This is a genomic window from Lapidilactobacillus mulanensis (assembly GCF_003946215.1).
Classification (GTDB): Bacteria; Bacillota; Bacilli; order Lactobacillales; family Lactobacillaceae; genus Lapidilactobacillus; species Lapidilactobacillus mulanensis.
The window spans coordinates 1-100096 of sequence record NZ_RHOW01000002.1 but is presented as its reverse complement, the minus strand read 5'-3'; the positions used below and the strand labels follow the sequence as shown (position 1 = coordinate 100096).

100 protein-coding genes, 1 tRNA gene and 1 pseudogene are annotated in these 100096 nt (G+C 42.4%); 79 read left to right on the top strand and 23 right to left on the bottom strand.

Annotated elements, in window-relative coordinates:
- A partial coding sequence (locus tag EKM67_RS01175; RefSeq protein ID WP_225417260.1) for a glycoside hydrolase family 3 C-terminal domain-containing protein occupies window positions 1-848 on the top strand: 848 nt, incomplete at its 5' end.
- Between the two features lie 40 nt (window positions 849-888).
- Here the strand turns inward: EKM67_RS01175 and EKM67_RS01170 are convergent.
- Window positions 889-2025 carry a tyrosine-type recombinase/integrase gene (locus EKM67_RS01170; protein ID WP_125576429.1) on the bottom strand — a complete coding sequence of 379 codons (1137 nt, stop codon included), beginning with the start codon at window positions 2023-2025 and terminating at the stop codon, window positions 889-891.
- A gap of 17 nt (window positions 2026-2042) precedes the next feature.
- Window positions 2043-2777 (bottom strand): helix-turn-helix domain-containing protein, encoded by a 735-nt coding sequence (locus EKM67_RS01165; RefSeq protein ID WP_125576427.1) that lies wholly within the window; start codon window positions 2775-2777, stop codon window positions 2043-2045.
- Between the two features lie 155 nt (window positions 2778-2932).
- Here EKM67_RS01165 and EKM67_RS01160 point away from each other — a divergent pair, with 155 nt between their 5' ends.
- The 22 genes from EKM67_RS01160 to EKM67_RS10730 all read left to right on the top strand — a co-directional run bounded on the left by EKM67_RS01160 (window position 2933) and on the right by EKM67_RS10730 (window position 21728).
- Window positions 2933-3139, top strand: coding sequence for a helix-turn-helix domain-containing protein (locus tag EKM67_RS01160; RefSeq protein ID WP_125576425.1), 207 nt, complete (start codon window positions 2933-2935; stop codon window positions 3137-3139).
- Between the two features lie 38 nt (window positions 3140-3177).
- Entirely contained in the window at window positions 3178-3372 is a 195-nt protein-coding gene (locus EKM67_RS01155; protein WP_125576422.1) for a hypothetical protein, read from the top strand.
- Between the two features lie 516 nt (window positions 3373-3888).
- A complete protein-coding gene (locus tag EKM67_RS01150; RefSeq protein ID WP_125576420.1) occupies window positions 3889-4242 on the top strand; it encodes a DUF961 family protein in 354 nt (117 codons plus the stop codon).
- Window position 4243: 1 nt separating this feature from the next.
- The gene (locus tag EKM67_RS01145) at window positions 4244-4639 is read left to right on the top strand and encodes a DUF961 family protein (RefSeq protein WP_125576418.1); all 396 of its coding nucleotides are present in this window, start codon (window positions 4244-4246) and stop codon (window positions 4637-4639) included.
- Window positions 4640-4722: 83 nt separating this feature from the next.
- On the top strand, window positions 4723-5223 hold the full coding sequence (locus tag EKM67_RS01140; protein ID WP_125576416.1) for an antirestriction protein ArdA: 501 nt from the start codon (window positions 4723-4725) through the stop codon (window positions 5221-5223).
- A gap of 47 nt (window positions 5224-5270) precedes the next feature.
- Window positions 5271-5750, top strand: coding sequence for a hypothetical protein (locus EKM67_RS01135; RefSeq protein WP_125576414.1), 480 nt, complete (start codon window positions 5271-5273; stop codon window positions 5748-5750).
- Between the two features lie 43 nt (window positions 5751-5793).
- On the top strand, window positions 5794-6480 hold the full coding sequence (locus EKM67_RS01130) for a hypothetical protein (RefSeq protein ID WP_125576412.1): 687 nt from the start codon (window positions 5794-5796) through the stop codon (window positions 6478-6480).
- Window positions 6481-6645: 165 nt separating this feature from the next.
- Window positions 6646-7263 (top strand): hypothetical protein, encoded by a 618-nt coding sequence (locus EKM67_RS01125; RefSeq protein WP_125576410.1) that lies wholly within the window; start codon window positions 6646-6648, stop codon window positions 7261-7263.
- Entirely contained in the window at window positions 7260-7727 is a 468-nt protein-coding gene (locus EKM67_RS01120; RefSeq protein ID WP_125576408.1) for a helix-turn-helix transcriptional regulator, read from the top strand. Before EKM67_RS01125 ends, EKM67_RS01120 begins: the two co-directional genes overlap by 4 nt.
- Complete coding sequence (locus EKM67_RS01115; RefSeq protein WP_125576406.1) at window positions 7720-9057, top strand: FtsK/SpoIIIE domain-containing protein; 1338 nt, start codon at window positions 7720-7722, stop codon at window positions 9055-9057. Before EKM67_RS01120 ends, EKM67_RS01115 begins: the two co-directional genes overlap by 8 nt.
- Window positions 9058-9303: 246 nt before the next feature.
- Window positions 9304-10584: a replication initiation factor domain-containing protein gene (locus EKM67_RS01110; protein WP_125576404.1), complete on the top strand. Its 1281-nt coding sequence runs from the start codon at window positions 9304-9306 to the stop codon at window positions 10582-10584.
- Window positions 10581-10889, top strand: a complete 309-nt coding sequence (locus EKM67_RS01105; RefSeq protein WP_125576402.1) for a hypothetical protein — start codon at window positions 10581-10583, stop codon at window positions 10887-10889. The genes EKM67_RS01110 and EKM67_RS01105 overlap by 4 nt, the downstream gene beginning before the upstream one ends.
- Before the next feature lie 150 nt (window positions 10890-11039).
- The gene (locus tag EKM67_RS01100; protein WP_125576400.1) at window positions 11040-13727 is read left to right on the top strand and encodes a VaFE repeat-containing surface-anchored protein; all 2688 of its coding nucleotides are present in this window, start codon (window positions 11040-11042) and stop codon (window positions 13725-13727) included.
- 116 nt (window positions 13728-13843) lie between these two features.
- Window positions 13844-14053 carry a hypothetical protein gene (locus EKM67_RS01095; protein ID WP_125576398.1) on the top strand — a complete coding sequence of 70 codons (210 nt, stop codon included), beginning with the start codon at window positions 13844-13846 and terminating at the stop codon, window positions 14051-14053.
- Window positions 14054-14077: 24 nt separating this feature from the next.
- On the top strand, window positions 14078-14290 hold the full coding sequence (locus EKM67_RS01090) for a hypothetical protein (RefSeq protein WP_125576395.1): 213 nt from the start codon (window positions 14078-14080) through the stop codon (window positions 14288-14290).
- Window positions 14291-14319: 29 nt separating this feature from the next.
- A complete protein-coding gene (locus EKM67_RS01085; protein ID WP_225417264.1) occupies window positions 14320-15324 on the top strand; it encodes a conjugal transfer protein in 1005 nt (334 codons plus the stop codon).
- The gene (locus EKM67_RS01080) at window positions 15324-15602 is read left to right on the top strand and encodes a TcpD family membrane protein (RefSeq protein ID WP_125576391.1); all 279 of its coding nucleotides are present in this window, start codon (window positions 15324-15326) and stop codon (window positions 15600-15602) included. The genes EKM67_RS01085 and EKM67_RS01080 overlap by 1 nt, the downstream gene beginning before the upstream one ends.
- Window positions 15602-16012: a TcpE family conjugal transfer membrane protein gene (locus tag EKM67_RS01075; protein WP_125576389.1), complete on the top strand. Its 411-nt coding sequence runs from the start codon at window positions 15602-15604 to the stop codon at window positions 16010-16012. The genes EKM67_RS01080 and EKM67_RS01075 overlap by 1 nt, the downstream gene beginning before the upstream one ends.
- Window positions 16013-18508: an ATP-binding protein gene (locus EKM67_RS01070; protein ID WP_125576387.1), complete on the top strand. Its 2496-nt coding sequence runs from the start codon at window positions 16013-16015 to the stop codon at window positions 18506-18508.
- A gap of 11 nt (window positions 18509-18519) precedes the next feature.
- The gene (locus tag EKM67_RS10735) at window positions 18520-18687 is read left to right on the top strand and encodes a hypothetical protein (protein WP_164506525.1); all 168 of its coding nucleotides are present in this window, start codon (window positions 18520-18522) and stop codon (window positions 18685-18687) included.
- Window positions 18688-18699: 12 nt separating this feature from the next.
- Window positions 18700-20706, top strand: coding sequence for a CD3337/EF1877 family mobilome membrane protein (locus tag EKM67_RS01065; protein ID WP_125576385.1), 2007 nt, complete (start codon window positions 18700-18702; stop codon window positions 20704-20706).
- A complete protein-coding gene (locus EKM67_RS10730) occupies window positions 20706-21728 on the top strand; it encodes a C40 family peptidase (RefSeq protein WP_164506524.1) in 1023 nt (340 codons plus the stop codon). The genes EKM67_RS01065 and EKM67_RS10730 overlap by 1 nt, the downstream gene beginning before the upstream one ends.
- A 159-nt stretch (window positions 21729-21887) precedes the next feature.
- On the opposite strand, the gene EKM67_RS01055 is transcribed toward EKM67_RS10730, so the two are convergent.
- On the bottom strand, window positions 21888-21992 hold the full coding sequence (locus EKM67_RS01055; RefSeq protein ID WP_225417259.1) for a putative holin-like toxin: 105 nt from the start codon (window positions 21990-21992) through the stop codon (window positions 21888-21890).
- Between the two features lie 189 nt (window positions 21993-22181).
- On the opposite strand from EKM67_RS01055, the gene EKM67_RS01050 reads away from it, so the two are divergent.
- The 4 genes from EKM67_RS01050 (at window position 22182) to EKM67_RS01035 (ending at window position 23970) form a co-directional block, all read left to right on the top strand.
- Complete coding sequence (locus EKM67_RS01050) at window positions 22182-22727, top strand: hypothetical protein (protein WP_125576383.1); 546 nt, start codon at window positions 22182-22184, stop codon at window positions 22725-22727.
- Entirely contained in the window at window positions 22720-23103 is a 384-nt protein-coding gene (locus EKM67_RS01045; RefSeq protein ID WP_125576381.1) for a thioredoxin family protein, read from the top strand. The genes EKM67_RS01050 and EKM67_RS01045 overlap by 8 nt, the downstream gene beginning before the upstream one ends.
- A gap of 56 nt (window positions 23104-23159) precedes the next feature.
- Window positions 23160-23549, top strand: a complete 390-nt coding sequence (locus tag EKM67_RS01040) for a DNA-directed RNA polymerase subunit beta (protein ID WP_125576379.1) — start codon at window positions 23160-23162, stop codon at window positions 23547-23549.
- Window positions 23550-23664: 115 nt separating this feature from the next.
- The gene (locus EKM67_RS01035; protein WP_125576377.1) at window positions 23665-23970 is read left to right on the top strand and encodes a hypothetical protein; all 306 of its coding nucleotides are present in this window, start codon (window positions 23665-23667) and stop codon (window positions 23968-23970) included.
- 346 nt (window positions 23971-24316) lie between these two features.
- Here EKM67_RS01035 and EKM67_RS01030 read toward each other — a convergent pair.
- Window positions 24317-24389: transfer RNA gene (locus EKM67_RS01030), tRNA-Lys, on the bottom strand.
- A gap of 396 nt (window positions 24390-24785) precedes the next feature.
- On the opposite strand from EKM67_RS01030, the gene EKM67_RS01025 reads away from it, so the two are divergent.
- From EKM67_RS01025 to EKM67_RS01000, 6 genes are all read left to right on the top strand, one after another.
- Entirely contained in the window at window positions 24786-26024 is a 1239-nt protein-coding gene (locus EKM67_RS01025) for a PTS sugar transporter subunit IIC (protein ID WP_164506523.1), read from the top strand.
- Window positions 26021-27988 (top strand): alpha-amylase family protein, encoded by a 1968-nt coding sequence (locus EKM67_RS01020; RefSeq protein ID WP_125576373.1) that lies wholly within the window; start codon window positions 26021-26023, stop codon window positions 27986-27988. Before EKM67_RS01025 ends, EKM67_RS01020 begins: the two co-directional genes overlap by 4 nt.
- A gap of 42 nt (window positions 27989-28030) precedes the next feature.
- A complete protein-coding gene (locus EKM67_RS01015) occupies window positions 28031-28801 on the top strand; it encodes a MurR/RpiR family transcriptional regulator (RefSeq protein WP_125576372.1) in 771 nt (256 codons plus the stop codon).
- Between the two features lie 18 nt (window positions 28802-28819).
- Window positions 28820-30187, top strand: a complete 1368-nt coding sequence (locus EKM67_RS01010; RefSeq protein ID WP_125576370.1) for a glycoside hydrolase family 1 protein — start codon at window positions 28820-28822, stop codon at window positions 30185-30187.
- A 268-nt stretch (window positions 30188-30455) separates the two neighbouring features.
- The gene (locus EKM67_RS01005; protein WP_125576442.1) at window positions 30456-31232 is read left to right on the top strand and encodes a threonine/serine exporter family protein; all 777 of its coding nucleotides are present in this window, start codon (window positions 30456-30458) and stop codon (window positions 31230-31232) included.
- Between the two features lie 47 nt (window positions 31233-31279).
- Window positions 31280-31741, top strand: a complete 462-nt coding sequence (locus tag EKM67_RS01000) for a threonine/serine exporter family protein (protein WP_125576368.1) — start codon at window positions 31280-31282, stop codon at window positions 31739-31741.
- A 230-nt stretch (window positions 31742-31971) separates the two neighbouring features.
- On the opposite strand, the gene EKM67_RS00995 is transcribed toward EKM67_RS01000, so the two are convergent.
- Window positions 31972-32853 carry a LysR family transcriptional regulator gene (locus EKM67_RS00995; RefSeq protein WP_125576366.1) on the bottom strand — a complete coding sequence of 294 codons (882 nt, stop codon included), beginning with the start codon at window positions 32851-32853 and terminating at the stop codon, window positions 31972-31974.
- Window positions 32854-32971: 118 nt separating this feature from the next.
- On the opposite strand from EKM67_RS00995, the gene EKM67_RS00990 reads away from it, so the two are divergent.
- Both EKM67_RS00990 and lpdD read left to right on the top strand, forming a co-directional pair.
- On the top strand, window positions 32972-33541 hold the full coding sequence (locus EKM67_RS00990) for a UbiX family flavin prenyltransferase (RefSeq protein WP_125576364.1): 570 nt from the start codon (window positions 32972-32974) through the stop codon (window positions 33539-33541).
- A 54-nt stretch (window positions 33542-33595) separates the two neighbouring features.
- A complete protein-coding gene (lpdD, locus tag EKM67_RS00985) occupies window positions 33596-34003 on the top strand; it encodes a prenylated flavin chaperone LpdD (protein ID WP_125576362.1) in 408 nt (135 codons plus the stop codon).
- Between the two features lie 71 nt (window positions 34004-34074).
- Here lpdD and EKM67_RS00980 read toward each other — a convergent pair whose 3' ends face one another.
- Window positions 34075-34488 carry an HIT family protein gene (locus EKM67_RS00980; RefSeq protein WP_125576360.1) on the bottom strand — a complete coding sequence of 138 codons (414 nt, stop codon included), beginning with the start codon at window positions 34486-34488 and terminating at the stop codon, window positions 34075-34077.
- 130 nt (window positions 34489-34618) lie between these two features.
- Between EKM67_RS00980 and EKM67_RS00975 the strand changes: the two genes are divergently transcribed.
- The gene (locus EKM67_RS00975; RefSeq protein ID WP_125576358.1) at window positions 34619-35266 is read left to right on the top strand and encodes a hypothetical protein; all 648 of its coding nucleotides are present in this window, start codon (window positions 34619-34621) and stop codon (window positions 35264-35266) included.
- Window positions 35267-35321: 55 nt separating this feature from the next.
- Here the strand turns inward: EKM67_RS00975 and EKM67_RS00970 are convergent, their stop codons facing one another.
- Complete coding sequence (locus tag EKM67_RS00970) at window positions 35322-35633, bottom strand: DUF2316 family protein (RefSeq protein ID WP_125576356.1); 312 nt, start codon at window positions 35631-35633, stop codon at window positions 35322-35324.
- 240 nt (window positions 35634-35873) lie between these two features.
- Window positions 35874-36347 (bottom strand): MarR family winged helix-turn-helix transcriptional regulator, encoded by a 474-nt coding sequence (locus tag EKM67_RS00960; RefSeq protein ID WP_125576354.1) that lies wholly within the window; start codon window positions 36345-36347, stop codon window positions 35874-35876.
- A 246-nt stretch (window positions 36348-36593) separates the two neighbouring features.
- On the opposite strand from EKM67_RS00960, the gene EKM67_RS10725 reads away from it, so the two are divergent.
- The 3 genes from EKM67_RS10725 to EKM67_RS00945 all read left to right on the top strand — a co-directional run bounded on the left by EKM67_RS10725 (window position 36594) and on the right by EKM67_RS00945 (window position 38751).
- On the top strand, window positions 36594-37178 hold the full coding sequence (locus EKM67_RS10725; RefSeq protein WP_164506522.1) for a hypothetical protein: 585 nt from the start codon (window positions 36594-36596) through the stop codon (window positions 37176-37178).
- A 43-nt stretch (window positions 37179-37221) separates the two neighbouring features.
- Window positions 37222-37980 (top strand): SDR family NAD(P)-dependent oxidoreductase, encoded by a 759-nt coding sequence (locus EKM67_RS00950; RefSeq protein ID WP_125576352.1) that lies wholly within the window; start codon window positions 37222-37224, stop codon window positions 37978-37980.
- Between the two features lie 129 nt (window positions 37981-38109).
- Window positions 38110-38751 carry an FMN-dependent NADH-azoreductase gene (locus EKM67_RS00945; RefSeq protein WP_125576350.1) on the top strand — a complete coding sequence of 214 codons (642 nt, stop codon included), beginning with the start codon at window positions 38110-38112 and terminating at the stop codon, window positions 38749-38751.
- 102 nt (window positions 38752-38853) lie between these two features.
- On the opposite strand, the gene EKM67_RS00940 is transcribed toward EKM67_RS00945, so the two are convergent.
- Complete coding sequence (locus tag EKM67_RS00940) at window positions 38854-39693, bottom strand: TMEM175 family protein (RefSeq protein WP_164506521.1); 840 nt, start codon at window positions 39691-39693, stop codon at window positions 38854-38856.
- A gap of 150 nt (window positions 39694-39843) precedes the next feature.
- Here EKM67_RS00940 and mazE point away from each other — a divergent pair, with 150 nt between their 5' ends.
- From mazE to EKM67_RS00875, 13 genes are all read left to right on the top strand, one after another.
- Entirely contained in the window at window positions 39844-40056 is a 213-nt protein-coding gene (gene mazE, locus EKM67_RS00935; RefSeq protein ID WP_125576346.1) for a type II toxin-antitoxin system PemI/MazE family antitoxin, read from the top strand.
- The gene (locus EKM67_RS00930; protein WP_125576344.1) at window positions 40056-40433 is read left to right on the top strand and encodes a type II toxin-antitoxin system PemK/MazF family toxin; all 378 of its coding nucleotides are present in this window, start codon (window positions 40056-40058) and stop codon (window positions 40431-40433) included. The genes mazE and EKM67_RS00930 overlap by 1 nt, the downstream gene beginning before the upstream one ends.
- 141 nt (window positions 40434-40574) lie before the next feature.
- The gene (locus tag EKM67_RS00925) at window positions 40575-42263 is read left to right on the top strand and encodes a glycoside hydrolase family 13 protein (RefSeq protein ID WP_125576342.1); all 1689 of its coding nucleotides are present in this window, start codon (window positions 40575-40577) and stop codon (window positions 42261-42263) included.
- Window positions 42264-43125: 862 nt separating this feature from the next.
- On the top strand, window positions 43126-44616 hold the full coding sequence (locus tag EKM67_RS00920; RefSeq protein ID WP_125576340.1) for an ABC transporter permease: 1491 nt from the start codon (window positions 43126-43128) through the stop codon (window positions 44614-44616).
- Between the two features lie 14 nt (window positions 44617-44630).
- Window positions 44631-45290, top strand: coding sequence for an ABC transporter ATP-binding protein (locus EKM67_RS00915; RefSeq protein ID WP_125576338.1), 660 nt, complete (start codon window positions 44631-44633; stop codon window positions 45288-45290).
- Between the two features lie 244 nt (window positions 45291-45534).
- Window positions 45535-45993 (top strand): LytTR family DNA-binding domain-containing protein, encoded by a 459-nt coding sequence (locus EKM67_RS00910; RefSeq protein WP_125576336.1) that lies wholly within the window; start codon window positions 45535-45537, stop codon window positions 45991-45993.
- A complete protein-coding gene (locus tag EKM67_RS00905; RefSeq protein ID WP_125576334.1) occupies window positions 45990-46763 on the top strand; it encodes a LiaF transmembrane domain-containing protein in 774 nt (257 codons plus the stop codon). The genes EKM67_RS00910 and EKM67_RS00905 overlap by 4 nt, the downstream gene beginning before the upstream one ends.
- A gap of 191 nt (window positions 46764-46954) precedes the next feature.
- On the top strand, window positions 46955-48334 hold the full coding sequence (locus EKM67_RS00900) for an MFS transporter (protein ID WP_125576332.1): 1380 nt from the start codon (window positions 46955-46957) through the stop codon (window positions 48332-48334).
- A 140-nt stretch (window positions 48335-48474) separates the two neighbouring features.
- Window positions 48475-49014 (top strand): RNA polymerase sigma factor, encoded by a 540-nt coding sequence (locus tag EKM67_RS00895; protein ID WP_125576330.1) that lies wholly within the window; start codon window positions 48475-48477, stop codon window positions 49012-49014.
- A complete protein-coding gene (locus EKM67_RS00890) occupies window positions 49004-49762 on the top strand; it encodes a hypothetical protein (RefSeq protein WP_125576328.1) in 759 nt (252 codons plus the stop codon). The genes EKM67_RS00895 and EKM67_RS00890 overlap by 11 nt, the downstream gene beginning before the upstream one ends.
- 270 nt (window positions 49763-50032) lie before the next feature.
- A complete protein-coding gene (locus EKM67_RS00885; RefSeq protein ID WP_225417258.1) occupies window positions 50033-50650 on the top strand; it encodes a glycerol-3-phosphate acyltransferase in 618 nt (205 codons plus the stop codon).
- Window positions 50651-51340: 690 nt separating this feature from the next.
- Window positions 51341-52420 (top strand): methionine ABC transporter ATP-binding protein, encoded by a 1080-nt coding sequence (locus tag EKM67_RS00880; protein WP_125576326.1) that lies wholly within the window; start codon window positions 51341-51343, stop codon window positions 52418-52420.
- The gene (locus EKM67_RS00875; protein WP_125576324.1) at window positions 52413-53105 is read left to right on the top strand and encodes a methionine ABC transporter permease; all 693 of its coding nucleotides are present in this window, start codon (window positions 52413-52415) and stop codon (window positions 53103-53105) included. Before EKM67_RS00880 ends, EKM67_RS00875 begins: the two co-directional genes overlap by 8 nt.
- A gap of 834 nt (window positions 53106-53939) precedes the next feature.
- On the opposite strand, the gene EKM67_RS00870 is transcribed toward EKM67_RS00875, so the two are convergent.
- The 8 genes from EKM67_RS00870 to EKM67_RS00835 all read right to left on the bottom strand — a co-directional run bounded on the left by EKM67_RS00870 (window position 53940) and on the right by EKM67_RS00835 (window position 61534).
- Complete coding sequence (locus EKM67_RS00870; protein WP_125576322.1) at window positions 53940-54281, bottom strand: iron chaperone; 342 nt, start codon at window positions 54279-54281, stop codon at window positions 53940-53942.
- 22 nt (window positions 54282-54303) lie between these two features.
- On the bottom strand, window positions 54304-54954 hold the full coding sequence (locus EKM67_RS00865) for an endonuclease III domain-containing protein (RefSeq protein WP_125576320.1): 651 nt from the start codon (window positions 54952-54954) through the stop codon (window positions 54304-54306).
- A gap of 122 nt (window positions 54955-55076) precedes the next feature.
- Window positions 55077-56309: a serine hydrolase domain-containing protein gene (locus tag EKM67_RS00860; protein WP_164506520.1), complete on the bottom strand. Its 1233-nt coding sequence runs from the start codon at window positions 56307-56309 to the stop codon at window positions 55077-55079.
- On the bottom strand, window positions 56299-57579 hold the full coding sequence (gene dltD, locus EKM67_RS00855; RefSeq protein ID WP_125576316.1) for a D-alanyl-lipoteichoic acid biosynthesis protein DltD: 1281 nt from the start codon (window positions 57577-57579) through the stop codon (window positions 56299-56301). The genes EKM67_RS00860 and dltD overlap by 11 nt, the downstream gene beginning before the upstream one ends.
- On the bottom strand, window positions 57576-57809 hold the full coding sequence (dltC, locus tag EKM67_RS00850; protein WP_125576314.1) for a D-alanine--poly(phosphoribitol) ligase subunit DltC: 234 nt from the start codon (window positions 57807-57809) through the stop codon (window positions 57576-57578). The genes dltD and dltC overlap by 4 nt, the downstream gene beginning before the upstream one ends.
- A gap of 844 nt (window positions 57810-58653) precedes the next feature.
- Window positions 58654-59865 (bottom strand): D-alanyl-lipoteichoic acid biosynthesis protein DltB, encoded by a 1212-nt coding sequence (gene dltB / locus EKM67_RS00845; RefSeq protein WP_125576312.1) that lies wholly within the window; start codon window positions 59863-59865, stop codon window positions 58654-58656.
- Window positions 59862-61367, bottom strand: a complete 1506-nt coding sequence (gene dltA, locus EKM67_RS00840; RefSeq protein ID WP_125576310.1) for a D-alanine--poly(phosphoribitol) ligase subunit DltA — start codon at window positions 61365-61367, stop codon at window positions 59862-59864. Before dltA ends, dltB begins: the two co-directional genes overlap by 4 nt.
- 17 nt (window positions 61368-61384) lie before the next feature.
- Complete coding sequence (locus tag EKM67_RS00835; protein WP_125576308.1) at window positions 61385-61534, bottom strand: teichoic acid D-Ala incorporation-associated protein DltX; 150 nt, start codon at window positions 61532-61534, stop codon at window positions 61385-61387.
- A gap of 236 nt (window positions 61535-61770) precedes the next feature.
- On the opposite strand from EKM67_RS00835, the gene EKM67_RS00830 reads away from it, so the two are divergent.
- From EKM67_RS00830 to EKM67_RS00765, 14 genes and pseudogenes are all read left to right on the top strand, one after another.
- The gene (locus EKM67_RS00830; protein ID WP_125576306.1) at window positions 61771-62052 is read left to right on the top strand and encodes an autorepressor SdpR family transcription factor; all 282 of its coding nucleotides are present in this window, start codon (window positions 61771-61773) and stop codon (window positions 62050-62052) included.
- Window positions 62039-62668: a DUF1648 domain-containing protein gene (locus EKM67_RS00825; RefSeq protein WP_164506519.1), complete on the top strand. Its 630-nt coding sequence runs from the start codon at window positions 62039-62041 to the stop codon at window positions 62666-62668. The genes EKM67_RS00830 and EKM67_RS00825 overlap by 14 nt, the downstream gene beginning before the upstream one ends.
- Before the next feature lie 67 nt (window positions 62669-62735).
- Complete coding sequence (gene anmK, locus EKM67_RS00820) at window positions 62736-63887, top strand: anhydro-N-acetylmuramic acid kinase AnmK (RefSeq protein ID WP_263853137.1); 1152 nt, start codon at window positions 62736-62738, stop codon at window positions 63885-63887.
- Window positions 63888-65116: 1229 nt separating this feature from the next.
- On the top strand, window positions 65117-65785 hold the full coding sequence (deoC, locus tag EKM67_RS00815; protein ID WP_125576301.1) for a deoxyribose-phosphate aldolase: 669 nt from the start codon (window positions 65117-65119) through the stop codon (window positions 65783-65785).
- Window positions 65786-66153: 368 nt separating this feature from the next.
- Window positions 66154-67350, top strand: coding sequence for a phosphopentomutase (locus EKM67_RS00810; protein WP_125576299.1), 1197 nt, complete (start codon window positions 66154-66156; stop codon window positions 67348-67350).
- A gap of 15 nt (window positions 67351-67365) precedes the next feature.
- Window positions 67366-68064, top strand: a complete 699-nt coding sequence (deoD, locus tag EKM67_RS00805; RefSeq protein ID WP_125576297.1) for a purine-nucleoside phosphorylase — start codon at window positions 67366-67368, stop codon at window positions 68062-68064.
- Between the two features lie 145 nt (window positions 68065-68209).
- Window positions 68210-68998 carry an alpha/beta fold hydrolase gene (locus EKM67_RS00800; protein ID WP_125576295.1) on the top strand — a complete coding sequence of 263 codons (789 nt, stop codon included), beginning with the start codon at window positions 68210-68212 and terminating at the stop codon, window positions 68996-68998.
- Window positions 68999-69205: 207 nt separating this feature from the next.
- Window positions 69206-69604, top strand: a complete 399-nt coding sequence (locus EKM67_RS00795; RefSeq protein WP_125576293.1) for an iron-sulfur cluster biosynthesis family protein — start codon at window positions 69206-69208, stop codon at window positions 69602-69604.
- 202 nt (window positions 69605-69806) lie between these two features.
- A pseudogene (locus tag EKM67_RS10970) lies at window positions 69807-70241 on the top strand (GNAT family N-acetyltransferase); the annotation flags it as partial.
- 51 nt (window positions 70242-70292) lie between these two features.
- Window positions 70293-70634, top strand: coding sequence for a DsrE family protein (locus tag EKM67_RS00785; protein ID WP_125576291.1), 342 nt, complete (start codon window positions 70293-70295; stop codon window positions 70632-70634).
- A 100-nt stretch (window positions 70635-70734) separates the two neighbouring features.
- Entirely contained in the window at window positions 70735-70971 is a 237-nt protein-coding gene (locus EKM67_RS00780) for a hypothetical protein (protein WP_125576289.1), read from the top strand.
- A gap of 1184 nt (window positions 70972-72155) precedes the next feature.
- Window positions 72156-72611 carry a hypothetical protein gene (locus EKM67_RS00775; protein WP_125576287.1) on the top strand — a complete coding sequence of 152 codons (456 nt, stop codon included), beginning with the start codon at window positions 72156-72158 and terminating at the stop codon, window positions 72609-72611.
- Window positions 72612-72776: 165 nt separating this feature from the next.
- Window positions 72777-74099, top strand: a complete 1323-nt coding sequence (locus tag EKM67_RS00770; protein ID WP_125576285.1) for a replication-associated recombination protein A — start codon at window positions 72777-72779, stop codon at window positions 74097-74099.
- 1202 nt (window positions 74100-75301) lie between these two features.
- Window positions 75302-76120 carry a ZIP family metal transporter gene (locus EKM67_RS00765; protein WP_125576435.1) on the top strand — a complete coding sequence of 273 codons (819 nt, stop codon included), beginning with the start codon at window positions 75302-75304 and terminating at the stop codon, window positions 76118-76120.
- Between the two features lie 156 nt (window positions 76121-76276).
- On the opposite strand, the gene EKM67_RS00760 is transcribed toward EKM67_RS00765, so the two are convergent.
- The 3 genes from EKM67_RS00760 to EKM67_RS00750 form a co-directional block, all read right to left on the bottom strand.
- Window positions 76277-77734 (bottom strand): NCS2 family permease, encoded by a 1458-nt coding sequence (locus EKM67_RS00760; RefSeq protein ID WP_125576283.1) that lies wholly within the window; start codon window positions 77732-77734, stop codon window positions 76277-76279.
- A gap of 204 nt (window positions 77735-77938) precedes the next feature.
- Complete coding sequence (locus tag EKM67_RS00755; protein ID WP_125576281.1) at window positions 77939-79027, bottom strand: DUF871 domain-containing protein; 1089 nt, start codon at window positions 79025-79027, stop codon at window positions 77939-77941.
- A 527-nt stretch (window positions 79028-79554) separates the two neighbouring features.
- Window positions 79555-80442 (bottom strand): N-acetylglucosamine kinase, encoded by an 888-nt coding sequence (locus EKM67_RS00750; RefSeq protein WP_164506518.1) that lies wholly within the window; start codon window positions 80440-80442, stop codon window positions 79555-79557.
- Window positions 80443-80977: 535 nt separating this feature from the next.
- On the opposite strand from EKM67_RS00750, the gene EKM67_RS00745 reads away from it, so the two are divergent.
- The 7 genes from EKM67_RS00745 to EKM67_RS00715 all read left to right on the top strand — a co-directional run bounded on the left by EKM67_RS00745 (window position 80978) and on the right by EKM67_RS00715 (window position 87376).
- Window positions 80978-81739: an alpha/beta hydrolase gene (locus tag EKM67_RS00745; RefSeq protein ID WP_125576277.1), complete on the top strand. Its 762-nt coding sequence runs from the start codon at window positions 80978-80980 to the stop codon at window positions 81737-81739.
- The gene (gene murQ, locus EKM67_RS00740) at window positions 81736-82638 is read left to right on the top strand and encodes an N-acetylmuramic acid 6-phosphate etherase (protein WP_125576275.1); all 903 of its coding nucleotides are present in this window, start codon (window positions 81736-81738) and stop codon (window positions 82636-82638) included. The genes EKM67_RS00745 and murQ overlap by 4 nt, the downstream gene beginning before the upstream one ends.
- A gap of 35 nt (window positions 82639-82673) precedes the next feature.
- Complete coding sequence (locus tag EKM67_RS00735; RefSeq protein WP_125576273.1) at window positions 82674-83534, top strand: MurR/RpiR family transcriptional regulator; 861 nt, start codon at window positions 82674-82676, stop codon at window positions 83532-83534.
- Window positions 83535-83773: 239 nt separating this feature from the next.
- Entirely contained in the window at window positions 83774-85111 is a 1338-nt protein-coding gene (locus EKM67_RS00730; RefSeq protein ID WP_125576271.1) for a PTS sugar transporter subunit IIC, read from the top strand.
- A 56-nt stretch (window positions 85112-85167) separates the two neighbouring features.
- The gene (locus tag EKM67_RS00725) at window positions 85168-85431 is read left to right on the top strand and encodes a diacylglycerol kinase (RefSeq protein WP_225417257.1); all 264 of its coding nucleotides are present in this window, start codon (window positions 85168-85170) and stop codon (window positions 85429-85431) included.
- Between the two features lie 954 nt (window positions 85432-86385).
- Window positions 86386-87078, top strand: a complete 693-nt coding sequence (locus EKM67_RS00720) for an SGNH/GDSL hydrolase family protein (RefSeq protein WP_125576269.1) — start codon at window positions 86386-86388, stop codon at window positions 87076-87078.
- A 94-nt stretch (window positions 87079-87172) separates the two neighbouring features.
- Window positions 87173-87376 carry a hypothetical protein gene (locus EKM67_RS00715; RefSeq protein WP_125576267.1) on the top strand — a complete coding sequence of 68 codons (204 nt, stop codon included), beginning with the start codon at window positions 87173-87175 and terminating at the stop codon, window positions 87374-87376.
- Window positions 87377-87417: 41 nt separating this feature from the next.
- Here EKM67_RS00715 and EKM67_RS00710 read toward each other — a convergent pair whose 3' ends face one another.
- On the bottom strand, window positions 87418-87990 hold the full coding sequence (locus tag EKM67_RS00710) for a restriction endonuclease (protein ID WP_125576265.1): 573 nt from the start codon (window positions 87988-87990) through the stop codon (window positions 87418-87420).
- Between the two features lie 130 nt (window positions 87991-88120).
- Entirely contained in the window at window positions 88121-88948 is an 828-nt protein-coding gene (locus EKM67_RS00705) for an AraC family transcriptional regulator (RefSeq protein WP_125576263.1), read from the bottom strand.
- Between the two features lie 913 nt (window positions 88949-89861).
- On the opposite strand from EKM67_RS00705, the gene EKM67_RS00700 reads away from it, so the two are divergent.
- The 3 genes from EKM67_RS00700 to EKM67_RS00690 all read left to right on the top strand — a co-directional run bounded on the left by EKM67_RS00700 (window position 89862) and on the right by EKM67_RS00690 (window position 95193).
- Window positions 89862-91616, top strand: coding sequence for an ABC transporter ATP-binding protein (locus EKM67_RS00700; protein WP_125576261.1), 1755 nt, complete (start codon window positions 89862-89864; stop codon window positions 91614-91616).
- On the top strand, window positions 91600-93390 hold the full coding sequence (locus EKM67_RS00695) for an ABC transporter ATP-binding protein (protein WP_225417256.1): 1791 nt from the start codon (window positions 91600-91602) through the stop codon (window positions 93388-93390). The genes EKM67_RS00700 and EKM67_RS00695 overlap by 17 nt, the downstream gene beginning before the upstream one ends.
- A gap of 837 nt (window positions 93391-94227) precedes the next feature.
- A complete protein-coding gene (locus EKM67_RS00690) occupies window positions 94228-95193 on the top strand; it encodes a Gfo/Idh/MocA family protein (protein WP_125576260.1) in 966 nt (321 codons plus the stop codon).
- Between the two features lie 72 nt (window positions 95194-95265).
- Here EKM67_RS00690 and EKM67_RS00685 read toward each other — a convergent pair whose 3' ends face one another.
- A complete protein-coding gene (locus EKM67_RS00685) occupies window positions 95266-95949 on the bottom strand; it encodes a GntR family transcriptional regulator (RefSeq protein ID WP_125576258.1) in 684 nt (227 codons plus the stop codon).
- Window positions 95950-96151: 202 nt separating this feature from the next.
- Here EKM67_RS00685 and EKM67_RS00680 point away from each other — a divergent pair, with 202 nt between their 5' ends.
- The 3 genes from EKM67_RS00680 to EKM67_RS00670 all read left to right on the top strand — a co-directional run bounded on the left by EKM67_RS00680 (window position 96152) and on the right by EKM67_RS00670 (window position 100028).
- Complete coding sequence (locus EKM67_RS00680; RefSeq protein WP_125576256.1) at window positions 96152-97771, top strand: mannitol dehydrogenase family protein; 1620 nt, start codon at window positions 96152-96154, stop codon at window positions 97769-97771.
- The gene (uxuA, locus tag EKM67_RS00675) at window positions 97771-98850 is read left to right on the top strand and encodes a mannonate dehydratase (protein WP_125576254.1); all 1080 of its coding nucleotides are present in this window, start codon (window positions 97771-97773) and stop codon (window positions 98848-98850) included. The genes EKM67_RS00680 and uxuA overlap by 1 nt, the downstream gene beginning before the upstream one ends.
- 230 nt (window positions 98851-99080) lie before the next feature.
- The gene (locus EKM67_RS00670) at window positions 99081-100028 is read left to right on the top strand and encodes a sugar kinase (RefSeq protein ID WP_125576252.1); all 948 of its coding nucleotides are present in this window, start codon (window positions 99081-99083) and stop codon (window positions 100026-100028) included.
- The last annotated feature ends 68 nt before the right edge of the window (window positions 100029-100096 follow it).

The window sequence follows — 100096 nt, the reverse complement described above, 5'->3', positions numbered from 1 at the left end:
TAATTTTTATGAGGAAACTGTGCTGGTACAAGGCCCGAGGGCTATTTGTGTACTTTCAACCTTTAGTGGTTAAAAATAAAAATAAAGTACTACCGTTGACTGGTCGAGTGAAAGTATATATTCCTAAACGCTATTATCCGGAACAATTGGGGTGGTATCTCAATAAAATTCCTAGTCATACTGCATACTCACTTGATGTAGAAAACACTTCTAAGTTTTTTCAAATAGTTACAGATCCAGATGATGCAGACATTGCATTAGTGAGAATTAATAGTCCTGAGCGAGGTTATGTCAAATATAATGGTTACGACCCAAATCGTGTCAGTGACACGGATAATGGATACTTGCCGATTTCATTGCAATATTTACCATATGAGGCAAAATTGGCACGTAAGGTTTCAATTGCAGGTGATAGACGTGATGGTCAGGTTCTTAACAGAAGTTACTTTGGAAAATCAATTGATACAATTAATCAAAGTGATTTAGAGCAGGTAAGAGCTGTTCGAAATCGAATGGGCAACAAACCGGTGATTCTGTCAATTGATACGTCAAATCCGTTCGTAATCTCGGAGATTGAACCGTACGTTGATGCAATTTTACTTGATTTTGGTGTTGATAGCCAAGTCATCTATTCGTTGATTACTGGAGCATCAGAGCCTTCTGGACTTTTACCATTCCAAATGCCAAAGAATATGGACACTGTTGAGACTCAAAATGAAGATACCCCTTTTGATATGATGACGTTTATGGATGAGGAAGGTAATTCATACGATTTCGGATACGGATTGAATTTTTCGGGTCGTATTACTGATTGGAGAACAACGAAATACACAAAGGATGTGTATTAGTATCCTTTGGGCATGAGTAAATTCACGGGAATTTGAAGCTTTAAAATTCCAAATCATCCAGTTTATCCGCCATCGACTTCTGCGTATTAGGGTATAAATGTCCATAAGTATCAATGGTAGTTGTTATTGAAGCATGTCCCATGCGCACTTTGATTTTCTCAGGTGACTCACCATTTTTGATCAAAAGTGCAACATGTGAATGGCGCAAATCATGTAGTCGAATTTCCTTTAAATCGTGTTCTCGAATAATTTCCTTCAGTATGCGATAGAAGTGGTCTCGATGCGGAATCACTTCGCTATAACTAAAAACAAACAACTTATCGGGTTGGTTGGCAAAATGTGCGCGCAGATATTTGCGTTGTGCCTTTTGCCAATTTTTTAACTCCTGAGCTAGAGCACTATTAATCGCAATTTGACGGTAACCCGCCTTGGTTTTTGGTGAGCCGACAATACTTTCACCCTTTAAGAAGTACATCGTCTTGTTCACGGTAATTTCTTGGCGATCGAAGTCAATATCATGCCATGTTAGCGCGATTTCTTCGCCGGCACGCATACCTGTCAAAAACGCGACTTTAAAGAACAGGTAGAACGGCGCTTGTTCGACAGGATCAATGTAGGATAAAAACTTGGAAAATTCTTCCACCGTCCAAAAGTTAAGTTCATTCTTCTGTAAGGGTGCTTTTCTAACGGCTTTGACAGGGTTACTCAGAATAATGTTGTCGAAGATCGCCACATCAAAGATCTTTTTTAGGATAATCATAATCTTATTCACAGTATTTGGGCTTAGGAGTTCACCTGTTCTTTGTAGCTTCTCTTTTTTTAGGAGTGATTGTTGGTACTCCTTGATAATACTAGGGGTCACCTTCTTAATATCCACATCTTTAAAGTAAGGCAAAATATGATTCCGATAATATTGTTGCTGCATGGCAAGATAAGAAGGCTTATTGTTCTCCGTAAAGTCTGCAAAATAGCGCTGAGATAAATGGGTGAAGTCATCACTAGATTCTACCCGAATATTGCCATCACTGTACAAAGACTTAATTTTCTTTTCAATTTTTTCGGCTTGTTTCTTGGTGTCAATACTGTAGACACGTTTACGCTTTTGCTTGCCAGTTACAGGATTGATGCCGAGACTGACATCAACAATATATTGGTCTTTGGATTTTCTTAACGACATATTTACACCGCCTCAAATTATAAAACGACACCAATGATTTGAAATTCATCATCTTCAGAGATTTTGATCGGTTTGTACTTTTCGTTTAATGAAATTAGGGCATAACCCCGTTTGCTGATACTGATCTTTTTTAGGTAACTTTCGCCATTCAGGAAGGCAACGATCATCTGTCCATCAAAGATGTCGGTTGTTCTCCTAACAAAGATGACGTCGCCATTTTCGTATCGAGGTTGCATGGAGTCCCCATTGACGAGTAGGGCGAGATCGTAGTGATTTGGTAAATCGCCATAGACAACCACATCTGTAGGATTATCATACTCAAGTAGAAATTCTCCGGTACCAGCGGAAACGACTCCAGGGACAGAAATTAAATGCGGTTTGGGCATGGTTTCTTTAATGTGATTTGAGAAATCAATCAGGTTATCGGATTTACTGATCCAACCAAAACGATTCTGTTCGTCAATTTTTGTGTTGATGAAGTCAAGGGTTTGTTGTTTGTTCGGTTCATTCAATTCGTTAAAACGCGAGACAATATGATAATTGTCATTTGCCTCCGGTGCTCCCATTAAAAATGCAGTAGTTGTTTGCAGCGCCTTGGCAATTTTTTCAAGGTTCATAACGGGGATATCTGAAATTTCACCATTCTCATAGCGATAGATTGTCGTGCGGTTGAGGTTAGCTTTTTCTGCTAATGCATCAACGGAAAGTTTTAGTTGCTTGCGTTGCGTTTTAATGCGAGTTCCAATATTCATTGGCTTACCTCCACTAGTTTCTTTTAGTATACCTAAATATTCGCAATATTGCAATATGCATATTTGCGAATATGCGATTTATCTATTGACGATGTTTTGCTCCCATTGTACTATTAGGTCATCAAATGAAATTGCTTTCAAATGGAGGGGTCAAGATGAATCTAAAAAGATTACAAGACAAAATCGTCGAGCAGAATCTCACTCAAGATTATATTGCACAGGAATTAGGAATTAATAAAAGCACCTTATATCGGAAAGTTAAACGAGGAACTAATGGGTTTACAATTGGTGAAGTCGGTCAAATAAAATCAATTCTTGAGTTAAGTACAGAAGAAACAATGGATATTTTTTTTGAAGATTAAGTCGCATATATGCAACATCACTTATGGAGGTGAATCAAATGGAGCCACGAGAACTTGAAAAGGAATTTCTAACCGCAAAGGATATCGCCGAACTACTCGAAACAAGCATTTCAACTGCTTACGTGGTTATTCGGCAATTAAATGCAGAATTGAATCAAAAAGGCTTTCTCACTAAGGCAGGTCGAATTGCAACAGCGTACTTCGAAAACAGATATGGCATCGGCGACAAATAATAGTTATGACTTCACCCAGCACTTGAACGGCAATTCAACTGTTGGATTGAGGTTGTAAATCATAGGACCTCTACTTGATCTTTGAAAACTGAATAAAAAAAGGCATTCAAGTCGATGGACGACTCAAACACCTACATAATAACTGACACTTAAATTGTAGACTGTGAGAGCTCAAACGTCAACTGGAATGTTGCGGGTTGTGCACACCAATTTGAAAAAAACACAGAGTCGAGAGGGCTTAGTACACTTTCTCGCCGCGCTGTACAAAAAACTGCGTGCTACGTGGCCGAGCCACTGATTGGTTAAGAATACCTACTAGTACATTGAGCGGTATCGAACAGATTGCTGAAATTCAGATCTTTGATGATTTTAACGATGGATTACCATCGTTAATTTAGTGAAGATCTGGGTAGACTAAAAAGGAATCCGGTTCTGTAGCTTAACAATGTATGATAAGCGCGAAGAAATGAGCGGAGTCGCTAAGTTCCATACTACAAATAGAAAGAGGTATTGGTTATGGCTTTAGATAAAATTATCCCTAATATGACCACGAGTTTCGGAGAATTGCTTTTCCGCAAGCCACTTATCGATAAAGATGTTTATGTTCGTGAAAATAGTCGGCGAGTTCTTCAAGAGCGGTGTTATGAGTTGGCATCTTCAGTTCAAGGTGGCGCTATTGAAGTCTATATTCCAGCAGGAGCTGCGCAAATTTCGACCACTCATGATGGTGAACCAGTAAAATTACGTGGCCCTTATTTGACGGTACGAGCTAATGTCAGTAATCGAAATGTCGAAGGTCGACAAGCTAGAGCGACCTATGAATTGATCTTATCAGCACGCGCAATTCAACTGATCGGGGAGGAAAAATAAGATGGCCTATATTCAAGCAGAGAAGATTGACCCAAATTTTGAAGCAACTTTTGGAAAGCTTCTTTTCCAACGCATCAAGTATCAAGATTATGAAAGAGATATTGAAGGAAATGAAATCCTTGATCAGGTCACTGCCAGTCATCTTGAGCTATATTCTTCAGTTCAACATGGTGAGATTGCGGTGGTGTTGACCGGCGATGTGCAGGGAGATTTCAAGTATGGTGATGAGGTGAAAATGGAAGGGATCACCATTGACCCATATGCAATCGTTCAAGATACGAGTGGTTTTAATGTTAACAAAGGTTTTTCGACAAAAATCAAATCCTTGGTCAAGGTAACAAAAGCGGCAACTAGAACCAGCGTCCCATCGCAAAATAATAATAAGTCAGAGAAATAGATCGCGTGGCAGTTTTTAAAATAATAGTTAATAAGCACTTACTGAATTCTGAGTAGGTGCTTCATTTTTTGTGAGGTGTAGTTATGCAACAGATGTTAGGCATATACCTTGTTTCTAATGAGCATCAGGATGGGTCAGAAAATAATGGCGCCTGGTTTGACTGTCCACTGTCACCTGAGCTGATCAAAGAACGGCTAGGAACTTTAAATGTTCATGTGGAAGATTATGATTTTGACCATGAATCTTTTGAGCTAGATATCTTTGATAAAAGCGTTGAAGAAATCAATCGGTTATATCGTTTGATCACAGAAATATCGGAGGTGGCAATGTTATCTGGGCCAGCAGTTATTGCGGCAGGTTTGTTTACCAACTTTGATGATTTTGTTCATCACTGGACTGAATTAAAAATATATCCCGAAATTGAAGGCAATGCGGATTTAGGTCGTCATATTTTTGAAACAGATACAATACAATTGCCTCATGATATTTCTGACTATGTTGATTTCAACAAGTTGGGGCGCGATTACTTGATCAATGCATCGGGTGCGTTCAGCCGCATGGGGTATGTCGAAAGGCGTGCGTAATTATCTGAATCGGAGAGCGTCTTAAATAATTGATTGAGGTGATCTTGATGGGATTAGATATGCGAGTGTATTTAAAAAAATATGGTGGTTCAGATGGCGAATGGTTTCGTTGCCCGATTGATTTTGAAATGGTCAAGCGACGATTTCACACCTTAATTGTTTATTCGTACGAAAGCGAAGCCCCGTTTTCACTACAAACATGCTATATGGTTGATGAAATCAATGAAATATTTCGTCGCGCGGTACGTGTTAATGAAGAGGTATTGGAAATTGCGGATCAGTTGATTGCCTATGGCCTATTTCAGAATCTGGATGATTTTCTCAACAACTGGGATTCACTGAATATTTATCCGGATGTGACTGATTTTGAGAGTCTGGGGCAGTTGGCTCTGGTGGATAAATATAATGAAATCGATCCAGAAACAGATTTTAAAGTAATTGGTCAAGATTACTATACTCGATCTGAGGGAATCTTCACTCGTTTAGGATGGGTCGAACGAATGGGAATCAATGTCAGTTCTCGCTGAAATATGATAAATCAGTAGATGGCAATATGAGGAGGTGAAACAGATGCCTGTGAATTTAGTCAAAGAATTCAAGAGTTTTATGATGAATCAAGAAATTGTATTTGAAATGCAATCAGATCGTGAAATCACAATTTATCCAAAGAGCAAGGAACAGAAACGGGATGTCTATTTTTATGTGATGCATAAGTTTGCCGATCAGAGGCAGCTTGAGATTCACTATGATTACTCGCAGATGAGTATAGAAAGTAACGAAAGTCGAAAAATGGCACTGGAAGAAATAGAAGGATTCGCTCGTGACTTTCATAGCTTTATTGAGATCGATCATGGTAATGAAGTGAAGATTTTTTATCGTACTGAAGGCACACGTCGGGTCATTGCCCGGTTCGTTAAGAAATATTATGATCGTAAGTTCTTTTTGGATGAAAGTGCGACAGCCTCAGATTTTTTACACATCACCTTCAAGGCACTGTATGTTGACGGTATGGCTTTATCTGAAGATGTGTATGAATATTTCACTAAAAAGTTGACGGCAATCGCTGAATCGTATCATTCTGAAATATCTTTTGTGTCAATTAACGAAATTGTGGTAACAAGTCCTACAGAAAAGATCCGTCAGAGTCTTAAAATGCGTTTTCGGGATTACGAGAACGTTAAGGTGTATCGGGATAACGGAACCACTAATTATTTACGGATCACCTACGTTCTTAGTGCTTCGGAGGCAACGGGTTAATAAGTTGAGTTATGATTTTACAGAGGCAATGCTGGTAAAAACGACAGCGTTGCCTTTTTATTTTACTGAAGGGTTGATGTTAAGCTGAATGCACAAACTAAGGAGTTTCAAAGCTTTTTAGATGATCAAAACATTGTGCATGAGTTTGAATCGGAGTTTGAAGTCGTGATTTATCCGAAAAATGTTGAGGATAAACATCAAGTGTATTTGTTTTTGAGAAGGAAATTGATTGGTCAAGTGCAACTACGGGTTAGATATGATTATATCGCTTTAAAAACAGAATCTTATCAGCTGTACTGCGAAGCCTTAAGAAGGCTAAGAGTACTAGCGGTTAACAATGGCTGCATCCTATTCGAAAGCAGTAAAACGTCATTTACGATTTACTATCGAACGGCGAGTGCTAAACAGATTTTACAACAGGGCATCAAATCATACTATGATCGAAAATTCATGCTGGATCCGCAAGGTGAACGAACAGGACTACTCTATTTGCAATTGAAGCCACTATACGCTGACGGTGTGGCTCTAAATCAAGCAGAGCTTTTTGAAATCAGAAAAAGACTTTTTTCAGTGGCCGAGTTTTGTCATTGCCAGCTTATTCAAAGTAGCCAGTTTGAGTTTATGTGTTACGCGCCGAATCCAACGATTTTACAAATAGTCGATCATAAGTTGTCTTGTTATCGAGGGCTACAAATCTGGGATGAACACAACGATATTCGCAGGCTGAATGTGATTACGGAACTTACAAATAATATTGATGAAATGAGAGCGATCAAGAGATGAAAGATGGAATTAAGAATCAATTGTTGGCAGTGACTTTGAAGCACGCGCGTGAATTTCGAAAATTAACCCAGCAACAGATGGCGGATAAACTAGGAGTTTCTAGACAGACGGTCAGTGATTATGAAACCGGTAAATCCAGCCTGACGTTTAAGCAGATTCATCAGATTTCAGAGGTGTTAGATCTTGATCCTTTTGTGATTGCACTTGAAGATGCTAACTCGAAAAAAATTCGCGACGCAGTCAAACTTTCAAACAAATTGTCGATGAGCGTTAAACAATCGCGTAAAGAAATGAATCTTGTCTTATCGAAGTGGGTACGATCGAAACCAGATGACGCCGTTAAAGTGTTGGTCATGAAAGCTGCATTAACGACGTTGTGGGATGCATTTAGTGAAGAACAACGTGAATTATGGCGTATAACGTTAATATCCCAAGGATTTATTAGTAACTCAGACGATGTTTAAATATCATGGTCAACGTATCTTTCGCTACCATCAATATGGGCTAACACTGGGATTTTTGTCATTGTTTCTGCCGTTTGGAGTTAGTGGATTGATCAGTGGTTATTTTCTTCGGGATTGGTTGATCCTAGATATTGTGGCAACCACATTAATTGTAGTGATTGGAATTTGCCTAGTTTTATTTGTCGTGAGCCGTAATATCAAGCGTCGAGGAGTCTTTGCACAGGTTAAGCAGAAACAAATGTTGGCACGAATGATTCTTTCCAACAAGTATTATGAAATCAAGAAACGCCAGGATAGCGGTAAATCGAGAGAGAAAATTATCATGCCGAAAGTTTTCTATCGCTATGGCAAGAAAAAAGTGATCACTGAAATTACCATGCCAGCTGATGGTGGCCGTTTCCACGATCGTTTTCTCAAAATGGGGAAAACGTTTGAAGAAATGTATGTAGCGGATTTAATTGAAACTTCGCGTGAGATTGGCTACGTGACCTACAGATTGCTGTGTGATGTTGTTGGTAATCGGTACAGTCTTCAACAAGTCACAACTGAAGGGACACAAATCAACCTGATGAAAGGGACAAGTTGGAATTGGGATAAGGCACCGCATATGCTAATATCGGGCGGGACCGGTGGTGGCAAGACTTACTTCTTATTTTCTTTAATTTATAAGTTAATGCAGATCGGGATTATTGATGTTTGTGATCCTAAGCAAGCGGACTTGGCTGATTTAGGCGATATTCCGGCATTTAAAGGGCATGTTTTTACGACCAATGACTTTATTGCGCGTTGTCTTAAAAATGCTGTGAAGGATATGGAGCAACGTTATGCATATATGAAGAGCTTGCCGAATTATGTTTCCGGCAAGAACTACTCGTATTATGAGATGCCACCACACTTTGTGATCGTTGATGAATGGGCGGCTTTTATGTCCACTCTGAATTATTCAGAAAGTGATGAGATCCTGAAGGATGTTAAGCAATTGATCCTGAAGGCACGACAAGCTGGTGTATTCTTAATTATTGCGACTCAACGCGCCGATGCGGAAAATTTTGGTGGTGGGATTCGCGATAATATGATGTTTAAGGTGACCTTAGGACAATTGGCACCCGTTGGTTATGACATGATGTTTGGGGATGAGAATAAAAACAAAGCTTTTTTCAACAAAGATATTCGTGGGCGGGGCTATAAATACGATTCCAGTGGGGTGCCATCTGAGTTTTATGCGCCATTGGTACCTAGTGACTTTCAGTTTATGACTGAATTCAGAAAAATTCAACCGATGAAACCATTTATCATGAACAGCGCAGAGAAGAAAGAAACAGACGACTAGGAAATCGACAGTGTGGCGTGACCCGGACGGGAGCAGGTATCCTGCGGACAGTGCCGGCGGTAGCTTAAGGCACGTGTCTGGGTAGTGGAGGCCAATGTTTCATTGGCTGGAGCGTTAGCCACACGTTCGGGGCGCTTGCGCCCCGGACCTTCAACCCCCCTCTGTAACACGGGGGTTGAAGCCTAACATATTGACCTCATTTGATGGAATTAGCCTTGATATAACAGCAATCTTGGGTGTTCTAAAATGGGGCAAAAAATAGAACACCAAAAAAGAGGCGATCAACAACAAAAAATGGAACTATTAACAAATATCTCGCTAGGAAAAGCGCTCAGAGATTATCGAAAACGCAATAAACTTACGCAAGGGGATTTAGCTTTTCTATTAGGAATCGATCAAAAGTCGATCTCTAATTATGAAATGGATGCACGGTACCCTGAAGAAGAAGTCCTTGAACGTATCTATGGATATATGCCCTGGCTAGTCAATAATGGTAATCCGCTGGAATCGATTTTTGATTATGTTCGGGTACGTTTTAATAATCTTGACCCTAAGTTCGTGGTGACTAATATCCTAAACTTGAAATTAGATTTTTTTCAGGAAGATGAACGATATATGTTGCATTATAGTTCTGCGCTTACGTATGGCAATATTCGGGTCCTGTATAGCCCCGATAAGAAATCACAGGGTGTCTTAGTTGAAATGACCGGATCTGGTTGTCGTCAGTATGAATATTTGTTCGCGACAGACGGATTTACATGGACGAACTTTTTTGCAATTTGTTTACATTTCCAGGGTGTCTTTAAACGAATCGATATTGCCGTCAATGATTATCTTCCAATGTTAAAAATACCAGATCTGATTGAACGCTTGAATCGCTTCTACTATACGTCCAAATTTCGAACGATTAATTGGCATGGTGGGGTTCACACGCCGGTTACAATGGAACGTCTTGGAGAGTCTTCCGGCAGCACCATTTACTTTGGAGCCGCAAAATCTAATGTCAGGATCGTATTTTATCAGAAAAACTTTGAACAAGCGGAAAAATATGATGTGCTTCCTGAAGACTATCCTATTAAGAATCGTTACGAAGTTCGGTTCAGTGATGATTATGCGGAAGATGTTGCCTATCAGTATTTGTCAGAAGCTGATACGACGAATCTAGTTTTAGGTGTGATCAGTAATTACATTATGTTTCGCGAGAAGCCTCAAGATGAGTCGTTGTTGCGAAAAGATTGGGAAGTTTTGCAGGACTGGTTAATTTTTTTGAATGATGTTCCTGATGTTCACCTCACGATGAAACCAAAACAGTTTAGCGTTGAACGAACCATCAATGCCCTGTCTCATCAATATGGATCAGCAATTGCCATGGTTAAAAGACTCGACCGAGCAACAGGATCAAACTATATTGATAATATCGTCGATAAATCAGAAATGTCCAAACGACATGAAAAAATGTTAAAGGGCTATTTAGCGGAACATAGCGAGCTCATTGAAGATCCAAATTGGAGTATGGCATCAGATTGACAGTCAACTTGGTTGGCTATTTTTTTACCCTAAAAAATAAAGAGAAAGGAGTGAGAGTTGTGTTGATCGACACAAGTGTACCCGTCAAAACAAGGCTTGAATTGAAAAAGGAAACCGAACGTCTGGTTGATGGTTATCGAAAGCAAGGTATTGAAAGTATTACGGTTGATCAAGCGTTTCGCGGTCTTGATGAAGGTGATCTATTAAGAGCTTTTTCATTATTACAGAGACGAACCGATTTGATGCTTGAGTTGTTTTTTGACCATGAATACAGCGTTTATCGTTATCGTATGCGTTTTAAATAAAGGAGTAGGGGAAAATGAAAGAGACAAGAGCACGTCCACATAATGCCGTTGTTGGCTGTATCAATGGATTGATCATTTCGTTACCAATTTGGTTATTGATTTATTTTTTAGTGAAGTTATTTTTTGAATGAACAAACTGGAGGTTAGGTAATGAATCAGAAATTAATGAAAGCCCATAGTTTCAAACGACCATTGCTTGTTATCATCGCATTCCTATCGGTATTAATGGCTGCCTTTGTTAGTCAAGAAACTACGACGAAAGCGGCAACTGTAGATCTAAGTTATGGCGCTGGATATGAATCGAATATCTACACGCACTGGACCAATACGAACGGGAAAACTATTGACGAAGGTACGTTTATGTACAAGAAAATCGATGGACGAGAAGTATTCTGTGTGGATTTAGGTGGTAGCTTAGATTTTCCAACGAATCCTGGCTACGTTTCGAAACCCATTACGAGTGAACTGTATCAGAAGTTATCGGCCATTGCTTATTACGGCTGGTATTCGAATACGACCACCACAGACCCGAACAAAACAATGTTTACGCAGTGGATGATTTGGGAGACGTTGGGAAACAAACTTAATTCAGTTGATGACGCGGGTTATCGCGCTAACTACAGAGCCTTTAAAGCGATGGTCAACCCTAAAGTTGCGGCCTATAATAAGTTGCCTTCGTTTGCGGGTAAGACGATTGATTTGCAAGCTGGTAAAAGTACGACGCTAACGGATGCGAATGGCGTTTTAAACACTTATAATGTTAGTGCGACAACTAATACTTCCGGAGCAACCTACAAAGTTAGTGGGAACACGCTGACGATAACGGCTGGGGCCTCTGCAATCAAATCAGGTACGCTCAGCTTTCGGAAAAACATTGCGGCCGCTTATCAAGGGTCGGCTTTGTTATACACCAAAGCCGGTTATCAAGATGTGGCAAGCATGAAGCTTGATCCGTTAATTGGAGAATATAAAGTAAACGTCAACATCATCAGTGAAACCACTGTTGATCTTCAAAAAACAGATGTTGAAACTGGTGCCGCTCTTTCGGGTGTGACTTTTGCATTCACGCGTGATGGCAAAGACGCTGGTGCGTATACAACTGATGCCACCGGTAAGATTACCTTCAAGAAGTCTTTTGATCAAATGCTTGGTAAATGGACTTACAAAGAAGTCAAAACGGTTGCTGGTTATGAACTCGATAGTAAGGTTTATGAATTTGTGATCGGTAACGAAGATATTGGTAAGACGATTTCTTTAAAAGCAACTAACAAACGTTTACCTGTAACTATCGGGACGACTGCTCTAGGCGAGGCTGAGCACAAAAACGACGCCTTATCTAAAGTCACAATCAACGATACAGTCACTTATAAGAATTTAGTTGTTGGTAAGACTTATACCATTAGTGGTGTGTTGATGGACAAAGTGACTGGCAAAGCCGTTTTAGTTAATGGCAAGCAAGTGATTGCAAGTAAAACTTTTGTGGCAACACAAGCCAACGGATCGATCGTTATTCCCTTTACTTTTGACGCGTCCGGTTTACAAGGACACTCAGTTGTCGCTTTCGAGAGTGTTTCTAGTGAGGATAAACAATTAACAACTCATGCAGATATCAATGATGGTGGTCAAACTGTCGAATTCCCAAAAGTTGGGTTTCACACAACGGCAATGGGTGAGGCTGACCATAAGAATGATGCGTTATCTAATGTCACGATCAACGACACGGTTGCTTATACGAACTTGACTGTTGGTAAGACTTATACAGTTAAAGGGGTATTGATGGATAAAGCGACTGGCAAACCTGTTTTAGTTAATGGCAAGCAAGTGACGGCTGAAAAGACATTCGCTGCAACTTCTGTAAATGGTTCAGTAGTGATCACTTTTGTTTTCGATGCTACAGGCTTACAGGGACATTCTGTGGTTGCGTTTGAGAGTTTATATCGTGACGGCACAAAGCTTGGTACTCACGCAGATATTGACGATGACGGTCAAACAGTCGAGTTTCCAAAGGTTGATCTTCATACAACTGCAGTGGGCGAAGACAAACACAAAAACGACGCGTTATCTAAAGTAACAATTAACGATACCGTTGCTTATACGAATTTGACTGTTGGTAAGACTTACACAGTTAAAGGTGTACTGATGGATAAAGTAACTGGTAAACCCGTTTTAGTTAATGGCAAGCAAGTAACTTCTGTAAAAACGTTCGTCGCTAAAAGTGTAAATGGTTCAGTAGTGGTCACGTTCGTTTTCGACGCTACAGGCTTACAGGGCCATTCTGTGGTTGCGTTCGAGAGTTTGTATCGTGATGGCGTCAAACTCGGTACACACGCTGACATCAACGATACAAATCAAACTGTGGAATTTCCAAAAGTTGAAGTTAAGACAACCGCAACTAGAAATGGTAAGAAAATCGTTACTGCTGCTAAACAAATGACAGTTACCGATGTTGTCGAATATAAAGGCTTGACTGTTGGTAAAACTTACACGGTCAAGGGTCGCTTGATCGACAAGAAAACGGGTAAAGTGATCGCAACGAAAGAAATTACTTTCGTTGCCAAGACGGCCAATGGTTCTGTAGAAATCAAATTTGCTTTTGACGGATCGAACTTAGGTGGTCATGATGTTGTTGCGTTCGAAGACTTGTATCGTGATGGCGTCAAGCTTGGTTCACATGCAGACATCAATGATCAAGGACAGACGGTGCATATCAATGAAGTGCCGAAAATAACATTGCCACAAACCGGTGAGAAAACGAATCTTTGGTTATCTGCGATCGGTATTGGCATTTTGGTATTTGCGATTGGTGCATTTTTATTTTTTAAGCGTCAAACAAAATAGTTTCGAAAAAAATCATGATCAGTAATTATAGATCATGATTTTTTAGTTGTGGTGTGCTGCTGGAGAAAGTAGCGGGTTGATGGTGGGTGAATCTAAAATTTTAGAGGTGATGATCAATGAGTGAAGATCTATTATACGCATTATATCGGTTGCAGAATTCATTAGCCGAAACGGGTCATGATCAAGAATTCGTTGATGACTTGGAGCGTTGTATTGAGACCGAGGATCGTGCAATGACGATTGATACTGTTAGAAACATTAAATTGCAACATGGCTATACTGGCCGCTACAATCGTAAGTTGCAAGTGATCAACGACTTGCTTTAAATACTTGAAAACAGAGGTACAGTCATGAGAAAACAAAAGTATCAAGTTTTTGATTTAGAGGATTATACAGATGTGCTTGGCTATGCAGATTCGTTGATGGAAGTTACTGAACTAGCGCGTAAACGGAGCCGTGAGACTGATGGGGATTGTGCGATTTACTATTGTGAATTAAACGAGGACACAGATCAATATGAATTTCGTAAACGAGTGTTGGTTTGCATTGACCAAGATAGTTAGTAGTCAGAGGTGGTGATATCTTGAAGAAAGTGAAGCGTGAAAAGAAAAACTTTGATCCGGTCATAAAAGAGAAAAAGTTTAAGAAATCTAATATGCGAGGACTCAAGTTTACAATTCTTGGGTCTTTTGTTTTGATCATTTTAGTTGGCGTAATGGCAATTTTGATGAGTATTGCGGCGACTAATCGATCCGCGAGAGTTTCAAAAGAACTGGTCGCGGTACAAAAATTGGTGAACGTCAAAAAAGAAGAAGTCGCCACGTTGACGCCGGCAGTAACTGATTTTGTCAATAAATTCGTGAAGACCTATATTAATGTTCCGAGAACTGATGATGATTTTAAAGCGCGTGAGAAGGATTTGGAGACTTATTTTGCGAGTGGCTTAAAACAGGGTGATATGTTGGATCCTAATTCAACGCGAACGTTAAAATCAGCTGAAATTGTTGATTTTAAATCAGTCGCAGATGTGGATACAGCTTTTGTGAAAGTGACCTATGATCTGACCACGTATTCGCAAGTTGAAAGAGAAGTCATGGAAGGTAAAAAGAAAGTTAAAAAAATGTTTGAACAGTCCAATGTTTCAACAGCTTCTAATGTGCTCGCAGTACCAATTAAACAAAGTGGCAAAACACTGGCGGTAGTCGCTGATCCATATTTTACGGATTATTCACAGCCAACGTCTAAGAAGAAAGTCAATTCATTGACGACAAAGTTAACTGAGGACAAATTAGTTAATACAGCTACGGATAAACAGATCCATAACTTCTTGGATATTTTCTTTGCGAAATACACGTCTGCAAGCGATACAGATATGCAGTTTCTGATGAGTGATCCAGAGACGGTTCAACTTGATTTAGTTGGTTATACGGCAAAAAATTATAAGTCAGGCAAAGGCTTTATTTCAAAAGTTGATGTGCAGTTTACGGAACAGAATTCAAAAATTGTTCGTAACGAACAAATGACGCTTTATTTGAGCAAAAAAGATAGTACGTATTTCATTGATAAATTAGTACACAACTTAGGAGATGGCAAATAATGTTTACAAATATTCTGGCAAATTTACTTGAACAAAATGAGGTTATCGCCGCATTACCTTCGTTACAGCAACTTTATGACTGGTTGAAAACACAAGGCCAATTAGCGTTATATATGGTCTTGATCATCATTGGGGTTTCACTGGCATTTAAGAAAGAGTTTGGCAAAGCAGTCGGCGTTGTGATTGGCTTTGGTGCAATTGGTTTCGTGATGTTAAATCCAGACACGGTTATTGGTTGGTTCAAGGCTATTGCCAACTTACTTGGCGGTGGCGCTTAATGGCTAAGTATAATTATCGACAGATCATGAATGAGCCAATCGTGATCCAACAATTGACTGATCGATTATCGTTGCCGAAGCCAATTGCCATTTCAACGATCATCGTGTTTGGTCTGACGGCTGCGGTTTTATATTTTGTGTTTAACGATGTGATCTGGTTGATCAATGGCGTTGTCCCAGGGACTTTCATTTTGGTGTATTTGGGAATTCCTTACGGTGCCACTAAAATATTAGGTATGTTGAAGTTTGATGGATTGAAAATGTCTCAATACCTCTCAAGTCGGTTTAACTATTGGTGGCAAGTTAAACGTAAGCATAAACAAGTTTATCAAGGAGTTTTAGTCGACTCGATCGATGACGAAGTGATTTTCACGTCGGTTAAAAAAGCACAAATCCAACAAAGAAAGTAGATGACCCGTTTGCTTGTAGAGAATCCGTTAAGATATTTAAAAAACAACATTCTAATTTCGAACAAAAATGATTTTTGGGCTTATTATCGGGTCAATGCAGAAAATATCGCTGATGGAAATACCCGTTATGAAGACGAGAAAAAGGCGCTATTCGAACACGTGATCAATGAGCTTAAAAATCAACAAGAATTTCATTTGATGTTGATTCCGGAAAACTTAGATTTAAGATCACGCTTTATCGCGTTAAGTGATGATTTTGCGAAAGACCTAGATGATATTCCGGAACACTTTGCAGTCCGGCAGATCGAAGGATTAGAAGATGAGATGGATGTGGTGACGCGCCCTTCTTTTTATATTGGTGTGAAGTTGAAGTCGGTTGATGTTGCCGAGTCGGCCAAAGAATTGCTAAAGCAGCGTGTCAATTATACGTTACGTCAAATTTATGATCTGTTGGGTTATGATGTGGAAATTCCGGCCGAAGAATGGGAGAACGTGGATCGAATCGAAGAAGATGTTTACTTCAAATTGAAACCGCTAGATGTTGAGCGGATCAGTGAGGATGAGACAACTTATATTAATCGCTATCCCTATATTCGCGGGACTCGTCATGATGTTCAACAAGAGAGTTCACTACACGACATTGCCAATATCGCGAACACTAAGGTTGATCCGCAAAAGACCGGTTTTTTAGGGTTAAAGAACGTCAGTGATAGCAGTGTCGTTTCTATGATTGCAGTTGATCTATTTCAGCCAGACATGGAATATTCTCACTTGTTTAAAATTGCGGATAAATTTAAATTTCCGGTTGAGTTGAATATTAAAGCAAAGTTCGCAGAAAAGAAAGGTGCACTTGGCCTAGAGTCAAAAGTAGAAGGCTTGCGTAAACGATTTAAGATTCGTGCGCAAGAGTCACTTGAGATTACGGATGATGAAGGTAATCGATCGAAAGTTGATCGCTTCCTGACTAAAAGCGCACGTGATGAATTAGAGGCTGGATCTGAATTTCTCGATTGGATCGCGGTATTTACGGTTGCGGGCCGAACAGAAGAAGGGTGTAAAGTCCGTGGTGATATGGTAATCAGCTATTTGAATTCACGCAAGATCACTTCGTTTCGTCCGCTTTATAATCAGCTAGATTTATTTTATAAGATGTTGCCATCGGCCAGTATTTTGGACTACAACAAATGGTATCAGAATTCCACGGTTGAAGGCTTTTCAGAAAATCTATTCGCGGTCACCAACGTGCTCGGAAATAACACCGGCTGGGTGATCGGTCGGATCAATATGTTGTCATCTTCAATTGACGCGAATGAAGCCATTAGATCGAGTAAGAAATTAGTATTGTGGAATCAATTAGCAGCCAATAAAAACCTAAAAGGATCGGCAACTGCAAGCCCCCATATCGCCATCACCGGTGAGACTGGTAAAGGTAAATCTTTCTTATCCAAGGTCTTATTCTTTTATATGACCTTGATGAATGCAAAAGCTCTGTATATTGATCCCAAGAAAGAATTCCGTAAATGGGTGTCAACGTTTCTTGATAATCCAAAGCTGGTTGAGCAATACCCTGATTACGCAAAATTATTGAATACGTATCACTATATTACACTGGACGCAGACGATCCCAAAAATCATGGTGCACTAGATCCAATTGTATTTTTGACTGGATCGACTGCTAAAACTACGGCAACGGCCATGTTACGCGAAATCATCGAACGTGAGTATACGGTTGAAACCGAATTAGCAATCAATAAAGCTGTAGATAAGATTATTGAACGTCGTGCAGCTGGCGAGATTGTCGGTTTACTTGATGTTGTTGATTTGTTAGCAACGGATAAAAACAAAGAGATTTCCAACTTAGGTCACTTGTTTCAATCAAAAATCGAGAATACGATCCTTAGTTTAGGCTTTAGCCATGGTGAAACAAACGGTGTGAATCTTTCTAATCGGGTCAACATTCTGGAAATCACGGGTTTGAAATTACCAAACGGTAAATCAGATAAAATGACTGAGGTCAATCGCCAGAGTATCTGTTTAATGTTGCCGTTAGGGAAATTCTGTGAAAAATTTGGCTCTGATAACAAGGATGAATTTTCGGTTGAGTTCTTTGATGAGGCTTGGATTTTTTCTAAATCGATCGCTGGTCAAGAAATTCTGGAAGATATGAAGCGGGTTGGCCGATCATATAACAATACGCTAATTTACACGACACAATCTGTCAATGACATTAGCGCCGATGAAGGCGGTCAATTCGGACAAGTTTTTGCCTTTGACAGTCGAGAGGAACGCCACTTGATCTTGAAGCTACTGGATATTGAAGACAGCGAAATGAACATTAAACGACTTGCGAGCGCGGTTCAAGGCCAGTGTTTCTACCGTGATATTTATGGTCACGTGGATATGATGACGGTCGACGCAACCTTCGCTGAATTGATGATCACTAATCAAACGGTGACCGCTAACAGTTCAAGTCGTGCTGAGGAACAGTTCAGGTAGGAGGACAATTTATGTATACAAAAAGAGTCGGTCGAAGTAAAAATGACGATCTATTTTTAAAAATAGATGAAGGTGGTCAATTTGGTCAGGTTTTTAAATTTGATCCGCAGGCAGAACGTGATTTTATGTTAAAAATGCTTGGAGTTGGAGCGGATCATCATAAAAGTTCTTCAAGCTAGGAGGTGAGAAACGTGCGTTTGACAAAAAGAAAAATAGAAGCGCTAGTTTTATCACTGGTGGTCATGATTTCATTTAGTAGCGTTGGTCAGGTGATCCATGCCGCAACAACGATTACTGGATATAATCTTGACAGTTATATGCCATACACCGGCAACAATTCTAGTGTGTTTGACTTTGGTAAGCATTTCGACGCAATAAGTGCGGTGATGAAAGCAATTGGCGTCTTTTTGTTTTCGGTAACGCGGGTCATTTATTCTGCCTTCGATACGATGATCGATAAATTATTGACAGTCAATATCTTATCTGATTTTGCTGGAACGGTTGGCACAATCGCAAACACGCTCTATCAGAACTTGTTTAATTCAATCGGAATGATGTTGTTTGTCGGCGTCGTGATCAGTATTGCCTTTTTGATGTTTAAATCACCTGAACAAGCGTTTAAGCAGTTTTTCAAAGTAGCTTTAGTGATTATTTTGTCGTTGGTTTGGTTCAAGCAATCGGGCTTTTATCTGAAAGCAGCCAACAATGCAATTACAGATTTACAAGACTATGCAACAATTTCGGTAACAAAATCGGCTGATGGTAATGTGACACTAGCCAAGAACGATAAAGAAGCAAACACTAAAACGGATTTCAAGGCACAAGTTCGCAAAACGTATTTTGACAACACGATCGAGCGTCCTTTCTACCTGATGAATTATGACTCGCTGGATCAAAAGGTGATCACTGATGATGGAAAGCGACAAGCAACAGCGTTATTATCTAAAGATCCGTCGCCAAGTGTGGCACAAAAAAATGGTCAAGAACAAGCTGACAAGTTTAACAAGTACAAAGACTTACTACCAGATAAAGTGACTAATTATGCTGTACAGGAAGGATTTTTAACTCAGAAAATAGGTATTGCGCTATTTTCGATGGTGCCAGCGCTTTTCTATGGAATTCTGTTTACGATCATTGCGTTAATTGTGGTGATGTTGCAACTGATAGTGATCTTGCTAGATTTATTTATGCCGGTCATTGCGGTTATCTCAATATTGCCTAAATATTCGAACATGCTGGTTAGTACGATTAAGAGTATGGCGACGATGATTCTGGCTCAGGCACTTTTCGGTGGTGTGATGATGGTGATTCAGTTCGTCTCATTTTTGAGTGATAAGTTGATTCCGGTAAGTAACGTCGGCACGTATGAAGCTAACTCATTGTTTACGATCATCGTCATTTATGTGATGTGGAAGTTTCGGAAGACGATCGTTAACCTTGTTTCTAAGCCGATTTCTTCATCGTTGGGAACGGCAAAAACTGAGAGTAAGTTTGCTAAAGACGGTGTCAAGAAAGCCGGTAGCTTAACCAAAGCGGCTGTTATTGGTGCAGGAGCAGGAGCTTTGGTTGGAGCAAGGACTGCTGGTAGTCATGCAAAATCTGCTTTAGATGTTTACAACGCCGGTGGCAGTGAGCTAGAGACAGCTAAGACAGCTTTATTTGGTGCGAAAGATCCGGATAAAAAAACGCCGGTTAAAGACTTCGCTCGTGGACTGCTACACGCTAAATCGATTCGTGAAGCGAACCTGAAAAATGATGGTGTTGAAGAACCAGAAGTAAAGCCTGATGTTGAGAAACCAGAAACAACAGATATTCCACCACTTAAAGAAGACTCGAAAGAAAAAGAGGATCTAAAGGATTCTAAATTACCACTTGAGAAGCCAACGGAACCTGAAACATCAAAGGAAGGGGATCTCGAACGAGTCGCGACAGACAAAGTCCAAAAGACGAAACAGCTGAAAGATTTGTCAACTGATGATCCGATTCATAAACAGCCCGATATCAGTAAGGTGGAGCATGATGATCCACAAGATAATAAGGTGGATGAGAAATTAACGGATACTAACCTGACTAAGTCACATAGTCTTTTAAGCTATTTAAAAGCACGGCCAAGACGTAATGTGGGCGAAGCAAGTATGCCGCCAGCTCAATCAAGCGAAGAATTTTATAAAGAGTTAGAAGACGTGAGGCAAGGCTAATGAAGAAAATTTTAATTAGTTTTGCTATTTTTATGTTGTTGATTATCTTTATCCCGCTGATGATGATCAACATGTTTGCCAACAGCGATGAAACGGATTCGGAAAGTGAAGATGTGGCCTGTTCAGTTGTAAGTGGCGATACTAAACTAACCACAAAAGAGTTTGACGTGGCCAAGTTTAAAAAGGAAATTCAGGCAAAAGGTCACGCCTATAAAGACAAAGTAGATAAGATTATTGAAGTTGCAAATAAAGCGGGCGTTAATCCGGCCTTAATGGCGGCAATTATGGCTAGTGAGACTGGTTGGGGTGTTTCCGACGCGATCAAATATGACAATAATCCTTCTGGTCAAATGAATAGTCAAGGTGTCATTCACTACGAAACCCTAGATAAGGGCATTGAAGCGACCGGGAAAACATTAAGAAATTTAGTGGTCGAACGAAAATTAGATACGATTGCAAAACTAGGTAGTGCCTACGCTCCGGTTGGCGCGTCTAACGACTCACAACATCTTAATAACAATTGGGTGCCAACCGTTTCAAAAATCATGGAACAACTTGGTGGCAATGTAGATAAGATTTTTACTGGTGGCGGTTGCGAGAGTGATGTTCAAGTGACCGGCGAGAAGATGAATTACTTTGATGAAATGTTTGAGCGTGGTAAATCAGTGATTGGGACACCATATTCGCTTGGAGCAGCACAGACAATGTCTGATCACCCTGCGTTCTTCGATTGTGGGTCATTTACGTTATGGCTGTTCCAAAAACAAGGAATAAGCGTTAAATTCAACCGAATTGCACAAGATCAATACAACAAGACGACCCACCCGAAAGAAGCCAAGGCCGGCGATTTAATATTCTTTCAAAAGACCTATGATACTGGCCGTAGCGAGGTAGTGACGCATGTTGGCATGGTCGTTTCTAAAACACAGTTTATTGGCGCCAATGGAAGTGGTGTGGGTATTGCGGACTTCACCAAAGGTTATTGGCAACAACATTTTTATGCGTTTGGACGAGTTAAATAGATACGTGGCAGTTATCTTGAAACAATTAGTATTCGTGTTATAATGAATGTATAAAAAGAAGCCCTACGTGAATAGGACTTCCGTGCAGATCCGTTTAAGACGGTTGGCATAATTAGATGATGTAGCTACCCAACTTTGGTCAAAAAGTTTACTGGGCGGCTATTTTTTATTGCTCTTAATCAGTTCCAAGACAACGGTGATTAGGGCTAAAATAAATAGTCCAAAGCTAATCATCAATTGTAGGGAATCTGATACGGACAACACGACGCCTCCTTTCACTAAGATTTTGTCCTATTTTCATAGGCATCAACTCTTTCGTGAGGGATTTGCCAACCGCCTTCAACTTATCTGCTACTGTGATTATATCATAGGAAACAGTAATTTAAGAATTTACTTTAAGACCTCTAGCAAAAATGCTGAGGTCTTTTTATTTTGTCAAAATGAGGCGATCAAATGAACAGAGTAATCAAAGGATTAATGCTTATCGTGGCTTTGGTGATTGCAACGTTAATTGGAACAGAAATAGGTAGTAGTCAGTCTAAACAAATAAAAGTAACCGAAGGCTCAAAACTGACGGCGCAATACAACTTGTTACAAAAACGTTATAGCCAATTAAATACGAAGTATCAAAAAATGATCAGTACCGGTGAAGATCAAACTGATGTAAGCAAGGCAACTAAGTTCTTCGAAGAAGTTTTTAACTATGACAATAATACATCTCGATCGCACTTTAACAAGGCACTGTCGTTTGGTAGTCGACAAGCAGTGTCAGTGTTTCAAGTTGACGGAGACGCGTTACAACAAGCTATGGGAGCGCTGAGTAGCAGATTAGCAGGTGTGCAATATTATCGAGAGATTGGATCTGATGATATTCTGGCGATTGTGACAAATGATTTCACCTATCGAGACCAAGCAACTAAACAGACGTTGATTTACGACGTGACGCTGGATCAATCGGGGAAAATTCAGAAATTGATCGTGAGGAATTTAAATGATTAGAAGAACTCTGAGTGTTATCGGTGTGTTGGGTGTGGTGTTTGGAATCTCATGTTTCTTCATGAAAAATCAAGTTAATCAGCGTAATTATGTGGATCTGTCCGTTCGAGATCCGGAAGTGATTGTTTTTTATAAAGATACTTGTCCGACCTGTCAAAAAATGTATCCTAAAATTTATATCAAGTCTTTGAGCCGTTTGAAGGTGGCACAATTTGTTAATATGGACGCTAAGAAAAATCATCAGTACATTAAAGAATATAAATTGAAGAAGGTCCCGACGGTGATCAATACGAAAACAAAATTGCGTTATGCAGGTGTTGATTTGAGGAAAATTGATCAAGTTATTATTTCGTCAAACAAAAATAAAATTCATCATTGAAATTAAGAACACATGTTCGTATAACAGAATTAACTTAATAAAAGCTGGTGAATTTCATGGAACGAAACGTCCCGCGCGACCAATGGTTATACGATGATCGATGTATGGAGAAGTGGCAAGGTTGGATCTTAGCTGACCATTCAGAATTCTTGGAGTCAGAAGACAAGCGACGACAACCGAAGCGACCGAAACCTGAAATGACTAAAGATGAGATCAATCAGGTTCTAGAGCAAGCGTACGTCAAATCGCAAGTTGTCGAAGTACAGGAAAATACCGAATACAATGATCAGTATGAGAACTGCATTTCTGGTGCCATTGTTGGTTTTTCGATGGGTCAATTATATCTACAACATAATACTGGAAAAATTATGACGATAATCGTTGATGATTTACGCAATGCAGAAATGATCGACGCTGAAAAATGGTGGAAGCAACAAACTTATTAGGCAATGGAAACTGAGTGGCTATAGAACAGGCTGATTAATTATTTAAGCATCAAAGCAATATTTTATCGATGGTAATGGCCAGGACCCACTCACATATGTGGCTGGAGGGATATGAATGTTGAAAGAAACAAAGATATTCAGAGATTGCTATGAAAAGTTGATTGTGCAGATGGGAAACACGTCATACAAGATCGTTATTCTGCAAGATAATTATAATTCGGTAAGCACAGTCATGCTATGCTCAAAAGATGAATTAAAATCAGTTAATCAGGCTACTGTTTTATGCCACATTAGGTCACTTGATAAAATTTACCGGCAAATATTTTTGCAAGAAATTAGAGAATTCTGCACAATGCCAGTTTCTTACACTGAATTGGTGAATTTGTTTGAATTGAAAAGAGTAACTACTGCAACTAAATGATTTATGAAGAAATTACATCAATGCTCAAACGCCAAGGCTGATATTCAAGTAAGTTGCGAATATCAGCCTTGGCTTTTTTGCGTTCAACTTTAGAAAATCCGTAAATACATAACAAAAATATAGGAGAAACCAATGTGAAAACGAATTGATTTTATCACAAGCGCTTTGCTTATTGTTAGTAAGTAGGCGATTTTTAGGCGACAAGTACGTAAAAAAAGCTATTTTTTGGGTAATTTAAATAAATTATGACTAATGATAACGATAATTGAAATTAAATCAAAAACAAACAAAAAACCAGCAACCACGGCGTTTTAACGCTGCATGGTCACTGGTTAATATCAGTTAGTGGGTGGCCAGGGGATCGAACCCTGGACCCACGGATTAAGAGTCCGTTGCTCTGCCAGCTGAGCTAGCCACCCATATAATTCTGACGACTTAAATAGTTTAGCATAGGATTTGCGCTCCTGCAACCCTTTTGAGAGAAAAAACGCGCAATTCTGGCAGAAAATTGTTGCCAATCTTGTTGCATACGGATTTAGCTCATTCAGTTGTGGGGTCTTTATCTGATGTGTGCTTGTTCAACCAGCATTCCTATCGATTCGCGAGGATACTGGTTTTTGTTTTACAAAAGTGAGACGAAACAAACTGTACCAAATCTGGAACATCCACCAAGAACTACACCATTTTTCCAAAATAATGTAAGGGCATTCATTTGCTGAACAATGCGTGTTATAGTATATTTTGTGTGAAAGGTTTTTATTATTGGAACAATTAGTATACCAATCTTTTTGCTAACGATGGGGGAGTGGAGAAGAATGAAGATATTTTCTGTTGATCGTGCCTTAAAATTTGCTGGTAAAATCCAGCAAAATACTTACATTAAAGGAATATCCAGTGGGTTGGCTGCATTAATGCCGTTGATTATCGCCGGTGCTATGTTCACAATTATTGATGCTTTGGGTATTCCTGTATATCAGGAGTTTCTAGTCAACGTGGGCATCAAACCATATCTAAGATATCCTAACTTGGTTACAAATGGATTATTATCCATCTATGCTAGTTTTTCTATCAGTTATGTTCTGGCAAAAGAGCATAAAATCGACGGTTTTTCAACGGGAATTATTTCGGTGATGGCTTTTGTCTTGCTATTTCCGTTGACAACGACTGCGAAGGGTATTGACATGATTCCTTTGCACTATTTGGGTGCAGAGGGTATGTTTACGGCAATTATCGTCGCAATCTTGGTTGAACGGATCGTCTTTTTCCTGAACAAACATCAACTGATCATTAAGATGCCAGATGGTGTCCCTGACATGATCGTGAAATCTTTTGCGGCCTTGATTCCGGCGTTTGTGGTTATTTTTGTTTTTATGACGATCAAAATTATATTTGGTGCCACCGGCATGGAAACATTTCCAAATTTTGTGACGCAAATCATTCAGGCTCCAATCAGAAAGTTGGGTGGTAGTTGGATAGCCCTGGTCGTGATCATGCTGATTGTTAATTTATTGTGGTTCTTTGGGATTCATGGACATTTAGTTGCTTTAAGTGTCATGACGCCGGTTTATATGCAGATGGATCTAGAGAATTTGGGCGCTTATCAAGCTAATACGCCTTTACCAAATATTATTGGTGGTGCTTTTATCGGGATATATGCTTCGGGCGCGACCGTTCTGTTCGGTTTAGTTTTTTGGATGCTACGCGCACGGGCTAAACGATATAAGACTTTAGGCAAATTAGCGTTGGTTCCAATGTTGCTTGGGATTGGCGAGCCATTAGCGTTTGGTGTCCCCTATGTGATGAACTTTGTGCTATTTATTCCAGTTGTCTTCTGTGGTGCGATCAATAGTTTACTCGCCTATATCGCAACGGCAATGAATATTTTGCCGCGATTAAATGGTGTTAGCGCGCCATTGCCAATTGTTGGGAATGGATTCATGGCTGGCGGCTGGCGCGTGGCGGCGTTTCAAATATTCTTATGTGTTTTAAATGTTTTGATCTGGATGCCATTCTTTAAAAAATTGGATTCAATGGAAATGGAGGGTAAATTATGAGTTTACCAAATAGACAGATCCACTTAGATTTTCATACTGCAGAAATCGGTCGGCCACTGGGGGAGAAGTTCAACGGTGACGAGTTTGCTCAGACATTGCTGGCTGCTAAGGTCCAATCAATTACTTTGTTTGCCAAATGTCATCATGGTTTTGCCTATTATGAAACCAAACTAGGTAATCATCATCCTGACTTGAGTTTTGATTTGTTAGGTCAACAAATTGCGGCGTGTACCAAAGTTGGAATTGAAACACCGGTTTATTTATCGGTCGGCTATGATGATTTTATCAGTCAGCAACATCCTGAATGGTTACAGCGCGATGTTGCGGGGCGGATGATTTATAGTCGCGGTGTACCCGCCAGTTATCTAGAGCCAGGCTACAAACGCCTATGTTTGAACTCGCCTTATGTTGATTATTTACAGGAACAGGTTGCGGAAGTGCTGGCGATTTTTGGGGAACGGATTCCTGGATTGTTCTTTGATATTGTTCGCCAGGAACCTTGCTACTGTGAAAATTGTGTTCGGGATATGACACAACAGGGAATTAACTTACAAGACGAAAAAGCCGTTGCAGCCTTTGCGGATCAGGTGACGATCCGGTTCAAACACGAGCTGAGCGATTTTATTCGTGCTAGAAAAGCGGATAGTCATATTTTCTACAACGATGGCAGTATGGGACCGAATATTCATCAAAATTTCGACGACTATAGTCATTTTGAGGTGGAGGCATTAGCAAGCAGTCAGTGGGGTTACGGTTATTTCCCAGTTGTTGGTCGTTACGTTAAAAATCTCGGTAAAGAGTTCTTAGGCATGACATCCAAATTTCATATTGGTTGGTCAGATTTCGGGAGTTATAAAAACGAACCTGCGCTTGAATACGAAACGTTATTGTCGATGGCACATGGCGGCCAAGTTTCCGTTGGCGATCAACTTTATCCGGACGGTCAATTACAACCACACACTTATGAGCTAATTGGAAAAGTGTTCACTAAATTGGAAGCCGCACAACCGTATTGTGAGCACGTAACTGCGGTTGTAGACTTTGCGTTGCTATTTACCTCAACCGATGACAAAGGTCGCTTCACGGAAGAATTAGACGGTGCAGTGAGCCTCTTAAAGGAAAGCCACTATCTTTTTGATATCATTGATGGCACGATGGACTTTTCTAAATATCCGGTGCTGATCCTTGCAGATGTTGCGCGGCTCGATGACCAATTGATCGCAAAATTAAATGATTATATCGCGGCTGGTGGTCGGATTTTATGTTCTGGTGAAGCGCCGGTCCAAAATAAGCAGTTTGTATTTGATCACTTTCCGGCACGCTTGTTACACGGGCCGATTTTCCAAATGGATTATCTGAAATTACCCGATGAATCTTTTGAACATATTATGTACTTAGGTGGCAATCAGATCGAACCCACTGATGATGCTCAAGTGCTGGCTCAGCAATATGGGTCACTGTTTAACCGCACCTATGAGCATTATTATGGGCACGTGCAGGCTCCGATCGATTGGACGCGTTCGACAGCTGGTGTGGTTCGAAATGAACACTTTGTTTATTTCACGCACCGAATATTCAGTCTTTACTATGCGGTCGCGGCGAAATTCTATAAGGATCTTGTGGTCAGTGTACTCGATCAACTCTTGCCGCGGAAAACAGTTGTGACTAATTTGCCCAGTACAGCAGAAGTGATCTTGAATCAGCAAGCTGTAAAACGGCGTTATATCGCTCACATATTTCATTATATTCCCCAGCATCGCGGCCACTTTGGCAAGGGAATCGATGTTGTCGAAGAGGCTTCATCTTTGACTGACACGACGCTGCAGTTTAAATTAGAACAAACACCTAAAAAAGTTTATCGTGCCTCAACACAACAGGAAATCCCATTTGATTACAAAAATGGTCAGCTGAATGTCCAAATTGATCAAATGAATGGTCACGAGATGGTGGTCATCGATTATTAAATCGATAGAATTAACTGCATTTTCACCGAGGAGGGCTAAAGCATGAATTTTGAGAATTTAAATACCGATGATTTTTCTAGTACGGATTCGGCGATTTATCATTACTTGATGAGTAATTATGCGAATGCGGCGTCAATGAGAGTCAGAGAAATCGCCACGGCTTCTCATACGTCGGCTTCTTCAGTCATGCGGTTCATTCGCAAGCTTGGCTTTAATAGTTATCCAGAATTTATTGGCTTTTTAAAGCAATCTATTCATCAACCACCCGCTGAAAATGAACTGGATTTTCGTGAACAAGTTGTTGAATCCTTGCAGGCTGATCAGTTCTCAATGAATTTGCAAGAAAATTTGATGGTCTTGGCGGATAAAATTATCAATTCCGATCAAATCGTTTTTATCGGTATCGGGATTTCGGGAATCATGTGTGAATATGCGGCGAGACGATTGGCGACGCTAGGAATCAATAGCTTCGCAGTCACCGATCCTTATTATCCTTTGGCGTTACGCTTGCACAATACGACCGATAATTTATTGATCACGATTTCTAATTCTGGGCAAACGCCGGACTTATTGGAAATGATGGCCTATTATCAACCGCTCCAAGATTTCCAAATGGTGACGATCACCGGTAATGGCGAATCGTCGCTGGCCAAAATGAGTCACTTAGTATTGTCGCATCAATATACCAAGCCGCGGAAATATGGCTTCTACGATAATAGTACGCAAATTCCGACGATGTTTATTATTGAAAGTCTGTTGCGCATTCTTGAGAAATATCCAGAGGTCAGTGGGATGGATTCAGCTGATTTCTGATCTAAGGGAGGAATCGTTTTGGGAAAAGTGCCGAGTGATTTTTTATGGGGTAGTGCAACTAGTGCCTATCAAGTTGAGGGGGCTAGTTTAACCGATGGCAAGGGGCCTTCCGTGCAGGATACGAAAAAGTTGCCCGCAAACACGACTGATTTCAAAGTTGCTAGTGATCACTATCATCATTTCAAGGAAGATATCGCCTTATTTCAAGAATTGGGATTGAAGGCGTATCGATTTTCGATTGCGTGGAGTCGCATTCTACCCACTGGACAGGGTGAGGTGAATCCTGCGGGGTTGGCGTTTTATGATGAGCTGATCAACGCCTGTATCCAGGCGGGGATCGAACCGATCGTCACGATGTATCATTTCGATCTGCCGGATGCTTTGGAGCAGGCTGGTGGTTGGGCCAATCGCGCAACGATCGATGCGTTTGTGGCCTATTGTCAAATTCTGTTCGATCATTTCGGTGATCGCGTGCAGTATTGGTTGACGATCAATGAGCAGAATATGATGGTGCTGGCGAATGAATCGGTTCTGTCTGGCCGCAAGAGTGTGCAGCAAAGTTTCCAGGAGAACCATCACATGTTACTGGCGCAGGCTAAGGTGATCAAGTTATATCATGAGCTAGATTATGCTGGTAAAATTGGCCCGGCACCGAATATTGCTTATGCTTATCCAGCATCTAGTGCGCCGGAGGATATTTTGGCGGCGCAATGGTTCAATAGTATTCGTAACTGGCTGTTTTTGGACGTGCCTGTCTATGGGCGCTACGATCCTCAAGCAATGAGTCTGCTGCAAGCCATGCAGGTTGCGCCAGAGTTTGCGAGTGGCGATGCTGAAATTTTAGCCGCCGGTATTTGTGACATTATTGCGTTCAACTACTATAATTCGAATACGGTTGCGGCGAATATGCCGGAAAAAGGACAGGCGCAAACGCCGACCGCAGATTTTTCAGTGCCCTATTTTTTCAAGTCAGTTAGCAATCCGCACCTGGCTAAAACCGAATTTGGTTGGGAGATCGATCCAATTGGCTTCCGCATCACATTGCATGAATTATATAATCGGTACCACAAACCGTTATTGATCACTGAAAATGGCATTGGTGGTCGCGATGAATTGGCAGCTGATGGTAAAATTCATGACGATTATCGTATTCAATATCTGTCTGCACACATTCAAGAAATGACCCAGGCAATTCATGAGGGCGTTGATGTGATCGGCTATTGTTCGTGGAGCGCACTTGATGTGGTTTCGACGCACGAAGGGATGCGCAAACGTTACGGACTGATCTACGTCAACCGGACGGACACGGAATTGCGCGATCTGAAACGATATCCTAAAGATAGTTTCTATTGGTATCAAGGCGTGATTCGCAACGGCGGTGTTTAAAAATGAATGCAAAAAGCTCAGTCGTATTTTTCGACTGAGCTTTTTGCATTTGAGTGCGATTTTATTGAAGGAATCAAATGACATAATCTCTGAAATCTGGATCCTGATAATTGGCTTGCCATTTCGTGTTGGTCAGACGTTAATTTTAACCGGAACCGGTGCGAATTCAGTGGCCAGAAATATTCGTTCAGAAACGCTTGTCGCGGGCTGTCTGTTTAGCGTATGATGTGAGGTATATTGAAGCTTGCAGATAGGAACAATGAGTAAAATGACGGAAGAAATTACAGTATTGCCACTCAGAATCGATTTAGTAATTGATGCTTGTTTGTTGGCCGGTCGCATCATGATCGAGAGTGGTTCTGAAATGTATCGGGTTGAAGATACGATCACTCACATTGCGCACAATGCCGGCGTTGAGAATAGTGTTGTCTACACCACGCCAACGGGTTTATTTTTTGGGATCAAGGGTGAAACCGTGTCGGAGTTGCGACAAGTCAATCAACGGACCATCAATCTCGAAAAAGTTCAGCGCGTCAATACCTTGTCGCGGCAATTTGCGGAGAAAAAAATCGACCTCGAACAATTACATGATGCCTTAGAAAAAACCGACCGTGATACGCCGTTCTTTCCATTTTGGTTACAAGTTATTTCAGCTATGGTGGTCAGCGCGACGCTGATGATTTTGTTTTCGGGTGTTTACGACTGGAATGATCTCGTGATCACCGGAATTATTGGTGGCGCGGGTTATATTGCCAATTATTATGTCAATAAATGGACGCGGGTCAAATTTTTGAGTGAGTTTGTGGCGTCATTGACCGTTGGTTTGTTGGCGTATGCGGCGACGAGAATTAATCTAGGGCAAAGTATGAATAATATTCTGATCGGCGCGATCATGCCGCTGGTTCCCGGCGTGCCATTGACTAATTCGATCCGCGACATGTTTGCCGGACATTTATTAACGGGAACGGTGCGGGCAATCGAAGCGGTATTGACCGCCTGTGCCATCGGAACCGGAATCGGACTTGTCTTTCGATTTTTCTTTTAAAAATTAACTTGCGTGCGATTTCATCGTGTTTGAAGGGCTGAAATGATATGAATATCTGGCTACAATTACTGATTCAAACTTTATTTAGTTATTTGGCGACGATGGCATTTGCCATTTGTATTAATATTCCGCGGCGGGCGCTGAATGCTTGCGGACTTTGCGGAACGGCTGGTTGGCTGGCCTATTGGTGCTTATATCAGATCGGCAGTGGCCGCATGGTTGCCAATGTCGCGGGGTCATTAGTCTTGGGGATCATGGGACTTTATTTTGCTCGCACGAAAAAAATGCCGGCAATTTTATTTAACATTCCCGGAATTGTGCCACTGGTTCCTGGAGCGACTGCCTATCAAGCCGTTTATGAAATGGTGCTCGGCAGCGTCGACAAGGCCATCATGTATACGTTCCGCGTGCTGCTCGTCGCTGGTGCAATTGCGGTCGGGTTCATGTTAACGTCATTATTGAGTGAGATCGCCACATATTTACGTACGAAAAGAAGTCGGTCGTTGTAAGGCTAGTATGCATTTAAATTTTGTGCTATACTGAATCCATGCGATGAGTCGTATACCCCGTAATAGGGGATGAGTGGCATATCTTCTGCGTTTACGCAGCTCACCGGATTTGTGAGTTGATATGTGTAGGTCTAGTTGTGGAGCGAAGCCTACTTACTTAGCAATAAGTAACACGAGAGAAAAGTCGAGACAATTAATTTTGCCTCGACTTTTTTTGCGCCTTTTTTAAATTAGCTGGAAAGATGCGTGAGTAAATAATGTTTCAAACGTTGTGCTGCCGGTTGTGGCACGCCATTGGGTAAAACAATCTTGAGATCACTGTGATAGGATTCTGCGAGTTCGAGAATGCGAATGTGTTCGTTCAAAAACGGTGTGACCGTTCTGCGGTAGAGCAAGGAAACTTGTTGCGCCTCGCGAACGATGTCGACGACGGTTTCGATGTGAGTGCTGACGAAGCGAATATTGGGCGTGAATCCAGCCTGCTGACAAAGCTGGAGCACCGAACTTTGCACGCCGGAATCTTCGGGCAACAAGACAAATTCGGCGTCGCGTAATTCATCGAGGTGAATCGGTCGATCGGGAAATTTGCGGTCGGCGGGGACAACGGCGACGAGATCGTCAGAGGTGATCAAACTTTGTTGCTTGAAAGTTGCCAGACCCTCGCCATCACGAACGATCGCCATGTCGGCCCGATTGTTTTTGAGTCGATCCAACACGACATCGTTTTCACCTTCATAGAGTTGCAGTTCGATTTGCGGATAATCGGTCATGAATTCTGCCAAAATCGGTGTGATCTCATACTGCGAAATAACGGGGATCGCGGCGATTTTGAGCGTGCCGCGCTCTAAATTCTGGAACTCGCCAACAATGCGTAGTAACATTTGTTGCTGAGTTAAAATCGTGGCCGCGTATTGATAAATCTGTTCGCCAGCGGGTGTTAATTTGATTCGGCGCCGGTTTTCGCGGTCGATCAACTGAATGTCTAGTTCTTTTTCGAGATTGATAATTTGTTTGGAGAGCGCGGATTGGGTGATGTTTAGAAAAACTGCGGCTTGCGAGAAACTTTTTTCTTCCGCGACTTGTCGAAATGCGGCCAATTGATCGAAGTTCATGAGTAACCTCTATTCTTGTTTGTTATTCCTTAGTGGCATAATAACACATTCTGATTGAATTGTATCTCAATTCAGCCGTCGCTATAATGGAAATATCAGTCAAGTAGAGGGGACCGTTATGAAAAAAATTATTGTCGGTATCACTGGCGCGTCAGGCACGACTTATGCAATTTCGTTATTAAAAGCACTGCACGAATTACCCGATGTTGAAACGCATTTGGTCATGAGCAAGTGGGCCGTCAAAAATTTAGAGTTGGAAACCGAGCTCTCATTATCCGAGGTCAAAGCATTGGCCGACTACACCTATAATATCAACGATCAGGGCGCTGCCATCGCGTCTGGCTCGTTCTTGAACGCAGGCATGGTAATTGTCCCCGCCAGCATGAAAACCGTCGCAGGGATCGCCTATGGCTTCGCAGACAACTTGATCGGCCGCGCCGCCGACGTTTGCTTGAAAGAACAACGCAAACTGATCATCGTTCCCCGCGAATCGCCGCTAAGCACGATCCACTTAGAAAACTTGTTGAAATTATCGAAGATGGGCGTTCAAATCGTCCCACCAATTCCAGCCTTTTACAATCAACCAAAAACAATTGAAGATTTAGTCAACCACAACACCATGAAGTTGCTCGATTCACTAGGTGTTAATAATGATCTCAGCCCAAGATGGCAAGGAGATCAAAAATAAGCGTCCGAAAAGCCATGAATGAAATTGAGCGCGTTTCAATTTGGAGGGATGATCATGAAACAATTTATTGCCAACGCAGCTGGGTACCAAATCACAGCTGAACTTAACCGCGCTAGTCAGGATGTTGCGATATTTTTAACAGGTGGTGATGTGCCTCATTACGGCGTTACAACGGTGCTGACCGCAACGCAAGCGCCTGAATCATACCGCTTTGCTAGCCGACCTGGTCATCATCACGAGGAATATGTGCTGACCGAACGTTTAGGCAAGTTGATTCAGCCAGCGTTGCAAGGCAACTGCACGATCATCGGCGGCGTCCACGTAAATAATATTTCTCGCGAACAAATGAAGGCTGCCTACACCATGGTCAACCAACTTGGCGCGGAAATTAAACAGTGGTTGCTAGAAAATCCCGTCGACAAACCAGTTGAAATGTTTGCCCAGGGTTCTCATCAAGCGTGATATATTCAAACAGTCCAAAATAAAAAAGACCTTGAAAAAGGTCTTTTTGTGTTTCAATTCATAAATTAAATTTAGCCTTCTAAATGTTTCGCCGCTCGTAAATGTTCGTCGGTTTTATCACCGGGCAGTAATTCGTGCGTGGGAATATTGCGGAAGGGATCTTGGTGGCGATAGCGCGGGATCAAGTGGATGTGGCAATGCATGATTGCCTGCCCACCAGCCGGTTCGATATTCACATCGAGATTATAACCATCGGGCTGAAACTTGTCGTCGACTAATTTCTTTGCGTCCAGAATCAGCCGATACATATCGTCCATCACGTTTTTAGGCACATCAAAAAATGTCGGATAGTGATCTTTGCAGATAATCAGCACGTGGCCTTTGGAAACAGGATGCGTGTCGAATAACAAGCCCGCGTGTTCGTTTTCAATTACATAATGCTGATTCTCGGGTTGACAAAAAATACAATTCGGATCGCGCAACATAAATAGACCTCACAATTGAGTCACAAGTTAAATTAAGTTTAGCTTGAAAACGTGATAAATACCAGTCCTGGTTTCCCAACCAAATCATTTTCAGTTATAATAGTTCTATATTAACGAGGTGGGGGAACTGATGTCTAAGATCGATGAAGTCATATTTCAAGCAAGCTTAACCGCAAACGGTGAGTTGAAGATGATGCAGAGTCCAGCAGCGACGCCCGAAGTAATGGTTGCGGTTGTCGGCGCGATTTTGAAAAATTTAACACCGAAACTGACGCAACAACAGAGTGAACATTTATTTAACCAACTTTTACTCGATTTATCTGGTCAAGAAGACTTTGATGAAGACGATGACACGGCACTGTGGTTCAGATTTCGCGCCAAGGATCTGACCAATAATCAGCAGACAATATTCACATTCAACGCCGATGAAATTGTGTCAGTGTCGGCGATTGACGGCCTGATCAAAGTTGAGTTGAACCACCAGAACAGCTACGTATTCTTCATGTCGAATTCGTTGAGTGATTATAAAATTACGGAACTTTCGCGTGCTGAGGCGAAGAAAGAATTGATTGCACGTGGCGCGCGTTATCAGGTCTATGAATATCATGATAATCGCGTCTTTTTTGATAATTTACTCGATTTTGCGGTCCAGACCGATATTCTGACTGAGAATTATTCAAATCAGTCGAGTCCAACTCAGCTAGCCTCGGCCAAAAAAACGATAGATGATCCGACACATCCGGATAATATTATTAAATTTCGTCGTCCACAGAAATAAAAAAAGATTCCAGCCCTGCATTTTTGCAGAGCTGGAATCTTTTTTTAAACGTCATTTAATTATCTCCGGCTGTGAGCTCGCGTTGATCGATGGCGCGGCTGTTTAAGAACCAATATTGATGCCAGTCACCAACTAAAGCAGTGAAAGCAACTGGTTCCTGACCGTTTTCCTTGACCTTTTTAATCAGGTAATTACGGAGGATCCAGGGATCATCTAGTGAACTCTGCGTCAGCGTGAACAGTCTTTCTAACTTGGTCAAGCTGATATGCAGATCGGTTGCGACTTGTGCTTTAGTTAAGCCGGTGCGGATGAAGTTCTCGTGTAATTCATTGATGGTATTTTTAACTTGTTGTGGATTTAATGACATGTTTTTAACTCCTTTAAAGAATTTGTTGGTCGATATCATAATTTGTCCATGAACGCCAAACGCTGATCCGTGAAATCTTGCATGACTTCTGGTGTTGGCAGTGAGGTGCGCATATAATTTAACATCTCTGCACTTAAATTTGGCGCGGCGGATTTGCCGACGAGTTAATTGATAGCTTGCGCGGTTTTAGCCGATTCGTAGTGCTCCTCAACCGTAATAATTTTTATAGTGCGCACACCTTCACTTTTTAAATAATGCGGTATTGGCATCTAGATTAATGATGCCGGCCTTGAGCATCAGGCGGATGCTTTCGCTAAGGTGGGTGTTCAACTCGACTTGTTCTGTGGTGGAGAGGGTTTGAACATGTGTCTGGATGCGATCTTGAATCAATTGCATGTGCTCAGTCATAACCACGTGACCTTTATCGGTTCCGTAAACATTGACCATCCGCCGATTAGTATCGTTATGTTGGCGCTGCACTAAGTCACTTTCCTCTAGTTTAGAAATAAGCCGCGTCAATTGAGCGCGTGCAATTCCGGTGCTGGTGGATAACTGGCTCATGCTGACGCCGGGATTTTGGTAAACCTTTTTAAGTGTCATCGCTTGTAGTCGAGTGAGTCCGAACTCAGCCAATGACCGATTTTGCGTGATTGCTTGGCTTAGGACGATCAACATCTGTCCCAATGATTGCGTGTGATTAATTTTACCTGCCATTTAGTATAGCCACTCCTAGAAAAACCGTTTTTAATTTGCGATTTGTTAATCGTTGATATATATCAATTATGAGTATAAAGTTGATTTATGTCAAATATAAAACATTTTTAAAAGCGTCAAAACTAGCTTGAAGCTACCTGGCTCGGATAAATCGGAGACGGTTGCTAAATTCATGCAGGGCATTAACGGCTGGTTTAAAACTAATGGTGAAAATTAATCAACATTTAGAAATGGAAGCGCAAGATCATGAATGATTTTGAAGAAATTAGTCAATTGGTCTTAAAGGAACGAATGTATCGTGGGCGTCACGTTAAGGAACTGGCCGATTGCTATTTTTCTGATGCGACTGTGAGAACGAGTTGGCAAAATGGCCCGGTATCGACTTTTCTAGGTAAACAATCTGTTGAAGTTGATAATAGTCTGCCGATCGTGGGTCGCTTCGGCACACCGATCGTCCATCAAAACGGAACACGTGCTTACGTTGAGCTTTCTTCAACGACGAATCGCTGGCAATTGGTCAATGGCGTAGAAGCCGTCTTGGAATCATACATGCGTTTGATCTATCGCGCTGAAAAACGGAATGGTGAATGGAAAATTGTCGATTTAACTTCGATCGATGAAAGCGATAAGTTGGAGCCGGCGATTTCTGGTCAAGATCTTAAGATCAAGCCGGAAGATGTGGCCAATCTACGCCGCAGTTATCGCTTCTTGGCCTACGTTCGTCTAAATGCAGGCGGTGAAATCAGTCAGGACCTATTAGGGACTGATCGCGCTCAAGATGAAAACACATTATATGAGAATTCCGAAAAATGGCTGCATGAAAATGATTAGTCATTGCTAGCGGCTGACTAACACATCATCTGGGAGGCAAATTATGACAGAATCAAAGCAAGTGATCACGTTGATTACTGGTGCCGATAAGGGTATTGGTTTTGAGACGGCCAAAGAACTTGATCAAAAAGGACAACATATTCTCGTGGGTGCTCGTGATCAACAGCGTGGCGAAAAAGCCGTTGAAAAGCTCGAAGCAGCAGGCGTACAAGCGACATTCATCCAACTAGATGTGACGAATAAAGCACAAATTGCCGCAGCTGCCGAAAAAATTAAAGCCGATTATGGCTACTTAAGTATTCTGATCAATAATGCGGGCATCGCGATGGGACAACATCAACCTGCTTCAGAAATGAGCACCGAGACCATGCGTCAAGAGTTCGACGTTAATTTCTTCGGCTTAGTTGATGTTACGCAGGCGATGATCCCCTTGTTAAAAGCCGGTCAGCCCGCCAAAATTATCAACGTTTCTAGCAATATGGGTTCATTAGGCTTGGCTACTGATCCGAACTCACGCTTTTACAACGTCAGTTCATTAGGTTATCAGGCTTCGAAAGCTTCGGTAGATTTTGCCACGATTCTCCTCAGCAAGGAATTAATCACTGAGGGTATCACGGTCAACTCGGTTAATCCAGGTTGGACGGCGACTAACTTCGGTGGCCGCTCAAGTGAATCGATCAAACCGGCGGGCATGCAAGATGTTGCGATGGGTGCTGCGCAGATCGTCAAAATGGCCAGTTTACCATTGGCTGATCCCCAAACAGGGACGTTTACGGAGAATGAAGGAACCTTGCCTTGGTAATATCGCGCGATGTTTCTTGTTTGTGTGCGGTCCGCAACAAGTTATAATTAAATCAATAGCTTTTCGCAGCTATTGACCGATCGATTTGAAAAAATATATAAAGGGGTAGTTCCCGGAAAGGATCCATTAATGAGTAAAGTTTTGGTTATTACCGCACATCCCAAGAGTGCTCAATTTTCTAACAGTCTCACTTTGAAGCAACATTTTCTAGACGCATATCGTCGTGCCAATCCAGATGATGAGATTGTCGAAAGAAATTTAGCCGTGATCCCGCAGTTTCCATTCGACGAAGTTGCGCTATCGATTTATCATAAAGCGATTCGAAAAGCGGAGCTAACTGCAGAAGAACAAGAATTTGTAACTGCTCGGCAGGTTTGGGTCGATGAATTTGTGACCAGCGACAAATATGTCTTTGTTAATCCGATGTATAATCTATTTTTACCGGCAGAATTGAAATCTTATCTAGATGTTGTCATGCAAGTTCATATCACGTTCTATTACAATGAGTTTGGTGCGCCGACGGGTTTACTTAAAGATAAAAAAGCACTGCATTTGCAGTCGGCGGGTGGCTTTTATGCCAACGAACCCGGCCAACCAGATCTACGCCAATTAAATATTGGGGATACTTATCTTAAAACGATTCTGGCGACGATGGGCGTGACTGATTATCAAGCGTTATTCGTTGAAGGAATGGATCACGAGCCCCAGAATGCAACGAAGATTCAAGAGGCAGCTTTTGCCAAAGCCGATCAATTAGGACTCACCTTCTAATTGAATTTCCTTGATAAAAAATGCAAATCCCTTAATATTTTAGGGGATTTGCATTTTTTTCGTGTATTTAAAATGAGAGGGGCACTTTGTAGCGGTCAGCAGTTACCGGACTTGACGATTGATTCGCTGACGGTGACCGGCGAACCATTTGGTCAGATCTTCTTCCGAAATATTAAATTCTGTCTGCGCTTGCTGAACCAGTTGTTGCCAGGCCTGTTGCTGATCAGGTGTATTTAAGGCAGAACGATTACGATTTTTGACAAGATAACTACGAATCATTTTTCCAAAGCGGATCTTGTCACTGTCCGGCATTGCTAGGAAACGTTGGCGCCCATCTGCGGGTAGGGCGTTCATGTCATTGATCTCTTCGCGTTCTTGGCTGTTAAGCAGGAAAGAACAAATTGGAATAGCGATGTATAAGATCATGGCGACTTTAGGAATGAAGTAACCTAGCACGATCAATCCGATAATAATGACGTAAAGATAACGACTACTCTTGCGCCCATAGATCGATTTATAAATTCGGCTAAAATCTTCATCCGATTGATATTTTTGCCGTAAGATACCATGAGCCAAGAATTGGAAATAGCCGATTAGAATTAAGTAGAGTAAACCATACAACATGACGGTTGGCCGAATTGGATCGGTACTCATCAAGCGCGTAAAGGTTGGCATCAATGATAATAGCATCAGGAAAATCAAATCGCGCACCACATCTTGATTGGTGATCGTGTCGACTTCATCGAACACTAAAGCGTGTTGATACCACATGTTGGCAACGAAACAAAAACTGACGGCATAAATACCAATAGACAGAAATAATTGTCGAAAGTTAACAGTTCCATTCACAACTTTGATCGGTAATTCTAGGACGATGATCGTAATAATAATGGCAATGATCGCATCGCTAAATGCATCGAGTCTTTTTTTAAGTTTTGGCAAGATTGAACCCCCAAGTGTAATTAATGACGTGTTTATCATAACAGATTTTATTGCGAAAATTAATCGTGAGGTACTTGGATCTGAAGCTTAAAAAATTGCACAAGTAATTACTCGGTGTTACTCTTTGATTATCGAAAGGGTTGATCGAATATGAAAGCGAGAAAACAGGGTAATACCTTAGTGTTAAGTATCCCAACGAAATTAAATGTGGTGGAAGGGACAGAGTACATGGTGATGAAAGAGTCTGATGGCAGCTTGGTATTTACGCCAAAAAGAAAAAATATCTTCAAGGGTGGTAACAAAGATTTACGTCCTGAAACAGATTATTTATCCGGCAGTTCTACGGATAGAGAGGACGTTTAATGAATCCATATCATTTTCACGGCTATACACCGCATCAACGTGATTTGGTGTCTGTTAATTTTGACCCATCCGTTGGTCGTGAGATTCGGAAGAGACGGCCGGCGTTAGTCATTAGTGCGACAACATTCAATGCACAAACCGGATATGTGGCGATTTGTCCGATCACAAGTACAATACGAAATTCACCGGGTTTTATTGATCTGCACGCACATCAGTTATCAGGCCAAATTGTGGCGCTCCAGTTTCGGACGATCGATTTTATATCCGCACAGCGTGAAATCCAATATATCGAACAAGCGAGTGCGGCGGATTTCATGAAAGTGGCGCAGGTAATCCACGATAGCTTGGGTTTTGATGAAGTAATTAGTAACTTGTAAGCGCAACAAGTCATTTCAGTAGACGAAAAATGGCAAAAAAATGAGAGCGATTAATTTTATTATCAAAAAAATGCATCTCTTGCTTGCAAACCGCGTGAAATTCAACTAATCTTAAGTTAATTAATAGTTGGAGGTATCATGATGAAAAAGCATTGGTGGCAAGAGGCTGTTGTCTATCAAGTCTACCCCCGGAGTTTTCAAGATACGAATCGTGATGGGATCGGCGACTTGCAAGGTGTGATCAAGCATCTTGATTATATTAAAACGTTAGGCGTTGATGTGATCTGGTTAAATCCAATCTATCAATCACCAAATGATGATAATGGTTACGACATTTCGGACTATCAGAAGATTATGGGCGACTTTGGAACGATGGCTGATTTCGAAGAGTTATTGGACAAGGCGCATCATCGTGGCTTGAAGATCATGATGGACTTAGTGGTCAATCATACATCTGATGAGCACCGTTGGTTTGCTGAGAGTCGGAAGAGTCGGGATAATAAATATCGAGACTACTATATTTGGCATGATCCGGTTGACGGACACGAACCAAATGACTGGCAGTCTTCTTTCAGTGGCCCAGCTTGGCAGCTAGATGAGGCAACTGGACAATATTATTTGCATCTATTTTCTAAGAAACAGCCTGACTTAAACTGGACGAATCCAGATATGCGTACTTCGATTTATAAAATGATGACTTGGTGGTTAGACAAGGGTGTCGATGGTTTCCGCATGGATGTCATCAACATGATTTCTAAGCCGATCGATCTTGAAGCAGGTGGTCAGGTTCCCAATGGCCCATATGTTCATCAGTATCTGCAAGAAATGAACCGCGAAGTCATGGCAAAATATAGCGACGTTATAACGGTTGGTGAAACACCAGATGTCCAACCTTATGATGCTGTCAACTATGCCGGATTTGATCGTAAAGAACTCGATATGGTTTTTCAATTCGAACATATGGGTGTCGATCAAGATCCTGAATTAGGTAAGTGGCGGCCAAAAGCCTTTAAACTTTCTGAATTGAAGAAAATCATGAGTAAGTGGCAAGTTGAATTACATGGTAAGGCTTGGAATTCACTTTATTGGAATAATCACGATCAACCACGTGTTGTTTCTCGTTTTGGGAATGATACGACTGAAGAATATCGCGTCTTGTCTGCAAAGATGTTAGCTGCAACACTGCACTTCATGCAAGGCACACCTTATATTTATCAAGGTGAAGAACTCGGAATGACCAATGATTATGATTTCAATTCTATTTCTGATTATCGCGATATTGAAGCAGTCAATGCTTATCGCGAACTGGTTGAGGAGAAGCACGTATTAAGTAATCAGGAATTTATCGAAGCCGCTCATAAGATGTCTCGTGATAATGCACGGACACCGATGCAGTGGGATGATTCGATCAATGCTGGTTTTACTGATGAGGGTGTTGATCCATGGATCGCGGTTAATTCGAATTATCAGACTGTTAATGCAGAGAAATCTTTGGAAGATGTCAATTCAATTTATTATTTCTATCAACGTATTAATGGGTTGCGTCATCAATTCCCAGTGATCGTTTATGGTAATTATTCATTGTTACTGCCAAATGATGAACGTATTTGGGCGTACAAGCGTAGTGATACTAAGCAGACATTGTTAGTAGTCAGCAATTTTAGCGCCGACACCGTAACTTGTGACTTACCTGAATTGGGCAAGATCCATGATACGTTAATTTCGAATTATAAGGATGATCAAGGGACGACGATCCGCCCTTATGAAACGAAAGCCTATATCTATCAGAACAGAAGTGTTGATCAACAACGCTCGGTATTTGAAGTTTAATTAGAATGCACATCATAAAAATCCACCGCCTAATGCATATTTAACTTAGGTGGTGGATTTTTTAGTCCAGACAATATTTACAACGCAAAAACCCACCAGCGGGCAACTGGTGGGTTTTCAGTATATATAGGGTTTTGTAGAGGAGGTCTCTACATCATTCTTGTCTTTGGAGGAGTAAGAATGAAAATGAAAAAGTTGGGGTCATTACTATGGGCTAGCCGCCAAGGAGGGGTAATTCCTTTTTGGCTATGAGTACAATATAACTGATAAATGTGAAGAAAGTTTGACGAAAGCCTTAAGCAAATCAAAATCAGACCAACGACCGATATAACGTTACAACTTTTTGAGTATTTACTGATTTGGGTGATTTTTCGAATTGATCAGCTGCATTTGTGTGGATGATTATCGGTTAATCCCGGCAAAACGCGATGAAGACACAAAAAATTCATTTTAATTACCTGAAAAGCACAAATGTGAGACATCAATTTGTCGCTTTTTTTGTTTATCGTTAGTAACGTTAACAAATGACGCATAGGTGGTGGCAGAAAATATTGACACTCAAACGAAATGGACAGACTTAAATATGGCGTTGGCTTTTTAACACAACATAATCGTGCTCGATCTGACTGTCTGCTATGAATAAGTTAGAAACAACTGAATTCAAAAACCGAATTAAGTTGTTTCTGAACTTATTCTACGCAGCCAACCGTCAGCTCTCACAACATAAACGTGTTCGCATCACTGAAATCACTGTCTAAGTGACAATAACTTAAATCTTAAGACCAAGATTTTAGTTATTGTCGACTTAGCCATTGATTTCAACCCGTGATGGCTCACAACTTATTTTATTAGGAGGTATTCTATGAATTTTTTCAAACGTGCTTGGCTTAATTTAATTGCCAAGAAAGGTCGTACAATTTTGTTGATCTTGGTGACTTCTGCCATTCTTTTATTTGTATTAGCGGGGTTGTTGATCCGCAATGCGGCGGATGCGGCGACTAGTAACGCTAAGAAGAGTGTCGGGGCGACTTTGACGTTGTCGGCTAATCGCGATGCGGCTTTCAAAAGTATGCGTAAATCTTCAAGAAGCGATTCGACGAGCAAACCAACGAAGCCTTCATTATCATTGACACCGGTCAAGTTGGCGGATGTTAAGCAAATTGCTAGTTTATCAAATGTTAAAAATTACAATTTGACGGCTTCCACATCTGTCAATGCGTCTAGCTTCGACGCCATTTCCACGTCGACTTCATCTTCTGTTTCTGCAGATCAGGGTGGACCTGGCGGCAGTGACAGTAAGATGACATCTAGCCAAGGCGATATTGCCGTTACCGGTGTTTCGACGACGGCCTTGACAACTAATTTTACTTCTGGTGGTTACAAAATCACTAAGGGTCGTGGGATCAAAGCGTCGGATGCAAACTCTAATAATATTATCGTCGAATCTGAATTGGCGAAGCAAGAAAGCCTCAGTGTTGGCGATACGGTTACCGTTAAATCTGTTTCTGGCAGCAAGTCTTACAAGTTGAAGATCGTCGGTATTTACAAGGCGCCTTCAACAAGTGGCTCAACACAAATGGGTCCTGGCGCAACGGATCCATCGAATACAGTTTACAGTTCTTATACACTCGCAAATACGATCAAAGGTACCAAATATAAGAACACGGCTGACTCTGTCACTTTTAACGTGAGTGATCCTGCGAAAGTTAATTCGGTTAAAAAAGCCGGAACGAAATTGATCAGCACGTCGAAATATTCACTTTCTGCTAACGATGCGAGTTATCAGAGTGTTAAAGCTTCAATGACGAATATTAAATCATTCGCCGATAAAATTGTTTGGTTAGTGGCGATTGCTGGGACAATCATCCTGGCCTTGATTATCATCTTAATGATCCGCGAACGCCGCTACGAAATTGGTGTTTTACTTTCATTAGGTGAATCTCGTGCTAAAATTATCGCCCAATTCTTCGTTGAGATGTTCTTAGTTCTGATCGTCGCGATGGGAATTGCTGGTGCTGGCGGTACATTCGTTGGTAATAAGTTAGGTGAACAGCTTGTTTCTCAACAAACGTCTTCAACGGCAACGACAGTTCAATCGACGAGCAATGGCCCTAGTGGTCAGATGGGTGGCGGTGGCCAAGCACCAAGTGGCAACGCTCCGAGCGGTTCAACTGGTCGCGGTGGCGCTAGCTTCATGGATAGTAGCACGGACAAGACCGAGCTCGATGTTCAAGTCACGCCGACGAATCTCGCTGAATTAGGTGGCTTTGGATTAGCAATCATCTTTGTGTCCATCACACTAGCTTCGGTCGGAATTCTACGCCTATCACCTAGAAAAGTACTCATTGACTAAGGAGGTCATTAAATATGCTCGAACTTAAAAATATCGGTTATTGGTATGACATCCAGGACAATAGCCTCTTCGAAGACGTCAATTTAAAATTTGAAACCGGTCAGTCTTATGCGATCGTTGGTCAAAGCGGTTCTGGGAAAACAACACTTTTATCATTGATTTCTGGATTGGACAAACCGAAAGCCGGCGAGATCATTCTTGACGGTCAGTCGCTCAGTCACATTGGCTTGACCAAATATCGCCAAAAACACGTCTCTATCGTCTTCCAATCGTATAACCTACTCACTTATATGTCGCCACTGAATAATCTCCTGACGGCCATGGCAGTGACCAAATCCAGCCATGAAGGTGATAAGAATTACGCGCGAGGCATGTTGCAAAAACTCGGACTGACAGATGAGCAAATGACCAAAAACGTTCAGCGTTTATCTGGTGGCCAGCAACAGCGTGTCGCCATCGCCCGCACCATGTGTTGTGATGCGAAACTCGTTGTTGCCGACGAACCGACTGGTAACTTGGATGAAGACAACACGCAAGAAGTGATCCAACTCTTCCAAAAAATTGCTCACGAACAAGATCGCTGCGTGATTATCGTTACTCACGAACCAGATGTTGCCGCGGTATGTGATCATTCATATCGATTGGCTCATCATGAATTCGCGTTAGAAAAATAAGTAAACTCAAACTCAGCTCCTTAGCAGGCTACACACTTGCTAAGGGGCTGAGTTTTTTGTTGTCACTGATCCTAAAGTATCTTTGGTTAACCACTTGCGCGCCAATTTTAACCGCTTATGCGAAAAGCATAGCGCTCTTCGAGTAAATGTAGTGTAATAATGACAAGCCACAGGAACAGTGCATGTCTCGACGTGCTAAATCGATTCATGCGGTGGATATTATTCAGGAAAGGAGCGATGGCAAATGAAAGTTCGGGTTGAAATCGATGAACACTTGCAGCAACCAGAAGTGGTCATTCGCACGGCCGGCGATGATCCCAACATCGAAAAAATCAAACAACTTTTAGCCAACACGCCTCTGAGTAATGAAACTTTGTCTGGCTTCAAAAATTCGACCGAGTATTTTCTCAAGCCGGAGTCGATCCTGTTCATTGAGACAGAGAATCGGCAGTTACAAATTCATACGGCTGACGATATTTATACTAGTAAAGAGCGACTTTACGAAATCGCCACGAAATTACCGGCTTATTTTATGCAGGTGGCCAAATCGACGATCGTGAATTTAAATCAGATCAATGCGTTGAACAAATCGATTTCTAACTGTTTGATTTCTTTCTACGATTCGCATAAGGAAGTTTATGCATCGCGTCGTTATTACAAGCAATTACAAGAGCGTTTAAATGAAATGAGGTTATTAAAATGAATACGAAAACAAAATGGGGACACTGGTTCTGGGGATTATTTTTCTTAGCCTGTGCGGTGATCTTAGTCGCTAGTAAAATGGGCTGGTTCAGTTATCACTTGAGCTTTTGGACGCTAGTTTTCACCTTTGTATTAGCTGCGGCGGCAGTCAAAAGTTTAGCCGAGTGGAGTTTCACCGGCGCGATTTTCAGCCTGGCATTTATGAGCATGTTGTATGCCAAACCGTTGGGGATTACCAGCTTGGTTCCTTGGACAGTCTTAGGCGTGGCGTTGTTATTGAGCATCGGCCTATCGTTGGTTTTTCAACCGTTGAAACGCAAGCATCATCGTCACCACGCACATATTATTTATAACAGCGATAAAGGCCCTGGCCACCACAATATCATTATTGGTCGAGACGATGACGCGGATGATTCCAGTGAAAACACGACGACCGATCACGAATCGACCGTCGAAGTTAATGTCAGAATGGGTAGCGCCGTTCGCTATATTCAATCAGAAAATTTCCAGCAGGCCGTTATTAACATGACCGTCGGTGAAGTCAAAGTTTATTTCGACGGTGCTAAAATTGTTGGCGATCACGCCGCAATTGAAGTCAATGGCAATGTTGGTCAGATTGATCTTTATATTCCCGAAGCCTGGGATATTCAGGAACAACTAGATTCGTTTATTGTCGACATCAGTGAAAATGGCCACTCATCCAAAACTGGACCCAAAGTATATCTAGTCGGCAATTTGAAGGTAGGAGAGTTGACCATACATTATATTTAAGTTGAGTTGTGAGCCATCACGGGTTGAAATCAATGGCTAAGTCGCGAATAACTAAAATCTTGGTCTTAAGATTTAAGTTATTTGCACTTAGACAGTGATTTCAGTGATGGCGAACACAATTAAGTTGTGAGTAGCCATGGGTTGGTTTGCTTTTGTACGATTCAGCCACCATCATTTAGGAGAGAACCATTATGAACAAATCAAAAATATCCACGCAAATGTTAAAAATGCTGGTCATCAAATTTGCCGGCACTTTCGGCAGTGGCATGTTAAATTTCGCCATTGGCCTTTACATCCTTCATCGAACCGGTTCTGCGCTGGGCATGGGTGTTTCCATGATCACCGGTCCAATTGTCTCGCTGATCCTGACGCCGTTTGTCGGCTACATCGTCGATACTATGAATCACCGCAAAATTATGATCACCGCGCAAATCACCACGAGTTTAGGTTTACTGGTTTTCGGACTAGTCTTTCACAACTGGCCGGCACAATATTTTCCTGAATTGATCGGGCTGATCATTCTGTTGCAAGTGACTGATAATTTCCTCAGCACATCCTTGACTGCTAGCCTCGTCCAATTATTCAAAGGCGCCGAATTGCAGCGGGTCAATTCGCTGAATCAATCGATCACCTCGCTGGCGGCTTTCCTGGCACCGATTATCGGCGCGCTCGTATACACCCTCGTTGCCATTGACACCTTCGCTTACCTCGAAATTTTATTTGAAGTCACCGCGCTGATCGGAATCGTGTTCTTAAACTTCAACTTAGTGAAGGCCACTGAGAAAAATCAAACCGTTCAGCTCGCCGCTGCTGACAGCGCCAGCGGTTCGCAAAATCCGACCGCTGAAGCAGATGCACCAAAAGAATCGATCTGGCAAAATTTTCAAGCCGGTTTTCACTATCTTCGCCACCAAAAATTAATGTTGATCATGATGATTTCTAGTGCGGGCATCAACTTTTTCTTCGCCGCGCTGAACGTCGGGGAACCTTATTTGTTGGTCAATACCTTAAAGCTTTCCAATACACAATATGGGATTACGGATTCGGCTTTTGCAGTGGGCATGTTTCTGGGTGGCTTATTATTAGGCGCTATTAATCTGAAACAGCATCCTGTGAATATTTCCTACACTTGCTTAGCGGTGTTGTCTGGACTCCTGTTTATTCTGGGGATTCCCGAATTAGTGGGTTGGACAAATAGTGTCAATACCGTTTATTACGTGGTGCTAAATGCCTTCAATGGCATCATCCTAGTCTTTATTAACACGCCGATCATGACGTTCATGCAGCAATTAATTCCACATCACATGCAAGGACGTGTCTTTTCATTATCGAGCACAATCGGAATGATGATGATGCCGCTGGGAACGATTCTCTATGGTGCCATGTTTGATCACATGACCGCCTTTCCGATCTTCGTGATCACAGGCGTGGTGTTGCTGAGCCAAACGTTGATCATTCGCTTGATCATTGCGCGCCAACACTTGCTCGAATTACCAGAGAACCAGGTTCAAACGAACGCTGAAGATGAAGCTGTTAAAATTGCTGAAGAGCTTTCTTCAACTACGAACTAAATCGTTATTGAAAATTTTCCGAGCGTGAGTTACTGACGCTCGGAATTTTTTTGCTATTTTGGAATAATTATTTTGCTCACCGGTCAACTTTTGGCAACTTCAAGCGTAGTATCTAGTGTAAGGGAAAGTTGGTGAAGCGTATGAAGGATAATGATTTGATTACTGCTTTGCAAAAGCGTGATGACGCTGCATTGGAGCAACTGATTGCGGCTTATGGTGAGTTCATTCATCGTGTGATCTTGCATTATCTGCCCAATGATTATGAGCGTACATTTGTGGCTGATATTGAAAATCGTTGTTATTTCCAAGTTTGGACGAAAATCAGGATGTTTGATCCAAGCAAGGGGAATTTTGAAGCATGGTTAGGAACTGTGGTCAAGAATCAGACGACCGATTATAAGCGCGGATTGAGAGCAACATATAATATTTTGAGCGTCGATGATAGTCATCTTGATGAAAATGTAAATCTTGCCACAGAAGTTGAGGAGCCAGTTGACTATCAACAAATATTTGCCCCATTAACTGATAGTCAGAGACAAATTTTTGAAATGTTTTACGTCGCCGATTTGACCGTTCCCGAGATTGCAAAGGAACTTCATATTCATCGCTTATCCGTTTATAAGCAGTTATCCCGAGGACGCAAGAAGTTACAACAGGAGGTTGAACGTCATGATCTTTAGTAATCCATTTGTAGAAGTGATCAACGGCATGAATGGCTTGCCGACAAAAGTGTATATTCAGCCAGCAACCGATTATTTGCGGCGTAAGTATAAGGAACGTGAGGCTAAATTATTCATCACCATGCAACAGGTACTTGCACAAGTCAATGATCTTCTGGCACCGGATGAGAAAATTATTAATTTCATGCCGATGACGGATGAGAATAACTCGCAAATGGCAACTGGTGGTGTGATGGGCATGTATAATATCAAAACGCTAGCTGGTAAAGACTACATGAAAGCACAAGACAGTTTACGCGGCAATCGGCTGATGATCTTCACAGATCGACGCATTATTTTTTTCATTTTGATTGAGTTTATCGACGATCCAACTCAATATTTTTCATATCAATATTCTGAATTGCATAACGTTAAATTACGTGAACACAAGCAAAAAGTGCCATTACCAGAAAATGGCGTTGAACCAGAAGACGTTTGGTATGGATTGGATTTTGAAACAGACAACAAACATATTTTTACAGAATTTCTCACCCAAGAAAATGGTCAGCTCTTCAAGAAAAACTTGCTCACGATTCCAAGCATGCAAGGTATCAAGCTCACAGATAAAGTCACAAGAAATAACCGGTTCGATTTGATTTTTGGCAATGTTAATGGCGTACTTGGTTGGATGATGGTGCTTGGTGTTATCTATACGGTTGTTATGATTTTTATTATCATTCAGGCGCTTATTTCCGGTGATACTTTTTAACTGAGGTATCTTCTCGAAAGGATTCACAGAAAAATTAGACTAGGGGGCGCATTTGAGACTTTTTCGTGGGTTTCGGAAAAGGCCCAAATCGTGCTCGAAGACAATTTGTTTTTTAATTGGCTGAGAGCTATCCCTCACAACCAATCGGTCTATTTTCTGGAGCAACTTCTGCCGGAGGTAGCGCCAGAATTTTTAATATTTTTCATACCGCGATAGATCCACACATATTCTGCTATAATATAATTAATTTTATCAAAGGGGTGGATGTGCATGTGGATCCCCAAGTTATACTGTTTATTGATCGGTTACGGATTCGGCAACTTCGTAACGGCATACGTGGTCAGCCAGTGGCGCACTGGCAAAAGCCCGCGGAATCTCGGCTCCGGTAATCCTGGCACCGCAAATATTGGCGCCGTCTTAGGAAAAAAGTTCGGAATTCTGACATTGTGCGGCGATTTATTGAAAACGATCATCGCCGTTTATATTTGCCAACTTTTATTTCCTGAGCTCGGTAAATTGGCAAGTTTATACGCTGGCATTGGCACCACATTAGGGCACAACTATCCAGTCTGGCAAAAATTTCACGGTGGCAAGGGCGTCGCAGTTTCGGCCATCTTGCTGGTGATGTATAACTGGCAATGGGGTTTGATTTGTTTACTGATCGCCTTGGCCGTCATGTTGATCACGCAGAATTTAACCTTACCGGGAATTGTGATCCTGCTCAGTTTTACGATCGTGAGTTTTTTAAAGTTTGGCACAGAGACCGGTATTGGGTTCGCCGTGTTGACATTATTGTCGATTATTAGTTTCAGACGCGATTTAATTGCCATTGTTCATGGAAAAGCGAAAAAAGTCGATTGGTTGCAGAAAATTCGTCGAAAAAAATAAAACTTTTCGCCGATTCACTGAAATAAGTGTCAAAGTGCTTGACAGTTCTGAAACGCTAATGTATTGTGGAAACAATATAAAAATTCATTCAACAAACAAATTGAACGAGTAAGTAAATCGATCAAGACTGTACAGAAAACTTACATTTGCTGAGAGTAAGGTAGTTAGGATCGGTTGAAAATGGCTCGAAGATTGGCATCGCTAAACGTTAGCAAAGCGATGATGGAGTGGCACACATTATCGTGCACACGCATCGGAATTATTTTATTCCTGTGCGTTGCTGAGGAGCTGACTGTAAAGTTAACTCAAATTAGAATGGTAATCACGACGAGTTCGTTTCTAGAAATAGATTCGAACTCTTTTTTTGTAGCTTGTTTGTTGGGTCGCGGAGAACTGGCAGTAACGTCTCATTCGTTTTGTAGATTTAGTTCTGCGTGATGAAAGACCCGTGCAGTCTGTTTGTTGGATGGTGGAGAACTGGCAGTAACGTCTCATTCGTTTTGTAGATTTAGTTCTGCGTGATGAAAGACCCGTGCAGTTTGTTTGTTGGATGGTGGAGAACTGGGGTTAACGTCTCATTCGCTCTGCAGATTTAGTTCAGCGTGATGAAAGACCCTTGCTTTAATTTTGTTGAATCAAAGACCCTTGTTTTAGTTTTTATTTGAATAAGTGCAAAAGGAAGTGCGGCTCTTGGCATACGAACCTATTATTGAACTGAAAAATATTAACGTCACGTTTAAAGAAGCCGATCGTGAAGTACACGCGGTTGACCAAGTGGATCTGACGGTCGACAAAGGGGATATTTTCGGGATTGTCGGTTATTCCGGCGCCGGGAAATCAACTTTGGTGCGCGTGATCAACTTGTTGCAACGCCCAACTAATAAAGAGGCGGTCGTCAAAGTTAATGGTGACGAAATGTTGACTTTGCCAGCGCGTCAATTGCGCGAGAAGCGTCGCAACATTGGCATGATTTTCCAACACTTTAACTTGATGAATTCATTGACGATTGCCGACAACGTTAACTTTGCCTTGAAAAAATCTGGTCTGAGCAAAGTGGAACACACAAAACGCGTCGCCGAGTTATTGGACTTAGTTGGTTTATCCGACAAGAGTCATGATTACCCCACTCAATTATCTGGTGGTCAAAAACAGCGGGTCGGAATTGCGCGTGCTTTGGCTAATCGCCCGGATATTTTGATTTCCGATGAAGCAACCAGCGCCTTAGATCCTAAAACCACCGAATCGATTTTGGATTTATTGGCGGATTTGAATCGCAAGTTAAATCTAACGATCATTTTGATCACGCATGAAATGGATGCGGTCAAACAGATTTGTAATCGTGTGGCGGTGATGGATGATGGTCGTTTGATCGAAGAAGGCGAATTGCTGCAAGTATTCAGCCAACCGCGCGCCGAATTGACGAAGGATTTCATCGACACGACAACGCACATCGAATCCTCGTTGGCAGTCGTTGAAAAACAAGACATCGTCCAACACCTGAAGCCAGGCGAAGTGCTGGTTAAATTGGGTTATGTCGGCGATACAACCGACCAACCGTTGATCACGGCTTTGTATGATAAATATAAAGTCAGCGCCAATATTTTATTTGGCAACTTGGAAATCTTGCAAGGCACACCAGTCGGTAATTTATTGGTTGTTCTTTCTGGCGAGCCTAAAAAAACCGAGCAGGCGCTAGTGTTCATGCAAGATAATTCCGTTTCTGTTACGGTTCTGAAGTCTGGAGACAAAGAGGTGCAATCAAATGACTGATTTTTTTAATCAATTTATGCCCAATGTGGTTGCGAATTGGACCGGCGACAACGGGATGGTCCAAGGAATTTGGCAGACGTTATACATGACGTTTTGGACAACGCTAATTGGTGGTGCCATTGGCTTGGCGTTGGGAATTGCGCTCGTTGTTTATGATGAGAACGGAATTTTAAGCAATCGTGTGGTTTACAGTATCCTCGATAAAATCGTCAACGTTTTTCGATCGATTCCATTTATTATTTTATTGTCGGTTGTTTTTCCGATCACGCAATTGTTAGTGGGAACCACGATTGGACCAAAGGGTGCTTTGGTTCCATTGATCATTGGTGCGGCACCATTTTATGCGCGCCAAGTTCAAAATACACTGGTGCAAATTGATCCGGGTGTGATCGAGTCTGCCGAAGCGCTCGGTTATGGGCCGTGGACGATTATCACGCAAGTTTATTTGCGCGAAGGCCTACCCGATTTGATCCGCACGTCGGTGTTGACGATCATTTCGATTATCGGCTTGACCGCGATGGCCGGTGCAGTCGGCGGTGGTGGTTTAGGCTACATCGCCGTCAGCAAGGGCTATCAGCGCTATCAAAACGATATCACGATCGTGGCGACTTTGCTGATTTTGGTGATCGTGTTTATTATTCAGGGTATCGGTGATCTCTGGGCTCGAAAAATTGATCATCGCTAATTTAGACAAAATTAAAAACGAACCTTGGTCATGGATGTCAGTTGGAAAACTGGCGATTCATGGCGGGTTCGTTTTTTTGTTGCGCGATAGTTTAATGCGGAAAGGGAGGAATTATGTCTACTTGCGGCAGCAGTTGCTCCAGAAAATAGTGGGAGGTTGCTGTGGGGACGGCTGCAGGATTTCCAAAGTACGGAAATTCTTCCGCCTAAAATGTGAGCTCCTGAAAACCACAGGATCTCATATTTTCCCTTTCTGTAAATTCGCACAGTACGCTCATTAACAGAAATACCACTGCAATCCCACTATTTTCTTCCGCAACTTCTGCCTAAACGTATTTCGGTTAGGCTAGGATCTGAATAACAGGGTTCCGCAAATGTGATTAACACTGTGGCCTTTACTTCGAATAGTTCTTCTAAAAAGTCGGAACGATAATCAAGTCCGCCTTTCGTCCTCAACAAAATTATGTTGCGGTACAAATCAGTCGCACAGGACTAGCCGTTAACTTCAGTAACCACTAAAAAACCGCCGAGATGAGTCAGAACGCGGAAGAAAAAAGTTGCGACTCGCAGTGAAGTTGTTCTTGCGGGACCAAATAATTTATTAAATCTTCTCAGATAAGTTGCGCAATAATTCAGTTATCCCCCAAGCCCAAGTCCCGCTAGAACAAGGGTGATCTTCAAGACTTTTGCGGTTTTCAAAAGGCTTGAAGTCATCCCCACAGCGAGGCGCAACATTTTTCTGGAGCGTTCTGACGGAACCAAACTAAATCTTACGACACGCAAACAAAACCTTCACGAATCAGTTTAAAGTTTTAAAAGTCATCCTCAGAGTAAGTTATTTTACCTGATAGCGTTGTTTCTGAAACTCAACGATTTTCGTAATCAATTCTGTTGGTAGTGTCTGATCATAGGGCAGTTGAATCGCACCCTTACTAGTTTTGTAGGACTGCAATTCATCCTCAAATGCGACGATCGGTTGTGGCGTCGGGTAGAGACCTAAATGATTCTTCGCGGCGGCGAAATAAATCAACGTGTAGCCACTCCAGAAGCTGGGCATTTGGTAGGACATTCTTTCTTTAGCAGTCGGCAGTAATTCTTTCAATAGCTGGTAAAGTTCGGTTGCTTTTGATTGATGTTCCACGGGAACGGTCGCAATATAATCGGTGATCACTGTCATAAATTTTATCTCCTTTAGGTTGCTAGAATTTAAGCTGATAAGGTGCTAGGAAACTTTCTTGCCAAGCTGATTCCGTTTTGTAAAGTTGACCGGTCAACACGATACATGCATGTAATTCTTGAAAGCTGCGCAGGGTCAGCGTTGTTAGTTGAGGCATGATCAATCTTTGTGCTTCGTCATAACCCTTTGGTAAAATCACGCCGAGATGTTGAAATAAGCGGCGGCAATAGACATCAACGATAAAAGTTTCTTTGCTGAGCACATAAAGCAAGATGGCGTCGGCCGTTTCTCGACCGATTCCTGGTAGCGCGAGTAATTCCAGACGGAGTTGTTCGACGGGTTTCATCCGCAACAGCCCCAGGTTATCTTGATAGGTCGCAAAATAAGCGCAGAGATTTTGAATTGTTTGTGCTTTGCGGACGTAAAATCCCGCACTGTGGATCACTTCTTGTAACTGTTCGTTAGATAGCAGCCGGATTTTTGAAGGCAAAAATTCGGTCTGTTCTTTGAGCGCTGCTAATGCGTAATCGACGCTTTTCCAATTCGTATTCTGAATGAGAACGGCGCCCCAGATGATCTGCCAATCCGTGCGGGCGGGCCACCAGCCGTTGCTATCTAAATGGTCATACAATAAGTCGTAAAGTTGAGTCAGGTTAATGTTTGTCTTGGTCATACTTTTATTCTAAACGCTTACGGAAAAGATAGCCAATAAAGCGACACGAAAAAAGTTTGCCACAAGATAAATCGGCAAACTTGATGATATATATTGATTTGGCTGAGCTAACTGCTGCGATTCTAAAATAACAAGGTATCAATCGCACCAGAAACTTTGTCGAGGTTCAGATAAGTTGCTGGATGATTTGTTAATAGAACCATTGCGGTTTTACCGTCGGGACTAATATGAATTCGCGAATAAAAGCCGACGCCCGCACCATTGGCACCTTTATAATTCGCGTAATTATAAAGGCCGCCTCCATAATGACTGGTACTACCGTCAACGAATAATTGATCGCGACTGGATTGGCTGATTAAACTGCCATTCAGCATGCCTTTTTCAACTTGATATAAGTCATAGGCACTCATATAAACTTGCCCAGTACCCAATTCACTGTGTTTTTGAGCGTTATTAATCGTTAGGGGCTGTTTATAAATATTTGCTGGAGCAGACTTTGCCGCAAAGTTATATCCAGTTGCACGTAGATAGTCAGCAGGTAGCGCAAAAGATAAATGAGTGTGTTTTAAGTTAAGCTTCTGAATAATTTGTTCTTGAAATAAATTTGCGTAAGTCTGACCGGAGACTTTTTCGATAATGCCGGCCAGCAGAATGTAATTGATTGGTTGATAACTCCACTGGTTATATTGCTGGGGTCGAAAAACGATCTTGGCAATATCATTGGCAATGATTTGCTGATCAGGCTGAATAACGGTCTGAGTATAACCTTTGGGTATTGTTAAACCCGAAATCATATTTAGCATTTGACGCAATGTGATTTGATTACTGTTGGGTACGTTGGGATAATACTGACTCAAAAAGTCTGACAGCTTAACTCGACCAAGCTCAACTTGGTGCATCAATAAAGCACCTGTCATTGCTTTCTGGACCGAATTAATTTCGAAACCTGTTGTGGCCGTGTTCAATTGATTTGCCTGTTTGTTGGAATAACCGGATTGCCAACTAGCGACTAGTTTGTCTTGATAATAGATTTGTGCGACGCCAAGAAAATGAGTTTTACTAGCGATATTAGCTAAGCGCGACTGAAAATATGAATTGAGTGTGGGTGTTTGTTTTTCTGCCAGCGCTTCTGCACGTAATTTTGTTATTTTTTGTTGATAGGTTTTTGCAGTTTTGCTGGCCAGTTTTGTGTTTTCAGTTTCAGCTTTCTGGTGTCCTTGATAAAATCCGAGAATGCCAAACAATGTTGTCATGATTACGACAATAATGGTCGATACTGAGAAGTAGCGCCAGAAAAACCGGCGGCGATCTCGTCGCCGGTTCACCGGTCGTCGTGGATTAAAATTACTTGCCATTTGTACCATCACTTTTCTGCAAGGTTAAGGATTTTTGCCACTGAGGTGTGAAGAAATATGAATTAAGTTGATAGCGGGGTTGTGCTTGCGTTTGTGTGAGAAATGGGTTCACTTTTTCATCGACTTTTAGCCAGCCCAACCAGCCCAGGTGAATCGTATCTTGCATCATATAGTTCGCATGCGTGTCATTTGTCAGATCGGCAATATGATTGAAGCCTTGACTGCGTAACTGATATTTAATTTTGGTGGCTGTTTCTTGTAGCATTGGCAATGGTAAACCCGTATACGTGGCCCACTTTTGGTTGATTGGCGGAATAACGAAGAGGACATTAGCATTGAGCTGCTTAAATTCAGTCAGCAGTAATTCCAAGTCACTATACTCAGGTGACTGGCGATAATCATAATGTTTCTGGCTATTACGTAGCCCATTGATCCGTGATCCACGCAAGCGCTCGCTGTAAAAGTGATTATCGATACCAAATGTATTATTATTCGTATGCTTTTTAGCAAGTTGTATCGCCGTTTTCGTCAGAAGCGTGTCGGAATCGTGGCTCGGTAATAAACGTTCCCCTTTTTCGATTGTTTTCCAATGATCTGCCAAACTAAAACGAGAAAAAAGCGCGTCTTCATTCAATAAAATTCGTAGGCGCAAATTGAGCAGGAATCGATCACTTTGATTCAAACGTTCTCCTTTGGCAACTTTATTTAAAGCAGCCGCAATGGTTGAACTCGCTTTGCCCGAGGGCATCTCTAAAAGCCGTTTTGCGGCATAACGAGTTGCAGTCGAATCATTGACCGAGAGCAGCCATTGAATCGCCTGGAGCGGTGAATAATAGAAACTAAAGGCATCTGGTTCTTGACCACGCTTGGTAAACCACTGCGGTGAAATAATATAAACAATTTTTTTACCCTGCAGTTGTGGATGTACGCCCTGTAAGGTGAAGAAATGATTCAACGATTGACTCCCAGCGTTTCCTAGCAGAAACGGCTGATAAGAACGGTGATATTTCGCTGCCAATACAGAAGGGTGTAAAGGATCCATGCGCAATAATTCTGATGAGCCGAGGAAGGGAACGTAATTTTCTGAGAAGGCTTGTTTCTTGAACAGTTGACCATGATAAACGTTGGTTGAGAGTGATACCGCGCCATGCTTCAGCGAATCTTGGCTGATACGCTGGTGACTGAATGGTAATAATAAAACCAGCCAAACTGCGATAGCCGCGATGATGACTGGTCCGAAAATCAGCCATAATTTTTTGCGGGTTTTCATTTGAGCGTCCCAATTTTGGCAATGATTTTGTTGGGTGTTTCCCACTCAGTGCGTTCAAATTCAGAGACAGGCACTTCGACGCCAATCTCCGTTTCAATTTCTAATAAAAGCTGAACAGTTGCCATGGAATCGAGCAAACCAGTATCGAATAGGTTGGTATCACCTTTGCCCGTGAGATCCTCGCCAGTTAAGTCATTGATAATTGAATATAGTTTTTCTGAGTCTGTCATGTTGATCATCCTTTCAAAATAGGTGCTGAGTTTGTTGATGCAATAAATTTGCTGCAGGTGGTATTTAAAGCTTTTGAACTGATTATTGAAGGCTTTGTTTACGAGTGGTAGGAATTGATTTGGTTCCGTCAGAACGCTCCAGAAAATAGTTGCGCCTCGCTGTGGGGATGACTTCAAGCCTTTGCAAAATCGGCAAAGTCTTGAAGATCACCCTTGTTCTAGCGGGACTGGGTTTTAGTGCAGAACTGCATTGTTGGTCAACTTATCTGAGATTGTTTTAAAAACTTAATGGGTCCCGCAAGAACAATTTCACTGCGAGTCGCAACTTTTTCTTCCGCGTTCTGACTCATCTCGGCGGTTTTATGGTGCTGGCTCTAGTTAACGTCTAGACCTGTGCGACTGATTTGTACCGCAACTTTAGTTTTTTGAAGACGAAAGGCGGACTTAATTATCGTTCCGACTTTTCAGTTCAACTATTCAGAGTCAAGACAACAATGTCAATCAAGCTTGAGGAACCCTGTTATTCAGATCCTAGCCTAAACAGAATAAGTTTAGGCAGAAGTTGCGGAAGAAAATAGTGGGATTGCAGTGGTAATTTTGTTAATGAGTGGTTCTTGCGAATTTACAAAATGGGAAAATGTGAGATCTTCACGGTTTTGGAAGAGCTCACATTTTAGGCGGAAAACTTTTGGCGAACTTCCAAAAGCTTGAAGCCGTCCCCACAGCAACCTCCCACTATTTTCTGGAGCAACTTCTGCCGAAGGTAGATCAATCTTTACACACTTCCACAGCAATTTTCGCCGCAGGTAGATCGTATTTTTCAACTGGCCAGCAGTATCAGCCCTTAGAACCATAATTGATTCAAAAATCCAGAGAAAATCAAAAAGCTAAAACAAACAATGTTAAAGGTGACAAAGATAGCCAAACCTTCGGTAAATTTATTATGAGGAATTTTATCCGCATGATTCTTTTTATACCGCAGCCAATAATCGTTGATGATGATCGCGGCGGCATGGAAGAGGCCGTATACAATATAGTACCAAGTCAATCCATGCCAAAAACCCATAATCAGAAAGTTGACCAAGTAGGCCAGCTGCGACATGCGCACGCGATTCTTGACCCAGCGATGCTTCATCACCCAAAACGTAAAACGCATGAAGATAAAATCACGGAACCAGAAGGATAAGGTCATGTGCCAACGATTCCAAAATTCCTTAATGTTGTGGGCAAGGAAAGGTTTGTTAAAGTTCATTGGCGTTTTGATCCCCATGAAATAACTGATCGAAACGGCGAACAGACTATAACCCGCAAAGTCGAAAAATAAATACATGCTGTAAACATACATATAGCCTAATAGATACCAAGAAATTCCCGTTCCACCGAAAGCAGAACTTTGGCTCATTGCCGCGCGCGCAACGTTGGGTAATAATAAGGTGCCAAAAATATAGCCAAGGATATATTTGTAGAGAAATCCTTGAATGAGATAGAAAACAGCCTTGCTGACATCATCCAAATAGGCGGAACGATCGGGAACATTTTCGTAATCTTTAATGAATCGCCGATAACGATCGATCGGCCCTGAGGAAATTGTTGGGAAAAAGAGCAGAAAATGTAGGTACTGAGACCACGAGATCTCTTTGATCGTCCCATCACGTAATTCCATGATGACCTGTACGGTTTTGAAAGTTAAATAACTGATTCCCAAAAAACCGATATTAAAACCGTTGTAGTTAGGAAATAGTGGCGTGAATTTCACGATGATCAAAGGCAAGATGCTTAAAATAACAGCACTCACGAAAATAGTCGTCTGATTTTTATTCCAGCGATAATGAGTGAATCCCATTGTCAGTAGAACTTGGTAACACGTGTACAGAATCAACGCGGCACCTTGATGCCAGTGGTCACCGCCAAAAGTCAGGATGAGAAACGCTAAGGTAAAAATAGACTCGTAGATTTTCAGTCGGCGACCAAAATACAAGCCGATGATCACAGGCAATAAGGCGATAAGCAAGATGCCAAAGTAGGCAGGATTGCTATAAGGTTGTAAATTGATCACTGTGAGTTGACCTCCAGTATCAACGCCTTGATATCGACCTTATCATTGGCGGATCGCGGTAAACTCTGTCGGTAAATAAAGCGCTGGGGCATCATGTACGGCATAATATTGTCTTGTAGTTCTTGCTTGATCGCATTGGTCAAGTCGTTTTCTGAATCGACGGGTGTTTTTTCCGGCACGATAATCGCAATCAATTGGTTGACGCGGTGATCCTTGTTATAGCGCGGGACAACCACACCTTGTTCGATCAAAGCACTTTGACGTAAATAGAAATTAATTTCTTCCAGCTCGATGCGATAACCGTTGAACTTGATCTGAAAATCCATGCGGCCACGATAGAAGAGCAGCTGGTCGTCGGCAAAGAAGCCAAGATCGCCACTATGATAAGTTGACCAAGGTTGTGTGTTATCAAAGGCAGCCGCGGTTTTTTCGGGTAGATTGAGATAGCCCTTCGAAACACTAGGACCACTGATCAAAATTTCGCCAATTTGTTCGTTTTGCTCAGCAACGACGGAAATTTTAGTATCTTCTTTAACATAACCGATCGGTAAACGTGAATACTGAGCTAGAACTTCTGGTGTGATCTCAATACCAGTTACCGCAACACATGCTTCCGTTGGCCCATACGTATTGTAAATATGGCTGCTGGGGAAACGCGCAATTAATTTTTCAGCGGTGGTATGACTTAATTCTTCGCCACAGAAGATAAAATGAGTCAGTGTGGGATAGTTGGTCTCGTTGAAATCTTTCAATAAGAGACAAATCTCAACCAAGGAAGGTGTCGAGATCCACACATTGAGCTGCAGTTGAGGCAGATAGTGGAACAATTGCTTGAAATCTTCGGTGACTTCTTTCGGCAGCGCCTTTAAAGTGCCACCGGTTGTCAGTGTTGGATACAACCCCATGACTGACAGATCAAACGAGAAGGGTGCTTGTGCTAAGACGTTGGGATCAGTCGGCCATTGAAAATCAGACAGTTGCCAATTCACGAAGCTTAATAAATTGTTGTGGGAAATTTGCACGCCTTTAGGTTTGCCGGTCGTACCAGAAGTGAAAATAATATAAAAATTGTCGTCACCACGGACAGCTTGAAACTGGGGATGAGAATCAGTCACGTTTAAAAGATTAATTTCTGCTAACGTGATCACTTGAATTTCGGGAAGCTCAACTGGTAGTTGGTCAATCGCGATGATCAAAGGTGAATTCGCCGTGTCTTGAATCATTTGTAATCGGTGGTTGTCAGAATGGCTGTCGACTGGAATATAAGCATGTCCGGTTTTAACAGCGGCAAGGAAAGCAACTAACATTTCGAATTCTTGCCCACCGTAAACAATGATCGGCGCCTTTACTGGTAAATTTTGCGCATCTAAATGAATTGCCAACGTGTTGGCCTGTTGAACCAATTGCGAATAGGAATATTGTGTTCCGAGATAATCGTAAGCGATTCGATCTGGATATTTCGCGCTGATTTCATCGATGGCTTCAATAATATTTTGAATCATCCCAAGTCCCCCTTAGTTTAAAACTCGTTGTATATAAAGTGACTGCCATTGACGCCGACGTAACTGTACAGATACATCAACAGAAAGAAAACAACAAAATATAAAAGTGTTCTTAAAATAAAGTTGCGAATTTCATGATCTTTTGGCTCTGCTTTTTTCTTATCCATGAACAGCCTCCTGATTAGGTCCTTGATAATTAGCTCCAATTAAATTGTAAGTCAATCTCAAAAAATAGCCCGCGAATGTACGAACAATTGCGCGACTCAACTAACAATATTGTAAGAAGAGATGAGATGAAAAAATATGACGCATAAAGATTTGCGGTTGTAATTTGAAATCAGTCGCCTTATAATCTATTTAGAAATATTTCTAAATAGATACCGACGTGAAAGAAGTGATCCTCATGGGCTTGTCAGAATCAATGAAAGTTTTAGCCGAACCAATTCGGCGTCAAATTATTGAACGCTTGAAAACGGGTCCTAAAACTGCGGGTGAAATTGCGAGTTCATTTGATCTGACCAATGCCACCGTTTCTTATCATTTGAAGTTGTTGAAGCAAGCAGGATTCATCACCGAAACCAAAGATAAAAATTATATTTATTATTCACTGAATAGCACCGTTTTCGAAGATATTTTAACTTGGATCTATCAAGTTGGAGGTAAGAATGATCATGCAGAAAAATAAAATGAAAAAATTAACGCTTGTGACCACACTTTTGACGCTGGCACCAATGTTGCTAGGAATCATGGTCTATTCGCAATTACCTGCAAAAATCGCCATTCATTTCGGCGTCGATAATGAGCCCAACGGCTGGGCGAATAGACCGCTGGCGGTATTTGGGATTCCCGTTTTGATGGCGTTGGTTCAACTGTTTATCATGTGGACGTCGACGCGGAGTTCGCGGATCAATGGTGGCTCACGGCGGATGGAAATGGTGACGATTGCGATCGTGCCAATTTTAACAGTCGTGCTGTATATCATTACGATTGCACTGGCGCTGGGGGCAAAAGTCGATGTGGGACGCATTGCCATGTTTGTTGTGGCAATCACGTTCATTGCGCTGGGGAATTATATTCCGACCGTCACTTATGAGCAACAAACTGCAATGCGGCCGTTTAGAATCATGCGCAATCAGAAAAATTGGGGCCTCGTCAGCCGCATGACAGGTTACGTGATGGTTTTCGGTGGCCTTCTGGTGGTAATTAGTCTATTTATTAGTCCAGTTTTGGCGGCAGTGGTACTCGGAATTGTGGTCGTCATAATGTTGAGTGTTTCGATATACGGCTCTTTGAAAAAATGAGACTGAATTTTTGGCTTGGTTGTGACGTGGCGCTTCTTTGAGTTAGAATAGAAACGCAATCATTAAAATGAGTTACGCAAGGAGAACAGGCATGTTAGCAGTTGGGTTAATGTCAGGAACTTCATTGGATGGGGTGGATGCCGCGCTCGTGGAAATTGCCGGCGTCAATGAATCCACCAAAGTTAAACAATTAAAATTTTCCAGCTATCCGTTTAGCTTAGCAACGAAAGAAAAAATTAAGGCGGCATTATCGGTTTCAACTTCTAACGTTGAAGCTATTTGCAGTCTTAATTTTGAGTTGGGACGGATTTTCGGCGAGGCAGTTGTTAAAGTTTGCCAGGAATATGGTGTTGCTAGTGAAGAACTAGGATTTGTTGCTTCTCATGGTCAAACCATTTATCATTTACCACGACCCGCAGATAAAAACTTGGTTCCTTCAACACTACAAATCGGTGAGTCGGCGCTGATCAGTGAAATTGCCAAAACGACGGTCGTCTCTGATTTTCGTCCGCGCGATATGGCTGTCGGTGGGCAGGGTGCGCCAATTGTGCCGTACTCTGAATATATTTTATATCGCAGCGAGCAGTCGACGCGGATTTTACAAAATATCGGCGGTATCGGCAATGCCACGGTAATTCCTCAAAACGGACAACTCGATCAATTAACGGCTTTTGATACGGGGCCTGGAAATATGGTGATCGATGAATTATGCCGTCGTTTTTATGATGAAGAATTTGATCGTGATGGCGCTCATGGTGCGGCTGGCCAAGTCGATCAAACTGTTTTGGAGGCGTTATTGGAGCATCCTTATTTTGCTAAACCATTTCCTAAGACGACTGGTCGTGAAGAATTCGGTAGCGAATATGTCACGCGGATTTTGGCTAAATATCAATTACAGCCAGACGACTGGATCGCTACTGCAACGGCGTTAACAGCGAGCTCGATCGCGCAAGCGGTTCGGCAGTTTGCGACGGAGCAAACTGAACTCATTGTTGGTGGCGGTGGGAGTTATAATCCGACTTTGGTTAAAATGATCGGCGCACAACTGCCTGATGTTAAAGTGATGATCCAGGAGGACTTGGGTTATTCTTCCGACGCAAAAGAAGCGGTGGCGATGACGATCTTGGGTAATCAAACTTTGCAGCGACAACCAAGCAACGTTCCTAGCGCAACGGGTGCGCGTAAGCCGGTTATTTTGGGGAAGGTTACTTATTACTAAGCCTGTAAAAAATAATCTACCTTCGGCAGAAGCTGCTCCAGAAAATAGTGGGAGGTTGCTGTGGAGACGGCTGCAGGATTTCCAAAAACCGGAAATTCTTCCGCCTAAAATGTGAGCTCCGGAAAAGCGTCGGATCTCACATTTTCTCTTTCTGTAAATTCGCAAAGACCGCTCATTAACAGAAATACCACTGCAATCCCATTATTTTCTTCCGCAACTTCTGCCTAAACCTAGTTTGTTTAGGCTGGGATTTGAATAACAGGGTTCCTTGAACTTGATTAACATTGTTGCCTTTACTTTGAATAGTTTTTTTAGAAAGTAATATGTCCGTAGCGGAGTTTTTTTATTCTGGTTTAATTTAAGATAATTGAGAATTTTAATCTACCTTCGGCAGAAGCTGCTCCAGAAAATAGTGGGAATTGCTGTGGAGACGGCTGCAGAATTTCCAAAGATCGGAAATTCTTCCGCCTAAAATGTGAGCTCCGGAAAAGCGCCGGATCTCACATTTCCCCATTTTGTAAATTCGCAAAAATCGCTCATTAACAAAATTACCACTGCAATCCCACTATTTTCTTCCGCAACTTCTGCCTAAACTTATTTTGGTTAGGCTAGGATCGAAATAACAGGGTTCCGCAAATGTGATTAACACTGTGGCCTTTACTTCGAATAGTTCTTCTAAAAAGTCGGAACGATAATCAAGTCCGCCTTTCGTCTTCTAAAGAAAAGTGTTGCGGTATAAATCAGTCGCACAGGACTAGCCGTTAACTTCAGTAACCACTAAAAAGCCGCCAGGATGAGTCAGAACGCGGAAGAAAAAGTTGCGACTCGCAGTGAAATTGTTCTTGCGGGATCAACTTATTTACTAAATGTTCTCAGATATGTTGATTGCTAATTCAGTTACCACTTAAACCCAAGTACCGCTAGAACAAGGGTGATCTTCAAGACTTTTGTGGGCTTCAAAAGGCTTGAAGTCATCCCCACAGCGAGGCGCAACATTTTTCTGGAGCGTTCTGACGGAACCAAACAAAATCCTACCTCACGCAAACAAAGCCTTCAAATAAAAATTAATTACATCGAATCGAAACCGATTCGATGTTTTTTTGTGAAAACCAACATTTAGCCAATAATTTTTCGTTAAAAACTGTTATCCAAACGCTTACCATGATATTATGCAGATAGGAACTATAAGTTTTGCAGCTTCGTATTTTATTAGTCAAAGGAGAGTTTTCATGGAAAATTTCGCAAAGTATTTCGACCACACCTTGTTAAAACCAGATGCAACTGAGGAAGAGGTGCGCAAAGTTATCGCCGAAGCAAAGGAATATAAATTTGCTTCAGTTTGTATCAATCCTTACTGGGTTAAATTAACGGCAGAGGAATTGCAAGGAACGGGCGTCACAACTTGTACAGTTATTGGTTTTCCTCTGGGTGCAACAACGACGGTTTCGAAAGTTGCTGAGACTGCGCAGGCATTGCATGATGGCGCGCAAGAAGTCGATATGGTAATCAATATTGGCGAATTGATCGCGGGTCACGATGAAGCCGTTCAAAACGACATTCAAAACGTGGCGCGAGCAGCTCATGCCGGCGGTGCGAAATTAAAAGTGATTATTGAAACTTCACTTCTGACTGATGACCAAAAAGTTAAAGCTTGCGAATTAGCTGTTGCTGGTGGCACAGACTTTGTTAAGACTTCGACTGGTTTTTCAACTGGCGGTGCTAACGCTCATGACGTTGCAATCATGCGCAAGACTGTTGGCGAAAAGATTGGTGTTAAGGCTTCTGGCGGTGTTCACAGTTTGGCAGATGCACAGGCAGTTATCGACGCTGGTGCGAACCGAATTGGTGCAAGCGCATCGGTTGCAATCGTCAAGGAATACGAAGCAGCACAGAAATAAACCGTGTTCGTAAGCACTGAAATTTCCGCTTAACTTGAGAGAACGCTAAATCTAAGACCAGATTTAGTGTTCTCTCAGAGTTAATGCTCAATTTCACCCGTGCTTACTCACAACATAACTGTGTTCGAGCTGACTGTCTGCTATGAATAAGTTATCAATAACTGAATTCAAAGACCGAATTTAGTTATTGATAGACTTATTCTACGCAGCCAACCGTCAACTCTCACAACTTAATCGTGTTCGAAGGAACTGAAATCAATGTCTAAGTGACGATAACTTAAATCTTAAGACCAAGATTTTAGTTATTGTCGACTTAGTCACTGATTTCACCCGTTCCTTCTCACAACTTAATAAATGGAGGTCGTGACATGGCAAGTGATTATCGTTTTAAACGTGTTTTTGGGATCGTGTTAGATTCAATCGGGATCGGTGAGGCACCGGACGCTGATAAGTTTGCTGACGTTGGCGCTGATACTCTAGGGGACATTGGCAAATTTTTCGAGGGAAAATTTAATGTGCCTAATTTAGTTAAACTCGGCTTAGGAAATATTCGTGAGGATAATCCGATTTTAGGTGCAGAACCTATTGATGATCCGATCGGTTATTATGGCAAGATGTTTGAAATTTCTGCTGGCAAGGATAGCATGGATGGTCACTGGGAAATGATGGGCGTGCCTGTTACGAAACCTTTGGGCTTTTTCCCGAATGGTTTCCCCGCAGAACTGATCAAAAAAATCGAAGACTTCAGCGGGCGTAAAGTTATTGTTAACAAACCGTATAGTGGCACCGATATTATTCATGATTATGGTGAAGAGCAGATGAAAACTGGCGCGTTGATCGTTTACACGTCGGGAGATTCTGTCCTGCAAATCGCGGCACACACGGATATTATTCCGCTGGAAGAATTGCAACGGATCTGTGAATATGCCCGTTCGATCACGATCGATGAATATCATATTGGTCGTGTCATTGCACGCCCTTATAATGGCCCTGACAAGGATCATTTCGAGCGTACGAGTGATCGGCATGATTACACGCTAGAACCCACAGAAGCGACGGATTTAGACCGTTTAAAGGCTGCTGGGTTGAGTGTGTTGGGTGTTGGTAAGATCAACGATATTTTTTCTGGCCACGGAATCACGAAGGGTTGGCATACGGTTAGCAATATGGACGGTATGGATAAGACGATTGCGGCAGCCGATGAAGATTTTACCGGCTTCTGCTTCACCAACTTAGTTGATTTCGATGCGATGTATGGGCATCGTCGTAATGCGCAAGGCGATGGTGATGCGCTGATGGCTTTCGATAAGCGTTTAGGTGAATTATTAGCGAAATTAAACGATGATGATTTGTTGATCATCACTGCTGATCATGGTAATGATCCGATGTACACGGGCACTGATCATACGCGCGAATACGTGCCTCTCGTCGTTTACTCGCCAAGTACGGGTACGGGTTCATTGGGGATCCGCTCGCCATTTTCTGACTTTGGTGCAACGGTGTTGGATAACTTCAATGTTGCTGGCAATGGTGTCGGTAAGAGTTTCTTAGACCAATTAAAGTAAATTAGGAGGAGTTAGATGAGTACACATATTGGTGCTAAAAAAGGTGAAATCGCCGAGAAAGTTTTGTTACCAGGAGATCCTTTGCGTGCGAAATATATCGCCGAAAATTTCTTGATGGACGCTCACCGTTATAACGAGATCCGTAATTGCTTTGGGTATACAGGCCTATATCGTGGTGAAAAAGTTTCTGTTCAGGCAACTGGTATGGGAATTCCTTCGATTTCGATCTATGCTAATGAATTGATCCAAGAATATGACGTGCAAACATTGATCCGTGTCGGTACAGCCGGCGGTATGGGGAAAGATGTCAAAGTCCGCGATGTTGTTTTAGGACAAGCCGCTTCTACGGACTCGTCGATCATCGCCAACACATTCGGCCCTGGTGTTTATTTCGCGCCGGTTGCTGACTATAGCTTATTATCGCAAGCCGCAACTTTAGCCGAAAAAGATGGCATGAAGTGGCATGTCGGTAATGTTCTGGGCGAAGATCGTTTCTACAATGACGAAATCGACACGCAGAAGTTGATCGACTATGGCGTGTTGGCAACTGAAATGGAAACGCCAGCTTTATATTTGTTAGCTGCAAAATTCCATCGTCGTGCGTTAGCAATTCTCACGGTCAGCAATCATTTAGTGACCGGTGAAGAAACAACCGCCGAAGAACGCCAAACGTCATTTAATGACATGATCAATTTGGCCTTACAAGTAAATTAAAAGTTGTAAATAAAGATTTTAAATTGACCTCATCGAATTTTTCGGTGAGGTTTTGTAATATTAAGTTTCATATACGCAACTTATTTGAACGCTGAGCGCTTCATCAACTAAACTGGATCAGTAACTTAATTTAGGAGCTGATTAAATGTTAGAAGAAAAAATAATCAAGACGGGATTGGGTACTTTTAAAATTAGTTTGAGAGCTCCGAAAGAAAATCCGTTAGTCGTTTTTTTAAGTGGTGCCGGTCAATTTGATACCTATGAAACTTTTGAAAATGTGATCGATCTATTGCCTGAATCATTTGGTATATTGGCGGTCGATTATCTTAACACCGGTCACAGTGGCAAAGCCGTGATGGATTATTCAATGCGTCAAGAGGCGGCTGCTATCGCGAAGATGGTCAATGATCAAGATACTGAAAAGGTGATTCTGGTTGCGCACAGTATTGGTGGTGTCTACGCGCTTTTGATGACTGATCAAATTGAAAATCTCACTCGTTTCGTGGGCATCGAACCAACCACGCGCGAAATTGTACTGGATCCACCGTCGACACCTGGCTATGAAGCGGAAGATTCAGATCAGACTCAGCAGCAGATGGAAGATTGGTTACACGATCATGTGCGTAAAGAATTTGTACCACAACAGGCTGCGAAAATCTGGCAAACATTTGAGGCTAGCATCGCACGATTGGATGAAACTGATGGCGCTCGTTTGCAGCAAGTCATGAATGGTGCACCATGGGATGATAAAAAACTGAAACTACCAGAAACCCTTGCATCGACAATTATCACTGAATCCTATCGTGTCGAAGAAATGAACCGTTCAGAGTTTATGACCACGAATTCGCACTCAAAGATAATTATGGCAGGCACTTATCACTATATTCATTGGGAAAATCCTGAAGTGATCGCAAAGGCGATTGCAGAGCTTTGATGACTGGATGCGAATGTAAATGCTTTTGGCGTTGTTAAAAAAAGCTAGAATGAAAACGACTGTGTGACTTTGCCTAACGTTGTTTTCCAGATTATATTTAGTAATCGCTTGATAATGGTTTGGAGAAAAAAACATGAGCAGTCAATTTGCTTATTTTTAGTAAGCATAGTAATATGAAGTAGTAAATAAAAATGTGAGGTGTTCGCGATGGAAATCAAAATTAAAGATGCTGCTAAAGAATATTTAGAAAATAAGATCACGTCCAACGATATTGTGCTTCTGGCGCTTGATGATGGCTCAAACAAGTTTTCCAACTTGGGTGGTTCATGTACGATCGGTAGCAAGTTCCAATTCGTCGTCACCGATAAAATGGAACCAGAGTTTGATCAGCCACTTGAAAATAATCTGGGGCTTAAATTATATACTGGAAAACCAGAACTGATGTATTTGATCGATGGCTTAAATGTCGATTACAGAATGGGATTCCTCTCCTTGTCAGACAACAGCGGGATCATCGACGGTGCCGTTTCTGTCACAAAGTATGAAGCACCAACAGATGCCGAAGTTGAAGAACAAATGAAAACATTAGGCAATAAGATTTGCTAAATCAATTATGAAACCGAAACGAGCGTCCTTTTAGAGGCGCTCGTTTTTTGTTGCCAAAAATTGCGTCGGCTGCTTCTCAGTCAGGCCTGCGTGCGGAAGTTAAATTGTATTATCGCGGTTAATGTGATATAAATAATTATCGTTTCATATTAAGATTCGAATGTAGGATGAATATTTAAGAAATCTCGATACAGATTACGTCAGACCTCGCAATGAAGACTTCTATAAGTCGCAAATTCAAACGTTCGCAGCTGCACCAGGTATCATTGAATTCGGTATTTACGCACTAGAAGAGAAAGAATTAATTGGATTCATTTCACTTTTTAGTATCGAGTGGAATAATCGTCTCGCCACGCTTGCGGTCGGAATTGGCGATGCAAATTTTCGTGGCAAAGGATTCGGCAGTGAAGCAATTCAACTGGTTCTTAATTATGCGTTTAACGAATTAAATCTCAATAAAGTGGTGCTGGATGTGATTTCTAATAACGAGGGCGCCATTTCCAGCTATCGGAAAAACGGCTTTATTGTTGAAGGCACCGCCAGAGAATCGATTCTGCGAGATGGAAATAAGTACGACAAAATTTATATGGGTATTTTAAAAAGAGAATGGCTTGCGTTAAATCGTCTTAAAAAATAAACGTGTAATCATTTATTTAATTGCAATTAAAACGGATGAGGAGGTTTACTGATGTTACGTAAAGTTGTTTTTCACGTGGATGAATTAGAAAAATGGGGACACACCCTGAGTAATGTTCATAATCTGTTGAATTATCAGCGTGAGCATGCTGAACTACAGCTCGCAATCGTCGTGCTTGTCAATGGCGATGCAATTATGGGTTACTTGCAACCAAATTATCGCGAAGAAATTGCGACTTTGAAAGATCAGGCTATTTTTCATGCCTGCAATAATTCGTTGAAGAGTCACGGCGTCAAGCCAGATCGATTGCCGCCGGAAGTGCAAGTGGTGCCAGTGGGTGTGCTCGATCTGATCGAATTACAGGATGAGAATTATCGCTATATCAAACCATAAACAATCCGTAAAACTTGTCTCGGTAAAATAACTTTTTTGCGACTATGAGCGGTAATTTCTGCTACAATGAAGACATTCTTTTAATTGGAGGAATTGGCTGATGACAATGGCGACGAAGATTCGAGATGTGGACGACTTTCAGAATTTGGTGATCGATGGTTTGAAGACCGATTATCATATGGAAGAGCGCCAGGCACTAGCGGTGTTTTGCTTGGAACGTAATCATATTGAACAATACTGGCATCAGCATTTTGCCAATGCGGATTTGGATGTGGCGGATTTACTTCAACAGATCATGGCTGATGAAGATGATTTAGAAGACGACTGCCGAGAATAAAATACAATTAATCGATGAACAAAACGAATTCTGTTTTGTTTATTTTTTTGGGATTGTTTCCTGTGCTAAACTGGGTGTGTCTTTGAAAAGCTGGTTTGTGGGTGATGGCAGTATGAACTTGCTGCAGAGAATGAACAGCCCACTCGTGGGGACGGCTCCAGGATTTTGGAAGCCCGTCAAAATTCTTCCGCCTAAATTTGGAGATCTTGCCAAAACCGCAAGATCTCCAAATTTCCCATGCTCTAAGCGACGATGAATCTGTCGCTAAGACCATTATCACAGTGTGCTGTTCATTCTCTTCCGCAAATTCTGTGGTTCATTCTAGTGAGCAGATTGAGATTCTGAGCTGTGTTCTGACCTGGTTGAAAAACATGTGGCTTGCGGGTGATGGCAGTATGAATTTGTTGCAGAGAATGAACAGCTCACTCGTGGGGGCGGCTCCAGGATTTTGGAAGCCCACCAAAATTCTGCCGCCTAAATTTGGAGCTCTTGCAAAACCGGCAAGATCTCCGAATTTGCCATGCTCTAAGCGACGATGGATCTGTCGCTAAGACCATTATCACAGTGTGCTGTTCATTCTCTTCCGCAAATTCTGCGGTCCATTCTAGTGAGCGGAGTTGGATTCTGAACTGGACTTTCTCCCGTACCAAGCTTTTATGAGCAACTTGATTTTCCTGGTGGCAAAATATCCAACGTGATCATATTTCCAGCAACAAAGCGATCGGCGTTGAAATCAAATCATTCCGCCCAAACCCAGTTCTTCCGAGTTCACCGCTAAACTAATTCCAGTTTAGGCCGCGGCTGCGTGGGGCAAGTGACGACACTGTGAAACTGCTGTTGCGACATGGCCATCGTCGCTTACAGCAGGGGCGCATTTCGAGATTTTTCTCAGGAGCGGGTTTGGCGACTGAGAAAAAGCTCGAAATCGAGGTGGAAGACTTTCCCCGGAACTTGGGGGAAAGCCTGGAACCGTCCCCACAGTAGTCAGTCACTTGCCCCACGCAGCCGCGACCGAAGGTAGATCAGAAATCTAAACTTGTTATTTTTACTAATTCCAAGCAACCATGGTCAGTAATTCATCGCCGACTTGTTTGATTTTTTTCAAATGCAAGTGCATACATTATTACAAAACTGCGGTATGATAGAGTTATGGAAAAGTTCTTTTTTCAGGGAGGTAGGTCATTATGGCCGAAATTAATCAAAGAATGCATGTGATCGGTTGGTTAGCGACGGAAGATCCAGAAATGTTGGCAATGACAGATCGGATATCTTTTTTCACATTCTTCTATGAATTGTTGCGAAAAGATACGGGCTTGTCGGCGGACTTCAGTGGCTTCACCATCGAAACATTATTGGGGCAACCACAGTTATTAAGTTTTCGTGATCAATATCGAGCAGAACCAGACGCTGTGCTTAAAACGGCGCTGGCTGCTTATCAAGTTGAACCAGATAAAGTCGACAAGGGATTGGCGACGATGGCGTACGTCTTGGTCAAAAATAATAGTCTGATTTTCTTGCAAGACTTCATCCGCCAGTTTGATTTTTGGCGGACGTGGGAGAAATATCACCGTCCAAGTCCGATTCGCTCGTTAAGTCAACACGATCAACAACTGATCTCGGCGCATTTTAACCGCAATTAAAAAATAAATATTGAAATAAAAAGCAGCAGCTGATCAACGGAAGACACAAAGGTGGCGATTATTTTTTGTGGCGTCGTGGATGAGCTGCTTTTTGTATTCTGTCGCGCATTAGCCTGTTATACTAGGGTCAGGATATGTGTTTATCAAATTGAGTAGGTGATTCAAATGAGTGAAATTTCTTTGTTTAGTGGTGACGATGCCGAATTTGAGCCGCTCGCAAATCGGGTGCGTCCGCGAAATCTGTCTGAATTCGTGGGACAGCCGCAATTAGTTGGCCCGGGAAAAGTTTTGCGAGAATTGATCGAGAACGATCACATACCGTCTATGATTTTCTGGGGGCCTCCAGGTGTTGGCAAGACAACGTTAGCTGCAATTATTGCGCAGCAAACTCAGGCGAAATTTGTAAATTTGAGCGCGGTGACTAGCAGTATCAAAGATATTCGCCAAGTGATGAAAGAGGCAGAAGATAATCGTCAGTTTGGCGAAAAAACGATTCTGTTTATCGATGAAATTCATCGATTCAACAAGGCACAACAGGACGCTTTTTTTCCATACGTTGAAAAAGGCAGCATTATTCTCATTGGTGCCACCACCGAAAACCCATCGTTCGAAATTAATTCGGCTTTATTGTCGCGGACTAAAGTTTTCGTACTACAAGCTTTGGATAGCGATGATATTCTGCAACTTCTAAAAAATGCATTACAAGATCCACGAGGCTATGGTCAACAACAGATCGAAATTGATGAAGCGTCTTTACAAATTATCGCCAATTTTGCCAACGGAGATGCACGCGTCGGCTTGAATTCGCTAGAAATGGCGGTACTCAATGGTCAGCGCGATGGGGATAAAATTACCATCACTAAAGAAGATTTGAAACAATTTCTTGGCAAAAAATCTTTGTTGTACGATAAAAAAGGCGAGGAACACTATAATTTAATTTCCGCATTGCATAAATCGATGCGCAATAGTGATCCAGATGCAGCCGTTTATTGGTTGGCGCGGATGTTGGAATCGGGCGAAGATCCATTGTACGTTGCGCGGCGTCTGGTTCGTTTTTCCAGTGAAGATATTGGGCTGGCGGATAGTCGAGCGTTGGAATTAGCGGTGGCAACTTATCAGGCCTGTCATTTCATTGGCATGCCAGAATGTTCGGTCAATCTGACGCAACTGGTGATCTATTTATCGTTGGCGCCTAAGTCTAATGCGGCTTATTCAGCTTATGACGCAGCTAAGAAGGATGCGCAAGATACGCAAGCAGAACTCGTGCCGCTACAAATTCGCAATGCGCCGACGAAATTGATGAAAGAATTGCATTATGGCGAGGATTATCAGTATGCGCATGATAGTAAGGATAAGATAACGAATATGCAGACGATGCCAGATAATTTGGTGGGTCATGAATATTATCATCCCACGGATCAAGGTAGCGAAGCGCGGGTCGCGCAGAGGTTAGAACAAATTAAGAAGTGGCATCGGGAGAATGGATAGTTGGATTGCTTGAAAATTTTGTCTACCTGCGGCAGAAGTTGCTCCAGAAAATAGTGGGAGGTTGCTGTGGAGACGGCTCCAAGCTTTTGGAAGTGCGCCAAAAGTTTTCCGCCTAAAATGTGAGCTCCGGAAAACCGCCGGATCTCGCATTTTCTCTTTCTGTAAACTCACAAAGACCGTTCGTTAACAGAAATACCACTGCAATCCCACTATTTTCTTCCGCAACTTCTGCCTAAACCTATTTCGTTTAGGCTAGGATTTGAATAACAGGGTTCCTTGAACTTGATGGACATTGTTGCCTTTACTCTGAATAGCTTTTTCTAGGAGGTCGTATGTTTGTTGCGGAGTTTTTTCCGGCTTAATTGAAGTAATTAAAAGCTTTAATCTACCTTCGGCAGAAGTTGCTCCAGAAAATAGTGGGAAGTTGCTGTGGGGACGGTTGCAGGATTTCCAAAGTACGGAAATTCTTCCGCCTAAAATGTGAGCTCCGGAAACCCATCGGATCTCACATTTTCCCATTTTGTAAATTCGCAAAAACCGCTCATTAACAAAATTACCACTGCAATCCCACTATTTTCTTCCGCAACTTCTGCCTAAACTTATTTCGTTTAGGCTAGGATTGAAATCACAGGGTTCCTCAAGCTTGATTGACATTGTTGTCTTTACTTTAAATAGTTCAGCTTAAAAGTCTGAACGGTAATCACATCCGCCTTTCGTCTTCTACAAAAACAGTTGCGGTACAAATCAGTCGTACAGGGCTAGACGTTAACTAGAGTTAACCACTATAAAACTGCCGAGATGAGTCAGAACGCGGAAGAAAAAGTTGCGACTCGCAGTGAAATTGTTCTTGCGGGACCAACTTATTTATTAAACGGTCTCGGATAAGTCGCACAATAATTCAGTTACCCACAAAACTAAAGTCCCGCTAGAACAAGGGTGATCTTCAAGACTTTGCCGATTTTGCAAAGGCTTGAAGTCATCCCCACAGCGAGGCGCAACATTTTTCTGCAGCGTTCTGACGGAGCCGAACCAACTCCTACCACACGCAAACAAAGCCTTCATAAACCAGTTATTAACGCTGTTTTATGAAGCTATGCATCCAATTGTTTAGGCAAAGCTAAAACACCATTTTAATAAAGCTAACATTTTTATTCCCTTTTTGATTCAGACATGATAAAGTTATCTTGAGGAGTGTGAACATGATGATAGATTTCTTTATTAAATTGGCACCATGGCAACAGGCTCTAGTGGGTACTTTATTCACGTACGGAATGACCGCGCTCGGTGCGGCATTAGTTTTCTTTTTCAAAAACATTAACAAAAATGTTTTAAACCTGATGCTTGGTTTTGCTTCTGGTGTGATGATCGCCGCGAGTTTCTGGTCATTATTAGATCCCGCGATCGATCAGGCTGAAGCGAACGGCGATATTGCTTGGTTAGTGGTCGCAATCGGTTTTGGTGCTGGGGGGCTGTTTTTGTACTTGGCAGACCGGGTGTTACCTCATTTACCAATTGGTCGTCAAGAGAGCAAGGGCGATTTTCCATCGTATTTACGGCGAACGGTATTGCTGGTCTTCTCGATCACGCTGCATAATATTCCTGAAGGGCTCGCGGTCGGTGTAGCTTTCGGTGCAGTTAGTCATGCGAGTAATCCGGCGATTGCAGTTGCGGCTGCGATTTCTGTTGCACTTGGAATCGGGATTCAGAATTTCCCTGAAGGTGCTGCGGTTTCGATTCCGTTGCGTCAAGGTGGTTTGTCGCGGACACGTTCATTTATGTACGGACAGGCATCCGGAATCGTTGAGCCTATTGCCGGTGTGATCGGTGCGTTGTTGGTTAGCCGGATGACGGTTATTTTGCCATATGCCTTAGCATTTGCGGCTGGCGCAATGATTTATGTGGTGGTCGAAGAATTAATTCCCGAAGCACAACAAAGTGTTGAACGTAAAAATCACACGGCTGTTTTCGGCGTGATGACAGGATTTATTATCATGATGATCTTGGATGTTGCGTTAAGTTAAAATTATTTCGTCGTTCTGAAATCAATGCCTAAGTGATAACCGCTCCAATCGTTGTCGATTTAGTCATTGATTCCAACTCACGATGATCAGTGGGAACGCAAAAAGATCCAGCAACCAATATTTCTACGGTTGCTGGATCTTTTTTTGTCGTCAAGATTAAATAATAGCTAAGACGATGAAATTGACGATGAATAAAATTGTGACGATCCATAAAACGGGATGAACTTCTTTGGCTTTGCCATTGACCAACTTGATCAGGCAGTAGGTGATGAATCCAGCGGCGATCCCGTAAGAAATGTTATAGCACAGGCCCATGAAGATCGAGGACATGAATGCTGGAATCGCTTCGGATAAATCGTTCCAGTCAATTTCTTTGAACGAGCCCATCATCATGACCCCAACGGCGATCAGTGCTGGTGCGATGGCTTGTGTGGGAATGATGGAAATAAATGGGGCGAACAAACTACTGAGTAAGAATAAAATGGCGGTGACAACGCTGGTTAAACCGGTACGGCCACCCGCACCAATTCCGGCAGCACTTTCGACATAAGTTGTGGTGTTACTTGTTCCGAAGATGGCGCCGATCGAAGTCGCAATGGAATCAGCGAATAATGCGCGATCCATTTTCGAAGAGAAGCCGTGGCCATCTTCCATTTCCTTCTCGTCTTGCGCAGAAAAGATTCCTGTACGGCGACCGGTTCCGATAAAGGTTCCCAGGGTATCAAAGGTGTCGGAGAAACTAAAGGCAAAAATAGTCATGATCACAAGCGGGAGGCGACTTGTATCGCCGAATAATGCGCCCATTCCCTTAGAACCGAGCGCCGCACCGAAAGTGGTTTGTAACTGTCCGATGGAATTCCCAAGTGAATTTGCCCCAGAGATATGTAAATTAGTGACGCCCATGGGAATGCCGACCACGGTGGCGATGATGATACTTAATAGAACCGCGCCGGACACTTTTTTAACGAGGAGAACGATGACAACAGCTAGGCCAATGAGTGCAAGCAATGCGCCTGATTGCGAAAAATTGACCAGTGCAGGGACGATGCCGCCGTTAGAGATAATGTTAGTGATGCCACCTTTAAACGTCGTCTGAGTGGCGCTAAAGGCCTTACCGTTGATGCTAGTGATGCTACTTGGTTCAGAAGTGAATTGGAGGAAGCCGGCATTCTTGAAACCGATATAGGCGATGAAGACGCCGATCCCGCCGCCCATGGCTTGTTGCAGCGTTTCGGGAATGGCGGTGATGATCAACTTACGAATTTTAGTGATCGTAATCAGAATATTGATCAATCCGCAAATGAAAACCAAACCCAGCGCTTCTTGCCAGGAAAATCCTAAGGCAAAACAAACGGTGTAAGTGAAGAATGCATTGAGTCCCATTCCGGGTGCGAGTGCGTAAGGGACATTGGCGAACAATCCCATGAATAAAGTTCCGACTGCTGAGGCAATGATTGTGGCTAAGAAAACCGCCTGTGACGGCATGCCCGTCAGCGAGAGCACCGATGGATTAACGAAAAGAATATAAGACATGGCGAAAAATGTGGTGACCCCAGCCATAATTTCTGTACTGACCTTCGTTCGGTTCTTGGTGAGCTGAAAGAAATTATTCATCAATATTGTTCTCCTTTTACTAGTTGATGAATTAATAATAGCCTAGTATAGATTAATTATCAATATTAAAACGAACAATATTTATTTAATTAAAAATATTGTTCGTTAATTTTATGCTTGGAATAATTTTTAAATTCGTTTATTTCATTAGAGCAGTCAAAAAAAGCTGAGAATTTCTTCTCAGCTTTTAGAAACAATTTTAAATTAGGCTTGGAATTTAAATTTGCTCCAAGGCTTGATGAAGTCGAGCAAAATCTTTTCATCTGGTGTAATTGAACCCACTTTATTTTTACGCGAGCCAGTATGTGGTTCGAGAACTAATTGCAATTCATTCTTGTAGATCCCGAAATCATCGTTACCGACGACGATATCACCACGTTGGAATTCGATGGTATTGTCATGTGGTGCGTTGGGAACTGCTTTGTATTCCACACGAGTCATGGTTGACCGAATCACTAAACTGTTCATGTCACCACGACGGAAATGTTGATGGCCGAGGACGATTTTTTTCTCAATGTCATTGACGCCGTCGACGAAATCAACGTGGAATTGAACTTGATAACGATTCAATTCGGATAGAGCTTTCAATTCGTCTTCGGAAGCGTAGGCATTCCCAATGATCACGTCATCAATCATGTTCGTTGCAAACAAGTGCTTTGCTTGAACATCGATTGGCAATCGACGATCCATTTCCATTGTTGGCAAACCATCATTAACGTTCCAAGGCCCCATGTTACCGACTTGGCTGGCAACAAAAGCAGCGGTATGGATACCGAAGTTCTTGAAACGACGACTGCATTCCATGAAGAAATCATAAGGAAGCGCGGTCCCAACTTGAGGATAGAAGTTATGACAGCCATAAATGAACGACTCGTTAGCTTGATAGCTGATAATATTATTCAAGTAATCCACATTGTTACTCATGTTTAATTCGATGATCAACCCATATTCGTTGTATGACAACATAGCTTCAGTTGAGCCGTCAAAACCTTGATCCAAACGAATACCAGCAACATGCAAGTCGGCGAAGAATTTAAGATCAGAATAGCTAATGCCTAATTCGTCGAAAATTCGTGGTGAAACATCGATAATCGTTTGGTAACCAAGATCATTACCAACATCAACGATTTTTTGATATTTTTTCTGTGTTTCCTCAGGCGAACCCTGAACCTCAAGCATACTCATGAAAATCCGTGAGAAACCATATTTGTGACCCAATTCGAGATATTGTTTGTTAGCCTCGAAATCGCTATGGTCAGGATAAATCGATAAACCTAATTGACGCATTGTCAAATGAACCACTCCTTTTTATAAGTTGTGAGAGCTGACGTTTTGGCTGCGTAAGCTAAGTTCCGGAGTCAATTGATTCGTATTTTGAATCCATTGACTCCGAAACTTAGCTCTAGCAGACAGTCAGCTCGAACACGATTAAACAAGTTGTGAGCAGCCATGGGTTGAAATTGAGGATTAACGCCGATAACAACTAAAACCCGAATTGTGGTTTCAGTTGTTATCAAGTTAACCGGAAATTTCAATGGCTGCGAGCACAATTCAATACATACAGAATTTTTCTTAAAAATAGCTAAAACACAAGTAACCACTAACAATTATTACACGTGATGAATTGAGAAAGCAAGCAACAAGTAAGCGCTAAAATTGGATTTTGAAATTGGTCTATATCAATTTTGAGCAGTCCGTTTGGAATTTAATAATTGATCATGTAAGCAGTTTATGCGAACTGACCAAATTTAAACTCGGATTTATTTATCTAGATTGTGGGCGATGAATTTTAGCGGTCTAGCCGTAAAAAAAATTATGAATTATTGCCAAGCATCCCAAAAAATTGCGCCGCGGCCATTATTCGTTGAAACAACGTGACCAGTGACATTTGGATGCTGTTCTTGAATGTGCGCCAATAGAATGTGGCGATAGAAATCGTTGTGTACCAGGACGGAACCGGAAAAAGCGATTCGTTCTGGAATGGGTTGCTGATATTGCGCATACAATCCTAAAACTTCATCGGCTAAAGCAGTGGCCTGATCAGTCAGAACGGTTTGGGCTTCGACGCTACCAGTTGTGGCGAGCTCCGCAATTTTGACTGCAAAAGCCGCGATATCTTTGCGGCTGAGGGCATAATATTTCTGAACGGCTTGTTTAACGTCTTCGGCGCCGAATAATTGCAAAAGTGGGGCGCTTAATTCACTCGACTGCTGGAGGTCATGCTGCTTCAAAATTTGTTTAACAGCCTGCTCGGTAATTTTATAGGCACTGCCAGTGTCACCAAGTAGAAAACCCCAGCCGCCATAGCGAATCATATTTTTATTCTGACGGCCATAAACGACGGAGCCAGTTCCAGCAATAACTAAGGTGCCATCTTGGCCTTCTAATCCGTTTAGCAAAGCCAGCTGGGCATCACTAATGACGTCCGTTTTAACACCGAATTTTTCGGTGAAATCCGTCGCGACTTCGCTAGCATTATTAGTCGTTTCCACACCTGCGATACCGATCAGAATATGCTGGCAGTCTGCACGATCTAAGTGTGCAAAAATTTCAGTCAGTACAGTGGTCAAATTTTGATAAGTGTTCTCCTGATCCAAAAAAATATTACCAGGACCACTTTGCGTTTGAAAAATAACCTTGCCAGATTTTTCTAAGGCCTGTCCGACAATGTGACTGCCACCGCTATCAACACCAATTACATATTTCAATGTGTTTTTACCTTCTTTGTTGTTAAAATCTGTTTCAAAACCGTCAGCTCTCACAGCTTGTAAGTGCGTTCGAGCTGACTGTCTGCTATAGCTAAGTTCCTAAGTCAAAGGATTCAAAACCGGAATCAATTGACTTAGGAGACTTAGCTTACGCAGCCAAAACCGTCAGCTCTCGCAGCATAAGTGCGTTCGAAGCCATTGAAAGTTCCGGTTAACTTGGATCATACTGAAATCTAAAACCAGATTTTAGTATGATCCGAAGTTAATCCTCACTTTCAACCCATGGCTTCTCACAGCTTGTAAGTGCGTTCGAAGCGACTGAAATCAATGTCTAAGCCACAAGGACTGAAATCCAAAAGCAGGATTTTAGTTCTTGCGGGCTTAGCCAAGGATTTCAAAACCGTCGCTTCTCACAGCATGTTGTTCAACCCCAATTATAAATTAGTGGAATTTTTTTTCAAGTTTTAATTGAAAAAAATGATTTTTTGTTTTATAAATAGACTATATCCTTTTATTAAAAGTTAGGAAGTTAATTATGGCGTTCTTAGATCTGCTTCGTTCTTCTGCGATATTGGCGAATCAAACTCGGGTGCAAATTATTTTGCCCGATCAGATAGCACCCGGTGAAAAGTTGCCGGTTTTGTGGCTGCTTCACGGTTTAGGCGATAATGGGAGCTGTTGGCAGCGGAAAACTAACTTAGAACAAGTCGCGAGTCAGTCTAGATTATGTATTGTGATGCCTGATGGCGGTCGCAGTTTTTATACGAATATGGCGATTGGTGGTCACTATTGGGATTATCTGACGCAAGAATTGATCCCGCAAATGCGCGAAATGTTGCCGCTCAGTGTGGCGCCAGCTGATAATTTCGTTGGTGGTAACTCGATGGGTGGCTATGGGGCGTTTAAGTTGGCTTTTAAAAAGCCGGACTGGTTCAGTGCGGTCATCGCACTTTCACCGGTCACAGATCTCAGCGTTGTGCCCACGATCATGCCGGATTATCAGGCGGTTTTCGGTGAAACTGGATTGGAGCAACCTGATTATCAACTGCGGCAAATGGCCAAGCAAGCAGATTCTGTTCAACTTAAAAATCTGCGTTGGTATCACGCAATCGGTGATCAAGATTTTATGAAACAAGCCAATGATAGTTTTAACGATTTTCTGACGACAGATTTAAATTTAAAGGTCACTTATCAAACCGGCGCCGGCGATCATGATTGGGTTTATTGGAACGATCAAATCGGTGCGGCCTTGCAGTGGCTAATGAATAATAGAAAAGAAGAGGTTCAAAATAAATGATCAAACGTACAACAGAAATGCGCAATCCGGACACCATGGCGATCGATGAAATGTCGACGCAACAAATTTTGACGACGATCAACGCACAAGATCAAAAAGTACCACTAGCAATCAGTGAACCAGAAATATTGACCGAGTTGACAAAAATCGTCGATTCAGTTGTTACTAGTTTCAAAAAAGGCGGCCGTTTATTCTACATCGGTGCGGGGACGAGTGGCCGTTTGGGCGTCTTGGATGCCGCAGAATGTGTGCCGACTTTTGGCACCGATCCAGAAATGGTTCAAGGTTTAATTGCAGGTGGCGACAGTGCTATGACTGAAGCAGTCGAAGGTGCAGAAGATTCTGAAGCCGGTGGTCGCGATGATTTAGTTGGGCACCACTTGTCTGATAAGGATTTTGTGCTGGGAATTGCTGCAAGTGGCACGACGCCGTATGTGATCGGTGGTTTGGATTACGCGCGCGAAATCGGCGCAGGCACCGGCGCACTGAGTTGCAATCACCAGGCACTCATCAGTGAACATGCCGAGTTTGCCATTGAAGCTGTCGTTGGCCCCGAAGTTGTGACCGGTTCGACGCGGATGAAGGCGGGCACCGCCGAAAAAATGATTTTGAATATGATTTCGACAACGTCTATGATCAAGTTGGGAAAAGTCTACGGCAATTTGATGGTTGATGTGAAACCGACTAACCTGAAATTAGTCGACCGTTCTAAACGAATTATCAAGGATGCTACGGGTGTTGATTTCGACACGGCCGCGAAATATTTTGAACTGTCACAACAGCAGCCTAAAGTGGCCATTGTGATGATCAACGGCGAGGTTGATTACCAGACCGCAGTAACAGCTCTAGAAAAAACTAACGGCTTTATTGCGGCAGCTTTAAAAGAATTGCGAAAATAAACATGATCTGGTAGCTCAACTAAGGAGGTAAATTCATGTCTGTTCGTGGTCGTATTTTAAATGCAAAGAACGAGTTGTCAGATGCCGAGGCAAAGGTCGCTGATTATATTTTGAAACATCAGCAACAAGTGTTGAAGATGACCATTAAGCAATTATCGAAGGCATCAAATTCAAGCCCGGCCTCGGTTATTCGGTTGACGAAACGCCTGGATATCGATAGTTTCACCACGTTAAAAATCTTGTTATCCTCAGATCTGACCAAGAATCGGTCCGATCCTAAAGACAACGCCGATATTACCAAGAATGAACAGCTCAGCTCGATCAAAGAAAAACTGCTATCCAGCGCGTTGCAATCGATTCGCGAAACGACAGATCAAGTCAACGAGGATGAAGTCAATCACTTAGTCAGCGCGATCATTCATTCGCAACGACTATTTGTTTTTGGTATTGGGGCTTCATACTTGGCGGTGGAAAATATTTCGCAGAAGTGGAATCGAATTGGTTATCCAACCGTCGCCGATAATGATTTAAACGCGTTGTTGCCTAAGGTGGTCAATGCTGGTAAGAACGATGTTTTGTGGATCATCTCGAACTCAGGGGAGTCTCCAGAAGTTTTACTTGCCGCGCAAACCGCCAAAAAAAATGGCGTCCAAGTTGTTTCGTTGACGCGTTTTGGTAATAATAGTTTGGCCAAGCTGTCGGATATTTCTGTGCATACTTCGCAGCCGATGGAAAGCCCGAACCGAATTGCCGCGACGAACTCGTTGCTGGCGCAGTTTATGTTGATCGATATTATTTTCTACTTCTTCGTCAGCAAGAGTTTCGATAAAAGTGCCAAGGCTTTGGACACGTCGTCTAAAGTTGTGCGCGATTATAAACAGAGTTTACTGAAATAAAATTTCAGTAGGACGTTTCAGCTATAAAACCACTTCCAAGTGCGTTAATTGGGAATAGGTCGGTTTCATTTTTGAACCGGATTTCTTATTTTTTGATAAAAAATAAGCTCAATATAAAATATTTTTCGAAGAATATGTTGAAATTTAATTTCAACATGTTATAATAACTCGTGAAGGCGGATACACGTCTGAATGCAGTTTGCAATTATTATGTGACCTTTTTGGGAGGAGTGATTTTCATGGATAAAATCATGAAATGGGTTGAAGAAAAACTGGTACCACCAATGGCAAAGATCGGGACGCAACGTCACCTGCTAGCCATTCGTAACGGGGTTGTTTCTTCACTTTCATTGATTTTAATTGGTACGTTTTTCATGGTCTTCATCAACTTGCCGGTTGATGCTTGGAAAGCTGCTTTAGCACCATATTCAAATATTATTGTTTTACCATATCGGATGACCATGGGTTTGATGGCAATCTACGCCACATTCGTCATGGGTGCCGACTTGGCCAAGTCTTACAAATTGGATAGTGTGACTGGTGGTATTTTATCATTAGGAACATTCTTCATGTTCCAAGTTCCAGTTAACATTACAACACCTAAGTCAGCACCACTTGGTTTCGTTTTACCAATGACTTATACTGGTGCTTCAGGTATGTTTACTGGTATCGTCTCAATGATCTTCGCCGTTGAAGTCTATCGTTTCTTCAAGACTCACAACGTCACGATCAAGATGCCTGAACAAGTTCCACCTGCAGTTGCGCGTTCATTCGAAGCTTTGATCCCTGGTTTTGTGATCATCACTGCAGTTTGGATCGTTCGTGACATCGCTGGATTTGACTTGAATGCCGCTTTGTTGATGCTCTTCAAGCCATTAACCAATATCTTAGGCAATAACTTGTTTGGCGCCTTGTTACCAATGTTCTTGATCCATTTCTTATGGTCATTTGGTATTCATGGGATGAGTATTGTCGGTTCATTAGTTCGCCCAATGTGGTTGATCATGTTGGATGAAAACGGCAAGGCTTTAGCATCAGGTACTGCTGCAACTAACTTACCAAATATTGCCCCTGAACAATTATTCCAGTGGACAGTTACAATTGGTGGTGCCGGTGCAACTTTAGTTGTTGCAATTTTATTCTTAACCGTCTGCAAATCTAAGTTCTTAAAAGAAGTTGGACGTTTCTCGATCGTTCCTGGTATCTTCAACATTAACGAACCAATGATCTTCGGTGCGCCAATGATGTTGAACCCATACATGTTTATTCCGTTCAACGTTGTACCATTGATCTTAACAACAATTAGTTACTTCGCGGTCAAAGGCGGATTAGTCAATGGATTCAGTACGATCCCTGCATGGACGTTGCCTGCACCAATTGGTGGTTACCTCTCAGCCGGTAACGACTGGCGTGTAGTTGTCCTGATCTTCATCAACATGGCGATTGCAACGATCATCTACTACCCATTTGTTAAAGCTTATGACAAACATATGCTTGAGCAAGAAGCAGGCAAGACAGACGAAGAAATCATGAAGGGTACTTCTGATGACGACGCTTCTGCACCTGCAAATGCCTAATTAGTTCGAACAAGATTTAACAATCACTAAATTTCACAATTATTGAGGTGTTAAAAATGCTGTATTGGTTATTGGTTTTTATCTTTTTCGTTGCGTTGTTGATTGCCAGCAACTTCATGTTAAAATCACTCAAGAAACGTGGGGTCAAAATCAACCGCTGGATTTGGGCGGCGGCCGCATTTCTAGTCGTCATCATTCCTAAGCTGATTTTCCCACACATGAGTACAGCATGGACGATCGTTCTACTTGTTTTCTGTTGCGTCTTTGCAGTCAACTTCATGAGCGAGCAACATCAGTGGCTGATCGATAAGAAACTCTAGCCAGCAGCATTAATAGCGCTGTTTCCAAACATAAAGCTAACCCTAGCTAATAAAATGGTTCCAACTGGCACTATGCCAATTATCGAAAAAATCATCCATTCAGTTGGATGATTTTTTTTGCACTATTTTTGGTGATTTGTTGTAGAATTTAAGGGGTAAGTAGTTTAAGTGCTGGGAATTTGAAGGTTTTGTTTGCGTGAGGTTGGATTTTAAAACTTCAAACTGATGCTTGAAGGCTTTGTTTGCGTGTGGTAGGAGTTTGTTTGGTTCCGTCAGAACGCTCCAGAAAATAGTTGCGCCTCGCTGTGGGGATGACTTCAAGCCTTTTCAAGCCCACAAAAGTCTTGAAGATCACCCTTGTTCTAGCGGGACTTGGGTTTGGCGGATGACTGCATTATTGCGCAACATATCCGAGAACATTTAGGAAATAATTTGGTCCCGCAAGAACAATTTCACTGCGAGGCGCAACTTTTTCTTCCGCGTCCTGACTCATCTCGGCAGTTTTATAGTGCTGACTCCAGTCAACGGCTAGTCCTGTGCGACTGGTTTGTACCGCAACCGTTTTTTGTAGAGGACGAAAGGCGGACTTGATTACCGTTCAGACTTTATTGACGAGCTATTCTGAGTAAAGACCACAATGTCAATCAAGTTTGAGGAACCCTGTTATTCAGATCCTAGCCTAGACGAAATAAGTTTAGGCAGAAGTTGCGGAAGAAAATAGTGGGATTGCAGTGGTATTTCTGTTAATGAGCGGTTTTGGCGAATTTACAGAAAGAGAAAATGTGAGATCCTGTGGTTTTCAGGAGCTCACATTTTAGGCGGAAGAATTTCCGGTTTTTGGAAATCCTGCAGCCGTCCCCACAGCAACTCCCACTATTTTCTGGAGCAACTTCTGCCGGAGGTAGATAAAATTTTCAAGCAAATTTAAAAATAAAAAAAGAGGTTTAATTCATCATGACACTCGCACAATTAGCCGGGCAAAAAATATACGCGTTCGGCGATTCATTAGTCAAAGGACACACCCTAAAAGTCGGCATGATCGATCAGGCAGCCGCAAATGAAGGCATGATCCTGGAAAAATATGCGGTCAACGGCGCGACAATCATGCCGACGCAGCCGAACGATCATAGTTATGCCAGCGATAATCAGATCCCCGACGTCGCCGCGCAAATCAAACTCGCACCAGCTGAGGCGCCTGCCTTAATTTGTTTCGATGGCTTGGTCAACGACGCATCGATCGGGTTGCGGCTCGATCCCATTGGTCAGTTGACCGATTCGTATCGCGGCGGTTATGATCTGACCACACCTTATGGCGCGTTCGAAAATGCGTGTGCCCAATTTCGGCAGAAATATCCGCATACCCAAATTTTGTACGTGGCGAATCACCACATCGCCAATAATCCGTTGGCCTTACAAGATCAGATGCACGATTTGGCGCTGGCAGTTTGTCAAAAGTGGTCGATCGATGTGGTCGACGTTTATCGCGATGGCGGTATCAACACGAACATCGCGCAAATGGCCGCTGATTATTCGTACAACGGTGAGGGATCCGATCGTGATGGAGATGGCACTCATTTGAACGCAGAAGGTTACGCGAAATGGTACGCGCCACTGATCGAAGCCGCCATCGAACGACATTTTTCTTAAGCGTTAAACTAATTGCACGTCGCGCTGTCTAATTAGTCGACTTTTTCAGAATGAGGGCTTATGATTAGCTTGCATTAAGAAAAGGGGAGATCATATGCTCGAAATTAAGTATCATGAAGGTCAAGAAGCGCGCTCAATTCAGTACAAGTCACCGACAGATTTCGTTGCGGTCCAGCAATTGGAAGTGCCCGATCTCGAGGATTATTATCGAATCGACGAAGTTTTGCTCGACGGTCAGCCTCAGCGTCAATTCGCGGGTGTGACAGTGGGTGAATTGTTCAATGCTTATAATCATTAAGATTTAAAAACCAACGACATTTTGTAACTGTCGTTGGTTTTTTAGTGGGCTGAATTTGCTTTTCTAGTTTTAATTTTTTCAAGCCATTGTGTTAAAATTTCCCGGTCAACGAGTTCGACGCCGACACCATGCGCTAATTCCTGTGCGCCCGACGTGAATTTCGTATTGGTGATCACGACCGGATTTTGCAAATGATAGAAGGCACAGCCGGTATAAATTTCTTGGACGGCGCTATTATCGACGGGGTGATCATATCGTTTACACTGAAAACCGTACGTTTCTTGCTTGAGCTCGGCCTTAATATCGACGCCCTGATCACGGGTTGCGGGGGTCACCTCGACGTTTTCGAAGCCACTTTTCTCCAGCAATTCTGCGGCGTACTTTTCAAAATCGAGGCCGTCCATTTTATCGATCTGGCGTAAAGTAGTTCGCTTGAAACTGAAAAAGTGCAGGTAGGCGAAAATTAACCACCAAATAAGTAGCAACAAACCACCGATAATCAGCCAGGCTTTAACAATATTCTGCTGGTTGAGCAGTAAATATTTGCGGGCGAAAAGATAGACGATCCAGATGATCAAATATAAAAAAGATGCCGCATAACGAAATTTACGCATACAAAAACTCCTTAACTAAAGCTGCTCTCAAAGAAACCAAATGATGAATAGAGAACATATGTTTCACTATAGCAAAAAAGCAGTCGCGGAACAACCGACTGCAGTCTGAATTATATCTGGCTTCATTGATTTATTTTTCATCGACTTTTGAAGGAGAGATCCCGTAATATTTCTTGAATAATTTACTGAAATGGTAGGCATCTTCGTAACCGACCGCCGACGCGATCTGTTTAACGGTGGTGTCTTCATCCTTCAATAATTCGTGGGCGTTCTTTAAACGCGTCTGGATCAGATAATTGATCGGACTCATATTGGTGGCGTCCTTGAAAGTCTTCGACAAATACGCCGGACTGACATAATTTTCGCGAGCCAGTTGTTCGAGGGTGATATCCTCGGTGTAATGATTATCCAAGTAATAAATCACGTTGGTCACGAGTTGATTCTGCCTTTTTTCGGTGTTAGAAATAAACGGCTTCTCCGAATTTTCGGGGCGAACAGCCAACCCGCGAAGAATATTAACTAAAATTTCGATGATGATTGCTTTACCTAGCAGTCGATAATCGCTCTCTTGATGACTGAGTTCATTGACGAGCTGCCAAGCCTTGTCGATAATTTTGTATTGATATTCACCGATCTCGAGTTTAGGCGCCTTGTTCGGTAAATGATTGCGAGATAAGTCGTGCAAGGCAATATTGCTGATGCCGATGTGTAATTGGTGGGAATAGGTGTCTTTTTTCTGATGTTCGGCATGTTGAACGCCGGGATTAAAGACGAGGATTTGCCCGGATTGGATTTCTGACCAGTGATTGTCGAACCAGTAGGTGGCTTGGCCTTCGAGCATGATACTGATTTCTAGAAAATCGTGTGAGTGGCGTTCGTGTTGGCTTTCGGTCTTGTTCCACGGGTCGAAGGCGTAGAGAATGTCTGGGTTGAAAGTTTTAGCATCTGTAAAACTCATGAGGGATCTCCTTTGAGGTTTGGAAAAATAATTTTGTGCGGTTCCGGCGAAATTTGTCGTGGGAACCGGGAAACTGCTGTGGGGACGGCTGCAAGCTTTTGGAAATACGCCAAAAGTTTTCCGCCTAAAATTTGAGCTCCGAAAAACCGTCGGATCTCAAATTTCCCCTTTCTGTAAACTCACCAAGACCGTTCGTTAACAGAAATACCACTGCAGTCCCAGTTCCCACCACAAATTTCGCCTAGTCTATTCAGAAGAGCTCGATATTTTTAACGTTGTGTATTTAATTTAGCTTTCTAAATTTTTGATGCGCAAAACGGAAATTACCAATTTAGACACACGACCAATTTTAAAATAAGTGCAAGTACAGTTGAAAAAGCTATTTTGATCAATTTTCAGCCTAATCGGCGCCTATTTTAAAATTGGTCGTGTGTTATTTTGCGCAGATTTGAAATTCATCACAATTTTTATTTTGTTATTTGGATTAAAGGCAACCTTGAGAATCAACTTCCAGGAACCCTGTTAGTCAAATCCTACGCTCAACTAAATTAAGTTTAGGTCGAAAGTGCTGGGGCAGGCAGTTGTGGCAGTGACAACCATGTTGGTGGGCCGTTTTTGCCCGCCTTACATGGTGGATCGTATTTGAGAGGCGTTTTTTCCGAGGCTCAAAGCGGAGAGCGGTCCCACAGCCACAGCCCCGCCTGCCCCAGCACTTTCGACCGCAGGTAGATTATTTTTCAAGAACGCAAAATTTAAAACGGTTCCACAAATAACATTGTACATGTTTTTTGTGAGAATTCACCATTTTAATCTGCCTGAAAACAGAGATAATAGTCTCTTGTAGATCAAACCGTATTTTATTGGCGCGAAAATTAACGGATCCAAAATTTTCAGTTGAGTAAAGGGGTATGAAATGAGCAATTTTCAATGGATTTGGCAATATGTCAAAACCAACCGCAACAAATTATGGGTCGCGGTAATTTTCTTCTTGATCAGTACCGCATTGATCCTGATCAATCCGTATGTGATGGGGCAAATCGTCGACCAGGTGATCGATGGCCATCAGGATAATTTATTGATCCCGCTATTATTGTTAATGATCGGCGTGACTGTTGTGCGGACGATCACCCGCTATATTTATCAGCTTATTTTTGAGCAGACTGGGCAAAATGCGTTGTTCGATCTGCGCGAGGATATGTATCGCAAGTTGCAGGAATTGGATTTTGATTTCTTCAATCACACGCGGGTCGGCGATATCATGACGCGTATGACTGGGGACACGGATGCCATTCGTCATTTTATTTCTTGGGTGAGCTACCAAGTGCTTGAATGTGTGTTTTATTTTGTGGTTTCGATTATTGTGATGATGACGATCAGTTGGCAACTGACTTTGGCATTGGTCGCAGTGACGCCGTTGATTTTTATTTTGACGCGACTAATGGCCAAGGCGCAACATCCAGTCTTCTTCCAGATCCGTCAGAGTTTTTCGCGATTGAATTCAATGGTCGAGGAAAATATTAGCGGCAATCGTGTCGTTAAAGCGTTTGTTCGTGAAGATTTCGAAATTAAAAAATTCAACGAGCACAACGAAGATTATAAGCAGCGCAATATGGATGCTGCCAACGTTTCTAAGACTTACTTGCCGTGGCAAGATGGGACCGCGAATAGTTTGAGCGTGATCGCCTTGATTTTTGGTGGTTATTTGGTGATCAAAGGTCAGATGACCCTGGGTGATTTGGTGGTCTTCAACGGTTACTTGTGGATGCTGAACCAGCCGATGCGGATGAGTGGTTGGCTGATCAATGATGTGGAACGTTTCTCTGCGTCTTGCGTGAAAATTCGGCAAATGTTAGCGGCTAAACCAAGCATCGAAGTTCAACTGGGCCAGAAACCATTGCGTGTTCAAGGCAAAATCGTCTTCGATCACGTCAGCTTTAATTTCTCAGATGATCCAGAACATCCGGTTTTGTCCGATGTTTCTTTTGCGGCACAAGCGGGTCAAACCGTCGGTATCATTGGCGAAACCGGTTCTGGTAAAACGACTTTGGTCAACTTGATCGGTCGTTTCTACGATCCAACTTCCGGAACCGTGATGATCGATGACAAAAACGCTCGCGAGTATCCGATTCGCCAATTGCGGGACAATATTGCCATGGTTATGCAGGATGTCTTCCTGTTTTCGAATACGATTTCTGACAATATTTCTTTCGGGCGTCCAGATTTGGACTCGGAATATGTTGAATCGGTTGCGCGTGTTGCCGATGCCGATAATTTTATCATGAAAATGCCGAATGGTTACGACACGATCGTCGGCGAGCGTGGGGTCGGTTTGTCCGGTGGTCAGAAGCAACGGATCAGTTTAGCGCGTGCTTTGGCGAAAGATCCGTCGATTTTAATTTTGGACGATACCACTTCTGCCGTTGATATGGAAACAGAAACGAAGATCCAGCATGAGTTAGACGGATTGACCACGAAACGAACCACTTTTATCATCGCCAACCGGATTTCGTCGGTGCGCGATGCCGACTTGATCCTATTGCTGGAAAAAGGCCACGTGGTCGAATCGGGAACGCACGAAGAATTGATGGCAAAACAAGGCAAATATTACGAAGTCTTCCAGAAACAATTGGGATTAGAAAAGGGGGAGCAAGTTGGCACAACGGAATAAATCTGATGTTGATGAAGAGTTAACCGAACAATTCAACTGGTATGATTATGCGCGACTCGCACGTTATATCAAGCCCTACATGAAAAAAATCTATCAAATTTTGATCGTGATCATCTTGGCCAATGTTGCCGGCATGTTAGGCCCCTATTTTACCAAGATCACCATTGATTCGATCATCCCCAACAAGAACCTATCCGGCTTATGGCTCATCGGAATTCTATTTACGCTCTCGCTGTTTTTCATCGGGTGGTGCATGCGCTACCGGATTTACCACATTACTGAATTAGGCCAAGATGTTTTGAAGGACATGCGACTTGATATCTTCCAACACTTGCAAAAACTGTCCTTTTCTTACTTCGACAGTCGGCCACACGGGAAAATTTTGATCCGGGTCGTCAATTATATCAATACTTTAAGCGACTTGTTGAGTAACGGGTTGGTCAACTTGATCTCCGATATTTTCAACGTGGTGATCACGCTGATCTTCATGTTTGCCATCAATGCGAAACTCACTTTGTATAGTCTGGCATTGATTCCGATTTTGATCGTGATGGTCATGGTGATCCAGTCTAAACAACGCCGTGCTTATCAGACGCTGAGTAATAAACAATCGAATTTAAACGCCTATATTCACGAAAGTATCGCGGGAATCAAAGTGACCCAATCATTTGCACGTGAGCAGGAAAATTTCCGGATCTTCGACGAAACTAACGAAGATAATCGCCGCACCTGGATGCATGCCGTTAAAATTCAGTTCTTATTATGGCCAGGCGTGCAGAATATTTCCGTGATCACGATGTGTCTGATTTATTTTGTCGGTATTCGTCAAATCGGCGTCGAAGTTAGTACCGGGACGCTGATCGCGTTCATTGGCTACGTTAATAACTTCTGGAACCCAGTGATCAATATTGGGAACTTTTATAACTCGTTGATCACCGCAACGGCTTATCTGGAACGGATTTTCGAAACTTTGGATGAAAAGCCAGAGATCGTTGATCATCCCGGTGCTAAGCCATTGCCACAAATCGAAGGGAACATCACGTTTAAAGATGTGACTTTCCGTTACGAACCTGGCAAGGATATTCTGAAAGACGTTAACTTCCACGTGGACCATGGTCAGTCGGTCGCCTTAGTTGGACCGACCGGTGCGGGTAAAACGACCGTTATTAACCTCCTAAGCCGCTTCTACGACGTTAATGAAGGTGAGGTGTCTATTGATGGGCACAACGTTCAGGATGTCACCTTGGCCTCTTTACGTCGACAAATGGGGGTCATGCTCCAAGATACCTTTATTTTCTCAGGGACGATCATGGAGAACATTCGCTATGGGAAGCTGGATGCCACCGACGAAGAAGTCGTTGCGGCCGCGAAAGTTGTCCGCGCCGATGATTTCATCAGTGAGTTGAAGAATGGTTATGACACCGTTGTTGAAGAACGCGGGAGCACTTTATCCGCTGGTCAGCGTCAATTGATCGCCTTTGCGCGTGTCTTGCTTGCAGATCCGCGAATTCTGATCTTGGATGAAGCCACTTCGAGTATCGATACACGGACGGAAGAATTATTGCAATCTGGATTGTTGGCGTTGTTAGAAGGACGCACTTCATTTATCATCGCCCATCGCTTGTCCACAATTAAAAATTGCGATCAGATTTTCTACGTCGATGGCGGTAAAATCGCCGAGCACGGGACGCATGATGAATTAATGGCTGCGCGGGGGTTGTACTATAAACTCTATCAATCGCAGTATGATATGTTGAGATTGGCGCACGATTGATTTAAAAATAGTAAATAATTTCAAGGCAGACTGGAATCCATTAATGGATTTTGGTCTGTCTTTTTGAAATATTTTGACTACCTTCGGTCGTGGCTGCGTGGGGCAAGTGACGGCGGACTGTGGGGACGGTTCCAGGCTTTCCCCTAAGTTCTGGGGAAAGTCTTCCACCTCGATTTCGAGATTTTTCTCAGTCGCTAAACCCGGCTCCTGATAAAAATCTCGAAATGCGCCCCTGCTGTAAGCGACGATGAATCTGTCGCAACAGCAGTTTCACAGTGTCGTCACTTGCCCCACGCAGCCGCGACCTAAACTGGAATTAGGTTAGTGGTGAACTCGAAAAAACTGGGTTTGGGTGCATGATTTTATTTCATAGTCGACAACTTTACTGCGAGAAATATAATCACGTTTGATATTTTACCACTAAATATATATGTTGCTTAAAAAAGGCTTACACGGGTGAAAGTCCAGTTCAGAATTTAAATCTGTTTGCTAGAATAGACCCACAGAATTTGCGGAAGAGAATGAACAGCACACTGTGATAATGGTCTTAGCGACATGGTCCACCGTCGCTTAGAGCATGGGAAATTCGGAGATCTTGCGATTTTGGCAAGAGCTCCAAATTTAGGCGGAAGAATTTTGATGGGCTTCCAAAATCCTGCAGCCGTCCCCACGAGTGTGCTGTTCATTCTCTGGAGCAAATTCATACTGCCATCACCCACAATCCTTTTTTCCAGCACAGTACAATTTTTGTAAAGCGTATACATTTATTCAGGAATTGGTATAAGATAGACTTAGAACAACCAGTCATTAATTCAACACGTCAAGGGAGAAATCAATATGGCAACATTCAAATTCGGCATCATGGGAACCGGCGGCATCGCGGCCAAGTTTGCCGATGCAGTCCAGCTGATCGATAATTGCGAAATCACCGCGGTTTCCAATCGCACAGTCGAGAAGGCAAAAGTTTTCGCCGAAAAATATCACATTGAAAAAGTTTACGATGAATTCGAAACAATGCTCGCCAATCAATACCTGGACGCTGTCTACATTGCGACCACAACCGATGTTCATTATCGATTGGTGCAGCTGTGTATCAAATATAAAGTTCCGGTTTTGTGTGAGAAGGCCGCGTTTATGACCAGCACGGAAGCCATCTCGGCGCTAGATCATGCGCGCGATGAAAAAGTGTTCGTCATGGAAGCCATGTGGAGTAAATTCTTGCCGACTTATCGTCAAGCGCTGCGCTGGCTGACCGAAGGCAAAATCGGGCGTATTAGTGTGGGCGATTTTAAACTCGGCAATATTGTGGCGCAGGATCCGCATAATCGCTTCTTTGATCCACAACTCGGTGGTGGCGCGACCTTTGATTTGACGGTTTATCCATTTGATTTGACCACGATGTTGCTGGGCAATGAATATAATCATGTCGATGCGACCGCGAATTGGCGTTATGGCGTCGATATAACCGATCATGTTGTTTTGCATTACAGTACGTATCTGGCCACGATGACGACCAGTTTCGTCGCCGCGTTAGGCAATCAATTCGTTATTTATGGAGACGGTGGCAAAATTGTGATCCCGAATGCCAACGGCGCCACCGAAGCGTTCTTGTATGATGCGGCGGGCCAATTAATCGAGCATTATCAAGATACCGTGACGAAAAACGGCTTCACTTATGAGATCGAAGAAGTGATTCGCTGTGTGCGCGCAGGCAAATTAGAAAGTCCCGTGGTACCACATCAGCTGACCATTACTAGCGCACGTCTTTATGACAGAATTTGGGAACAGGCACCAGAACAATAAATTAAAAAAGTGGCATTCCTGTTTAACTAGTTGGTTAAATAAGGATGCCACTTTTAAATTTGCTGAGCTTTTTTAGTGCGTGGTCGTTTCCGGTTCGAAATATTCAGGCACAGCTTCTAAAACGACTTTCACATCTGAATCGACTAAATGCAAATGTGATTTGACCATTTTTTTCAGTGCTTTGGGATCATTTTCCTTCAACGCTTCGATCAAGGCTTGATGTTGCGTATAGATTTCATTCCAATTCAGCCCGCTGATTTCCAAGCGCAAATAACGGAAACGATTAAATTGCGCGTTCAATAATTGCAGCCAGTTCCAGACGAATTTCTTGTTGCTGATCTCGTAAAAATATTCATGAAATTGCTCGTCCAGACTGAAAAATTGATCGTAATTTTTGGCCTGCAGATAAATCGCCTGTAATTGTAAATTCTGTTCTAACTCGGCGATTTGCGCAGGGGTAATGACTTTCGCGGCGTCTTGGAAAATCAGACTCTCCAAATTTTCTCGAACGTAACGCGCTTGGTAAACTTCATCTAGATTGATTTTGGAAACATAGGTGCCACTTTGAGGGATCACCAAAAATAGGCCTTCACGTCGTAGCCGAATAATGGCTTCGCGCACCGGCGTTGTGCCAATGGCTAATTTGGTTTGGAGTTCCTTGGTTGTGATTCGCTGACCGGGCCGCAGTTCTAGCGTGATGATCATTTTTTTGATGCGTGCATAGGCTTCGTCTTGATAATTTTCGGGTTGTGCCATCAGGGTCACTTCATTTTCGAATGATTTAGTTGTTGCGATAAAATAATCAGCTACATTGTTTATAGTAAGCTAAATGTGCGCCAAGATAAAGACCGCGTTGAAAAACAGCTTAAGTCATTGACATTTTTGATAAAAGGCTTACACTAAACGAGTAAACTGATATATTAATATTTTAATTATAACAGGAGTTGAATAAAAAAACATGGTCAAACTAACCGATGACTATTTAACTGATCCCACAAAATTTACAGCAGAAAATATTGAACTACCTAAATTTTCACAGGTAGAAATGATTGCGGAAACAAAAAAAGCGCCAATTTGGGTGCATTTCGGTGGTGGTAATTTATTCCGCTGCTTCCACGCGAAGATTGCCCAAGATTTATTGAACGAAGGCGCCCTGAAATCTGGTGTCGTTGTCGCCGAGACTTATGATGATGGCGTGATCGATCAAATTTATTACCCATTTCAAAATCGGATGCTACAAGTGGTGATGAAACAAGATGGTAGTTACGAAAAAACGTTGATTGCCAGTGTGGCGGACAGTCTTTATTACAGCCGACAAAATCCTGTGGGTTGGCAACAACTGCGTGAGATTTTCGAACAGCCTTCGTTGCAGATGGTCACGATGTCGATCACCGAAAAAGGGTATCAACTGACAGACATTCATGGTGAATTATCTGCGGCAGCAAAAGCCGATATTGCCGGCGACCCCGAGCAAGCTAGCACGAATATGGGCGCGATTGCGCGGTTATTATTAGCGCGTTATAACGCAGGGGCTTATCCGATCGCGATGGTCAGTACAGATAATTTTTCAGAGAATGGTCAACGTTTCCAAGACGGTATTTTAACGATTGCGCGGGGTTGGCTTGATCATCAATTGGTTACTGCCGAATTTTTGGACTATTTACAAGACGCCACCAGAGTGAGCTTCCCATGGTCAATGATCGATCGCATCACGCCTAATCCTGCTGAAAATGTCGCCGAACAGCTGGCAGCAACTGGATTTGAAGATACGACGATCGTGCATACCGAAAAGCATACCAACATCGCGCCATTTGGGAATACTGAAGAGACACATTACTTAGTGATCGAAGATGCCTTCCCCAATGGCCGACCACCGTTAGAAAAAGCCGGTGTGATTTTAACCGACCGAGAAACCGTTAATGATGCGGATCAAATGAAGGTGACTGCCTGTCTGAATCCATTGCACACAGCGCTAGCTATCTTCGGCAGTTTATTAGGTTATGATTCAATCGCCGCGGAAATGGAAAATCCGATTCTGGTGGCGCTGATCAAACAATTGGGCTATCAGGAAGATCTACCCGTTGTCAAAGATCCTAAGATTATCGATCCTAAAGCTTTCATCGACCAGTTAATCGAACAACGCTTACCAAACAAGAATATACCCGACACGCCGCAACGAATTGCCAGCGATACGTCACAAAAAATTCCGGTGCGTTATGGCGTTACATTGCGCCACTATTTGGATGAGGGTCGTGATTTGAAGCAGTTGATTGCCATGCCGTTGATTTTTGCCGGCTGGTGTCGTTATCTGATGGCCATCGACGATCAGGGTGAAAAATTCGAACCTAGTCGAGATCCACTTTTATCAGAACTTCAGCCTGTTGTCGCCAATATTCGCTTAGGCGATCAAATCGAAGCACACGAAGTTTTGCAACCAATCCTCAGCAATAAAGAAATTTTCGGTTATGACTTATGCAAAATTGGCTTAGCCGAACAAGTTGAGACTTATTTCCAAGAGATGATTGCTGGACCGGGCGCGGTTATCAAAACGATTCAAAACGCATTGGAGGATAAATAATGGCAGACTTAAAAATGGGTTTCCGCTGGTATGGTGCCAACGATGATCCAATCAGCTTACAAGATATTCGACAGATTCCAGGCACCACTCAAGTTGTCGGCGCATTATTCGATGTGCCTGTCGGTGAAGTCTGGCCTAAAGAAAAAATTGGGGCGTTGAAGCAAGAAGTTCAAGCAGCTGGCCTCAAGCTGGAAGTAATTGAGTCGGTCAACATTCACGATGATATTAAAATCGGCTTACCGACGCGGGATCAATATATCGAAAACTACAAACAAACGATCCGTAATTTATCCGAGTACGGGATTAAAGTTATCTGCTATAATTTCATGCCCATTTTTGATTGGTTGCGAACAGATCTCCACTATCAACTCGCCGACGGTTCCAATGACTTAAGCTTTGAAGCTGACAAATTGGCGGATGACCCTCAAGATATTATTAATCGGGTCAAAAATAATTCCGAAGGCTATACCTTGCCTGGTTGGGAACCAGAACGACTGGCAACGATCGAACATTTATTTCAGGCTTATGCTGACGTGGATGAACAGAAGTTGTCTGAAAATCTGAAATATTTCCTCGATGCGATCATTCCCACTTGCGAAGAATGCGACGTGCGCATGGCGATGCACCCGGATGATCCACCACGTCCGCTCTTTGGCTTACCGAGAATTTATAAGAATCGCGAAGACATGTTGGCCATCGAAGAAATGCACGAATCGCGTTATAACGGCTTCACGATTTGTACCGGTAGCCTAGGTGAAAATCCAAAGAATGATGTACCGGCGATCATCCGCGAATTTGTCGGCAAGGATCGCGCGCCATTTATTCATGCACGAAATATTAAATTCATGAACGATAAATATGATTTCCACGAATCTGCTCACTTATCGTCAGAAGGATCGCTGGATATGTACGAAATCATGAAGGCCTTGCACGACTGCGGTTATTCCGGCTATATTCGCCCAGATCATGGCCGCAATATTTGGGGAGAAAATGGTCGCCCAGGTTATGGCTTATATGATCGAGCGCTAGGGATCACGTATTTGAATGGTTTGTGGGAAGCACTGGAGAAAAATAAATAGCCAGAATTAGTTTCCAGCCTGTCATTAATCGATGATAATTTTTAAAAACCGATGAAGATGAGTAGCTGAACATCAACGAAGCAGTAATCAGTTGATGTTCAGCTACTTTTTTGTCATCGTCAATGAACTTTGTGGTCGGTTGTTAACAGAGGGTTAGACTGGCGTCAGACCATAGCTTAGTCTACAATAATAGTGGATACGCTTTAATTAATGATGATGGAGTGAAATAGATGAACGAATTTGTAACGATTGGAGAACCATTAGTGGTTTACGCGGCGGATGAGGCAGACGTTCCTTTAAACGAGGCGACTCATTTCACGCGCTATCCCGCCGGAGCGGAATTAAACGTGACGATCGGTCTGAATAAACTCGGGGTCGCGGGCACATATATTTCAGCGTTGGGTGATGATTCGAACGGCCGATTCATTCGCCATTCATTAGAACAGTTGAAAATTTCGACAGATTATATTGCCAGCAATAAAGATGCACGCACCGGTATTTATTTCAAAGAACGGGTCACTCACGGCGATCCGCAAATTGAATATGCACGAGCTAATTCAGCGGCCAGTCAGTTACAAATGACCGATTTACCTAAAATAGATTTCAGAGGCGTGCGCGTTTTGCACTTAACCGGGATTTCTGCGGGAATTTCGCACACAATGTTTCAGAACGTGCAGCGATTAATTTTGGATGCTAAAAAAGCGGGCGTCACGGTTATTTTCGATCCTAATATTCGCCCAGCATTATGGCCGTCTCGGGATTCGATGATCCGCGCGCTCAACCACTTGGCAGGACAATGCGACATCGTGTTGCCGGGCATTGGTGAAGGTCAAATATTAATGGGTAGTCGCGATCCAGAGACGATTGCAGATTTTTATTTAAATATGTCGACGCCGAAACTAGTTGTCGTTAAAAGTGGCAGTACTGGTGCATTCGCGAAAAATGATAAGAACGAGCTTTATCAGATCGATGCTTTCCACGTTGAAAAAGTTGTGGATACCGTCGGCGCGGGCGATGGCTTTGCGGCCGGTTTTATTTCTGGTCTGCTAGCAAATCTGCCACTTGAACAAAGCTTACGTCGTGCCAATGCAGTTGGCGCGTTAGCTGTTCAGAGTGAGGGGGATAATAGTGGCTATCCGGATGTGGAACAATTGGAGACATTCTTGCAGGAAAATTAAATCCCGAATTGTCAAATCAAGTGCAACACTACTGATCTATTCTTATAAATTGGTATAGTTAGTCGTCT

Bases quoted from the DNA above. Each gene is read 5' to 3' on its own strand.
- EKM67_RS10725 (WP_164506522.1), top strand. From the start codon at position 36,594: ATGAATGATTTTGAAGAAATTAGTCAATTGGTCTTAAAGGAACGAATG.
- murQ (WP_125576275.1), top strand. From the start codon at position 81,736: ATGATCAAACGTACAACAGAAATGCGCAATCCGGACACCATGGCGATC.
- EKM67_RS01150 (WP_125576420.1), top strand. From the start codon at position 3,889: ATGGCTTTAGATAAAATTATCCCTAATATGACCACGAGTTTCGGAGAA.
- EKM67_RS01000 (WP_125576368.1), top strand. From the start codon at position 31,280: ATGAATATCTGGCTACAATTACTGATTCAAACTTTATTTAGTTATTTG.
- EKM67_RS00865 (WP_125576320.1), bottom strand. From the start codon at position 54,954: ATGACCAAGACAAACATTAACCTGACTCAACTTTACGACTTATTGTAT.
- EKM67_RS00860 (WP_164506520.1), bottom strand. From the start codon at position 56,309: ATGGCAAGTAATTTTAATCCACGACGACCGGTGAACCGGCGACGAGAT.
- EKM67_RS00905 (WP_125576334.1), top strand. From the start codon at position 45,990: ATGAATACGAAAACAAAATGGGGACACTGGTTCTGGGGATTATTTTTC.
- EKM67_RS00980 (WP_125576360.1), bottom strand. From the start codon at position 34,488: ATGTTGCGCGATCCGAATTGTATTTTTTGTCAACCCGAGAATCAGCAT.
- EKM67_RS00875 (WP_125576324.1), top strand. From the start codon at position 52,413: ATGACTGATTTTTTTAATCAATTTATGCCCAATGTGGTTGCGAATTGG.
- EKM67_RS01170 (WP_125576429.1), bottom strand. From the start codon at position 2,025: ATGTCGTTAAGAAAATCCAAAGACCAATATATTGTTGATGTCAGTCTC.
- EKM67_RS01100 (WP_125576400.1), top strand. From the start codon at position 11,040: ATGAATCAGAAATTAATGAAAGCCCATAGTTTCAAACGACCATTGCTT.
- lpdD (WP_125576362.1), top strand. From the start codon at position 33,596: ATGAAACAATTTATTGCCAACGCAGCTGGGTACCAAATCACAGCTGAA.
- dltD (WP_125576316.1), bottom strand. From the start codon at position 57,579: ATGAAAACCCGCAAAAAATTATGGCTGATTTTCGGACCAGTCATCATC.
- EKM67_RS01095 (WP_125576398.1), top strand. From the start codon at position 13,844: ATGAGTGAAGATCTATTATACGCATTATATCGGTTGCAGAATTCATTA.
- EKM67_RS10735 (WP_164506525.1), top strand. From the start codon at position 18,520: ATGTATACAAAAAGAGTCGGTCGAAGTAAAAATGACGATCTATTTTTA.
- EKM67_RS00780 (WP_125576289.1), top strand. From the start codon at position 70,735: ATGACAATGGCGACGAAGATTCGAGATGTGGACGACTTTCAGAATTTG.
- EKM67_RS01005 (WP_125576442.1), top strand. From the start codon at position 30,456: ATGACGGAAGAAATTACAGTATTGCCACTCAGAATCGATTTAGTAATT.
- deoD (WP_125576297.1), top strand. From the start codon at position 67,366: ATGAGTACACATATTGGTGCTAAAAAAGGTGAAATCGCCGAGAAAGTT.
- EKM67_RS01070 (WP_125576387.1), top strand. From the start codon at position 16,013: ATGACCCGTTTGCTTGTAGAGAATCCGTTAAGATATTTAAAAAACAAC.
- EKM67_RS01090 (WP_125576395.1), top strand. From the start codon at position 14,078: ATGAGAAAACAAAAGTATCAAGTTTTTGATTTAGAGGATTATACAGAT.
- EKM67_RS00725 (WP_225417257.1), top strand. From the start codon at position 85,168: ATGCTGTATTGGTTATTGGTTTTTATCTTTTTCGTTGCGTTGTTGATT.
- EKM67_RS00945 (WP_125576350.1), top strand. From the start codon at position 38,110: ATGAGTAAAGTTTTGGTTATTACCGCACATCCCAAGAGTGCTCAATTT.
- EKM67_RS00680 (WP_125576256.1), top strand. From the start codon at position 96,152: ATGGTCAAACTAACCGATGACTATTTAACTGATCCCACAAAATTTACA.
- EKM67_RS01155 (WP_125576422.1), top strand. From the start codon at position 3,178: ATGGAGCCACGAGAACTTGAAAAGGAATTTCTAACCGCAAAGGATATC.
- EKM67_RS01130 (WP_125576412.1), top strand. From the start codon at position 5,794: ATGCCTGTGAATTTAGTCAAAGAATTCAAGAGTTTTATGATGAATCAA.
- EKM67_RS00795 (WP_125576293.1), top strand. From the start codon at position 69,206: ATGGAAATCAAAATTAAAGATGCTGCTAAAGAATATTTAGAAAATAAG.
- EKM67_RS00895 (WP_125576330.1), top strand. From the start codon at position 48,475: ATGAAGGATAATGATTTGATTACTGCTTTGCAAAAGCGTGATGACGCT.
- EKM67_RS10730 (WP_164506524.1), top strand. From the start codon at position 20,706: ATGAAGAAAATTTTAATTAGTTTTGCTATTTTTATGTTGTTGATTATC.
- EKM67_RS00870 (WP_125576322.1), bottom strand. From the start codon at position 54,281: ATGACAGTGATCACCGATTATATTGCGACCGTTCCCGTGGAACATCAA.
- EKM67_RS01140 (WP_125576416.1), top strand. From the start codon at position 4,723: ATGCAACAGATGTTAGGCATATACCTTGTTTCTAATGAGCATCAGGAT.
- EKM67_RS00705 (WP_125576263.1), bottom strand. From the start codon at position 88,948: ATGAGTTTTACAGATGCTAAAACTTTCAACCCAGACATTCTCTACGCC.
- EKM67_RS00785 (WP_125576291.1), top strand. From the start codon at position 70,293: ATGTTACGTAAAGTTGTTTTTCACGTGGATGAATTAGAAAAATGGGGA.
- EKM67_RS01110 (WP_125576404.1), top strand. From the start codon at position 9,304: ATGGGGCAAAAAATAGAACACCAAAAAAGAGGCGATCAACAACAAAAA.
- EKM67_RS01075 (WP_125576389.1), top strand. From the start codon at position 15,602: ATGGCTAAGTATAATTATCGACAGATCATGAATGAGCCAATCGTGATC.
- EKM67_RS00920 (WP_125576340.1), top strand. From the start codon at position 43,126: ATGAATTTTTTCAAACGTGCTTGGCTTAATTTAATTGCCAAGAAAGGT.
- EKM67_RS00910 (WP_125576336.1), top strand. From the start codon at position 45,535: ATGAAAGTTCGGGTTGAAATCGATGAACACTTGCAGCAACCAGAAGTG.
- EKM67_RS01120 (WP_125576408.1), top strand. From the start codon at position 7,260: ATGAAAGATGGAATTAAGAATCAATTGTTGGCAGTGACTTTGAAGCAC.
- EKM67_RS01165 (WP_125576427.1), bottom strand. From the start codon at position 2,777: ATGAATATTGGAACTCGCATTAAAACGCAACGCAAGCAACTAAAACTT.
- EKM67_RS00995 (WP_125576366.1), bottom strand. From the start codon at position 32,853: ATGAACTTCGATCAATTGGCCGCATTTCGACAAGTCGCGGAAGAAAAA.
- EKM67_RS00810 (WP_125576299.1), top strand. From the start codon at position 66,154: ATGGCAAGTGATTATCGTTTTAAACGTGTTTTTGGGATCGTGTTAGAT.
- EKM67_RS00890 (WP_125576328.1), top strand. From the start codon at position 49,004: ATGATCTTTAGTAATCCATTTGTAGAAGTGATCAACGGCATGAATGGC.
- EKM67_RS00690 (WP_125576260.1), top strand. From the start codon at position 94,228: ATGGCAACATTCAAATTCGGCATCATGGGAACCGGCGGCATCGCGGCC.
- EKM67_RS00745 (WP_125576277.1), top strand. From the start codon at position 80,978: ATGGCGTTCTTAGATCTGCTTCGTTCTTCTGCGATATTGGCGAATCAA.
- uxuA (WP_125576254.1), top strand. From the start codon at position 97,771: ATGGCAGACTTAAAAATGGGTTTCCGCTGGTATGGTGCCAACGATGAT.
- EKM67_RS01035 (WP_125576377.1), top strand. From the start codon at position 23,665: ATGTTGAAAGAAACAAAGATATTCAGAGATTGCTATGAAAAGTTGATT.
- EKM67_RS00735 (WP_125576273.1), top strand. From the start codon at position 82,674: ATGTCTGTTCGTGGTCGTATTTTAAATGCAAAGAACGAGTTGTCAGAT.
- EKM67_RS00710 (WP_125576265.1), bottom strand. From the start codon at position 87,990: ATGCGTAAATTTCGTTATGCGGCATCTTTTTTATATTTGATCATCTGG.
- EKM67_RS00915 (WP_125576338.1), top strand. From the start codon at position 44,631: ATGCTCGAACTTAAAAATATCGGTTATTGGTATGACATCCAGGACAAT.
- EKM67_RS01115 (WP_125576406.1), top strand. From the start codon at position 7,720: ATGTTTAAATATCATGGTCAACGTATCTTTCGCTACCATCAATATGGG.
- EKM67_RS01145 (WP_125576418.1), top strand. From the start codon at position 4,244: ATGGCCTATATTCAAGCAGAGAAGATTGACCCAAATTTTGAAGCAACT.
- EKM67_RS00885 (WP_225417258.1), top strand. From the start codon at position 50,033: ATGTGGATCCCCAAGTTATACTGTTTATTGATCGGTTACGGATTCGGC.
- dltA (WP_125576310.1), bottom strand. From the start codon at position 61,367: ATGATTCAAAATATTATTGAAGCCATCGATGAAATCAGCGCGAAATAT.
- EKM67_RS01135 (WP_125576414.1), top strand. From the start codon at position 5,271: ATGGGATTAGATATGCGAGTGTATTTAAAAAAATATGGTGGTTCAGAT.
- EKM67_RS00760 (WP_125576283.1), bottom strand. From the start codon at position 77,734: ATGAATAATTTCTTTCAGCTCACCAAGAACCGAACGAAGGTCAGTACA.
- EKM67_RS00715 (WP_125576267.1), top strand. From the start codon at position 87,173: ATGCTCGAAATTAAGTATCATGAAGGTCAAGAAGCGCGCTCAATTCAG.
- EKM67_RS00730 (WP_125576271.1), top strand. From the start codon at position 83,774: ATGGATAAAATCATGAAATGGGTTGAAGAAAAACTGGTACCACCAATG.
- EKM67_RS00775 (WP_125576287.1), top strand. From the start codon at position 72,156: ATGGCCGAAATTAATCAAAGAATGCATGTGATCGGTTGGTTAGCGACG.
- EKM67_RS01020 (WP_125576373.1), top strand. From the start codon at position 26,021: ATGAGTTTACCAAATAGACAGATCCACTTAGATTTTCATACTGCAGAA.
- EKM67_RS01015 (WP_125576372.1), top strand. From the start codon at position 28,031: ATGAATTTTGAGAATTTAAATACCGATGATTTTTCTAGTACGGATTCG.
- dltC (WP_125576314.1), bottom strand. From the start codon at position 57,809: ATGACAGACTCAGAAAAACTATATTCAATTATCAATGACTTAACTGGC.
- mazE (WP_125576346.1), top strand. From the start codon at position 39,844: ATGAAAGCGAGAAAACAGGGTAATACCTTAGTGTTAAGTATCCCAACG.
- EKM67_RS00800 (WP_125576295.1), top strand. From the start codon at position 68,210: ATGTTAGAAGAAAAAATAATCAAGACGGGATTGGGTACTTTTAAAATT.
- deoC (WP_125576301.1), top strand. From the start codon at position 65,117: ATGGAAAATTTCGCAAAGTATTTCGACCACACCTTGTTAAAACCAGAT.
- EKM67_RS00990 (WP_125576364.1), top strand. From the start codon at position 32,972: ATGAAAAAAATTATTGTCGGTATCACTGGCGCGTCAGGCACGACTTAT.
- EKM67_RS01040 (WP_125576379.1), top strand. From the start codon at position 23,160: ATGGAACGAAACGTCCCGCGCGACCAATGGTTATACGATGATCGATGT.
- EKM67_RS00960 (WP_125576354.1), bottom strand. From the start codon at position 36,347: ATGGCAGGTAAAATTAATCACACGCAATCATTGGGACAGATGTTGATC.
- EKM67_RS00825 (WP_164506519.1), top strand. From the start codon at position 62,039: ATGCAGAAAAATAAAATGAAAAAATTAACGCTTGTGACCACACTTTTG.
- EKM67_RS00830 (WP_125576306.1), top strand. From the start codon at position 61,771: ATGGGCTTGTCAGAATCAATGAAAGTTTTAGCCGAACCAATTCGGCGT.
- EKM67_RS00950 (WP_125576352.1), top strand. From the start codon at position 37,222: ATGACAGAATCAAAGCAAGTGATCACGTTGATTACTGGTGCCGATAAG.
- anmK (WP_263853137.1), top strand. From the start codon at position 62,736: ATGAGTTACGCAAGGAGAACAGGCATGTTAGCAGTTGGGTTAATGTCA.
- EKM67_RS01160 (WP_125576425.1), top strand. From the start codon at position 2,933: ATGAATCTAAAAAGATTACAAGACAAAATCGTCGAGCAGAATCTCACT.
- EKM67_RS00770 (WP_125576285.1), top strand. From the start codon at position 72,777: ATGAGTGAAATTTCTTTGTTTAGTGGTGACGATGCCGAATTTGAGCCG.
- EKM67_RS00700 (WP_125576261.1), top strand. From the start codon at position 89,862: ATGAGCAATTTTCAATGGATTTGGCAATATGTCAAAACCAACCGCAAC.
- EKM67_RS01025 (WP_164506523.1), top strand. From the start codon at position 24,786: ATGAAGATATTTTCTGTTGATCGTGCCTTAAAATTTGCTGGTAAAATC.
- EKM67_RS00835 (WP_125576308.1), bottom strand. From the start codon at position 61,534: ATGGATAAGAAAAAAGCAGAGCCAAAAGATCATGAAATTCGCAACTTT.
- EKM67_RS00900 (WP_125576332.1), top strand. From the start codon at position 46,955: ATGAACAAATCAAAAATATCCACGCAAATGTTAAAAATGCTGGTCATC.
- EKM67_RS00970 (WP_125576356.1), bottom strand. From the start codon at position 35,633: ATGTCATTAAATCCACAACAAGTTAAAAATACCATCAATGAATTACAC.
- EKM67_RS00765 (WP_125576435.1), top strand. From the start codon at position 75,302: ATGATAGATTTCTTTATTAAATTGGCACCATGGCAACAGGCTCTAGTG.
- EKM67_RS00685 (WP_125576258.1), bottom strand. From the start codon at position 95,949: ATGGCACAACCCGAAAATTATCAAGACGAAGCCTATGCACGCATCAAA.
- EKM67_RS01045 (WP_125576381.1), top strand. From the start codon at position 22,720: ATGATTAGAAGAACTCTGAGTGTTATCGGTGTGTTGGGTGTGGTGTTT.
- EKM67_RS00975 (WP_125576358.1), top strand. From the start codon at position 34,619: ATGTCTAAGATCGATGAAGTCATATTTCAAGCAAGCTTAACCGCAAAC.
- EKM67_RS01080 (WP_125576391.1), top strand. From the start codon at position 15,324: ATGTTTACAAATATTCTGGCAAATTTACTTGAACAAAATGAGGTTATC.
- EKM67_RS01050 (WP_125576383.1), top strand. From the start codon at position 22,182: ATGAACAGAGTAATCAAAGGATTAATGCTTATCGTGGCTTTGGTGATT.
- EKM67_RS00720 (WP_125576269.1), top strand. From the start codon at position 86,386: ATGACACTCGCACAATTAGCCGGGCAAAAAATATACGCGTTCGGCGAT.
- EKM67_RS00670 (WP_125576252.1), top strand. From the start codon at position 99,081: ATGAACGAATTTGTAACGATTGGAGAACCATTAGTGGTTTACGCGGCG.
- EKM67_RS00930 (WP_125576344.1), top strand. From the start codon at position 40,056: ATGAATCCATATCATTTTCACGGCTATACACCGCATCAACGTGATTTG.
- EKM67_RS00925 (WP_125576342.1), top strand. From the start codon at position 40,575: ATGAAAAAGCATTGGTGGCAAGAGGCTGTTGTCTATCAAGTCTACCCC.